We start from the raw sequence: 113,872 nt of genomic DNA, 5'->3' as shown, positions 1-113,872 counted from the left end.
CTACCCCGCTACCGCTCGAGCCGATCGAGACCGCCTCACGCGACGAGCTGACCGCGCTGCAGCTCGAACGCCTCAAGTGGTCGCTCCGGCATGCGTATGACCACTCCCCCGTCTATCGTCGCAAGTTCGACGATGCGGGCGTCCATCCCGACGACCTGAAGACGCTCGCCGACCTGTCGCGCTTCCCGTTCACGACCAAGAGCGACCTGCGCGACAGTTACCCGTTCGGGATGTTCGCGGTGCCGCAGGACCAGATCTCGCGCATCCACGCGTCATCGGGCACGACCGGCAAGCCGACGGTCGTCGGCTATACGGCTGGCGACATCGACACGTGGGCGAATCTCGTCGCACGCTCGATCCGCGCCGCCGGCGCACGCCGCGGCGACAAGGTGCACGTCAGCTACGGCTACGGCTTGTTCACGGGCGGGCTCGGCGCGCACTACGGCGCCGAACGCGCAGGACTGACCGTGATCCCGTTCGGCGGCGGCCAGACCGAGAAGCAGGTACAACTGATCCAGGATTTCCGGCCCGACATCATCATGGTGACGCCGAGCTACATGCTGTCGATCGCCGACGAAATCGAGCGCCAGGGCCTCGATCCCGTGCAGAGTTCGCTGCGCATCGGCATCTTCGGCGCGGAACCCTGGACCAATGACATGCGCGTCGCGATCGAACAGCGGATGGGCATCGACGCGGTCGACATCTACGGGCTGTCCGAAGTGATGGGCCCCGGCGTCGCGTCCGAATGCGTCGGGACCAAGGATGGCCCGACCATCTGGGAAGACCACTTCTATCCGGAAATCATCGATCCCGAAACCGGCGAAGTGCTGCCGGACGGCGAACTCGGCGAACTCGTGTTCACGTCGCTGACGAAGGAAGCGCTGCCGATCGTCCGCTACCGGACACGCGACCTCACGCGCCTGTTGCCCGGCACCGCTCGTACGATGCGCCGGATGGAAAAAATCACCGGCCGCTCGGACGACATGATGATCGTGCGCGGCGTCAACGTGTTCCCGACGCAAATCGAGGAACAACTGCTCAAGCAACGCGCACTCGCGCCGCACTATCAGATCGTGCTGACGAAGGAAGGTCCGCTCGACGTGCTGACGCTCAACGTCGAGCCGTGCCCCGAGACCGCGCCGGATACGGCGGCGATCCACGCGGCGAAACAGGCGCTCGCGTACGACATCAAGTCGCTGATCGGCGTAACGGCCGTAATCAACGTGCTGCCCGTGAACGGGATCGAGCGGTCAGTCGGCAAGGCGCGCCGCGTCATCGACAAACGCAAGGGCTGACGCAACGCGCCACGCACGGCGCGTCGGCCGCGCAGCGCGGCAATCCCGCTGCACAAAAAAGAAACAGCCCGATCGGCCAAAACCGATCGGGCTGTTTCATCTCGGGCACGGCCCGTCGCATCACGTCACATCAAGCACTTCGGATGAAACATCAGCGCCGCTGCGCTCGGACAGCCGGCGCCGCCGTGCATCACGAATTCGGGAACAGCAGCCACATCCGGCCGACCTGCTTCATCCGGCCCGCCTGGTCGCCTGCGTCGTCGCCGAGCCCCCAGAAATAGTCGGCCCGCACGCCGCCCTTGATCGCGGAGCCCGTATCCTGCGCGAACACGAGCCGGTTCATCGGCGTATTCGTCAGCGGACGCGTGGTCTGCAGGAACACCGGCGTGCCGAGCGGGATCGACGACGGATCGACCGCGATCGAACGCTCCGGCGTCAGCGGCACGCCGAGCGCGCCGATCGGGCCGTCCGCGCCGCCGTGCGGCGCATCTTCCTTGGTCGGCATGTCGCGGAAGAACACGAACCGCGGATTCGTGTCGAGCAATGCGTCGACGCGGTTCGGGTTCGCCTTCGCCCACGCCTTGATGCCCTGCATCGTCGCCTGCGCGGGCGTCAGCTCGCCGCGATCGAGCAGCCACTTGCCGATCGAGCGGTACGGCTGGTTGTTGGTGCCGCCGAAGCCGACCCGCATCACCGAACCATCGTCGAGCAGCACGCGCCCCGAGCCCTGCACCTGCAGGAAAAACGCCTCGATCGGATCGTCGACCCATACGAGCTCGTTGCCGTTCAGGATGCCGGCGCGCTCGAGCTGCGATCGCGCCGGCAGCGCGGAGCCCGCGCGATAACCGGCCGGCCAGCGATAGAGCGCGTACTGATACGGGCCGCGGCGCACCCGCGAACCATGCAGCAGCGGCTCGTAATAACCGGTCACGAGCCCGTCGAGCGTGCCGTCGGTGTTCGCGAGCTGGAACGGCGTGAAATACGCTTCGAAGAAGGCGCGCGCGCTGCTGACGTCGAGCTCGTCGAGCCGGTCGGCGGCCGCGCAAGCGCGCTGCCAGGCCGGCTGGCGCGCGAGCCGCACGCAGTTCTGCCGCAGCGCGGCCGTCGCGCCGAGCAGCGAATCGTCCTGCCAGCCCGGCACCTGCTGCCACGCGACCGGCGTGAGCCGCTTCGCTGCGACCTGCCCCGGCACGATCGCCGTGCCGGTCGGCGGCTTCAGCGCAGACGTCCGCGTCGGCGCGCCACCGCACGCGGCAAGCAGCGCCGCCGCCGCGGCCGCCGCAATCCAGCCGGCCAACCGGGGCCCAAACCACATACAATGTTCGTTCTTGATGGAAACCGCCATGTCAGATTTTCTCGACCAATATCCGATGCTCATCTTCGCGCTCGAAGCCTTCGTAGCGCTTGCCCTGCTGATCTTCATCGTCGTATGGACGTCGTCGGGAAGAAAGAAGCACGCCCGCAACAACGACCGCCAGCCACGCTGACGCGCTCCGGACACTCGGCTCAATGCAGCGTGCGCGGCATGTGCAGCGCGAACTCGTCGACCGGCGCCTCGAAACGCTCGCCGTCCTCCGCCACGCAGAAGTACGCGCCACGCATCGTACCGACCGGCGTCGCAATCACGGCCCAGCTCGTGTATTCGAACTGCTCGCCCGGCTGCAGCAGCGGCTGGTGCCCGACGACGCCGAGCCCCTTCACTTCCTGCACGTGGCTCTCGCTGTCCGTGATGATCCAGTGACGCGCGATCAGTTGCGCCGCGACCTGCCCCGTGTTGCGGATCGTCAGCGTGTACGCGAATGCGTATTGACGTCGATCGGGGTCGGATTGTTCCGGCAAGTAACTGGTTTTCACCGAAACGGTGAACTGATACTGACTCATGATGGTTCCGCTGGAGTGTGACTGCCCGTGCCGGCATGGGCGACGGGGCCGCGGACGCGCCGCTTTGGTTCGGCATTCTGCTTGATGCGGAATCGGGCTGCAACCGCACGGCCCGCCGCCGCGCCCCGGCCGCCGGGCGGTAGAATGTCGGTTTTGCGCCGCAACGTCCCCGCTCCCCTGCCATGACCCAATTCCGCATCGCTCCCAGCATCCTGTCGGCCGATTTCGCACGGCTCGGCGAAGAAGTCCGCAACGTCGTCGCCGCCGGCGCCGACTGGATCCACTTCGACGTGATGGACAACCATTATGTGCCGAACCTGACGATCGGCCCGCTCGTGTGCGAAGCGATCCGCCCGCACGTGCAGGTGCCGATCGACGTGCACCTGATGGTGCGCCCGGTCGACCGGATCGTGCCCGATTTCGCGAAGGCCGGTGCGAACCTGATCAGCTTCCACCCGGAAGGCTCCGATCACATCGACCGCACGCTGTCGCTGATCCGTGACCACGGCTGCAAGGCCGGCCTCGTGTTCAACCCGGCCACGCCGCTGAACTACCTCGACCACGTGATGGACCGCCTCGACTTCGTGCTGCTGATGTCGGTCAACCCCGGCTTCGGCGGCCAGTCGTTCATTCCGGAAACGCTGAACAAGCTGCGCGAAGCCCGCGCGCGCATCGACGCCTACACCGAGCGCACGGGCCGCGAGATCCTGCTCGAGGTCGACGGCGGCGTGAAAACCGACAACATCGCGGAAATCGCGGCAGCCGGCGCCGACACCTTCGTCGCGGGCTCGGCGATCTTCGGCAAGCCCGACTACCGCAAGGTGATCGACGAGATGCGCGCCGCGCTCGCCACCGTCAAGCAGAGCTGACGCCATGGCCGAATCGTCGCTCGCCGGGCACGCGCCGGCCGGGGCCGCAACGGACGCCGCCCCGATCCGCTTCGCCGCGCCGCGCATCGACGCGGCGCTGATCGATCTCGACGGCACGATGGTCGACACGGCCGACGATTTCACGGCCGGCCTGAACGGGATGCTCGCGCAACTCGACGCGCCGGCCACGTCGCGCGACGAGGTGATCGGCTACGTCGGCAAGGGCTCCGAACACCTGATCCAGAGCGTGCTGAAGCCGCGCTTCACCGCGGATGAAGCCCATGCGCGCTTCGACGACGCGCTGGCGATCTACCAAGCCGAATACGCGAAGATCAACGGCCGCCACACGCGCCTCTATCCGGAGGTCGTGGCCGGTCTCGACGCGCTGCGCGCGGCCGGCATCCGGCTCGCGTGCGTGACGAACAAGCCGCACCGCTTCGCGGTCGAGCTGCTCGAGCAATACGGGCTGGCCGATTGCTTCGGCATCGTGCTCGGCGGCGACAGCGTCGCACGCAAGAAGCCCGATCCGCTGCCGATGCTGACGGCCTGCGACGCGCTCGGCGTCGCGCCGGACGCTGCGGTCGCGATCGGCGACTCGGAAAACGACGCGCTGGCAGGCCGCGCGGCCGGGATGGCGACGCTGACGGTGCCGTACGGCTACAACCACGGCAAGGCTATACAAACGATAAATTCGGATGGTATAGTCGATTCGTTGCTGGTCGCAGCCCGCGCGATCTCCGCGCACAACGCCGGCCGGCCAACCCTCTGATTATTTCTTCCATCCGCATGTTTCTGAATAAAAAACGGAGTCTGAGCAGCATCGACCGGGGAGCCTGGCCCTGGCGTCGCTGGTCGCGCTAACCTCTTCGATGAGGTACGCTGAAGCACGTCTTCAGCGCCGTTTTTTATCTCGCTGCGCATCCGCGCGCCGATCGTCGCACCACCTCGAGTTCCACCGTGTCCGAACGCTTGCGTTCAGGATCGGTCGCAGGCTCGCGACGTTCACGCCCGGAGTGCCGGCCGGCAACAGGCACTTCTCGATCGACCGCCCTTTCGCCGACGGCAACCCGCGCAGCGTCAAGTGATCCCTGGCGCACGCCGCCGCTCGTCCCGAACAGGACCGGAACATGACCGAACTCGAATTCCAATCGCTTGCGAACGAAGGCTACAACCGCATCCCGCTGATCGCGGAAGCCCTCGCCGATCTCGAAACGCCGCTGTCGCTCTACCTGAAGCTGGCCCAGCCCGAACGCGCAGGCGCCAACTCGTTCCTGCTCGAATCGGTGGTCGGCGGCGAACGCTTCGGCCGCTACTCGTTCATCGGCCTGCCCGCACGCACGCTCATCCGCACCCGTAACGGCGTGTCGGAAGTCGTGCGCGACGGCCAGGTGGTCGAGACGCATGACGGCGACCCGTTCCAGTTCATCGAATCGTTCCAGGCGCGCTTCAAGGTGGCGCAGCGCCCGGGCCTGCCGCGCTTCTGCGGCGGCCTCGCCGGTTATTTCGGCTACGACGCGGTGCGCTACATCGAGAAGAAGCTCGCGAACACCGCGCCGCGCGACGATCTCGGCCTGCCCGACATCCAGTTGCTGCTGACCGAGGAAGTCGCGGTGATCGACAACCTCGCCGGCAAGCTGTACCTGATCATCTACGCGGACCCGGGCCAGCCCGAGGCGTACGCGAAGGCGAAACACCGCCTGCGCGAGCTGAAGCAGCGCCTGCGCACGACCGTGCAGCCGCCCGTCACGTCGGCGAGCGTGCGCACCGAGACGTTCCGCGAATTCAAGAAGGAAGACTATCTGGCCGCCGTGCGCCAGGCGAAGGAATACATCGCGGCCGGCGAACTGATGCAGATCCAGGTCGGCCAGCGGCTGACGAAGCCGTACCGCGACAATCCGCTGTCGCTGTATCGCGCGCTGCGTTCGCTGAACCCGTCGCCGTACATGTACTACTACAACTTCGGCGATTTCCACGTGGTCGGCGCATCGCCGGAAATCCTCGTGCGCCAGGAAAAGCGCGGCGAAGACCAGATCGTCACGATTCGCCCGCTCGCCGGCACGCGCCCGCGCGGCAACACGCCCGAGCGCGACGCGGAACTCGCGACCGAACTGCTCAACGATCCGAAGGAGATCGCCGAGCACGTGATGCTGATCGACCTCGCGCGCAACGACGTCGGCCGCATCGCGGAAATCGGCTCGGTGCAGGTGACCGACAAGATGGTCATCGAGAAGTATTCGCACGTGCAGCACATCGTCAGCTCGGTCGAGGGCAAACTGAAGCCGGGCATGACGAACTACGACGTGCTGCGCGCGACGTTCCCGGCCGGCACGCTGTCCGGCGCGCCCAAGGTGCGCGCGATGGAGCTGATCGACGAACTCGAGCCGATCAAGCGCGGGCTGTACGGCGGTGCGGTCGGTTACCTGTCGTTCTCGGGCGAGATGGATCTCGCGATCGCGATCCGCACGGGCCTGATCCACAACGGCAACCTGTATGTGCAAGCGGCAGCTGGCGTCGTTGCAGATTCGGTGCCCGAATCCGAATGGCAAGAGACCGAAAACAAGGCGCGCGCGGTGCTGCGTGCGGCCGAACAGGTCCAGGACGGCCTCGATAGCGACTTCTGACCGGAGACTGACCATGCTGCTCATGATCGACAACTACGACTCGTTCACCTACAACCTGGTCCAGTACTTCGGCGAACTGGGCGAGGACGTGCGTACGTACCGCAACGACGAAATCACGCTCGACGAAATCGCGCGCCTGAATCCCGACGCGATCTGCCTGTCGCCGGGCCCGAGCAACCCGCAGCACGCGGGTATCACGCTCGACGTGTTGCGCGAATTTTCGGGCAAGAAACCGATCCTCGGCGTCTGCCTCGGCCACCAGGCGATCGGCGAAGCATTCGGCGGCCGCGTCGTGCGCGCGGCGACCATCATGCACGGCAAGGTAAGCCGGATCGAAACCGACTGCCGCGGCGTGTTCGCCGACCTGCCGAAGCATTTCGACGTCACGCGTTACCACTCGCTCGCGATCGAGCGCGAGTCGCTGCCCGACTGCCTCGAGGTGTCCGCATGGACCGACGACGGCGAGATCATGGGCGTGCGCCACAAGACGCTGCCGGTCGAAGGCGTGCAGTTCCACCCGGAATCGATCCTGTCCGAGCATGGCCATGCGCTGCTCGAGAATTTCCTGAAGCAGGTCCGCGCCGCGGCCGCGCACGCCGCCTGACCGGAGCCTCACGATGACGATTACCCCGCAGGAAGCGCTGCAGCGCACGATCGAGCACCGCGAGATCTTCCACGACGAGATGCTGCACCTGATGCGGCTCATCATGCGCGGCGACATGTCGCCCGTGATGGCCGCCGCGATCATCACCGGGCTGCGCGTGAAGAAGGAGACGATCGGCGAGATCGCCGCCGCCGCGACCGTGATGCGCGAATTCGCGAACCACGTCGAGGTGCAGGACAACTCGAACTTCGTCGACATCGTCGGCACCGGCGGCGACGGCTCGCATACGTTCAATATCTCGACCGCGTCGATGTTCGTCACGGCGGCGGCCGGCGCGAAGGTTGCGAAGCACGGCAACCGCGGCGTATCGAGCAAGTCCGGCAGCGCCGACGTGCTCGAGGCGCTCGGCGTGAACATCGACCTGCAATCCGACCAGGTGGCCGCGTCGATCGCCGAAACGGGCATGGGCTTCATGTTCGCGCCGAACCATCACCCGGCGATGAAGAACATCGCGGCCGTGCGCCGCGAACTCGGCGTGCGCACGATCTTCAACATCCTCGGCCCGCTGACCAATCCGGCCGGCGCGCCGAACCAGTTGATGGGCGTATTCCACCCCGACCTCGTCGGCATCCAGGTGCGCGTGATGCAGCGCCTCGGCGCGCAGCACGTGCTCGTCGTGTACGGCAAGGACGGGATGGACGAGGTATCGCTCGGCGCCGCGACGCTCGTCGGCGAATTGCGCGACGGCAAGGTGCACGAATACGAGATCCACCCGGAGGACTTCGGCCTGCAGATGGTGTCGAACCGCACGCTGAAGGTGGAAAATGCCGACGAATCGCGCACGATGCTGCTCGGTGCGCTGGACAACCAGCCGGGTGTCGCGCGCGAGATCGTCACGCTGAACTCGGGCACCGCGCTCTATGCGGCGAACGTCGCCGAATCGATCGCGGACGGCATCCAGCTCGCCCGCGAAGCGATCGCGAGCGGCAAGGCGCGCGCGAAGGTCGACGAACTCGTGCGCTTCACGCAGCAGTTCAAGCGCTGACTCCCTTTACGAATCAAGCAGGAACCCACATGAGCGACATTCTCGACCGAATCATTGCCGTCAAGCGCGAAGAAGTCGCGGCGGCCATGCGCAGCACGCCGCTCGAGGCATTGAAACTGGAAGCATCCGCGCGCGACCTGCGCGACTTCGTCGGCGCGCTGCGTGCGAAGCACGCGGCCGGCAACGCCGCCGTGATCGCCGAAATCAAGAAGGCAAGCCCGTCGAAGGGCGTGCTGCGCGAGCATTTCGTGCCGGCCGACATCGCGCGCTCGTATGCGGCGCACGGTGCCGCGTGCCTGTCGGTGCTGACCGACGAGCAATTCTTCCAGGGCAGCGTTCGTTACCTCGAAGAGGCGCGCGCGGCCTGCACGCTGCCGGTGCTACGCAAGGACTTCATCGTCGATGCGTACCAGATCCTCGAAGCGCGCGCGATGGGCGCCGACGCGATCCTGCTGATCGCCGCCGCGCTCGACACGCCGTTGATGCAGGACCTCGAGGCGTATGCGCACTCGCTCGGCCTCGCCGTGCTGGTCGAAGTGCACGACCGCAACGAGATGGAACAGGCGCTGACGCTCAAGACGCCGCTGCTCGGCATCAACAACCGCAACCTGCGCACGTTCGAGACGTCGATCCAGACGTCGCTCGACATGCTCGACATGATTCCGCAGGACCGGATCGTCGTGACCGAATCGGGCATCCTGTCGCGCACCGACGTCGACACGATGCGCGCGGCGAACGTCAACACGTTCCTCGTCGGCGAAGCATTCATGCGCGCCGACCAGCCGGGCGAGGAACTCGCGCGGATGTTCTTCTGATGGCGATCGAAAAGGAAATCAAGCTCGCGCTGCCGGCCGGTCAGGCCGACGATGCGCGGCACTTCTTCGAGACGCTGACCGGCGAACCCGGTCACGACATCGCGCTCGCGAACGTCTATTACGACACGCCCGATCTCGCGCTGGCCCGCTCGAAGAGCGCGGTGCGCGTGCGCCGCGCGCCGCACGGCTGGTTGCAGACCTTCAAGACGGTCGGCAGCGCGGAAGGCGGCCTGCACCGCCGCCACGAATGGGAACTGCCCGTCGCCGGCGACGCGCTCGAGATCGATGCGCTCGTCGCGGCCTGCGACGTACCGGAAGCCGCCGCCGCGCTCAATGACGCGGCCGGCGCGCTGCATGCGCTGTTCCGCACGGATTTTTCGCGTACGCTGTGGCGCATCGCAATCGGCGGCGCAACCGTCGAAGCCGCTGTGGACCTCGGCGAGATCGTCGTCCAGGCGGAACACGAAACGCGCCGCGAACCGATCAGCGAAATCGAACTCGAACTGATCGACGGCCCGGAAGCGGCGCTCGCGACGCTCGCCGGCGAACTGCAGCAGGCGCTGCCGGGCCTCGCTCCCGAAAACATCAGCAAGGCGCAGCGCGGCTACCGGCTGCGCGCGCAATAAACCCGCATCACGCATGGCAACCCGCAAGACTTCCCGCGCGCCGCAACAGGCGTCGCTATTCGATGATCCCGTGCCGGAAACGGCACCGGCCGACATTCCGTCCCCGGCTTCCGCGTCGCCCGCGGCCGGCCGCAAGCCCGCAAAGAAAACCGCGGCCCCGGCCGCCGCGGCGCCGCAGCCCGTTGCCGCCGACGTTCCGCACCTCGCCGCGCAATTCGACGCGCTGCCGGCCGTCTGGCGCGACGTACTGAAACCCTTTACCGACAGCGACGCATACGCGCCGCTGTGCCGCTTCGTCGACGACGAGCGTGCGGCCGGCAAGACGGTCTACCCGACCGACGTGTTCCGCGCGCTGCGCCTGACGAGCCCGGACGACGTGAAGGTCGTGATCCTCGGTCAGGACCCGTACCACGGCGACGATCGCGGCACGCCGCAGGCACACGGCCTGGCGTTCTCGGTGCCGCCGGCCGTCCGCACGCCGCCGTCGCTGCGCAACATCTTCAAGGAAATCGCCGCGAACTTCGGTCACGAAACCCCGCGCCACGGCTGTCTCGACACCTGGGCGCGCCAGGGCGTGCTGCTGCTCAACACCGTGCTGACGGTCGAGCGCGGCGCGGCCGCGAGCCACGCGAAGCGCGGCTGGGAGCAATGCACGGACACGCTGATCCGCGAACTCGCCGGCCGCCATCGCGGGCTCGTCTTCATGCTGTGGGGTGCGCACGCTCAGGCGAAGCGCGCGCTGTTCGACGCGAGCGCGCATTGCGTGCTCGAGGCGCCGCATCCGTCGCCGCTGTCCGCACACCGCGGCTTTCTCGGCTGCCGCCATTTCGCGCTCGCGAACGACTATCTGGTCGAAGCCAGCCGCGAACCGATCGACTGGCGCCTGCCGGAAGTGGCCGAAACGCTCGCGTAACGGCCAAGCCGGTTGTTTCGCCGGCCCGCATGCAAAAACGCCGCGCCCCTTCGGGGACGCGGCGTTTTTTTATCGGACGATCCAGCGGGTGCGTCGCACCCGCGTCGACCTTACGCGGCGGCGATCGCTTCGCGTGCGCTGGCCAGCGCGGCGCTTTGCGCATCCGGCCCGAGGTTCAGGCCTTCCGCGAAGATGAAGCTCACGTCGGTCATGCCGACGAAGCCGAGGAACGTGCGCAGGTACGGCGTCTGGCTATCGTTCGGCGTACCGGCGTACTTGCCGCCGCGGGCCGTCACCACGTGAACCTTCTTGCCCTTGATCAGGCCTTCCGGACCATTCTCGGTGTAGCGGAACGTGACGCCTGCACGGGCGATCCAGTCGAAGTACGTCTTCAGTTGCGACGAGATGCCGAAGTTGTACATCGGCGCGCCGATCACGATGGTGTCGGCGGCTTGCAGTTCGGCGATCAGCGCATCGCTCTTCGCGACGATCGCATTCTGCTCCGCGGTGCGGTTCTCGGCCGGCGTGAAGAACGCGCCGAGCACCGATTCGTCGAGGTGCGGCAGCGCATCGGCCAGCAGATCGCGAACCACGACCTTCGCGCCGGGGTTCGATTGTTGCAGCTTTGCCGTCAGTTCGTTGGCCAGCAGCGTGGATTGCGCGCCTTGCGAACGCGCCGCGGAATTGATTTGCAGAATGGTCGTCATGTCATGCTCCGGTTGGGTTGCGCTTCGGTAGCGCGAGTGACGCCATTGTGCGTGGCCGCATGAGCGCGAAAAAGCGGGTTCAGGGCGACGGATTGTTGCAACAGCAGAACAATTACAGATCGCGCCCCGATTCCCACCTTCGCGTCGTCAGCCCTTCAGCCAGGCTTCGCGGGCCTTGAGCGATGCCGCAGGCTTGGCGGCGGCCGTCAGCCGGTAACGCGTCACTTCCGGACCGTCGAGCTTCAGCTTTGCGGTGCGCAGCTCGTCGCGGCGAAATGCGTGAATCTCGACCTTGTCGCCCGGCCGGTAGCGCGCGAGCAGCGCGTCGAGGTTCGTGCCCGTGACGCGCAGCCCGTCGACCGCGACCAGCGTGTCGCCGGCCGACAGCCCCGCGCGATGCGCGGCGCCGCCTTCGTACACGGCCGCGAACGTGCAGTCCGCGCCACCGCGCAGGCGCGCGCCGATCGTCGGTTTCGCGGTCGCGCCGATCGCGACATCGGGCACAAGCGTCACGCCGAACGGCGCGAGCAACTCGGCGAGCGGCAGGTCGCGCGTACCGTGCACCGCGTCGGCGAACAGGCGGCCGAGCGCGACACCCGTCGCCTCTTCGATCAGCGCCTCGACTTCGTTTTCCTCGACGCCCGCCTGCTTGCCGCGGTAGAAATCGCGGCCGTAGCGTTGCCACAGCAAACGCATCACGTCGTCGAGCGACTTCCGGTTGCGCGTCTGCGCACGGATCGCGAGGTCGAATGCGAGCGCGACGAGCGAACCCTTCGTGTAGTAGCTGACGATCGCGTTGGTCGCGTTCTCGTCCTGGCGGTAGTACTTGATCCACGCGTCGAACGAGCTTTCCGCGACGCTCTGCTTGAGCCGGCCCGTGCCGCGCAGCACGCCGCCGACCGTGCGGCCGAGCGCCGCGAAATATTCATCCTGCGACATCAGCCCGCTGCGCACCAGCATCAGGTCGTCGTAATACGACGTGAAGCCTTCGAACAGCCACAGCAGTGACGTGTAGCTCTCGCGCGTCAGGTCGTACGGCACGAACGCCGCCGGCTTGATGCGCTTCACGTTCCACGTGTGGAAGTACTCGTGGCTGCAGAGGCCGAGGTACGTGCGATAACCTTCCGTCGTTTCGGGCCGCCCCTTCACCGGCAGGTCGGTCCGGTTGCAGATCAGTGCGGTCGACGCGCGATGCTCGAGGCCGCCGTAGCCGTCGCTGACCGCGAGCGTCATGAACACGTAGCGGTCCATCGGCGCCTTCTTCGATTTCGGCTCGAACAGCGCGATCTGCGCTTCGCACACGCGCTTCAGGTCGGTACGCAGCCGCTCCAGGTCGAGCTGCGTCACGCGCCCCGCGACCACGATGTCGTGCGGCACGCCGTGCGCGTCGAACGTCGCGAGCGCGAATTCGCCGATCGTCACCGGATGGTCGGAGAGCTCGTCGTAGTTCGACGCGCGATACGCGCCGAAGCCGTAGCGTTTCGTGCCGCGCGCCTCGGGCAGCGCGGTGCCGACGCGCCACGTGCGGAACGCCGCGCCGGCCGGTTTCGCGATGTCGACTTCGCACGGCGCATCCTCGCGGCCGGCGACGCTCAGGAACACGGCCGTCGCGTTGAAGAAACCGCCCGATTCGTCGAGATACGCGGAGCGCACCGACAGGTCCCACGCATACACGTCGTAGCGCAGCGTCAGCGCGCCGTTCACGGGCGCGGCCTGCCACGTGTGCTTGTCGGTTTTCGCGATCCGCACCTTGCGGCCCGCGTCGTTGAACGCGCCGAGCGTCACGATGTTGCGCGCGAACTCGCGCACGAGATAGCTGCCCGGAATCCACACCGGCAGCGAGAAGCGCTGGCCTTCGGGATCGGGATCGGCGACCGTCACCGTCACCTCGAACAGGTGCGCGGCAAGATCTTTCGGGACAATCGAATAGCGGATCGGCTGGGTCATCGTGGCAATCGGTCGAATACGGCGGCGAAAACGAAGAGAGGCGCCGGCAGATAACGCGGGCGCCCCTCGCTGGCCGGGCCATGCGGCCCGGCGTGTCGGTCGGTTACTTGCTCGAGGCGAGCGCCTGGTTGAGCTGGTCGGCCGATACCGCGCCCGGCAGACGGCGACCGTCCGGCAGGAAGATCGTCGGCGTGCCCGTGACGTTCATCCCGCGGCCAAGCGCGAGGTTCTTGTCGAGCGCGCTGGTATCGCAGGTGCCGGCACCGGACGGCGCGTGATGGTCGAGCATCCAGCTCTGCCACGTCTTCGCGCGATCGGTCGCGCACCAGATCGCCTTCGACTTCACGGTCGAATCCGGCGACAGCACCGGGTACAGGAACGTGTAGACGGTGACGTTGTCGATCGACTGCAGCGTCGTCTCGAGCTTCTTGCAGTACGGGCAGTTCGGATCGGAGAACACCGCGATCTTGCGTGCGCCGTTGCCCTTGACGACCTTGATCGCATTCGCGAACGGCAGGCTCGCGAAGTCGATCTTGTTGATTTCGGACAGACGGGCGTCGGTCAGGTTCTTGTGCGTCTTGGTGTCGACGAGATCGCCGAGCAACACGTAGTCGCCCGCCGCGTCGCTATAGATGATCTGCGAGCCGAGGTTTACCTCGTAAAGGCCCGCGACCGGCGATTTCGACACGCTCTTGATCGGCGCGTCGTTGCCGAGACGGGCCTGCAGCGTCGCTTTCAGCTTGTCGGTGGTTTGGTCGGCCTGCGCGGTGCAGCCCAGCGTCGCCATCGTGACGGCCAGCGCCAGCGACGCGATGCGGATCGTTTTTTTCATCGAAATCTTCCTTCAGCTCAATCGGAGTGCACGGCACAGTGTACGCCGTAACGGAACCGAGTCCGACCGCCGATACGGCCGAAGGTTCGCTCAACCGAGCGCGGAGGACACGAGCCAGCGCTTCACGAGCGGCTGCGCGCCGACGAATGCCATGCCCGCATTGCGTATGGCCTTCGCGAGCGGGCCCGGCACCGCGAACAGCCGCTGCAGGCCGTCGGTCGCGACCATCAGCGCGCGGATGTCCTCGCGCCGCGAACGCTCGTAGCGGCGCAGCAGCACCGTATCGCCGAGGTTGCGGAAACTTTCCTTGCCCGCGATCGCGTCGGCGAGCGCCGCGACGTCGCGCAGCCCGAGGTTCATCCCCTGCCCCGCGAGCGGGTGGATCAAGTGCGCGGCATCGCCGACGAGTGCGACGCGCGACGCAATCAGCTTGTCGACCGTCTGCAGCGCCAGCGGGAAGCCGGCGGCCGGCGTCACGCATTCGAGCGTGCCGACCTGGCCGTGCGACACGCGCTCGACCTCCGCCGCGAGCTGCGCCGGATCGAGTGCGAGCAGTTTGTCCGCATGCGCGGTGTGCGCTGACCAGACGACCGACACGTGACCGTCCGGCAGCGGCAGCAGCGCGACGATCTCGCCTTCGTGGAACCACTGGTAAGCCGTTTCGCGGTGCGGCAGCGACGCCTTGAAGTTCGCGACGACACCCGTCTGCCGGTAGTCGCGCCGCTCGACTTTGGCCCCCATTTGCGAACGGACCCACGAATGCGCGCCGTCGGCGCCGACGATGAGATCCGCTTCCAGCACCTGCCCCGACGACAGCGTGAGCACGGCCGCATCGTCGCGCACGTCGAAGCCCTGTGCGCGCGCATCGAACCACGTGAGGTTCGGCTGGAACCGCAGCGCGGCATCCAGCGACGTCTCGACCAGCGACGATTCGGCGATCCACGCGAGTTGCGGCACGGAGGCCTGGTACGCGGAGAAATGCAGTTCCGCGTGCGCATCGCCGTACACGCGCATGTCGTAGACGGGCGCGAGCCGGCTGTGGTCGAGCGCCTGCCAGACCCGCAGCCGCTCGAGCAAGGCCTGCGAGCTGGACGACAGCGCGTAGACGCGCGTATCGAACGCGAGATCGGCCGGGCGCGGCGTGGCCGGCTGGGCGAGCAAGGCAGTCTTGTAGCCGGACTGGGTCAGCGCGAGCGCGGCCGTCTTGCCGACGAGCCCGCCGCCGACCACGGCGACATCGAAGGTGTGGTGGGCAGTCATGGCGGGCATTATAGCCGTGGGGCCAAACCCTTACGCGGCCGGACTTTGCGGGAAATCAGCAGAATCGCGGGTGGATGCGGCGGCGCGTCGGCCCGCCGCATCTGCCGTTCGGCGCAAGCCCGGAATCCGGGGCGTCGGCACGGTACAATAGCGTCTTTGCCCGTCGGCCCGCCGCGCCCCAAGCGCCGGCCGCCCTTTTTTCCCGCGCCGCCGTGCCCTGTCCGGCCGCGCCGCTTTACCCGTCCGAAGGATTCCATGAGCCTCAAATGCGGCATCGTCGGCTTGCCCAACGTCGGCAAGTCCACCCTGTTCAATGCGCTGACCAAGGCCGGCATCGCCGCCGAGAACTACCCGTTCTGCACGATCGAGCCGAACGTCGGCATCGTCGAAGTGCCCGATACGCGCCTGAACGCGCTCTCCGAGATCGTCAAGCCGGAGCGTGTCGTGCCGGCCGTCGTCGAATTCGTCGACATCGCCGGCCTCGTCGCGGGCGCGAGCAAGGGTGAAGGCCTCGGCAACCAGTTCCTCGCGAACATCCGCGAAACCGACGCGATCACGCACGTCGTGCGCTGCTTCGAAGACGAGAACGTCATTCACGTCGCCGGCAAGGTCAGCCCGATCGACGATATCGAAGTGATCAACACCGAACTCGCGCTCGCCGACCTGAGCACCGTCGAAAAGGCGCTCGCGCGCTATTCGAAGGCCGCGAAGTCGGGTAACGACAAGGAAGCGGGCAAGCTCGTCGCGGTGCTCGACAAGGTGCGCGCGCAACTCGACCAGGGCAAGGCCGTGCGCGGCCTCGCGCTGTCGGACGACGAAGAGGCGCTGATCAAGCCGTTCTGCCTGATCACCGCGAAGCCGGCGATGTACGTCGCCAATGTGAAGGACGACGGCTTCGAGAACAATCCGCACCTCGACGTGGTGCGCAAGTACGCGGAAAGCGAAAACGCGCCGGTGGTCGCCGTGTGCGCGGCGATCGAAGCGGAAATCGCCGATCTCGACGACGCGGACAAGGAAGCGTTCCTCGCCGACATGGGCATGGAAGAGCCGGGCCTCGACCGCGTGATCCGCGCGGGCTTCAAGCTGCTCGGCCTGCAGACCTACTTCACCGCGGGCGTGAAGGAAGTGCGCGCGTGGACGATCCATATCGGCGATACGGCCCCGCAGGCGGCCGGCGTGATCCACACCGACTTCGAGCGCGGCTTCATCCGTGCGCAGACGATCGCGTTCGACGACTACGTCACGTACAAGGGCGAGCAAGGCGCGAAGGAAGCCGGCAAGATGCGCGCGGAAGGGAAGGAATACGTCGTGCACGACGGCGACGTGATGAACTTCCTGTTCAACGTCTGACACCTGCATCAGCCGATGCCGTGCGACAGGCATGGCATCGCGCAACGCGTGCCCAGGCACGAAAGACAAATGGCCCGACCGGCAAACGCCGATCGGGCCATTTTTCATGGCGGGTCCTCCCCGCCGTACCGTCACTTCATTGCATCACGTCGCCGACACCCGCCGCCCCGCATTCGCCTGCGCATCGCGACCTCGCTTGTTCAGCCACGACGCAAGCAGCACAAGCAACGCCAGCACGACCGTCGCACCGACTTCCATCCGGTGATCCTCGCTGACGAACATCACGGTCAGCGTGCCGCAGATGAACAGGATCACGGCCCACGTGAGCCACGGGAACATCCACATCCGCAGCGTCAGGTCGGCGCCGCTCGATTCGAGCGTCTTGCGCATCCGCAGCTGCGAGATCGCGATCACGAGGTACACGAGCAGCGCGATCGCGCCCGACGTCGCGAGCAGGAAGCCGAACACGTGCTCCGGCATCAGGTAGTTCGCGATCACGGTCACGAAGCCGAAGGCCGTCGACGCGAGCACGGCCGCACGCGGCGTGCCGGTCGAATCGGTGCGATGCAGGAACGCAGGCGCGTCGTTGCGCTTCGACAGTGAGAACAGCATGCGCGACGCCGTGTACAGCGCCGAATTCAGGCAGCTCGCGACCGACACGAGCACGATCACGTCGATGATCGCCTTCGCGTTCGGGACGCCGATCAGCTCCATCGCGCGCTGATACGAGCCGTGCGTCGGCAGCAGCGGATCGTTCCACGGCACGATGGCCGCGACGACCAGAATCGAGCCGAGATAGAACAGCGTAATGCGCCAGATCACCGAGTTGGTCGCACGCACGATCTGGCGTTGCGGGTTGTCCGATTCGGCGGCCGCGATCGTCACGATCTCGGTGCCGAGGAACGAGAACATCGTCGTCAGCATCGCTGCCAGCACCGCACCGGCGCCGTTCGGCATGAAGCCTTGATGCGCGAACAGGTTCGACACGCCCGATACGGCCGGCGCCGGCACGATGCCGACGATCGCCGCGCCGCCGATGCACAGGAACACGACGATCGCGACGACCTTGATCAGCGCGAACCAGAATTCGAATTCGCCGTAGTTCTTGACGGAAAAGAGGTTGGTGATGGTAAGCAGCAGCGTGATGCCGAGCGCGAAGATCCAGGTCGCGATGCCCGGGAACCAGGCATTGAGGATGGTTGCGGCGGCCGTCGCCTCGATCGGGATCACGAGTACCCAGAACCACCAGTACAGCCAGCCGATCGTGAAGCCGGCCCAGTGGCCGATCGCGCGATCGGCATAGGTCGAGAACGACCCGCTGTCGGGATGCGCGACGGCCATCTCGCCGAGCATGCGCATCACCAGGACGACCAGCACGCCCGCGATCGCATACGCGAGGATCGACGCCGGACCGGCTTCCGCGATCGCGTGGCCGGAGCCGACGAACAAGCCCGCGCCGATGACGCCGGCAATCGACATCATCGTCACGTGACGCTGCTTCAGGCCCGTGCCGAGGCCTGTGTTGCTTCCACTCATCTGTCTCTCTCCAAAAAACGGTTCCGGTTCGACCGGGTGTCGCATGAAGGCGGCGCGGGGAGTTGTCGTTCTTGAGTCCGGCTACGGCCGCGCGTGCATCGCACGCGGGCATGAGGCCGGACGGGGCCGTTCGGGTCGGTGCGCCGCGCAGTCTGCGAAGCTGCGGGTGCGATGCGGCACGCAGGGTGCCGGCGCGTCGCGTGCGCCCTTTCCATCGGCTTTCGTTAGCCGCCTTCGAAGCGAAGGAGTGTAAGCATCAAACGGTTCTTCACTAAGAACCAATTGAAGAATTTCGATGGAACCACTTGTTGCATCGATGCGAACCGATGCAACGCTTGATCCGGTGCGACGCAGGCTTGCGAGCCGTCAGGCCGCTCGCGTCTATGGCATTTCGGCAGCGTGGCGTGCCGAACGCTCAGTTCGAGCCACGCGCCGCTTCGTCGCGCCACTTGGCCGGTACGATCGCGTGCCATTCTCGCAGAAGCAGGTTTTTCACGGCGTCGGGATGCGCGGCCGACAGGCGTACCAGCACGATCGGCCAGCCCACATAGTGATCGGTCACGTAATACACGTCGGGCTCCGATTCGATCAGCCACGCGCGCTCGTCGGGGCCGACGCCCTTCACGACGAGCGTGTCGCCGTCCTCGCGCAGCCGCGCGAGCATCTTGCCCTTCACCTTGAGTGCGGGCGTGCCGTACGACGTGCCCTCCTCGACGCCGCGCCACGCCAGCGCGATCTGCCGGACTTCGTCGAATGTCACGATGCCTCCCCGACCGTTCGTCGATGGTTGACGGTCCGGCCACCCTACCGGAAATCGTCCGGCGCGCCCAGCCCGTTGCGCCTATCCGCCGGCCGCACGCGCAGCTGCCGGCACCCGTCCGGTGGTCGCGACGATGGCGAATGCGATCGCATTCGCGACGGCGCTCGCGAGGATCGGCACGAGATAGCCGCCACCCGCGTCGTAGATGAAGCCGGCGGCGGCCGGCCCGATCAGCGTGCCGAACGCGACGCTCGTATACAGGATGCCGATGATCGCGCTCACGTTGCGCCCGCCGAAGTAGTCCATCACGACTGCCGGCAGCACGGCGACCCAGCCGCCGTAGAACACGCCGAACACGAGTGCGAACGCGGCAAGCGTCGCGACGGTGCCGGCGCCCGCCCACGCGACGAGTGCGACGGCCATGCCCGCGAACATCGCGAGCAGCGATGCGCGGCGGCCGAAGCGGTCGGCGAGGCCGCCGAGGAAGAAGCGGCCGGCCGTGCTGCCGACGCCGATCGCGCCGAGCAGCAGCACGGCCGTCGATGGCGCGACGCCATGATCGAGCGCGTACGGCACGAGGTGAACGAACGGGACGAACACGCCGAACGAGCACACGAGGCATGCCGCGTAGAGGCTCGCGAACGGCCGCGACGTGACGGCTTCGCGCACCGTCGCGCCGGCATGCACGGTCGCGGCGGCCGCCGCCGCACCGGCATTCCGGCTGCCGTCGCCACCGACATCGCCGTCGGGCAACAGTCCACGCCCGCGCGGATCGTTCTCGATCAGCAGCGACATGCCAGCCCCCACGACCACCGCAATCACGGCCAGCGTGAAATACGCGCCGCGCCAGCCGACATGCGCGATCAGCGCGGACGCGAGCGGCGGCATCACGAGCGTGCCGACGCCAATCCCCGCGACCGCGAGCCCCGACGCAAAGCCGCGCCGGCGCACGAACCAGCGCTGCACGGCGCCAACGGCCGGCACATACGCGCAGCCGACGCCGAGACCGACACCCAGCCCGTACGCGACATAAACCTGCACCAGCGTGTGCGCGGCGCCGGCGGCCGCGAGCCCGGCGCCCATCAGCAGCATCCCGGCGATGGCGAGGCGCCGCGAGCCGAAGCGATCGGCAAGCGGCCCGCTGACAATGCCGAAACCAAAATACAGGAAGCCGGCGAGCGAGAACACGAGCGAGATCTGTCCGCGCGATGCGGCGAAATCCCGCTGCAGCGACTCGACGAACGCGCTGAACGTATAGGCGCTGCCAAACCCGACGAACGTGACGGCAAACGCAGCCGCGACCACGTACCAGCCATAAAAGAGGCGCGATGCGCCCGGGCGGTTCATGACGATGCTCCTCTCAGGTCGCACCGGCCGCCGAGCGGCGTCCGGATTGCCTCATGGATATAGTTGAACTATGTTGATCACATCGGCCGCCGACAGGCAGCCACAAACAATGTGATCCGACGCGACAACGGTACTCGCGCGTACGCATCGCCTCAAACGATATTTCGTCGGCCTTTCGCTTTAGAAAAACTGAATGAATCGTTCCCGCCTGCCGCCCCTCAACGCGCTGCGCGCCTTCGAAGCAGCCGCCCGCCACCTGTCGGTGAAATCGGCGGCCGAGGAGCTGTCGGTCACGCCTGGCGCGGTGAGCCAGATGATCCGCACGCTCGAAACGTATCTCGGCGTGCAGCTGTTCGAGCGCGTCAATCGCGGCATCCTGCTGACGGCCGCCGGCCGCGACTACCTGCCGCCGGTGCGCAACGCGTTCCGGCAGATCGCCGATGCGTCGCAGCGTGTGTCGGGCGCCGCCGACAGCGGCGTGCTGACGGTGAGCGTCACGCCATTCTTCGCGTCCGCATGGCTCGTGCCGCGCCTCGCGCAGTTCCGGGAGGCTTGCCCGGACGTCGACCTGCAGGTCGTCACGAGCCACGCGCTCGCGGATTTTTCGCGCGACGGCGTCGACGTCGCGATCCGTCACGGCCTCGGGCGCTACATCGGGCTGTGCAGCGAGCGCCTGCTGACGGTGGAGATCGTGGCCCTTGCGTCGCCCGACCTCGTCGCGCGGCTCGGCATGCCGGCGACGCCGGCCGATCTCGTCGGCTGGCCGCACTTGCACGACGCGGAGCGCAAGGGCTGGCACATCTGGTTCGGCGCGCAGCGGATCGACGATTTCGGCCCGCCGCGCGGCCCCGCGTTCGACGACTCGGGCCTGCTGCTGCAGGCGATCGCCGCCGGTCAGGGCGCCGGGCTGCTGCCGGCGGCAATGGTGCGCGGCGAGCTGGCAAGCGGCCGGCTCGTGCAGCTCGCCGACGTCGCATGGCTCGACGATTTCGCGTACTACCTCGTCTACCCGCCGCATCACGCGGAGCGGCCGAAGGTAGCCGCGTTCCGCCGCTGGATTCTCGATGCCGCGCAGGCCGACGGCGCGGCGTCGATGTCCGGCGCGGCGTAACGTCGCTCCGTTGCGCAGCGCCGGCGCCGATCCGGAACCGATCGGCTAACATGCGGCGCGGGCCGGCGGCCCGACATCGACAACAACATACCGACCGAGAGAGACCATGCCTGCCCTGCTGCGCCGCGCGACGCACATCGCGACCCTGTCGACCGCGCTCTTCGTCGCCTGCGCCACCCTGCCCGTTCCGGCGCATGCATACCGCGCACCGCCCGGCTACGGCAACGAAGCCGATCTCGACCGTCACGACACGTACCGCAACCGCGACGGCGAGACCGTGCACGCGCCCGCGCATTCCAGATCGGGCCGCGTGCCCGAAGGCGCGAGCGCGCGCTGCCGGGACGACACATACAGCTTCAGCCGCCATCGGCGCGGCACGTGCTCGGGGCACGGCGGCGTCGCCGCGTGGCTGTGAACGCGGCACGCCCGAATGCCTGCGCCGCGCCAGCGGCAGCCGGCGGCGAAGTACAATAGCCGCTCGCGCCGCCGACACCAGGCGACGCCGCCGCGCCCCGCGCGGCACGCTCCGTACCGAATCACCCGACGCCGCCACGCCAGCGCGCTGCGCGGCAGTCTCAACCATTTCTGACTTTCACACCCAAATGGCCCAATACGTTTTCACGATGAACCGGGTCGGCAAGATCGTGCCGCCCAAGCGCCAGATCCTGAAGGACATCTCGCTGTCGTTCTTTCCCGGCGCGAAGATCGGCGTGCTCGGCCTGAACGGCTCGGGCAAGTCGACGCTGATCCGCATCATGGCGGGCGTCGACAAGGACATCGAAGGCGAAGCGACGCCGATGCCGAACCTGAACATCGGCTACCTGCCGCAGGAACCGCAGCTCGATCCGACGAAGACGGTGCGCGAAGCCGTCGAGGACGGTCTCGGCGACCTGTTCCAGGCCAACAAGAAGCTCGAGGAAATCTACGCGGCCTATGCCGAGCCGGACGCCGATTTCGACGCGCTCGCGGCCGAACAGGCGAAGTACGAGGCGATTCTCGCGTCGAGCGACGGCGGCAGCCCCGAGCAGCAGCTCGAAGTGGCCGCCGACGCGCTGCGCCTGCCGCCGTGGGACGCGAAGATCGAGCACCTGTCGGGCGGCGAAAAGCGCCGCGTCGCGCTGTGCAAGCTGCTGCTCGAAAAGCCCGACATGCTGCTGCTCGACGAACCGACCAACCACCTCGACGCCGAATCGGTCGACTGGCTCGAGCAGTTCCTGGTGCGCTTCCCGGGCACCGTCGTTGCCGTCACGCACGATCGCTACTTCCTCGACAACGCGGCCGAGTGGATTCTCGAACTCGACCGCGGCCACGGCATTCCGTGGAAGGGCAACTACAGCAGCTGGCTCGACCAGAAGGAAGAACGCCTGAAGCAGGAAGAAGCGTCGGAGTCGGCGCGCCAGAAGGCGATCAAGAAGGAACTGGAGTGGGTGCGCCAGAACCCGAAGGGCCGCCAGGCGAAGTCGAAGGCGCGTATCGCGCGCTTCGAGGAGCTGAACAGCCAGGAATACCAGAAGCGCAACGAGACGCAGGAAATCTTCATCCCGGTCGGCGACCGCCTGGGCAATGAAGTGATCGAGTTCAAGAACGTCAGCAAGGCGTTCGGCGACCGCCTGCTGATCGACAACCTGAACCTCAAGATCCCGGCGGGCGCGATCGTCGGCATCATCGGTCCGAACGGCGCCGGCAAGTCGACGCTGTTCCGGATGCTGACGGGCAAGGAACAGCCGGATTCGGGCGAGGTCGTGATGGGCCCGACGGTGAAGCTCGCGTATGTCGACCAGAGCCGCGACGCGCTCGACGGCTCGAAGACGGTGTTCGAGGAAATCTCGGGCGGCGCCGACGTGCTGACGGTCGGCAAGTACGAAACGCCGTCGCGCGCGTACATCGGCCGCTTCAACTTCAAGGGCGGCGACCAGCAGAAGATCGTCGGCAACCTGTCGGGCGGCGAACGCGGCCGCCTGCACCTCGCGAAGACGTTGATCTCGGGCGGCAACGTGCTGCTGCTGGACGAACCGTCGAACGACCTCGACGTCGAAACGCTGCGCGCGCTGGAAGACGCACTGCTCGAATTCGCGGGCTCGGTGATGGTGATCTCGCACGATCGCTGGTTCCTCGACCGGATCGCGACGCACATCCTCGCGTTCGAAGGCGACTCGCAGGTCACGTTCTTCGACGGCAACTACCAGGAATACGAAGCGGACAAGCGTGCTCGCCTCGGCGAGGAAGCCGCGAAGCCGAAGCGTCTGCGCTACAAGCCGATCAGCCGCTGAACGTCGCGGCCCGGGCGCCCGGCACTGCGGCAACGCGGGGCCGGTCGCCGAAGGCGGCCGCTTCCGGATCGGCAAAACGAAAAAGCGGGCCCGTGGCCCGCTTTTTTTTTCGACCGCCGTTCGCCCTCCGCCTAGGCGAGCGCGCCCAGTTCGCGCAGCCGCGCTTCGGTCGCCGCCGCGCTCGTGTGGTGAATGCCGTGCCAGCCGAGCGCCGTCGCGGCCGCCGCGTTCTTCGCGTTGTCGTCGATGAACACGAGTTCGTGCGGCGCGATACCCGGCAGGTGCGGGTCGATCCGCGCGTGCATCTCGCGGTAGATCGCCGGATCGGGTTTCACGAGCTTCACGCGGCCCGACACGACGATGTCCTTGAAACGCCGCAGCACCGGGAAGTTTTCCCACGCATACGGAAACGTCTGCGCGGACCAGTTCGTCAGCCCGAACAGCGGCATCCCCTGCGCGTCGAGCCGGTCGACGAGCGCGGCGCCTTCGTCGAGCACACCGCCGATCATCTCGTGCCAGCGCGCGTAGAACGCCCGGATCAGCGCCTCGTGCCCGGGAAACTTCGCGACGAGTTCGGCCGTGCCTTCCTCGATCGTCTGCCCGCCGTCCTGGCGGATCACCCAGTCCATCGCGCAGACGTGCGTGAGAAACCAGCGGCGCTCGGCGTCGTCGGGAATCAGTTCCCGGTAAAGGTACTCGGGGCTCCAGTCGATCAGCACGCCGCCGAAATCGAACACCACGGCCTTGATCGTCATGCGAACTCCGTGGCCAGCACGTCCGCGAGCGGACGCGGCGTCACCGCGTTGCCCGACAGCGAATTGTTCTGCCAGATGAAGTGGTGGTGCGCGACGATCTGCGCGGCCGACAGGTGCGCACGCTCGTTCGTCGTGTGCAGGTCGGACACGACCGTCGTCCGGTAGCCGAGCAGCGCCGCACGGCGCGCGGCCGAATCGACGCAGAACTCGGTCGCATAACCGCAGATCAGCACCGAACGGATGCCGTGGCGCTCGAGCTGCGCCGCGAGCGGCGTGTCGTGGAACGAGTCGCTCACCTGCTTGCGCACACGCCAGTCATCGCTCCCGACGACCAGCCCCGCATGCAGCTCCCAGCCCAACGTGCCGGGCACGATGTCGTCGTCCGCATCGCCGTCGTGCTGCACGAAGCATACGGGCGCGTTCGCCGCGCGCGCCGCCGCCGTCAACCGGTTGATGCCCGACACCACGTCGTCGAGCCGGTAAGCGGGCTGCGCCCGCTCCACCAGCCCGCGCTGCATGTCGACCACGATCACTGCGGTGTCCGCCATGTGTTGCCCTCGCTGTTGTTGTCCGGCCGCCGCCCGGCCGCTGAAGCGCGTTGCGTCAGATCGGCTGCGTGCGCGCGTCGAGCCACGCCTTGGCATCGCCGCTCAGATGCCGGCCGACGCGCTCGCGCACCGTCGCGTGATACGTGTTCAGCCACGCGCGCTCTTCGTCGTGCAGCATCTCGATCAGCACGCAGCGCGTGTCGATCGGGCACAGCGTCAGCGTCTCGAACGCAAGGAAATCGCCGAACTCGGTCTGCCCGGCCGCGCGATTCACGACCAGGTTCTCGATCCGGATACCCCACTGGCCGGGGCGGTACACGCCCGGCTCGATCGACGTGATCATGCCCTCTTCCATTGCCGTGTGCGGCTCGGCCGGCGCGTAGTGCGAGATGACCTGCGGGCCCTCGTGCACGTTCAGGAAGTAACCGACGCCATGCCCGGTGCCGTGGCCGTAGTCGAGCCCGGCCGACCACATCGGCGCGCGCGCGATCGCGTCGAGCATTGGCGAGCGGATGCCGCGCGGAAAGCGTGCGCGCGACAGCGCCATCATCGATTTCAGCACGATCGTGAAATCGCGCCGCTGCAGGTCGCTGACGGTACCGACCGGCACGACGCGCGTGATGTCGGTCGTGCCCGTCGTGTACTGCCCGCCCGAATCGATCAGCAGCAGGCCGTCGCCGGCGATCGTCGCGTGCGACTCGGCCGTCGCGTGGTAGTGCGGCATCGCGCCGTTCGCGTTGAACCCGGCGATCGTCGCGAAGCTCGGCGACACGTAACCGGGGCGCCGGGCGCGCGCGGCCGTGAGTTTCTGCTCGATCGTCAGCTCGGTGATCGTCTCGCGGTTCACCGCCTGTTCGAACCACGCGAAGAACTCCGCGAGCGCGGCGCCGTCGTGCTCCATCGTCACGCGCACGTGCTCGATCTCGGTGGACGTCTTGCGCGACTTCGCGAACGTCGACGGATTCACGGCCTCGATGAGCTTCACGCCGGCCGGCACGGCCTCGAGCGTGCCGAACGTCACGCGGCGCGGGTCGACCAGCAGCGTCGCGCCGTCGGGCAAGGCCGCGAGCGATGCGCGCGCGGCGTCGTACGCACGAACGTCGACGCCGTCCTGCGCGAGCGACGCGGCCAGCGCCGGCGACACCTTGCCGCTGGCGACGAACAGCGTCGCGCGATCGGCGCCGATCATTGCGTGCGCAACGAACACCGGATTGAAGTTGACGTCGGCGCCGCGCAGGTTGAACAGCCATGCGAGATCGTCGAGCGTCGACACGAAATGCCACTGTGCGCCCTGCGCGCGCATCGCGCGGCGCACTTCAGCCAGCTTGCTCGCGCGCGTCGTGTCGGCCTGCGGCGCGGCATGCTCGAACACCGCATCGCCGGGCAACCCCGGCCGCTCGGGCCAGATCGCGTCGAGCAGGTCGAGATCGGTGCGCAGCGCGATGCCGCGTGCGCTCAGCGCGGCCGTCAACCCGCGCGCGGCCGCGACACCGAGCACGGCGCCGTCAACGCCCACCGTCGCGCCCACCGCCACGTTCTGCGCGAGCCAGTCGACGTGCGGCGCGCTCTGCTGCCCGCCCGTCATCTTCATCAACTGCACGCCCGTGCCGGCCAGCTCGGCGTCGGCCTGCACCCAGTAGCGGCTGTCGACCCACAAACCCGCGAAATCCGCGGTCACGACCAGCGTGCCGACCGAGCCCGTGAAACCGGACAGCCAGCGGCGGGCCTGCCAGCGTTCGGGCAGGTACTCGGACAGGTGGGGATCGGCGGACGGCACGAGATAGGCGGCCAGGCCCTCGCGGGCCATGGCGCCGCGCAGCAGCGCGAGGCGGGCCGGCACCGACGAGACTTCGGGGAGACGGGCATTCATGATTTCACCTGAGAGCATTCAGCGACGGGCCGACAGTGCGACCGTCGCGGCTACGGCGAGGAACGCGACACCGGTGCAGACCGGCCATTCGAGCGTCTCGCCATCGTAAAACAGTCCCGAGAGATTGCCGGCCATTCGGGCGGCGGCCGCGCCCGCGATGCCGACGAGCACCGCGATCCACCATGCCGGCCGGCTCGTGCGCCGCATCGGATGCAGCCATCGGCCGAACAGCCCGACGGCCGCTCCCAGGACAAGGATTCCAAACCAGTTCATTCGACGCCTTCGATAAATTCGGATTCGTCCCATAGGCGTGAACGTTGCCAGCGGCTAGCATCGATTCATCCATCGAACCCGAGACCAGCCGGGTGCCGCCAACATTCGAGTGTAGGGGCCGACTCGACGTTATGGCAAGCGCGCACCGGCTGCCGTAATGAAGAAATTCTCATGCGAATCGCTCTGATCGATCCGGAGGCGCGTCATGCCGCACTCCTGAATCGCCTGCTCTTTGCGGGCGGTCATGTGTGCCACGCGTTTTCGTCCAGTACGGCGTTCTTCGAATGGCTCGCCACCGACACCTGCGACATGCTGATCACCGGCAACTGGGCCGGCGACCAGCCGGCCGAGGAAGTCATTCCGCGCGCGCAGACGATCCTGCCCGGGCTGCCGGCCATCGCCGTGATGCAATTGCCGCGCGAAAGCGAAATCGTATCGTGCCTGCACGCGGGCGCCGACGATTGCCTCGTGCGCCCCGTGAGCGGGCCCGAGCTGCTCGCGCGCGTCAACGCGCTGAGCCGGCGCGCGGGCGTGCGCCGGCCGCCGACCCGCTCGCGCGAAATGTATGGGGAATACGCGTTCGACGCCACGCACGGCCTCGTGCGCTTCGGCGACGCAATCGTTTCACTCACGCCCAAGGAGTTCCGCTTCGCGCAACTGCTGTTCGCGAACCTGTCGCGGCCCGTGTCGCGCGCCCATATCCTCGAAACGGTGTGGGCATGCCGCCGCGACATGAAGTCGCGCACGCTCGATACGCACGCGTCCCGGCTGCGCAGCAAGCTGCGGTTGCTGCCGGAGCGCGGCTACCGGCTGCTGCCGCTCTACGGCTACGGTTATCAGCTCGATCGCGTGCCGATCGAACCCCCAAATTCTCGCCCCCGGCACGCTGATGCCCGGTATGCGTCGAGTGAGGAAATCGCTGAAACGCTATAATATGGGGCTAAACGATAGCCCTCGATATGCAACTCCTCACGATCGGAATCAATCACCACACTGCGCCTGTCGCCCTGCGCGAACGCGTGGCGTTTCCGCTCGAGCAAATCAAGCCGGCTCTCGTCACGTTCAAGAACGTGTTTCTCGGCCCCCAGGCACCCAATACGCCCGAAGCGGCGATCCTCTCCACCTGCAACCGCACCGAACTGTATTGCGCGACCGATGATCGCGCGGCACGCGAGGGCGCGATCCGCTGGCTGTCGGAGTATCACCGGATTCCGGTCGACGAGCTCGCTCCGCACGTCTACGCGCTGCCGCAGTCGGAAGCGGTCCGGCACGCGTTCCGCGTCGCATCCGGCCTCGATTCGATGGTGCTCGGCGAAACCCAGATTCTGGGCCAGATGAAGGATGCGGTCCGCACCGCGACGGAAGCCGGCGCGCTCGGCACCTATCTGAACCAGTTGTTCCAGCGCACGTTCGCGGTGGCGAAGGAAGTGCGCGGCACGACCGAGATCGGCACGCAGTCGGTGTCGATGGCCGCCGCCGCGGTGCGCCTCGCGCAGCGGATCTTCGAAAAGGTGTCCGATCAACGCGTGCTGTTCATCGGCGCCGGCGAAATGATCGAGCTGTGCGCGACGCACTTCGCCGCGCAAGGCCCGCGCGAACTCGTCGTCGCGAACCGCACGGCCGAACGCGGCCAGCGCCTCGCCGAGCGCTTCAACGGCCGCGCGATGCCGCTCGCGGATCTGCCGGCCCGCATTCAGGAATTCGACATCATCGTGTCGTGCACGGCGTCGACGCTGCCGATCATCGGCCTCGGCGCGGTCGAGCGCGCGGTGAAGGCGCGCCGCCATCGGCCGATCTTCATGGTCGACCTGGCGGTGCCGCGCGACATCGAGCCCGAAGTCGGCAAGCTGAAGGACGTATTCCTTTACACCGTCGACGATCTCGGCGCGATCGTGCGCGAAGGCAACGCATCGCGCCAGGCCGCGGTCGCGCAGGCCGAGTCGATCATCGAGACGCGCGTGCAGAATTTCATGCAATGGCTCGACACGCGCAGCGTCGTGCCGGTGATCCGTCACATGCATACGCAGGCCGACGCGCTGCGCCGCGCCGAAGTCGACAAGGCGCAGAAGCTGCTCGCGCGCGGCGACGATCCGGCCGCGGTGCTCGAAGCGCTGTCGCAGGCGCTGACCAACAAGCTGATCCACGGCCCGACGAGCGCGCTCAACCGCGTGAACGGCGCCGATCGCGATTCGCTGATCGACCTGATGCGCGGCTTCTACCAGCACGCACCGCGCTCGAACGACCAATCCGGCCACTAGCGCCGGCCAGTCGCCCTGCCGCCGGCCGCGAGCCGGCCTATCCTTTCCGAATACCCCTTGCCCGGGAGCGCCGCTCCACACCATGAAGACGAGCATGCAACGCAAGCTCGACCAGCTGTCTACACGGCTGGCCGAACTGAACGACCTGCTGAGCCGCGAAAACGTCACGGCCGATCTCGACCAGTACCGCAAGCTGACCCGCGAACATGCGGAACTCGGTCCGGTCGTCGAGCAGTACGCACTGTGGCGCCAGTCGCGCAACGACGAGACGGCCGCGCAGGAGCTGCTCACCGATCCGTCGATGCGCGATTTCGCCGAGGACGAGATCCGCAGCGCACGCGAAAGCATGACCCGCCTCGAGGTCGAGTTGCAGAAGATGCTGCTGCCGAAGGATCCGAACGACGATCGCAACATCTTCCTCGAAATCCGCGCGGGCACGGGCGGCGACGAATCGGCGCTGTTCGCGGGCGACCTGCTGCGCATGTACCTGCGCTTCGCGGAACGCCAGCGCTGGCAGGTCGAAATGATGTCGGAGAGCGCGTCGGATCTCGGCGGCTACAAGGAAGTGATCGTGCGGATCGCGGGCCAGGGTGCGTATTCGCGCCTGAAGTTCGAATCGGGCGGCCATCGCGTGCAGCGCGTGCCGGCGACCGAGACGCAGGGGCGCATCCATACGTCCGCCTGCACGGTCGCCGTGATGCCGGAAGCCGATGAAATCGGCGAGGTCGAGATCAACCCGGCCGACCTGCGGATCGACACGTTCCGCGCATCCGGCGCGGGCGGTCAGCACATCAACAAGACCGATTCGGCGGTGCGCGTCACGCACATCCCGACCGGGATCGTCGTCGAATGCCAGGACGACCGTTCGCAGCACAAGAACAAGGATCGCGCGCTGAAGGTGCTCGCCGCGCGCATCAAGGACAAGCAGTATCACGAGCAGCACGCGAAGGAAGCCGCGACGCGCAAGAGCCTGATCGGCTCCGGCGACCGCTCGGAGCGGATTCGCACGTACAACTTCCCGCAGGGCCGGATGACCGACCACCGGATCAACCTGACGCTGTACCGGCTCGAAGCGATCATGGACGGCGATCTCGACGAACTGATCGGCGTGCTCGTCACCGAGCACCAGGCCGAACTGCTCGCGTCGCTCGGCGAAGCCGACTGAGGCCGCGATGCCCGACACCACCGCCGACGAACTGCTGCGCGCGTCGCCGCTCGATGCGGTCGATGCACGCGTGCTGCTCGCGCACGCGCTCGGCTGGACCCGCACGCAGCTGATCACGCGCGGCGACACGCCGCTCGACGCGGCCGCGGTCGAACGCTACCGTGCACTCGAAGCGCGCCGCGTGGCCGGCGAGCCCGTCGCGCAGCTCGTCGGGATGCGCGAATTCTTCGGCCGGCCGTTCGACGTGACGCCCGACGTGCTGATCCCGCGCCCCGAAACCGAACTGCTCGTCGACGCCGCGCTCGATGCGATCGACGGGCTGCCGCAACCGGCCGTGCTCGATCTCGGCACCGGCAGCGGCGCGATCGCCGTGTCCATCGCCGCCGAGCGTCCCGATGCACGCGTGTGGGCGCTCGACCGTTCGCCGGCCGCGCTCGCGGTCGCGCAACGCAACGCGGACAAGCTGCTCGACGCGGGCCGCCCGGGCGGCCCGCTGCACTGGCTGCAGAGCGACTGGTACGCGGCGCTCGACCCGGCGCTCGCATTCGACACGATCGTCAGCAACCCGCCGTACATCGCGCAGCACGATCCGCACCTCGCGCAGGGCGACCTGCGTTTCGAGCCGCGCGGCGCGCTCACCGACGATGCCGACGGCCTCAGCGCGATCCGCACGATCGTCGCGGGCGCCGGCACCTATCTGAAACCGGGCGGCACGCTCTGGATCGAGCACGGTTACGACCAGGCCGAAGCCGTACGCGCGGTGCTCGTCTCACACGGCTTCGTCGCGGTCGAATCGCTCGCCGATCTGGCCGCGATCGAACGCACGACCGGCGGCCGCCTGCCGGGCTGATGCCCGGCCCGCCCGGTTGAAATCCGCTATCATTTCGATCTAACGCCCCGCAAACACGCAAGGTCAGTCATGGACACCCAACAACGTATCAAGCAAATCGTCGACGAAAACCAGGTCGTGCTCTTCATGAAGGGCAACGCGCAATTCCCGATGTGCGGCTTCTCGGGCCGCGCAGTGCAGGTGCTGAAGGCCTGCGGCGTCGACCAGTTCAAGACGGTCAACGTGCTCGAGGACGACGAAATCCGCCAGGGCATCAAGGAATTCTCGAACTGGCCGACCATCCCGCAACTCTACGTGAAGGGCGAATTCGTCGGCGGCTCGGACATCATGATGGAGATGTACCAGTCGGGCGAACTGCAGCAACTGTTCGCCGCCGCGTAACGCTCCCCGTTCGATGGCATCTCCCAGCGCGCCGCCACGCCGGCTGATCGTCGCGATCACCGGCGCCACCGGCGCGATCTACGGCGTGCGGCTGCTCGATCTGCTGCGCGCCGCTGGCGGCGTCGAAACGCACCTGCTGATTTCGAACGCCGGCTGGCTCAACATCCAGCACGAACTGAAGCTGCCGAAGGCCGATGTCGAAAGCCGTGCGGACGTCGTGCATTCGGTGCGCGACGTCGGCGCGACGATCGCATCGGGGTCGTTCGCGACCGACGGGATGGTGATCGCGCCATGCTCGATGAAGACGCTCGCGAGCGTCGCGCACGGGCTGTCCGACAACCTGATCACGCGCGCGGCCGACGTCACGCTGAAGGAACGCCGCCGTCTCGTGCTGATGGTGCGCGAAACGCCGTTCAACCTCGCGCATCTGCGCAACATGACCGCCGTCACCGAAATGGGCGGCATCGTCTTTCCGCCGTTGCCCGCGTTCTACGCGATGCCGAAGACGATCGAGGAACTCGTCGACCAGACCGTCACGCGCGTACTCGATCTGTTCGCGCTCAGCGCACCGCTGACCACGCCGTGGGCCGGTATCCGGCACGCGCAATAAGCGGCCTGCCGCAGCCTCGTTTTTCGGGCATCTTCGCCTATTCCACTGGCAATTCATTCGAATTAACGCCTACGGACGCCTACCCGCTTCGGTGCGCGTTGCAGCGCCCCGATTATCAACAAACAAGCGTCAATCAAATTCCACGGCGTGGATTTATCAATACGCGGTGCGCGCCTATAGTCACAGGCAAATCCCTTTGCAGGCCACCACCATGAACCGCTTGCCTTCGCTCTACCTGTCCCACGGCGCCCCGACGCTGCCGATCGACCCGTCGCTGCCGTCCGGTGCGTTCACGCACCTCGGCGCCGAATTGCCACGCCCGCGCGCGGTACTGATGCTGTCAGCGCACTGGGGCACGCAGCAGCCGGTCGCGAGCGTCGCCGCGCACCCGGAAACGATCCACGACTTCTACGGCTTTCCGCGCGCGCTGTACGAGATTCGCTACCCGGCGCCGGGCGCGCCCGACGTCGCCGAGCGCGCGGCCGCGCTGCTGAACGCGGCCGGCATCGCGACCGCGACGACCGAGCACGGTCTTGACCACGGCGCGTGGGTGCCGATGCTGCTGATGTTCCCGGAAGCCGACGTGCCCGTCGCGCAGTTGTCGATCCAGCCGCGTGCGGATGCGGCCCACCACTTCGCGCTCGGCCGCGCGCTGCGGCCGCTGCGCGACGAAGGCGTGATGGTGATTGGCTCGGGCCAGATCACGCACAACCTGCGCGCCGCCGATTTCGGCGCGGCGCCCGAGGATGCGGACCCGCGCGTCAAGGCATTCACCGACTGGTTCGAGGCAAAGCTTGCCGCGCGCGACGTCGACGCGTTGCTCGACTATCGCCGGCAGGCACCGCATGCGGCGCTGATGCACCCGACCGACGAGCATCTGCTGCCGGTATTCACGGCGCTCGGCGCGGCGGACGACGACTACCAGCTCGGCATCCAGTCGCTCGGCACCTACCAGCGCGTGCTCGCGATGACGAATTACGTGTTCGCCAGCGCGGCCGCCTGAGCGTCACGCGACAACCGGCGACCGCAAACAAAAAGCCCGCCCGAGCATTGCTCGGGCGGGCTTTTTTTGCCGCGTTCCGTCGCCGCCGAATCCGGCGACAGATCAGGCGTCAGGCACCGACCCCTTCGAGGATCTCGTCGTGCGACTCGCGCTCGTCGAGATACTTGGTCCGGTAGCCGGATTTCGCGCCCCAGAAGTAGAACATCAGCGCGATTGCCGCGACGATCAGCATGTCCCAGCCGTACGGCAGGACGCCGTGACCGCCGAATTCCTTGCTGCCGATCAGCGACAGCACGGCCATCGTCGGCAGGTACGCGACCAGCCACCATGCGGCCCGCAGGTCTTCACCCCAACCGGTCCAGCCCGCCTTCGCCTGGAAGAAGAAGTACACCGGCAGCGCGACGATCATCAGCAGGATGATTTCGCCGGTCAGCGGCCACTTCGCCCAGTACAGGATCAGCGACGCGCAGACGAACGCGAACGGTGCAATCAGCTTCATGCCCGGGATCGACAGCGGCCGCTCGATGTCGGTCGCCGCACGGCGCAGGGCCATCAGGCTGATCGGACCGGTCAGGTACGAAATCACCGTCGCGACCGAAATCACCGCCGCAAGCGAACTCCAGCCGCGGAAGAAGAACAGGAAGATGAACGAGACCAGCAGGTTGAACCACATCGCCTGACGCGGCACGCCGTAGAGCGGGTGCACGTTGCCGAACATCTTCGGCATCGTGTTGTTGCGCTCCATCGCGTAGATCATCCGCGTCGTCGTCGCCATGTAGGTCGTGCCGGTGCCGCTCGGGCTGACGAACGCGTCGACATACAGCATGATCGCGAGCCAGTTCAGGTTCAGCGCGATCGCCAGTTCGGCGAACGGCGACTTGAAGTTGAAGTGCGACCAGCCCGCCGCGATGTCGGTCGGATTCACGGCGCCGATGTACGCGACCTGCAGCAGCACATAGATCACGAGTGCGATCAGGATCGACGTAATCACCGCGAACGGCACGCTGCGCGACGGATTGCGCGCTTCACCCGCGAGGTTCACGGGGCTCTGGAAGCCGTTGAACGCGAACACGATGCCGCTCGTCGCGACCGCGGTCAGCACCGCCGACCAGCCGTACGGCGCAAAGCTTGCATTGGATGCGGTGCCGAGGTTGTCCGAGTGGAAGCTCGTCAGCATCAGGCCGAGGATCGTGAGGCCGGGGATCAGGAACTTGAAGATCGTGATCGCGGTGTTTGCCCGCGCGAAGGCCTTCACGCCCCAGTAGTTCAGCATGAAGTAGATGACGACCAGCACGGCCGACAGCAACAGGCCTGGTGTCGTCAACTCGCCGTTCACGAACAGCGCGTGCGCCCATGGATACGGCCACGTGCTCATGTACTGGATCGACGCTTCGGCCTCGATCGGGATCACGGATACGATCGCGATCCAGTTCGCCCATGCACTGATGAAGCCCACCAGCGAACCGTGCGAGTAGCGCGCATAACGCACCATGCCGCCCGACTCGGGGAACATCGCGCCCAGTTCGGCATACGTCAGTGCAATCGCGAGAATCACGACGGCGCCGATGATCCAGGCGCAGATCGCCGCCGGACCGGCGATCTTCGCGGCCTTCCAGGCGCCGAACAGCCAGCCCGAGCCGATAATCGAACCCAGCCCCGTCAGCATCAATGCAAACGGGCCGATGTTCCGTTGAATAGAACTCTTCACATCCTCTCCTGTGTCTCAAAAAGCATGGTCGGCCTGCGGTCCGGGATCGGCTCGGACAGCACCGCGCACGCATTCTTGGGGGGACGAGTCATCCGATCGGGGCAACCCGTCCACGCGGCGCGTAGTTTAACGGTTGCACCTGAAACGTGGCGCCAAAATCGTTCGGCCCCTACAAAAAATTCGCATCGCCTGCAAGCTTTGTAAACCTGATCTACGCAATAACCCTGAGAGCATGGAATTACGGTTGACCATACGATCGATTAGCCGTATAAAGGACTTCGCAGGATTTCAAGCGGCGAGTGAATTGGTTCTTTCGTAGTTCGCCCATCAACGGTACTCCGGTTGGTCCTATTACCCCTTCCTTGATTTTCCGCACCCCATGGGCCTCGGCCCCGTTTTATCTTTTTAGGAACAAGTAACATGGCAACCGGTACCGTCAAGTGGTTCAATGACGCAAAGGGCTTCGGCTTCATCACCCCGGAAGGCGGCGGCGACGATCTGTTCGCGCACTTCTCGGAAATCCGCGTCGAAGGCTTCAAGACGCTGCAAGAAAACCAGAAGGTTGAATTCGAAGTGAAGACGGGCCCGAAGGGTCTGCAAGCTGCGAACATCCGTCCGGTCTAAGCTTGGCGCGATAATTCGTGTAAAAAAGCCCCGCTTCGGCGGGGCTTTTTGTTTTTCTGCGCTAATTCGGCACGGCGGCAATACCGCCGCCCATGTTCAGCCGAATAGCCGCTGCGCGTGAATGCCGAGCCCCGTCGCGACACTCGCGAGACGATCGCCAAACACCGGTTGCGCCTCCGGAAACGCGCCCGCGAGCGCGCCCGACAGGAACGCAAGGCCCGTCGAGCCGCCGGTGAAATACAACGCGCCGACGTCGCGCGGCGCGATGCCGGCAAGCCGCACCGTCTCGCGCGCGGCGTCGACGATGCGCGCGGTGTCGTCGTGGCTCGCATCGACGAGGCGGTCGGCATCGAACGCGATCAGCAGGTCCTCTTCCACGTCGTTCAGGTCGATCATCGTCTCCCCGCCCGCCGCGACACCGATCTTCGCTTCTTCCGCGCGCGCCATCAGCGCATGCCCGAGCCGCTGCTCGACCACGCTCGTGAGCCGGTCGTACTGTCGGGCATCCTGGTACAGGTGCTTCATCAGCTTCAGCTCGCCGACCCGCTTCGGCGTGTAGACCGTGTTGATCAGGTGCCAGGTCGCGAGATCGAAATAGATCTTGTTCGGCAGTTCGCGCCCTTCCGGGTCGAGCGAACGGTAGCCGAACGCGGGCAGGATCGCCGCCAGCTCGACACGCCGGTCGTAATCGGTGCCCGCGACGTGCACGCCGTGGTGCGCCAGCACGTCGTCCTTGCGCTCCAGCCGCGCCATCCGTTCGGGCCCGACGCGCACCAGCGAGAAGTCGGACGTGCCGCCGCCGATGTCGGCGACGAGCACGAGGCGCTCGGCCTGCTGGCGCGATTCGTAATCGAATGCGGCCGCGATCGGTTCGTACTGGAAGTGAACGTCCGCGAAGCCGACCGATTGCGCGGCCGCCTCGAGTTGATCCTGCGCGAGGCGGTCGGCGCGCGGATCGTCGTCGACGAAGAACACCGGCCGGCCGAGCACCGCGCGGCCGATCGGCGCACCTGCGCGGGCTTCGGCCTTGCGCTTCAGGTGCGTCAGGAAGCGCGCGATGATTTCGGTGTACGCGATCGCGCTGCCGTCGCCGAGATCGGTCGTCGTTTCCGCGAGCGGCGAGCCGAGGATGCTCTTCATCGAACGCATCAGCCGGCCGTCGAAACCGTCGATATAGGAGGCCAGCGCCGCACGGCCGTATTCGACCGTCTCTTCGTCATTGTTGAAGAAGATCGCGGTGGGCAGCGTCAGGTGGTCGCCCTCGACGGGCGCGAGGCGCATGCCGTCGCCGTCGGGCAGCGCCACGGCGGAATTGGACGTGCCGAAATCGATCGCGCAGTAAGTCATGGGAAGTTGCCGCAGCAGGGCCGGCGCGAAAACGGAAAGGACCGGCTTTTTAACATGAAGCCCGCGGGATCACAACCGGGCTAGCCACCAGTGCCGCGGAACGGGCTTCGGTGGCACCGGCGCGCGGCCTGGCGCGCCGGGGAGACACGCGGACGGGTTGCACGACGCAGCCCGCCCGCCTGGCGGATCAGGCTGCCGCGTCGAAGCTCTTCTTCCACGCGCTCGCATACACGACCTCGCCGATCGCATGGCGCGTGCGCGGCGCCTTCTCGCGATCGCGCAGCACCGGATCGAGCTTGTCGACGTTGCCGTAGTGGCCGATCGAGATGATCGCCGGGATGGCGACGTCGGCCGGGATCCCGAACGCGTCGCGGAACGCCTTCGCGTCGAAACCGCTCATCTGGTGCGCGGCCAGGCCCAGCGCATGCGCCTGCAGCACCAGCGACATCGCGGCGGCGCCCGCGTCGTACAGCGCGGTCGGCGCCGGCTCGCCCTTCGGCGTGAGCGTGTGCGCGGTCACCGCGATCAGCACGGGTGCCGGCGCATTCCAGCCCTGGTTGAACGGCACCAGCGTCGCGAACGCGCGCTTGAAAGCGTCTTCGTCCTGCGTGCGATCGAATACGATGAAACGCCACGGCTGCGCGTTGTACGCGGACGGGGCCCAGCGCGCGGCTTCGAGCACTGCGTGCAGATCGCCGGCGCTGACCGGCTCATCCGAATACGCGCGCGGGCTCCAGCGGCCCGCGATCAGATCGTGAATCGAAACAGTGGTGGGAGCAGGTTTGACGGACATGCGGTTCCTCGCTGACATCGATGAAGGGGCGCGAACGCCCCGGCAAACCGCAAGCATACCCGCTTGAGCCATTACGCGCCCGATCCTCCCGCGCTATGCAAATCATCGTGCCTGCATAGGCCGGCCGCAGGCCGCGCGGCCGGCCGGGCCGCCGCGGTCAGGCGGCCTGCGCGGCCGCGCGCGACGGACCGCGGTTGATCCGCAGCACGATCAGCGCACCGACGATGCAGAGCCCGCCCGAGATCATCGAGGCGATCGTGTAGGTACCGAGGCTCGCGCGCAGCATCCCCGCGCCAAGTGCCGCGAACGCCGCACCGAGCTGGTGGCCGGCGACGATCCAGCCGAACACGACCGGCGCCGCGGCCTTGCCGAACACGTCGGTGGCCAGCCGCACGGTCGGCGGCACGGTCGCGATCCAGTCGAGCCCGTAGAACATCGCGAACAGCGGCAGCCCGAAGAAATCGATCCCGAACGCGTGCGGCAGGTAAATCAGCGACAGCCCGCGCAGCCCGTAGTACCAGAACAGCAGCACGCGGTTGTCGTAGCGGTCGGACAGCCAGCCCGACAGCGTCGTGCCGAACAGGTCGAACACGCCCATCGCCGCGAGCAGCGACGCGCCCTGCACTTCGGTCATCCCGTAGTCGCTGCACATCGCGATCAGGTGCGTGCCCACATAACCGTTGGTGCTCGCGCCGCAGATGAAGAAGCTGAAGAACAGCAGCCAGAAGTCGCGCGAACGGCTGGCCGTCAGCAGCGTGCGGAACGCGACCGCGAGCGGGTTCTCCTTCGTCGTGTCAGGCGCGGGCGGCGCATCCGCCGGCTCGCCGTACGGGCGCAGCTTCACGTCGGCCGGCCGTTCGGGCAACAGGAACGCGACCAGCGGAATCACGATCGCGGCCGCAATCGCGACGACCAGCACGACCGGCCGCCAGCCATGGTGCTGCGCGATCGCCGCCAGCATCGGCAGGAACACGAGCTGGCCGGTGGCGGTGCTCGCGGTCAGGATGCCCATGATCAGGCCGCGACGCGCATGGAACCAGCGCGTGACGAAGGTCGCGGACAGCGTCAGCGCAACGACGCCCGACGAGCAGCCGACCATCAGGCCCCAGATCAGGACCATCTGCCAGCTGTGCGTCATCATCGACGACAGCGCGACGCCCGCGCTCATCGTCACGAGCGCGGTGAGGATCGTCGGGCGCAGCCCGAAGCGCTGCATCGCGGCGGCCGCGAACGGGCCCGTCAGGCCGTACAACGCGATGTTCACCGAGATGGCCAGCGAAATCGTCGCGCGGCTCCAGCCGAGTTCGCGCTCGAGCGGCACCATCAGCACGCTCGGCGTCGCGCGCGTGCCGGCTGCCGCCAGCAGGATCAGGAATACCACCGCCGCCGCGAGCCATCCGTAGTGGAAGCGCCCGCCGATTCGTGTCACCACCCAATTCATCTTCATGCTCTCCCGTTGGCGGCTCCGGCGCCATCGCACCTGCTCCACCCCACCCAGCCAGGCCACCTCCGCCGCACACCGCATCGGCTGACCCGGGCCGATGCTTGGCATTTGTCTGTCGATCCGGCCGGCATTGTTACCGATCGGTCACAACTGTGTTGCGATCGTAGTTACCAGTCGGTAACATGTCAAGCAATTCATCACGCAGTCGAGGGTCATCATGTCGGGCATCGAGATCGCCAAACCGCTTGCGCGCCGCACGCGCCGGTCGATCGACGGAGCCACCGCGCAGGAGCACCTGCTGCGCGCCGCCGAGGAGCTGTTTTACAAGGAGGGCGTTCGCTCGGTGGGCGTCGAGGCGGTCGTGGAGCGCGCGGGCGTCAACAAGATGAGCCTGTACCGCCAGTTCTCGTCGAAGGACGAGCTGATCCTCGCGTATCTGGAACGGATGGACGCGTGCTTCTTCGAGCGTCTCGATACGAGCGCCGCGAAGCATCCGGGCCAGCCGAAGGCGCAATTGATCCAGTATTTCGTCGATCTTGCCGAGCGCGCGACACAGAAGGACTACCGTGGCTGCCCGTTCGTTAACGTCGCCGCCGAATTCCCGGATACGTCGCACCCGGCCCGCGAGCGCGTCGCGCAGAACAAGGAACAGTTGATGAAGCGGCTCGTCGCGCTATGCGAAGGCGCCGGCGCGCGGCAGCCGAAGGCGCTCGCCGATGCGCTCGCGCTGGTGGTCGAAGGCATCTATGCGGCGAGCCAGACCTACCGGCATGGCGAAACGCCGATCGGCACCGCGCCGGCGCTCGTCACGCAGTTGATCGAAGCCGCGTGCGCATGACGCGCCGCGCACGCCCAGCCCCGGCGTGCCCGCTACAATGCGGCCCTCGCCGCTTTCCCGCCTGATTGATTTCACGATGACCGACACCCGCCCCGAATCGCACGACGACATCCTCGCCGCCACGCGGCACTGGCTCGCGCGCGCGGTGATCGGGCTCAATCTGTGCCCGTTCGCGAAAAGCGTCTATGTGAAGGAACAGGTGCGCTACGCGATCAGCGCAGCGACGACGCTGGAAGACGCGCTCACCGAGCTCGAAACCGAGCTGCGCGCGCTCGACGCGGCGGACCCGCAGCAGGTCGACACGACGCTCGTGATCTTCCCGCATGCGTTCGCCGATTTCGTCGACTACAACGATGCGCTGTTCTTTGCCGACCGGCTCGTGCAGCAGTTGCGGCTCGACGGGGTGCTGCAGATCGCGAGCTTCCATCCGCACTACCGGTTCGAAGGCAGCGAACCCGACGACATCGAGAACTATACGAACCGCGCGCCGTATCCGATCCTGCACCTGCTGCGCGAAGACAGCATCGCGCGCGCGGTCGACGCGTTCCCGGACGCGTCCGCGATCTACGAAAGGAATCAGGAAACGCTGCGCCGCCTCGGCCACGACGGCTGGCGCGAATGGATGCGCCGGCAGGGCGACGACGTCTGACGCGGCGTGCAACGTGCGCCGCGCCGGCCGTCCGCGCGTCAGCCCTCGACGGGCTCGACGGCGTCGCCGTCCGCCGCCGCGGCTTCCGGCACGAAGAAGCGCTCGTTCAGTTCGGCCAACCCGAACATGCCGAGGATCTCGTTCAGCCGCTCGCCGGGCCGCCGGCGCGGCAGGTTCTTGTACTGCGCGATGATCAGCTCGTTCTTCATCGAATGCTCCCAGCCGACCAGCTCGGTCACGCTCACCTGATAGCCGTGCGCTTCGAGCTGCAGGCAGCGCAGCACGTTGGTGATCTGGCTGCCGAATTCGCGCGTATGCAGCGGATGCCGCCATACCTCGGTCAGCGCATTCGCGAGCGACTTGCCCTTGTTCCGGCGCAGCACGCCCGCGACTTCCGCCTGGCAGCACGGCACGAGCACGATGTGCTGCGCGCGCTTCGCGAGCGCGAAGCGGATCGCGTCGTCGGTCGCCGTGTCGCACGCGTGCAGCGCGGTGACGACGTCGACCGTTTCGGGCAGCTGCGGCGACGTGATCGAATCGGCGACCGACAGGTTCAGGAACGACATGCCGCCGAACCCGAGCCGCGCGGCCAGCTCGGCCGAGCGCGTGACGAGCTCCTCGCGCGTCTCGATCCCGTACACGTGCGACGCGAACGCCGGCGTGCCGTGCCCCGGCTGCTGCTTGAAGAACAGGTCGTACAGGATGAAGCCGAGATACGACTTGCCGGCGCCGTGATCGACGAGCGTCACGCTGCCCTTGTCGGCCTGCACGCCGGCGAGCAGCGGCTCGATGAACTGGAACAGGTGATAGACCTGCTTCAGCTTGCGGCGGCTGTCCTGGTTCAGCTTCCCGTCGCGGGTGAGGATGTGCAGTTCCTTCAGCAGCTCGACGGACTGCTCCGGACGGATTTCGTGGGTCTTGTTCGACATCTGGAAGCGGCGCCGGGCCACGGTCGGTCGACCACGGCCCGGCGGCGGGAATTCGTGAGGAATGGCGACAGTTTACCGAAAATGCGCGGTCAGGCTCGGGCGCCGAGCCGCCAGAGCGATGTGACCTCGGCGCGGCGGGCCGTGTGCAGCGGATCGTCGGCATCGGTCGACTTCGGATGCGCGGGGCGGATATCGTCGCGGCCGAGCACGACGAGGCCCGCTTCGTCGATCCATTGCAGCAGCGTGTCGCGCGATCGCAGGCCGAGATGCTCGGCGAAATCGGACAGGATCAGCCAGCCCTCGCCGCCCGGTTCGAGATGCGCGGCGAGCCCCGCGAGGAAACCGCGCAGCATGCGGCTGTCGGGATCGTAGATCGCGTATTCGATCGGCGCGCTCGGCCGGGCCGGCACCCACGGCGGATTGCAGACCACGAGCGGCGCGCGGCCGGCCGGAAACAGGTCGGCTTCGACGACGTCGACCCGATCCGCATGACCGAGCCGCGCGACGTTCTCGCGTGCGCAGGCCAGCGCCCGCGCATCCTGGTCGGTCGCGACGACGCGCTCGACGCCGCGCGACGCGAGCACGGCCGCGAGCACGCCGGTGCCCGTGCCGATGTCGAACGCGAGCGACGTCGCCGGCAGCTTCGCGCGCGCGACGAGTTCGACGTATTCGCCGCGCACCGGCGAGAACACGCCGTAGTACGGATGGATCGGCGCGCCGCCGAGCGCCGGGATCGGCACGCCCTTCTTGCGCCATTCATGCGCGCCGACGAGGCCGAGCAGTTCCCGCAGCGACACGACCGACGGCGCGCCGCCGGGCCCGTACGCCTCCTCGCATGCGGCGCGCACGTCGGGCGCGCGGCGCAGCGGGATCGTGTAGTCGGCGTCGAGCGGGATCAGCAGCATCCCGAGCGTGCGGGCCCGCTGCGACTGCGCGAGACGATGCAGGTTGAACGCGTCGACGCCGGCCACGGCTTTCGCCTCTTTCGCTTTCTTCGGCTTGCGTTCGACACGGCGCGCCATCGCCTGCACGAGCTGGCGCGCATTCTGGAAATCGCCCTGCCAGACGAGCGCGGTGCCCTCGCAGGCAAGGCGGTAGGCCGCATCGGCAGTGACGCGGTCGTCGGCGGACACCGCGCGCTTCGGCGGTTGCACACCGGCTTCGGAGCGCCAGCGCACGTCATGATCGACGCCGTCGGCGTCGGTCCAGTGGAAAACGGGGAAATCGGTCACGCGAGCTCGGTTACGGTTGGCTTCAACAGGCGGCGGCGTCGCGCCGCGCGGCTCACACCATACCGCGCTTTGCCCGCGCGGCAAAGCGCGCGCACGGACCCGCGATCGGGCGCGCCGTTCAGCCGCCCCACCCCGGCATCGCTGGCATGCGCAGCGTCCCCGCGTCGTTGAAGTGCACGGTGCCGAGCACGCCGCCCGCGAGCCGGCCGCGCAGCGCATACGGCAACTCGCCGTTCGCGGCCGCGCCGGGCAGGTTCCACGCCTGCCGCGCGGCCGCGAATGCCGACACGGAAACCGGCACGTCGAGCACGGCCTCGCCGAAACGCGGCACGGTGCCCGAGCGATCGCTGACGCCACTCGCGAACGCCGTGCCGTTCAGGTCGAGCGCAACCGAGATGCCGTCGTATTCGATCGGCGCATCGTTCGGGTTCTGCACGCGCAGCTTCAGGCTGAAACGCATCTCGAGCCCCTGCCCGACGAGCGGGTCGAGCCCGACGACCGTCACGCGCACGGGGTCGCGCGACAGCGCCGCGCAACCGCCGAGCAGGAACACCGCGGCGCACAGCAGCAGCACGGCGCGCAGCGGCGCGATACGGAACAGGGCACGTGACATGGGAGGGCCTCCTCGCGGCAATCGGTGATCGAATCGTCGAAGCATTGTACCGAGCACGCCCCGTCGCGCCGGGATTCGTAGTTTTCGCAGCCACGCAAGATCGTTAATAGATTAAAACTACGAAATCACCAGCTAAACGGAAAGCGCATTAATGACTTCCAGCATTCAATCAAGCGCGCAGAAATCAATAGGCGCACTTTCTAAATTTTTCGTTTCCTTTACCTAAAACCATCAAGTATATTTACGCATCCTTCGAGCAAGCCGACAAACCTTGAAGCCGCATGACGGTGATTTTACGGAATGGCGACACGCCTTCCTGCCGTCCGGTGGCCGGGCCCGGCCAGCCCCGTAGGTCGTCGATTCAAAGGGATTGCGCGCCCGTGCCGGGCGTGCGGCTCCGTGTCGTGCGCGCGAAATCAATTCAGTACAACACGCGTCTGGCCATTTTGAACCGGCAAGTTAACCGACATCCGGAAATCCAGAGGGGGCAGTAAACCATGATTACCTATACGTAGTCGGCCGCCGTCTTTTCGAATAATCCGTCATTAGCATTTTCTTCGCTGTTGATTAACGGCGAGGGGCTTGCTTTTGCCGGCGCTTTCGCAGCACTGAACGATTCTTTCTACAATCGAGGTTTCAGTCATGTCGATCAACATTCGCAAGATGCGTTATCTGCCGCTCGTTGCCGCACTCGCGCTCGCCGGGTGCGGCGGCGACGATGGCGGTGTGGGCTCGGCTTCCGCGCTCAGCTCCGCCGGCGCGCCGCAACCGGGCTCGTCGCCCGCCGTCACCGCGCCGCCGAGCGCATCCAACGTCGACAAGAGCGTATCGCCTGTCGAGCTGCCGGACACCGTGGTGCCCGTGAACTACCGGCTGTGGTTCCGCCCGAACGAAGCGCTTAACGCGTTCGACGGCCGCGCCGACGTCGAGATCAAGGTGCTGAAGCCGGTCAACAACATCGTGATCGCCGGCCACCGGATCAAGTTCACGAACGGCCGCATCACGCTGCAGCCGGGCAACATCCAGCTGATCGCGACGCCGCAGGACAAGGGCGACTTCTATCAGCTGCGCCCCGTGAGCGGCACGATCTCGCCGGGCACCTATTCGCTGCACATGGAATGGTCGGGCATCATCAACTTCAAGTCGTATGACGATCCCGTCGCGAAGACGGGCGGCAGCTGCGGCAACGATCCGTATCCGGGCTGCTCGGCCGCGGAAGGCATCTTCCGCGTCGACCTGAAGGGCACCGACGGCAAGACGAGCGGCGCGATCCTCACGCAAGGCGAAACCAACCTGTCGCGCCAGTGGTTCCCCGGCTGGGACGAGCCGGCATTCCGCCCGACCTATGAAGTGACGGCCGAAGTGCCGCAAAGCTGGCGCGTCGTGTCGAACGCGGCCGAGAAGCCGTCGACCAGCATCGGCGGCGGCTACAAGCTCGTGCAGTTCGACAAGACCCCGCCGATGCCGTCGTACCTGCTGTTCTTCGGCGGCGGCCTGTTCGACACCTACGAGGACGACTTCACCAGCCCGCTGCCGGGCGGCAAGGGCGGCCTGCACCTGCGCGTGTTCACGCCGCCGGGCATGAGCGACTGGGCGAAGCCGGCGATGGACCGCACCAAGCAGGCGCTCGACTTCTACTACCGCTACACGGGCATCGCGCTGCCGCTCACGAAGTTCGACACGGTGGCCGCGAACGACGCGTTCAAGGAGCAGAAGGACCTGAATTTCGGCGGGATGGAGAACTGGGGGTCGATCCTCGAATTCGCCGACGACATCCTGCCGCAGCCGGGCCAGCCGATGTCGCACTACGGTAACGAGGTGCTGACCCACGAAGTCGCGCACCAGTGGTTCGGCGATCTCGTCACGACCGACTGGTGGGACAACGTGTGGCTCAACGAGTCGTTCGCGACGTTCTTCGAGACGAAGACGACGATCCAATTCTTCCCCAACGAGTTCAGCTGGCTCGACCAGGTGAAGAACAAGTACCGCGTGATCAATCGCGACATCGGCCCGAACGCGTTCCCGGTCGCGCCGAACTTCAACGGCTGGGCGTCGAACGACTTCGTGCTGAGCGCGAGCGCGTTCACGTACGACAAGGGCGGCCACGTGCTGAAGACGCTCGAGAACTATCTCGGCGAACAGACGCTGCGCAAGGGTCTGCAGCAGTACCTGGTCGACTACTCGTTCGGCAACGGCACGCCGAAGCGCCTGTGGGATGCGCTGTCGAAGGAGAGCGGCCAGTCGATCGGCGCGATCGGCGACAGCTACGTGCGCCAGACCGGCGTGCCGCTGATCTCGCTCGACACGCAGTGCGACCTGACGAAGAACCAGACGATCGTCACGCTGAAGCAGCAGCCGTTCCCGAACAAGAACGCGTATCCGGGCCTGCAGTGGACGGTGCCGATCACGCTCGCGTATGGCCAGGGTCTCGCAAAACGCACGACGCTCGCGCTGAAGGATACGCAGACGCAGACGCGGATCGACGGCTGCACGGGCGTGGTCGCGGACCCGAGCGGGCTTGACTACTACGTCGTGAACTACAGCGACGCGGCCTGGAGCGGGCTGCTCACGCAGGTCAACCGCTCGACCGATCCGGTGCTGCTGTCGAACCTGCAGAGCGAGGCCGCGCTGCTCGTCGCGAACAACCTCGCACCGGCTTCGCGCTCGACGTCGATCGGTTCGGTCGCTTCGCCGGCCGCGATGAAGCTGCGCCAGACGCCGACCTTCGACGGCATCGCGCCGACGACGAAGGAGCGCCCGGCACTGCAATACCAGGGCATCTTCAAGCCGCGCAAGGTAGTGACGCAGTAACGGGTTGCGCCCGACCGGTGCCGCCCAACCCGCGGCGCCGGCCGGCGTACCAGTCTCCCCGACCTTTGACGGGCCTCGCGAGCGAGGCCCTTTTTTTATTTCGGCGCGGCCCTGTCGCCGCATCGCCCCACGCACCCGCTCGCCGTCACGCCCAAGCGGCGTCCCACGCCGGCTGCGCGAACCACGTCGCCAGGAACGCGACGAGCCGCGATGCGCGGGCGCTGCCGCGCGCCTGCTGGCGCAATACGTGGATCGTCGCGGGCTCGGGCGTCGCCGCGTACTGCGGGAGCACCGCGCGCAGCCGTCCGTCGCGCAGCGCGTCCCCCGCAAGCCAGGTCGGCAGATGCGCGAGCCCGAGACCATCGATCGCGGCCTCGAGCAACGCCTCCGAATGATTGCTGCGAAACCGCGGCTGCGCTGGCGCGTGCCGACGGTCGCCGAAGTGCCACGCGCCCGGCGGCGGTGCCCCCTGCCACGCGAGGCAGTCGTGCCCGGCGAGCGCGTCGGGCGAATCGGGCTCGCCGCGCCGCGCGAGGTAGGCCGCGCTCGCGCACAGCACGCGCCGCTGCGGTGCCAGCACCGTCGCAACGAAACGCGTGTCCTCGAGCGGGCCGATGCGCACCGCGAGATCGACGTCGGAGCCGAGCCGTGCGCCCTGCAGGTCGACCATGCTGTCCGTCAGCATCAGGTCGACCTGCAATGCCGGATGATGCTGCATGAACGCGGCCAGCGCGGACATCAGGTGCAGCCGGCCGAACGGCGCTGGACAGTCGACGCGCAGCAGCCCGCTCGGCTCGTCGTGCTGGCTGTGCAGGTCTTCCTGCAGGCCGCGCAGCTCGGCCAGCATCCGCGTCGCGCGCCCGTACAGCAACTGCCCGGCCTCGGTCGGCCGCAGCGCATGCGTGGTGCGATGCAGGAGGCGGATGCCGAGCTGCGCCTCGAGCCGGTCGATGCGCCGCGTGACCGACGACGCGGCGACGCCCAGCCGGCGCGCGGCCGCCGAGAAGCTCTGCTGGTCGACCACTTCGACGAACAGCGCCAGATGCGGGGAAAGGAAGTCGTCCATTCGGGGGCTTCGGGTTTTGCTATGCATAAATCGCAAAACAATCATCCGCCTTTGCGTGTTTCCGCGTCAAATCGGGCCGACTAGACTGCATTCATCCTTTTCATCCGTTGCACGCGCCGGCCCGCCGGGCCGCACGGCAACCATCCTTCACGGAGATCATCATGCGCAGCATCCGCTTCGACGCGCCCGCCGCCGACATCGAGTCGCTCGACGCGCGCGTCAGGGAAATCGACCCGCCCGTGCCGGCCGACGGCCAGCTCCTGATCGAGGTGCGCGCGGCCGGCGTCAACCCGAGCGACGTGAAGGCCGCGCTCGGGCGCATGCCGCACGCGGTGTGGCCGCGCACGCCCGGGCGTGACTGGGCCGGCATCGTGCGCAGCGGTCCTGCCGAATGGATCGGCGCGCCCGTGTGGGGCTCGGGCGGCGACCTTGGCGTGGGGCGCAACGGCTCGCATGCGGAATGGCTCGTGCTCGACGCGGCACTGGTGCGCCGCAAACCGGGCGTGCTGACGCTCGACGAAGCGGCCGGCATCGGCGTGCCGTTCGTCACCGCGTACGAGGGCTTGCGCCGGGCCGGCATGCCGGCCGCCGGCGACGTCGTGCTCGTGTTCGGCGCGAACGGCAAGGTCGGCCAGGCCGCGATCCAGCTCGCGACCGCGCGCGGCGCCACCGTGATCGGCGTTGAGCGCGGGCCCGGCGGCTATCGCGGCCATGCGTCGGGCGACGTGCACATGATCGATGCGTCGAGCGGGCCGGTCGCCGACGCGGTGCGCGCCGCAACCGGCGGCCACGGCGCGGACATCGTCTACAACACGGTCGGCAGCCCGTATTTCGAAGCCGCGAACGCGTCGATGGCGATCGGTGCGCGGCAGATCTTCATCTCGACGATCGACCGCAGCGTGCCGTTCGACATCTTCTCGTTCTATCGCGGCCAGCACACGTACGTGGGGGTCGACTCGATCCAGCTCGACGGCGCCGCGGTCGCGCAGATCCTCGACACGCTCGCGCCCGGTTTCGGCAACGGCACGCTGCGCCCGTTTCCGATCGGCGACGACTACGTGTACCCGCTGGAGCGCGCGCACGACGCGTATCGCGCGGTGCTGGCCGGCGCGCGCGAGCGCGTCATCCTCAAGCCCTGACACCTGGCCGCACGGGAGACCGCCATGACGGATTACGTGGCTTCGCTTGTGGTGGGCCTCGGTGTCGGCGTGCTGTACGCGCTGCTGCACGTGCGCTCGCCAGCCCCGCCGCTCGTCGCGCTCGTCGGCCTGCTCGGGATGGTGATCGGCGAGCGCGCGATCGCGCTGCTGCGCTGAAGCGGCGGCAGCGCGCCTGTCAGCGGCCCGCGCCGCCGCGCCGCCGCAGCCAGTACGCGTATGCGCCGATCGCGACGAGCATCAGCGCGTCGACCACGCCGAGCACCGGCAGCGGATCGCGCCACTTGTCCATGTTGACGGTGCGCGCGTAGTACGGCGGCCCGTCGCCGTACGCCTCGCTGACATTGGCCACGTTGAACGCGACGACAAGCGCCAGCGCCACGAGCAGCACCGCACCGACCAGGATGCGCCGTGCCCGCATGTCAGTACTGCACCGTCAGCGGAAGGAAGCAGTCGGGCGAATCGGCGAGGGCCGACTCGATCTCCGTGACGAACTTTTCCATGCCTGCATGCAGGTTGATGCAGCCGGCCGAACCGGGATGCGTGCCGCCGTGGATGAAGAAGCCGCCGCGGCCATAGGTCTGCGTGCCCGGCAGCACGTGAATCGTGAGCCGGTGATCGCCCCACCCGTCGCGCGGCGTCACGTTGTACCAGTGATTGGTCCACACCTGAGACGGCTGAACCCAGTAATGACCGGCCGGAATGGGGCCGCCGTTGCTCTTTTGCTGGCGCTCGACGGAATAGTCGAATCGCCCTTTGCCGTCAGGCTGGCCGGACACGCCGGGATAGACCCTGCTCAGTCCGCCGGACACGGTCAGCACGCGGCCGTCGAAGCGCAGCGTGATGGTCGAGCGGCCGCACATCGGCACGCTCGGCATGCCGCGTTCGGCAGTGTATCGGTTCGTCATGGCGGTTGCCCTCGGTTTGTTTTTTTGCGGATTGTAGGCATCCGAACGAATACCGTCCAGCTTGCACCGCACAACCCGCACACCGGCGGTACCCGCCGACGCTAACGGTCGTCGCGACGACGGAACGCCCACCATGCGGCGAGCCCGGTGAAGCCCGCGACGAGCAGCACCATCAGCCAGAAGCCGTGCTTGTTCTCCGAGAACGGCACACCGCCGACGTTCATCCCGAAGAAGCCGGCGACGATGTTGATCGGCAGCGCGATCACGGTCACGAGCGTCAGCGTGAACAGCGTCCGGTTGTTCTGCTCGTCGAGGCGCGACCCGATCTCTTCCTGCAACAGCTTGATCCGCTCGTTGAGCCCCGACAGATCGGCAAGCACCAGCGAGAACTCTTCGGTCGATTCGCGCAGCTCCTGCACGTCTTCCGCGTGCAGCCACGCGGGCGGCTTCGCGAGCAGCCGGAAGATCGACCCGGGCTCGGGCGCGAGCATGCGCTGCAGCCGCGTCAGCGTGCGGCGCATCGCACCGAGCTCGATGCGGCTCGACGTGAGCCGCTGCGACAGGAAGCGATCCTCGATGCGGTCGACGTCGACGCTCGTGCGCCGCATGATCTGGATCAGCAGGTCGGCCTGGTCGCGCAGCAGGTGCACGAGCAGTTCCGCGGGCGACCGGAACTGCTCGCCGTCGCGCACGCATGCGCGCAGCGTGTCGACCGAGCGCAGCGGCTTGAGCCGCGCGGTGACCATGATGCGCCGCTCGACGTGGACGAACAGCGTCGCGATCTCCGACGGCGTCAGTTCGAGGTTGAACATCACGTCGTTGACGACCGCGCGCAACGCGCCGTCCTCCTGCTCGATGCGTGTCGAGCGCGAACCTTCGTGGAGGAATGCGAAGAAGCTGTCGGGCAGCGCGAGATGCGAGCGCATCCAGCGCTCGCTCGCGCCGTGCGCCAGATTGAAGTGCAGCCAGACGAAATCGCCCGACACGGCCGCATCGTGCGCGCGATACGTGTGCAGCCACTCGGCGGCCGCGTCGGCATCGAGCGGCGCGCCGGATCCGCCCGGAACGAAGCGGAATCCGCACACCATGCCGGACGTATCGGCGCCGTAAGTCTGAACGATCAGGTCCATCGTGTCGAAGGTCGTGCGGCGCGCGGCACATCGCGGGTCGCGGGCCCGCGCCGGGAAAAAGAAAGGAGACGTATGCCCGACGGGCGTGACGCACGCGTGACAGCGTCACGCGGCATCATACCGGCTGCTTCCCTGCCCCAAAAGCAACGCGCCGCCCAACGGGCGGCGCAGGTACGGCATGACGGCTCGTGCAAGACGGGTTACTGCCGCGTCTCCGACTGCGCGGCGCTCGGGCACGCCGGATCCTTGCCCCAGTGGCCGTCGCAGACGCGCCAGCGGCACAGCTGATCCTCGAAGAAACCGCGCTCCGAACACTCCTTCACGCGCGCCCCGAGCGAGCCGGCCGTCGCCGCCGTCTTGGTCGGCACGGCTTGCCCCTTCTGCGCGGCGAGTTTCTTGTCGGCCGGCTTCGTGCGCGCGACGAGCGCCGCGAGCAGATCGGCATCCGGATCGTCCTTCCCGCCCGCCTTCGCGCTCGCGGTACGGGTCGGCGTCGCATCGTGGCGCTTCTTCGCCTGTGCGAGCTCGGCCTCCTGTTCCTTGCGATGCTTGCGGGCTTCGGCCTTCGTCTCTGCCTTGCCATGCGCCGCGACCTTCGCGCTCTTCGCGGCGTCGGCTTTCGCGGTTTTGGTCGTCGCGGCCGCGGCGGCCGTGGCGGCTGCGGCAGCACCGGCCGTGGCCGCGCCCGATGCGTCGTCGGCGCCGCTGGCGAGCGCGCGCGACAGGCGGCTGTTGTCCGCGGCGGACGCGGACGATGCGGATGCAACGGTCTGGGAGGCCGAATCGTCGTTGACGATCGTGGCCGGCTGCGCGGCGGGCGCGGTATTCTGCGCGACCTGGACGGCGGCGTCGCTGGCCGGTGCGGCCTTGGCCGGCGCAGCTGCCGCAGGCGCGGCGGCCGTGACGACGGCGGCCTGCTCGCCCGGATGCTGCTGCATGCGCCACGCGCCCCAGCCGCCGACGGCAACCACCAATGCGACGACGGCCGCGATCGGCGCCTTCAGCGAACGGCGCGGAGATTCGGCCGGCGGCGTGACACGTCCTTCCAGATTCGCGAGAATGCGCGACTGCTGAGCTCCTCCGTCGCTGGCCGGTTTAGTATCCGACAGCAGGCTGGGCGGAGTTTTCGAATTTGAATTTTCCGGCGCACTCATTCAGCGTCTCATTGAATCCTGGTTTAATTCACCGCGATAATATAGCCCGGCCTCTCGAAGCAGCCTGATTCTAAGAGCAAGCATTGCAAAACACAATCAATTCCAATTTCCGGGGATTTCGTTGATTGCCGTCGCACTCGTCGCCTATTTCGCCCTTGCCGTCGCGGTTGCGGCACTGTTGCTTTTACCGGGTATCCGCGCGACCGTTTTCGAATCGGTTGCCCAGTTTCACGGCCGTCTTACGCGCCGTGCGCACGATCGCGCCACGCGTACGCGAAGTCAGATTGTTAAATCGGCAAGCGTTACGCGCGGCGCTTTAAACGATGTGCAAAATTTACTGGTTCGCCGGCGCTTGATGATTATGGTATCGGCAGGTATTCTTGCGACGCCGCCATTGGTCGCCATTGCGTTACGCGGCCGGCAACTGTTCCAGTACGACGACACGGCGCGCGTGCCCGACGAGAAGATCGCCGCGCTGCTGCAGGGCGAACAGCTCGTGCCGCCGCCGCCGCTGCCGCCGGAAGTCTTCGCCACCAAGGAAGTCGAACAGGTGCGCCCGGCGCTGAAGGATGCGAGCCGGGACTGGAACCTGCTGGATCCGGATTTCCGTACGCGTTTGCTGCTGGTCTACAAGATCATGCACGAACAATATGGTTATGAAATGGCGCTGCTGGAAGGTTACCGGAGCCCGGAACGGCAAAACCGGCTGGCGCAGATGGGCGGCAACGTGACCAACGCGGCGGCCTTCCAGAGTTATCACCAATTCGGGCTGGCGGCCGACAACGCATTCCTGCGCGACGGCAAGCTGGTCATTTCCGAGAAAGATCCGTGGGCGATGCGCGGCTACCAGTTGTACGGCCAGGTCGCCGAGCAGGTCGGCCTGACCTGGGGGGGCCGATGGAAAATGATGGATCTCGGGCACGTGGAATACCATAAACCCGGTTTTAAACTGGGACGCGGCAGCTAGCCATGGCTGCCGGACAGGAAATAATGAGGGCGGCATGGGGCTTTTTAATATCCCGGCAGGAAACGATATGGGCGGCGTAAAAAATCGGGCATTCCGGTGCGTGATTTCTTTCGGCCGCCACTTCCGTTTTAAATCTCACAGCGTCCTTTCATTAATGCGCGCGCCTTCTCCGATGCCGCGGGCGCATTGATGCCAGCCCCCTTCTTCATCCCGTTTGACAGCGTGGCGACACATCGCGGCGCCACCCTTGCCGCTCGGCGCGCCTGCGTCGCCTCACCGAATCGCACCGGAACCTGAACGTCCTATGCAACGCATCCTCAACGTGCTGACTCATCCGCGTACGCTCTCGATCGTCGGGATCGTCGCGCTTGCGGCCATCCTCTTCATCGTCGCCGACATGCTGCAGCTGCCGCTCCTGTGGGCGGCGATCGCCTTCGCGGCGATCCTCGCGCTGTGGCTGGTCGTCGCACTGTTGCGCCGCTGGCGCGTGAAGCGCGCGAACCAGCAGCTCGGCCAGGTGCTGGAAGAGCAGGCGGAAACCGGCAAGATCGCCGCGCCCGCCGCCGCAGCGCTCGCGCCCGACTCGAAGACCGCCGACCTCGACGTGCTGCGCACGCGCCTGTCGGACGCGGTGAAGACGATCAAGACGTCGAAGATCGGCCAGGTCTCGGGCGGCTCCGCGCTGTACGAACTGCCGTGGTACATCGTGATCGGCAACCCGGCCGCGGGCAAGAGCAGCGCCGTGCTCAATTCCGGCCTGCAGTTCCCGTTCGCGGACAAGAACAGCGCCGTGATCCACGGCATCGGCGGCACGCGTAACTGCGACTGGTTCTTCACGACCGAAGGGATCCTGCTCGACACGGCCGGCCGCTATTCGGTGCACGAGGAAGACCGCAGCGAGTGGCTCGGCTTCCTCGGCCTGCTCAAGCGCTATCGCCCGAAGGCGCCGATCAACGGCATCATCGTCACCGCGAGCATCGCCGAACTCACCGGCAACCGCCCCGAATTCGCGATCAACCTCGCGAAAAACCTCCGCCAGCGCGTTCAGGAGCTGACGGAAAAACTCGAGGTGTTCGCGCCGGTCTACGTGATGTTCACGAAGGCCGACCTGATTACCGGCTTCACCGAATTCTTCAGCAGCAACGACAAGCACGAGTACGACCGCGTGTGGGGCGCCACCCTGCCCTACGAGCCGGACGACAAGCGCGACGTCGTCGCGCAGTTCGACACGCACTTCGAGGAACTCTACGAAGGGCTGAAGGAGATCAGCGTCGCGCAGCTGTCGCTGTCGCGCGGCAACCAGCTGTCGCCGGGCCAGTTGAGCTTCCCGCTCGAATTCTCGACGATCAAGCCGTCGCTGCGCGCGTTCCTCGCGACGCTGTTCGAGAACAACCCGTTCCAGTACAAGCCGATCTTCCGCGGCTTCTACTTCACCAGCGCGCTGCAGGAAGGCGAAACCAACAGCGCGGCCGCGCAGCGCATCGCGCACCGCTTCGGCCTCGACGCGAACGCGCTGCCGAAGCCGCACAGCGCGTTCTCGAAGAACGGCTTCTTCCTGCGCGACCTGTTCTCGAAGGTGATCTTCGCGGATCGCCAGACGGTGCGCCAGTTCGCCAGCCCGAACAAGACGCGGCTGCGCTACGCGACCTTCTTCGGCTTCGTCGCGGCGCTCGCGATCGCGCTCGGCGGCTGGACCTGGTCGACGATCGGCAACCAGCAGCTCGTCTCGAACGTGCAGGCCGACCTCGACAACGTCACGCGCCTGCAGCAGGGCCGCAACGACCTGCAGTCGCGCCTGCAGGCGATGGACATCCTGGAAGACCGGATCGAGCAGCTCGAGCAGTTCCGCCGCGACAAGCCGCTGTCGGTGTCGCTCGGCCTGTACCAGGGTGACCGTCTCGAGCAGCACTTGCTGACCGAGTACTACAACGGCGTGCGCCAGATCCTGCTGGCCCCCGTGTCGCAGAACCTTGCCTCGTTCATGAAGGACGTGAACGCGCACCCCGAACAGCTCGTGCCGATGACGCGCCCGCCCGAGTCGGGCGCCGTGCAGGCCGGCGCGCTGCCGGTCTCGACGAACGCGGCAGGCGCCACGCCGCTGGCCGGTGCCGCACTGGCCGCGTCCGGCACCGCGCCGGCCGCCGCGCCGCAACAGGCAGCCGCACCGCAGGGCGGCCTCTACAGCGACGCGTCGCCGACCAACGTGCAGGACGCGTACAACGCGCTCAAGACGTACCTGATGCTGTCCGACAAGCGTCACGTCGAGCAGGCACACCTGACCGACCAGCTCGCCCGCTTCTGGCGCGGCTGGCTCGAGACGAATCGCGGCAACATGCCGCGTGACGAGATGATCAAGAGCGCGGAGCGCATGATCTCGTTCTACCTGTCGCGCGTGAACGACGACGACTGGCCGATGATCGACGCGAACCTCGCGCTCGTCGACCAGACCCGCGAGAACCTGCGCCGCGTCGTGCGCGGCATGCCGGCCCGTCAGCGCGTCTACGAGGAAATCAAGGCACGCGCGTCGACCCGTTTCGCGCCGATGACCATCGCGCGCATCGTCGGCGACGGCAACCAGGGGCTCGTTGCAGGCAGCTACGCGATTCCGGGCACGTTCACGCGCGAAGCGTGGTTCGACTACGTGCAGCCGGCGATCCGCGACGCGGCGACCAAGGAACTGCAGGCGAAGGACTGGGTGCTGAACACGTCGACGCAGGACGACCTGACGCTCGAGGGCAGCCCCGAGCAGATCCAGAAGACGCTCGTCGGCATGTACAAGACCGAGTACGCGCAGCACTGGCAGAAGTTCATGCAGGGCATCGCGGTGCAGGGCTTCAGCAGCTTCGGCCAGGCCGTCGACGGGATGAACCGCCTCGGCGACCCGCAGGATTCGCCGATCCGCAAGATCCTCGAAACCGCGTATGACCAGACGTCGTGGGACAACCCGTCGCTCGCGAACGTGACGATCAAGAAAGCGCAGACCGGCGTCGTGAACTGGGTCAAGCAACTGTTCTCGCGCTCGCAGGCCGGCCAGGTGGCGGCCGCCAACATCGACATCAACGGCAATCCGGCCGAGGTGCCGATGGGTCCGATCGGCCAGGAGTTCATCGGGCTCGCACGGATCGTCGCGACGCATGACGGCACGTCGATGCTCAAGGGCTACATGGATTCGCTGTCGAAGGTCCGTACCCGCTTCAACGTGATCAAGAACCAGGGCGACCCGGGCCCCGGCGCGCGCCAGCTGATGCAGCAGACGCTCGACGGCAATGGTTCGGAACTCGCCGATTCGCTGAAGCTCGTCGACGAGCAGATGCTGACGGGCCTCACCGATTCGCAACGCAAGTCGCTGCGTCCGCTGCTCGTGCGGCCGCTGATGCAGGCGTTCGCGGTCGTGATCCAGCCGGCCAGCGCCGAGGTCAACAAGGTGTGGAACGCGCAGGTCTACCAGCCGTTCCAGAACTCGCTCGCGACGAAGTACCCGTTCGCGGCGAGCGCGAAGGTCGAAGCCGGCGCCGGCGAGATCGCGCAGGTGTTCGGTCCGGACGGCTCGATCGCGAAGTTCGTCGGCACGACGCTCGGGCCGCTCGCGGTGCGCCGCGGCGACACGCTCGCCGCCCGCACGTGGGGCGACATGGGCATCGGGCTCACGCCGGACTTCACGAACGGTTTCGCGCGCTGGGTCGCACCGCTCGCGGGCGGCGCCGCAGGCAGCGCGGCCGCGGCGTCCGAGCCGCAGACCGTGTTCCAGATCCTGCCGCAGCCGAGCACGGGCACGACCGAATACACGATCGCGATCGACGGCCAGCAACTGCGCTACCGCAACACGCCGCCGCAGTGGACCAACTTCGTGTGGCCGAACCCGCAGGGCTCGCCGGGCGCGACGCTGTCCGCGACGACCTTCGACGGCCGCACGGTGCAGCTCGTCAACGAGCCGGGCCGCTACGGTCTCGAAAAGCTGATCAACTCGGCGCAGCGCAAGCGCCGTCCGGACGGCACCTTCGACCTGACGTGGGTGCAGGGCAGCGTGAACGTGTCGGTGACGATGCGCATCATCAGCACGTCGCAACCGTCCGGCGGTGGCGGCGACCAACCGCAGCAGCAGAGCCTGCGCGGCCTGCAGCTGCCGTCGTCGGTCGCCGACGCGAGCGCGGGCGCCGCGCAGAACGCGACCCAGTCCGGCACGGGCACGTCGGGCGCAGCGCCGGCCGTCGCGGCCGCCAACGCAACGAATGCACAGGGGGCGCAATGACGCAAACCGTACAGGCGCAAATCGCCTACTTCGGCAAGATTCCGTCGCGCGGCGACTTCGTGAAGAGCCCGCACAATCCGCAGTTGCTGCAGACGCTTGATCGCTGGATCGCGCAGGCGCTCGAACTGCTCGCGGAAGATCCGCGCTGGAAGCTCGTCTACGAGGATGCGAAGCCGATGCACTTCGCGTTCCTCGGCTCGCGCAGCAAGCTCGCGATCGCGGGCCACATGGTCGCGAGCCACGACGTGTCGATGCGCCGCTTCCCGTTCCTCGGCGCAACCGCGCTCGAGGTCGACCGGCCGCTCGCGTTCCTCGCGCGCAGCCCGCTCGCGTTCGCGCGACTGTGGTCGCGCGTCGCCACGCAGATCCCGCCGCTGCTCGGCAAGGACGAGCCGCCCGGCGCACTGCAGGCGCTCGGCGACACGCAGGTGCCGATCGACGTCGGCGGCCCCGGCACGTCGCATGACGGCACCTTCAACGATTTCGTCGAACACCAATCGCTGTATGGGCTCCAGCAGATGCTGCTCGAAAGCGGGCACCCGGTGCGGCTGCGCGGCGCGATGCTCGCGCTCGGCTCGCTGCTGCGGCCGGTGATGCAGAGCGGCTCGTCGCACATCGAGCGCGGCCTGACACTGCCGCTGCCGGTCGATCCGTTCTACCGCAGCCTCGTCGCCGCGTTCTGGCTCGAACTGATCGCGCCGTTCGTCGCGCAGGCCGACTTCGAGCTCGCGATCTTCATCGGCACGATCGCCGAGCGCGAACGGCTCATCATCGGCTTCAACGGTGCGTCGGCGAAGACGCTGCTGAGCGTTGTCGACCCGCAGACCTACGCCGCCCACAACATCGACATCGACGATCCCGAGTGGATCGACGCCCATGCGCAAAACGATCATCAGATCAGCAAGCTCGTCAGCTACCTCGACCAACCGCAACTCTCGCTGCGGGTCGCCATCGACGCGTTCCGCGAAGCGTTCATCGGAGGCTGACGGGATGCATCGCACGATTCACGTCCGGCGCGCACGCTTCTCGCCCGCCCTCGCCGCCCTGCTCGCCGCCGGCCTCGTTGCCAGCGGCGCGAGCTTCGCGCAGAACACCGGCGCGACCGTCACGCCGGTCGGCAACGGCACGGTCACGACGACCGCGCTGCCGTCTGCGAACACGAACCCCGGCACCGCGCCGGCAACCGCGTCCGGCACGGTGGTGCGCGGCACGGCCGGCACCATCACGCCGCCGCCCGCGAACGCGGCGCCCGGCCAGGTGGTCGTCGGCGGCAAGGTGCCCGACGAGGCGACCAAGGCCGCCGTGCTGCAGAAGCTGCGCGACACCTACGGCGCGACGAACGTCGTCGACCAGATCGAAGTCGGCGACGTCGCGACGCCGCCGAACTGGAGCGCGAACGTGCAGAAGCTGCTCGGCGCGCAGCTCAAGCAGATCAGCAAGGGGCAGTTGAAGATCAACGGCACGCAGATCGAGATGAAGGGCGAGGTGCACAACGAGGCACAGCGCCAGCAGCTCGCGAGCGACATGGCGAACACGCTGAACCCGACCTACACGATCAAGAACGGGCTGCGTGTGTCGGCGTCCGAGCAAGGCGTGCTCGACCAGACGCTCGCGAACCGGACGATCGAGTTCGAGACGGGCAGCGCGACGCTGACGCCGCAGGGCAAGCTGATCCTCGACCAGATGGCGGCCGCGCTCTCGAAGATGCAGAACCGCACGGTCGACATCATCGGCCACACCGACAACTCGGGGAACCGGACGTCGAACATCGCGCTGAGCCAGGCGCGCGCGGATGCGGTGAAGGGTTACCTGATCACGAAGAGCATCCCGCCGCAGCAGATGACGACGACGGGTGTCGGGCCGGATCAGCCGATCGCGCCGAATGACACGACGGATGGACGGGCGCGGAATCGGAGGATCGAGTTCCGGGTGGGGCAGTAAATTTGCAGCGGGCGGCTCGGGATGAGCCGCCCCGGTGCGGCGGGGTGTCAGCAGTACGCAATTGCGCGCCGCTGAATGACGTCAATGTGTCGGCGGCGTCCCCTGGTAGCTTCTCGCCCATTGCTGGCTCTGCTTGCTCGCCTGTTCGACCCGTTCGGCGGTGAGATCGTCGCTCTTGCGCTGCTTGTCTTCCTTCGCATAGTCCGTTTTTCCGAACACGTCCTTGTCCCGTGTCCTGAAATACAGTGACGGCGCGAGCACGTGATCCTGCCAACTCGTCAGCAACGTATCGTGGACGAGCATGTCGAACATCGCCATCACCTCGGACGGAAGCGGGTTCTTCCCCGCATACCCCTGCTCCCAGGCCTTGACGAGCGCAACCTCGTCTTCATTCAGCTCGACATGGCGTGCAAATGCGGGCGCAAGGAACAGCGGCGTATAGGTCAGCTTGTTGTTGAACGACTGCGTGAAGCGGCGCTGTTGCTGGGCCTCGTATTCCGGTCGCATCTTCTCCCACTTGCCGGTCATCTCTTTCGCCTCCTTGTCGAGGCGCTGCCACACCGTCGTGTAGTTGCTCGGCGGAACATCCTTCCACAGATCGTTGTAACGCTTGTCCGCCGCCTGCTTCGCGAGCTTCAACTTCTGGATCTCGGGCGAGTCCATCCGCTGGCTGCCCATCATCGCCCAATCGAGCTTCGCCTTTGCGTCGCGACGATCGTAGTCGGCCTTTTCGACGTCCTTGCGCCACTCGGTCGCCGGGTCGGTCACGGAATGACGAAACTCCGGATCCTGGTACCGCACGGCGATCCAGCGCAGGAACACTTCCGCATGCGGCAGAAAGTTCACGCCTTGCGTATCCGGAACGACCTTGCGGTACGCGTCGACAAGCGCCTTGATCTTGTATTGCTTGCCTTCGTAGGTGATCGGCGTCGCAATCGAGAACCGACTGAATACGTCAGGCCGCCGCTTGGCCAGCGTTTCCATGTCGAGAAGCGCGCTACCGGCCTTGAGTGCTTCGAACAGCATGTCCCTGAGCGGAATACGCATCAGTTCCGCATTGAAGCCCAGCGAGCCATGCAACGAACCACCTGCGATATCGCTGCTCGTTCCCGGATAGAGCCGCTGCTCGGCACGAGTCTTTTCCAGGCTGTCGAGACGCTGGTACATACGCATTTCGTGGGCGGCGGCGAAATGCACGCATCGCTGGACGCTCGCAGGCACGGCAAGCGACCGGTCCTTGTAATTCGGCTTGATGGTCCCGAGAAACGGCAGGATGCCGATAATCTCGCCGGCCTCTTCCGACATGATCGACGACACCGCATCCAGCAGGCCGACGAATTTGATTTCAAGCGAAATGCCATCGATCGCGAGATCCTGATCGTCCCGGCGCTTGTACTTGGTCGCCAGATCGTTGACGAACGTGCGTGCCAGCACGCAACCGCGATCGGCGCCAAACACCGATACTTCGACCTTCCGAATCTTTGTCGCCTGCCCCTTCACCGCCTCGACTACTTTTTCCAGCTGGTCCTTCGCGGCGACGAGCCGTGAATCGACGCCGGTACCGAAGTACGCGCTCATCACCTGCGAATCGCGCACGATCGGTACGTTCTCGATCGCGATTCCCGTAATGACCTGACGGACTGTCGATTGCACGATCTTGAGCGGGTTGTGCTTCAGGTCGTTCTTCGCGTTCCGGAACACCGCGATACCGCCCGCCTTCGTGCGCTCCCAGATCCGCTCCGGCGACGCATCCAGCACGTTCGCGATGCGGCGCGCGGTTCGGGGAATGTTCTGGATGTCTTTCTTGAAGTCGTTGAAAGCATTCAGCATCGGGCGAAACGAGAACTCCGATGCGGACTGCTTTGCTGCCGTCGTCACGCGTTTCTTCACTTCCAGCTGCTTGATCGGCTGGTTCACGCGTGCGACCGACTCGGCCACACCCTTCGTCGCGTCGAGCGCCTTCTTGCCGATCATTTTCCCCGCGGCGAGGCCGGCATTGAGCCAGTCATTCGATTTGGCATCCGCGTTGAGATCCGTCCCGAGGCCGGAATAGTAGAGCCGGAACCAGAACTGATTCACGGGACGGTCGACGTCCATGTTGGTGCGGTGTGCATCGAAAAGACGCGAGATGTTCGAGTACAGTCCGCTGTCCGAATCGTCTTCGTCCTTGCTGCGACCAAACGCATCGAAGAATACGCCGATACGGATCGTTGCCCCGCACGGCAGACAGTCTCCCTTCGGGTAGTTGGCCGTCGCCATCTTGTCGACTGCCATCCGAACGCTCTGCGGCGTAGCGTCGTCGGGATCAAGTCGGATGGCGTTTCGATCGTTAGCTCCGGCCATGGCTATTCTCCTCACGTGGCGGCGGCACCAGCCCCGCCGGAATCGACGGCACCGCAACCGCCTGGAATCGGTTCTGACCCAGTTCCTTCACAACCGTCGGCGACAGAGCGGCCACCGCCTTCGCGAATGCCCCCGGCGTCCCCTTGCTCGACTGAATAAGCTTCTGCACCTCCGGGTGCGCGTCGAACCGGGGATTCACCAGCAGCGCGTAATACGTGTATTGCTCCAGGTCGCTGCGATCGGTGAAGCGGTACTTGATCCACGCTTGCGCAACCGTTCTCGAAATCCGGCGGTGCGACTGGGCGTCGCTGTCCTCGTACTTCTTGTCGAGCCGCTTGCCGTACCGTTTCGTCAGGTCGCGCGACACGTTCACGATCGGCAATCGCGTACTGCCCAGCATCTCGCCAGGAAATGCCAGTTCGACATGACGATCGGGGTAGAAGTGGATCTCGAGAATACGCGAGCCTATCGAATCCGGCTCCTTGGTCGGCGGCAACGAAACGTCCGTCTCCGCCTGCTGTTTCTTCACCTGCTCGCCCGGTCGCCAGTCGTCCGCATCGTAATACGTCCACTGAACCTTGAAATCGGTGCCTTTCAGCAAGTAACAGCAGGCGATGCTGCCTTCCCCTGCCCCGGGCTCCAGATCACCGCCTCCGCGTGCCTTGTTGCCGAACTGGTCGGTGATCGTGAACCGCACCAGGTTGTACGGCAGGTAGTTCAACGCTTCCGTTGAAATGCTCGTGTAGGTCGGATCGGACTTGCTGCACGCCGCCATCGACACGAACAGCAAGCCTGCCGCGGCAACTCGCAACGCGGCGGATAACCGTCCGCGAGCCGAGCGCGTACTGCGACGGCCTGGAACAATCGCAGGGAATTTCGGTGCAGCGTGTTGCATGCAATCAGACATAAACACTCTCTTCACATGGCCGCGGCAGCCTGCCGTCGGGCAATGCCGGCCCGGCGGCCAGCTTGATATTTTCGTTCGTCGATTCGAACGGAGGCTTCTTCGGTATCCACGCCACACGTGCGTCGTCCTTGCCGCCGCAAACGGCGATCGCAAACTTACGCCACACCGTTGCGTTCATCCTGAAGGCTCCGATCGTACTCGTCGCGAATCGCATTCCACGTCGCGTCATCGATCGTCAACAACGCGTCGTCGAGACTCGACTCCCCACGAGACACGGCCGCAAGACAGCCTTGCACCGCCGGATGCTCGTCGAATCGAGGGGCGACCTGCACGCCGGTCAATACGTAATACAGCGTCTGCTGCTCATCGACGATTCCATAGTTCGCTGCGCGCGCGAGTTGCTCCACGACTCGCTCGTACAGTTCCCCATCGGACAGGTGCTCGATCGACGCTGCCATCGTCTCGCGAAACTTCAGCACGAGCTTGTCCGGATAGCCGAGTTCGATCAGCCGCGCATGCTGCTTCTCGCTCAAGCCCTGCACATCGCCTGCCGGCGCTCTCCCGGCAAACGCCGGCGCATCGTTGCGCCACACGACCTCCTCGAGCCGTCGATTGCGATAGCGGATCTCGCCGAACGGTGCAACGAACTGCTGCGCCTGCGCGTCGCTCCACACCTGCCGAAGTCGTCCGAATACATGATTGTCGAAGAAGAACAGGTAATAAGCGCGACCGTTCGGCAGCGCGTACTTCACATACCTGCGCAGATGCGCATCGAGTGCCTCGAACGACCACGCCGACCACAGCCACGTCACCGCGTGCAGATCGACCGCGTCCAGCCACAACTGGCGAAGCAGTCGATGTTGCTCGGTGCCTTCGTCGTCGAGCGCCTGTCTATCGAACGCGATCAGATACGGTGCGATATCCGTATAAGCGTCGAGACCGGTATCCGTCCAGAGCGACGCATGGCGCAGGCCACGCACCGTTACGAGTTGCGTATCCAGCTCCTGATAACCGCGCGTATCGACGATTGCGTAGAGTCGCATCGACCGGCCCTTGCCAGCCTCGCCCATCGGCGACGCCTTCAGCCTCTCCAGAAATGCCGGCCATTCCGGCGCCCGCGGATTCGGCGCAGCCTCGACAGCCTCGTTCACGTCGACGGCATCGTTCCCGTTGCCCAGGTCGCTGATGTTGCTCACCTCACCCATCAATCCGCCTCGACCATCGATTCGCGCCCGCTATGCGCATTCAGCACGCATTGCTTGCACGTGCCGCCCGGCATCGCTGGCAGCGGATACGGCATGCTCGTCGGGCCGCTGAACACGTGCTGCGCACCCTTGATGTCGATCTTCCCCGGCGCGTGAATCTCGATGTTGCCGCCCTTGATCCGCACGTACGCGCCGCCCGAGGTCAGCAGGATTTCCTGTTTGGCGGCCACGTCGATATTCTCGGTCGCCGACACGAGCTTGACGATCTTCTGCGCGGTCAACTCGATATTGTCCGAGTGCGCCTGAATCTCGACCTTGCCCTTGCCCGCGAACAGCTTCATCCCGGCGTTCTGGGCAAACAGGCTGATGCGATCCCGGATACCGGCGACCAACGACTTCCCGCTGGCAATGAACGTGCTTTGACCGCTGACGATGTTGGTCTGCTGATCGCCCGATACGTGCACCGACTGCTGCGACGCAAATGCGATACCCGCCGGACTCGCGAACAACATCACCGGTTCCGTGAACGCATTCGCGCTACCCGTCCCGCCGCCGGCGGTCCTGCCTCCCGACGACGCGCCCGCGACGCTGCTCTTCGCGGCATCGGTGAATTGCTTCAGTGCATCGTGCCCGGTACCGAGGCTTTCGGCCTGATGCATTTCACTGACCTGCGACATCGACTCGATCAGCCCGTCGGCATTGGCGAGCTGCTGCTGCGCTTCGCTCACATCGAGCGGCTGGCTGTTCGCCTGCTTCGGATGCGTCGTGACATACAGCCCTTGTGTCGCACGCACCGCACCGTAAGCATCCGTGCGCAGGTCGAAACCCGAGCCGAGATACGCGCCGCGCGTGTTGCCGCTCTGTTCGATCAGATAGCCGAGATGCAGCAGCGAATTCGCGCTGCTGCTGAACAGGCGCGCACGGTTCTGCCCGGTCGCGTCGTCGAGCACCATCTCGTTGTGACCCGATCCCGCGTACTCCTTCGACCGGAAGCCAGACAGGATCCCGTCGCTATGCCACTGCGGCTTGGCGGCCCCGTTGTAGACGCGATGCATCACGATCGGCCGGTCGCAATCCCCGCCGATATAGCCGATCAGTACTTCCTCGCCAACCCGCGGAATATGGACGCCACCGTAGCCGCCGCCGGTATCCGACTGTACGACGCGCACCCAGCACGACGCGGTTTCGCGACCTTCGTTCTGCCGGTCCCAGACGAACATGACCTTGATCCGGTTCAGTTCGTCCGTGTAGACCTCCTCGCCCTTCGGCCCGACGACCACGGCCGTTTCGAGCTGCATCGCGGGCTTCCGGTGCTCGAACGAGCTGCGATACGGCACGGCCGCGCGTTGCGCTTCGACTTCCACGAGATAGAACCCGGCCGAACCGTCGGCGTGCCCGACTTCGAATGCGGCCGCCTCACCGTGGCCGGCCTTCACCTGTGCGAGCCGATCCTGCAGGCTGTGCGGGAAATTCGCTTCGTGGTCAGAGAGCGGCAGGTTGTTCTCGATGTACCGCGACACCTTCAATGCCGCGAATTCCCGGTCTTGCGCCGCATCGCGATCGTGCTCGGGGTGATCCGCCAGCGTGAAGCGCCGCCCGGCGTCGATCCCGCGCACACCGCCCACGCCGAAAAAGCGCTTCGCGCGCGATTCCCATTGTTCCAGGCGAATCTTCGACAGATGTTCACCGCGGTCCTGGCCCGCGTACGAATACGCACCGGTGTATTCGTAGATTTCCGTCTGGTCCGGCAGATCGCCCTGGCCAGCCTTCGTCGGCAACGTCGTGCCGTTCGGATTGCCGGCCGAGGACGGCGATTTGTAATCGAACGTGCGTGTGGTGTGCAGCGAGCTCTGCAATGTCCGCGACGCTGCCCATTGGGTGAAGCCGGCGGTTTCGCTACCCGTTCCCGAGCGGTCGAACCTGACGGTTTTCGGCGACAGTTCGTCGACCGCGTGCAGGTCGTCGGTAATGACGAGCGTGTGCGCGCTGCCGTCCTCGCTGTGCCGCCAGAAACCGAACAGCCCTTCGTCCTCCATCAGGCGATGCACGAAGTTCCAGTCGGTTTCGCTCTGGCGGCAGTAGGACCGCGACGGCAACGGCTTCGACAGCGCGAACTGATACCGCCCCTTGGCTTGCGGATGCGCATCGAACACGTCGGCCAGGATCGCGTCGACGCTCTTGTCCTGCCAGTACCGCATGTCGCTGCGGAACTTGAGAAAGTGCATCCACGACGCAAAGGTCAGCTGGTAGCCCGACAGGCTGCCGTCCGCGCCGAGCCTGCGCGCCGTATGGATATAGCCGTTGATCGGGAGATACGACTGGTTCGTCTGCTGGATCCACACCGTGATCGGCTTGGCGATCAGTGTCTTGAGCTCGATGTCGCTCGCGGTCGACACGAGGTCGAGCGCGGCGCTGAAATCGCGTCCCAGTTCGGAACAGATCACGGCCCGGCGCGGCACCAGCGCGTTGTTCGGCAGCGACGGGATGTCCATCTTCAGCAGGCGGTCCTGCTGAATCAGGCCACCGCGGATCGCCTGTGCCAGTTCGCTCACGTTCATGCGTCATCCATGTTCTTGTCTGCCGCGCGCCCGCCGGGCCCGCGCTCTCAGGTCAAAGGCCCGCCACTTACGACTGCTCGTCCGGCCTCACGCCCAGCAACTCGCGAATATGCGACAGCGAGCCGTCGTCCTTGACGACGCTCTCGAGCCACTTGTGCAGCGGCATGTCGGCCCATTCGGCCGCCTTGTCGGCGAGATACGCGACCGGGCTGTGCGGCTCGGTCTGGCGGAAATAACGCGCCACCGCACGCAGCTGGTCAACGGCCTGCGCACGGTTCTGGATGCCGGCGATCATTTGCGTCATCGGAGGACGCGGAGCGGTCTGCGACTGCACGTGAGTCTCCTCGGTCTGGATCGAATTGCCGAAAACCGGCTCGATGCGCTCGGGTTGCGCTTGCGGCGCCGATGGCGCGTGCGGCGCGCTGCCCGTATAACCCTGCTCGCGCGCGAAGCGCTCGGCGAGCCGGTACACGGTCTCGAACGCGTCGCGCGCCTGCCGGAAGCTCGGTGCCGAATCGCCGGCGCGCTCGACGAGCCGCTCCTCGAATGCATCGAGCGCGAATTCGAACGCCTTCAGGTTCGCCAGCAGCGCCGTGTAGAACGCGATCGGCGTCACGCGCCGCGACGAATCGATCTGGTCGACCGTCGGCTTGCCGCGCGCGATGTCGTCCGCGTGTTCGGGGTCGCGCTTGATGGACTGCGCGACGTGCTGCGCCACTTCCCAGTCGAGCGTGCTGAACGCGTTCGACGCGCCGTCCGTCATCGGCACCGCGCGCAGCAGCTCGGCCGTGCGGCCGGAGAGCCACGCGACGTTGCCGAGCCGGTACTCGGTGTCGTCGCCTTCGGGCAGCGGGTGCACGGTGTCCCAGAACTCGCGGCACAGGCCCTCGAGCAGCGCATAACCTTCGGTGAGGCCGGTGAGGCCGTCCTCGAGCGCGAGCGCCTCGGTCAGCCACACGCCGAGCCGCAGGTCCTTGGTGCGGGTGCGCAGCAGCTCGCCCGCATGGTCGACGACGAAGCCCCAGTCGGCCTCCTTGATCTCGGTCACCCATTCGCCCTGGTCGAGCGTCGGATCGTCGTAGCGCCGCGCGTCCTGGATCGCGTCGAATTCGTTTGAAAACAGCATGTCGTCGCCGCTGGGCGACGCATCGCTGATCGGCGTCAGCAGCTCGGGGAGATTGATCGGCATGGTTCGGTCAGTTCATCAATGCTTGCGTTGCGCGGCCGCGCTCATTCGACGGTGTACGCGAATTCGCCGGCCTCGTCCGCACGCACCGCGATGCGCGCGATGGCCGCGCCGTCGGCGATCCGGCCGAGCACGTGGCCCGCGATCTCCGGCAGCAGCGTGCCGTTCAGGATATGGTCGACGTTGCGGGCGCCCGAATCGACCTCGGTGCAGCGCGCCAGCACCGCATCGACGAGCGACTCGTCCCATTCGAACGCGGCCTTGTGGTTCGCCTCGATCCGGCGGCGGATCCGCTCGAGCTTCAGTTCGATGATCTCGGCCAGCACGTCGTCGGAAATCGGATAGTACGGCACGACCTTCATCCGCCCGAGGAACGCGGGCTTGAACGTCTTGTACAGCTGCGGGCGCAGCGCCTCGGCAAGCGCGTCCGGATCGGGCAGTTCCTCGGCCGGCTTGTTCAGACAGGCCTGCATCACCGCGGTCGACCCGACGTTCGACGTCAGGATGATCAGCGTGTTGCGGAAATCGATCTCGCGCCCTTCCGCATCGTCCATCGTGCCCTTGTCGAACACCTGGAAGAACATCTCGAGCACGTCGGGGTGCGCCTTCTCGACCTCGTCGAGCAGCACGACCGAATACGGGTTGCGGCGCACGGCCTCGGTCAGCACGCCGCCTTCGCCGTAACCGACGTAGCCGGGCGGCGAGCCCTTCAGGCCCGACACGCTGTGCGCTTCCTGGTACTCGCTCATGTTGATCGTGACCATCTTGCGCTCGCCGCCGTACAGGATGTCGGCCAGCGCGAGCGCGGTCTCGGTCTTGCCGACACCCGACGGCCCGACGAACATGAACACGCCGCGCGGCTTGTTCGGATCCTCGAGGTTCGCGGTCGCGGTGCGCACGCGCTGCGCGATCGCGTCGAGCGCATGGTCCTGGCCGATCACGCGCGCGGTGAGCAGCGGCTGCAGGTTCAGCACGGTATCGATCTCGTCCTTCACCATGCGGCCGAGCGGAATGCCCGTCCACGCGGCGACGATCTCGGCGACGACGTGGCCGTCGACCTGCAGCGGCACCATCGGCTCGGCGCCCTGCAGCGCATGCAGCGCCGCGACGCGTTCGGCGAGCCGGTCGCGCGTCGCCTGCACGTCGACCGGCTGGCCGTCTTCCGACGGGCCGCGCGCCTTGTCGAGCGTGTCGCGCAGTTCGGTGATCTCGGCGACGATCACGCGCTCGGCTTCGTAGCGCGCTTCGTCCTTCGCAAGTTGCTCCAGCGCCGTGTCGCGCGTACCGCGCAGCTCGGCGAGCCGCTCGTCGTGCGGCGCGCCGCCGGCCGCCTCGCGCTCCAGCGACGCGATTTCCGCGTCGATCCGCTCGATGCGCTTCTTCGTGTCGTCGATCGCGGCCGGCGTCGCGCTGTGCGCGAGCGCGACCTTCGCGCACGCGGTATCGAGCACGCTGATCGCCTTGTCGGGCAGCTGGCGGCCGCTGATGTAGCGGTGCGACAGGCGCACGGCCTCGGTGATCGCATCGTCGAGGATCCGCACGTTGAAGTGCGTCTCCATCAGACCGGACATCCCGCGCAGCATCGCGGCCGCGAGCGGTTCGCTCGGCTCCTCGACCTTCACGACCTGGAAGCGCCGCGCGAGTGCCGCGTCCTTCTCGAAGTACTTCTTGTATTCGCTCCACGTCGTCGCGGCGATCGTGCGCAGCTCGCCGCGCGCAAGCGCCGGCTTCAGCAGGTTCGCCGCGTCGTTCTGGCCGGCCTGGCCGCCCGCGCCGATGATCGTGTGCGCTTCGTCGATGAACAGGATGATCGGGTGCGCGCTCTTCTTCACTTCGTCGATCACGCTCTTCAGGCGGTTCTCGAACTCGCCCTTCACGCTCGCGCCGGCCTGCAACAGCCCCATGTCGAGCACGTGCAGCGCGACGCCGCGCAGCGGCGGCGGCACGTCGTCGGCCGCGATCCGCAGCGCGAGGCCCTCGACGACCGCCGTTTTACCGACACCGGCTTCGCCGGTCATGATCGGGTTGTTCTGGCGGCGGCGCATCAGGATGTCGATCGCCTGGCGGATCTCGGCTTCGCGGCCGATCACCGGATCGATCTTGCCGTCGCGCGCGCGCTGCGTGAGGTTGGTGGTGTACGTGTCGAGCGCGGGCGTCTTCGACGGGCCGGCCGCGGGCGCCGTGCCATCGGCGGCCGGCGCCACGCCGCCGTCATCGGTATCGGCCTGGCGCGGTTCGGCTTCGCTCGACCCGGCGACGATCTCGTCGAACTTGTGCTTCAGGTCCGTCACGTTCACTTCCGCGAACTGCGACGACATGCGCTGCGCGAACTGTGCGAGATCCGGCGCGGTCAGCAGTGCGAGCAGCAGGTGCCCCGAACGGATGCGGCCGAGATGCGAATCGAGCGACGCGATCAGCCAGGCCTGCTCGAACAGCGCGATCAGGTGCACGGAAAACACCGGCGTGCGCGTATTGCCGGTCTTCAGGCGTGTCAGTTCGCGTTCCAGATCGGCGCGCAGCGCATGCGGATCGACGCGGCTCGCGCGCAGCGCGAGCGGCAGGTCGCCCGCCGGCTCCTCGAGCAACGCGAGGAACAGGTGCTCCAGATCGACCTCGTAGTGGCCGCGCGCCAGGCACGCGCTCGCCGCACGCTCGGTCGCGTGCCGGCTCAGCGGGTTCAGTTTCGTGATCAGGGTCTTCAGAGGCGTGCTCATGGCGTCGATCTCAGGTTCGATTGTGTGTTGTTGTCGTTCGGAATCAGTGAATCACGTGCAGCTCGTAGCGTGCGTCCGAGCGGTCGTCGATCGCGTCGCGCGTGCAGAGGAACGCGTCCCAGCCGAGCCGCGAGCCCGCGCCGAGCACGCTCGCGCCGACCTCGGTGCGCTTCAGCACCAGCTTCACCTCGTACTCGAGCGTGACGCCGGCGAGCAGCGTCAGCATCCGTTCGAGCGCGACGGCCTGCGGGCCGCCGGGCAGGAACGCCTCGTAGTCGCGCTTGGACAGCGGGCCGACGACGATCCGTGCGCGCATGTCGCGCTGCCACACGCGTTCGCCGACCAGCGCCGTCGCGCCGAGCACCGCGTTGACCTCGCCGAGCACGCTCAGCTGGTCGGGCGGCACGTCGTACCACTTGCCGACGAACTGGTCGATCTTCACCGGCACGCGGAAATAGTCGGACAGCGTGCGCTGCAGGTACGCGGCCGACATCGGCCGGTGCCGCGCGGCCAGCGCGTAACCTGCAACGGCCTCGTCGAGCACGCCGCCGACGCCCGCCGCGAGACTGTCGCGCACCTCGTCGCTCGGCACACCCGCGATCGCGAGCAGCAGCGGCAGGTAGCGCTCGTCGCGGTCGAGCTCGTAATGGAACGGCAGCCGGTATTTCTTCCACGCCGCATAGAACAGCGCGGTCGCGCGGTTCGAAAATACATCGAAAAACGCGCGGGCCGCGTGGTCGCGCTTATGGTGCTCGCGCGCGACGATCTGCTCGGTGTAATGCAGCGGCAGCGCGCCCTGCGCGCCGAGCAGCCCGAAGAACGCAGGCGTCAGCTCGACGTGGCCGAGTTCGCCGGACGCGAGCGCGGCTTTGCGCTGCTCGCCCGAGTCGAGCAGCGCGCCGTCGTCGTCGAACGAGCGCACGCCCTCGATCTCGCTCGGCGGAAAGCCGAGCGACAGCGTGTTGCGGAATTCGATGCGCTGCGCGACCACGTCGCCCTGTCGCCATGCGCCGGGCGCATCCGACGCCTGCCGCGCGAACAGTCCTTCGAGCACACGCACCGCCTGGAAGAATTCGAAGCGGTGCGGTTCGTCGAGCAGCGCGTCGACTACGCCAGGATCGACTCGCCGGTCCGGGGCTTGCATCGGATGATCTCCTCGCCGGTGCGCTTCGACACGACGACTAGTTGAACGAAACTGTTGAGGTGGACGTAAAGCCCGAAGAAGCTGTCGAGCACGCGCACGAACGACGCAAGGCTCGCGCCGACGAAGTGTTCCTCGTCGATCGTCAGGCGGATCTCGATGCCGCGCACGAAGGTTGCGAACGGTTTGCCGGGCAGCCACTGCACGGCGCCGCGCTGCTCGATGCCGGCCAGGCCGTCGATCTGGCGCATCGACACGGCGGTGCGACGCAGGTCGTACAGCGTCAGCATTTCCTTCAGCGGCGCGAGGCCGTGCGCGACCAGCGACACGTGATTGAGCGCGAGGTGCGACACGAGCCGCCAGTGCGCGGCGCGGCCGCGCTCGAAGCGCACGCTCTGCGTCGGGCGGCGCAGCAGCGAGATGCCGCTCGTCTGCGCACCGCCTTCCTGGAACAGGTCGCCGCCCTCGAGTCCGAACGCGAGCATCGCCGGCAGGTCGCGGTTCGTGCAAGTGAGGTCGAGGCTCAGCGTGTCGGTTTGCGGCGACGTCGGCTCGAAGTCGATGTCGACGATCGAGATCTCCGTTTCGTAGCCGGGGCTCTTCTGCGCGACCCAGTCGTTGCGGCGCGCGAACCAGTAATGACCGATCCGCGCCGATTCGCCGTGATGCAGCGAATAGAACGGCCGGAACTCGATCACCGATTCTTCATGCGCCTGCTGCCGCACGAGCTTCACCGAGTCGATCGAGTACACCTCGTACGCGAACGCGCGGCGCGCCTCGGCAATCACCGGGTACGACACCGCACGGTGCGTGATGCGGATCGGCTCGCCGTGCTGGCGGAACAGGTTGACGATCGGCGTGCAGAACAGCCGGAAGTGGCTCGCCGTCAGCAGTTCGAGCAGCCGCGCGACGTGCGAATCGCTTCGTACGTCCTGCAGCACCAGGTGCAGCGTCGCGCGCTGGCAGCGGCCCGACGCACGCGCGATCGCCGCGAGGTCGAAGTCGACGAAATCGAACTTGTCGGGGAACGCGAAGTATTCGGTGAGCAGGCGGTACGCGGGATGCGATTTCGCCGGGTAGTCGATCAGCGCGTCGTCCTCGCCGAAGCCGGCCTGCGCGATCGGCAGCTTGCGCAGCGCGGTCCAGCGGCCGTTGCGTTCGGGCTCGACATACGCGCCGAGCACGTTGACGAACAGGCAATCAGTGAGCGCGGCGACGAACGACTGCTCGCCGTGCAGGTGCGCGCGCAGCGTCGGCACCTTCAGCGCGCCGAGATCGAGCTGCGCGGCGAGCGATTCGAACGTGATCGAGATCACGCCCGTCGCGTTGGACGGCAGCACCGTCGCGCTCGGCGCGAGCGCGACCGGCGTGTAGCGGGCTTCCGAGATGCGGATCGGCGCGAGCGTCACGTCGTAGGCGGTGCGGAACCGGCACTGCACGCCGCGGATCGGGCGGCTCTTCAGTTCGGTGCCGCGATCGATCACGACCGGTTCGGTCTGCTGGCCGGGCGACGCCGGCGTGAACTGCGCGATCGAACACGACGGAAACGGCCGCAGGTAGTGCGGATACAGCACTTCCAGCAGCGCTTCGGTGAATTCGGGGTAGTCGTCGTCGAGCTTCTTGTTGATGCGCGCGCCGAGCAGCGCGAACGACTCGATCATCCGCTCGACGTGCGGATCCTCGCAATGCTCGCCCGACAGCGCGAGCCGTGCCGCGATTTTCGGATAGCGTTCGGCGAAATCTCGCGAATAGCGCCGCAAAAACGATAATTCGCGCTCGTAATACGGCAGCAATTCTTCCATCGACGACCCCGAACCTCAATATTTCCTGCCGGACCTGATCAACCACCGGGCGGTCCGGCCCGCTCGGCGGCTTGATTTACTGCATTCTCGCGGCGCGTGCGCGCGTGACCGAATACTGCAGCGTCGACGGCTGCAGCATCGCGTCGAAACTCACCGGCTCCTCGGCCGGGTGCACGACGAGCAGCGCCTGGATCGCGAAGTAGAGCGCGTTGGTCGCCTGCTCGTTCAGCTCGAACGCCACCTGGACCTGCTGCAGGCGCGGCTCATGGCGCGCGATGGCCTGCTGGATCGACTTGCAGATGAACGCGCGGTCGTAGTGACTCGCGAGGCTCAGCCCCGCGAAATCGTTCAGCCCGTAGGTCAGCACCGATTTCTGGCATTCCGGCAGCGCGGCCAGCTCGTTCTCGGTGTGCGCGATACGGGTGTTGAGGATCGCCTCGACGTCGCGGGCGACCGTGTTCTTGAGCTCGTCCAGCGACAATTGCCGCATCGCTGCCGAGGCCGGCAGGTGCGGTTCGTCGTCGAACAGCTTGTCGAGAAAACTGGGTTCGAATCGTTTCATCGGCCGGCATGCACTGCTAAAGCGGCAACGGGACGCCGCGCGCCCCGTTGCCGCAACCGACCTTAGACCGCGTAGGTCTTGTCGTTCTTCGTCAGGCTCCAGGCGCCCTGCGTGTTGCCGCCCTGGTTGCCGCCGATCTTCTGCTGGGTCTGCTTCCACTGCACGGCAGCGTACTTCAGCGAGAACGTCTCGATCGGCAGGCCTTCCTCGCGGACGCTCGGCGCGATGCTCGAGATGATCACGTACTTGAGCTTGACTTCCAGATACTGCACGCGCTTGCCTTCACCGTCCGCGCGCGAGAAATGGATCGTCACCTCGTCGAACGTCGTGCCGCCCGACGCGTGCTGGTACAGCAGCGGGCTCGCCGAATCGATTTCCTTCGAGAACACCATGTCGCCGTGTTCGCAACGCGTCTGCGTCAGGCCGCCGGCCGACGAAGCAGTCGCCGAGCGCGGCTGCAGGATCGAGTGATCCCACGACTTCAGCTCGAGCCAGCCCTGATGGTCCTTGTCCGCGGACTCGCCCTTGACTGCCGGGCTACCAAACTGCAAGTGAATGTGTAACATGGTCCTTCTACTCCCCAAAGAGGTGGTTTTAACGTCCTACCCAGGCGGCCCGCCCGGGCGATTTTGCTCGCTTATGAATTTGCCGATTTGGGCAGATCAGCGACAAGTCGCAGAGAAATCGAGAGTTCGTCGAGCTGAAAGTGCGGGCGCAGGAACGCGACCGAACGATACGAGCCCGGCTTGCCCGGAATCTCCGACACTTGTATGGATGCCTCGCGCAGCGGGAATTGCGCTTTCTGTTCCTGCGAGGCGTTGTCGTCGAGCAGGACGTACTGCGAAATCCACCGGTTGAGGAAAGTCTCCACGTTCTGCGCCGATGCGAAGCTGCCGATCTTGTCCCGCATCATCGCCTTCAGGTAGTGCGCGACGCGCGATACCGAGAAGATGTACTGCAGCTGAGCGGACAGGACGGCGTTCGCATTCGCGCTGTCGGTGCTGTATTTCTTTGCTTTCTGCACCGACTGCGCTGCGAAGAACGCGGCGTAATCGGAATTCTTGCAATGGACGAGCGGGATGAAGCCGAGGTCGCTCAGCTCCTTCTCGCGGCGATCGGTGATCGCGATCTCGGTCGGGCACTTCAGCGCGACTTCACCGTCGTCGGTCTTGAACGTGTGGGTCGGCAGGTCCTCGACGAGGCCGCCGCCTTCGACGCCGCGGATCGCCGCACACCAGCCGAAGTCGTCGAACGCGGCCGTCAGGCGCGCCGCGAATGCCCACGCGGCGTTGCACCACAGATACTTGTCGTGCTCGGTGCCGTCGACGTCCTCGACGAAATTGAAGCGTTCCGCGGTCTGGCCGTCCTTCGGATTGAACGGCAGGCGGCCGAGGAAGCGCGGCAGCGTCAGACCGACGTAGCGCGAATCCTCGGAGTCGCGGAACGACTTCCACTTCGCGTATTCGACCGTGTCGAACACCTTGGCCAGGTCGCGCGGCTTGCCGAGATCGGAGAACGTCTCGAGCCCGAGCAGCTCCGGCGACGCCGACGCGATGAACGGCGCGTGCGCGGCCGCCGCGACGCGCGACATCTGCTCGATGAAGTAAAAATCTTCCGGCTGGCGCGAGATCTCGTAATCGCCGATCAGCGCACCGAACGGCGAGCCGCCGAACGTGCCGAACTCTTCTTCGTAGACCTTCTTGAACAGCGCGCTCTGATCGAACTCGCTCGCGCCCTTGAAATCGCGCACGAGGTCGCGCTTCGGCGCGTGCAGCGCCTTGATCTTGATCGTCTGGCCGGTGTTGCTTTCCTTGACCAGGTAATCCATGCCGCGCCACGTGCTTTCGAGGCGCTGGAATTCCGGCGCATGCATCACCGCGGAAAGCTGCGTGGAGATCAGGCGGTCGAGTTCCGCGACGCGCGCGTCGATCGTCGCCGACAGGTTGTCCGACACGATCACCGTGCCGTCGAGCACCTGGTGCACGAGTTCGCCGATCAGGTCCTTTGCACGTGCATGCTCGGAATCGGATTTCGCGACCTTGCTCTTCTCGACGATGTCGTCGAGCAGCGAGGTCCCGGCGGCGTATTCCGCGCCGCTGGCTTGGGCCGCAGCCGTTTGCTGGTTCATCTCAACACTCCGTCGTCATTCGCCGTCTTTGTCGCCGCCGGTGCCCTTGGCGAGCTCCTGCAGCTGCTGCGTGTTCTTCAGCACCTCGGACAGCAGATCCTCGAGCTTGTCGTTGCCGGCGAGCTTGTTGCGCAGGTCGGCGAGCTTCGAGCGTGCCTCGAGCAGGCGGCGCAGCGGCTCGACCTGTTCGACGACTTCGTCCGGGCTGAAATCCGACAGCGAGCGGAACTTCAGGTCGACCGCGAACTTGCCGCCTTCCGGGCTCAGGCGGTTTTCCACCTGGAACGCGGCACGCGGCTCGATCGCCTTCATCACGTCGTCAAAATTGTCGCGGTCGATATTGACGAACTTGCGGTCGCGCAGCTTCGGCTGCTCGATTTCGGACTGGCCCGCCAGATCGCCGACAACCCCGACGACGAACGGCAGTTCCTTCACCTCGATCGCGTCGCCCTTCTCGACCTCGTAGGTCAGCTGGACGCGCGGCGGCCGTATTTTCTGCAAGCTTTTCTGAATGCTTTCTTTCTTGGCCATCGACGGCTCCCAGGTTGGTTGTAGTTGTCGCGTCAGTTGCGCAGTGCGCCGAACGGGTCACCGCCGCCCTTTTGCGGTGTGGCGGGCGGCGTCGGCGCGGTGGTCGCCGCTGCTTCGGCTGCCGGTGCGGCAGCGCCCTTCGGACGATGGACGATCCGGCGCGGCGGGCGCGGCTTCACGGTCTTCGTTTCAGGCGGGAACAGCGCCGATTCGCCCAGCGTGTCGCGCAGCTGCTTCGCGAGCGCCTGCGCATCGGACTTCGCGTCGCCCGCGAGCGACGAATCCTGGCGCAGCTCGCCGAGCGACTGCGTCGCGATCCGCAGGCCGGCGACGGCCAGCACGCTCTTCGCCTGACGGTCGGTCGCGTCGCGCTGCAGTGCTTCCTGCGCGGCAACGATTGCCTGGCCGTAATGGTTCTGGGCGAACTGGATTTGCGCGATGCGCGACCACGGTTCCTCGCGCGTCGGATCCGACTTCGCGAGCTGCTGATACAGGCCGAGGGCCTTGTCCTGGTCACCCGCCTTCGCAACCGCGTCCGCATCGGCCAGCGACTTGTTGAACACCTCGGCAGTCGGCGGCGCGGGAGGCTGGCTCGCACAGCCGGCGATCACGCCGCAAGCCACTACTACCCCAGACAGTTTTGCGAAGAGACGGTCTTTCATCGTTATATCCACCGGCGCGTGAGTTTTAAATCGTTGAGAATCTGGTTCTTTTGCTTTGCAAGAAGCGCGCGGGTATAGTACCGATCAATTTTTCATAATTCAATCGTCGTGTGAAGAGTAATTCCTTTTAAATCCGGGCGCTACCCCCTCGAATGGCCTCTCGCTGCAGGCTCGCAGCGGTTTTTCTTTCGGCCGGAATGCGCAAGTTTTACTGGTTGCGCGACGCGCCGCCCGGGTGGCGGAAAAAATTTCCGAGCGCTTGCCACGACGCGGGCGTGCTTAATAGTTGAACAGTGCAATGCCGGGGATACGCATTGAACGCGGAAATACCCGGCAGTTTTGACAGGGATAAAGGCGGCACGCCGGAAACACGATGAGATCGTCCATGATTCGCTACGCGCTGCCGCTGGTTGCCTGCGCCCTTCTGGCCGGATGCGCGGCCGCCCCGCTGCTCGGCTCGGCCGCGAGCGCCGTGCTGCAGGCTGCCGGCGTCGGCAAGCCCGACCTGCCGGACGCGCAAAAGCCGCCGCGCAATATCGGGCTCACGCTGGCCGCCGCGCCGAACCTGAACGCCGCGACCGACAACAAACCGCTCGCGCTCGTCGTGCGGCTCTATGCGCTGAAGGACCCGACGTCGTTCCAGCAGGCGCCGTTCGACGCATTTACCGATCCGACCAAGGAAAAGGCCGCGCTCGGCGCCGACCTGCTGAACGTGCGTGAAATCACGCTGATTCCGGGCCAGCGCTACACGGCGACCGAGAAGGTTTCGCGCGAAGCGCAGGCATTCGGCATCGTCGCGCTGTTCCGCGATCCCGCACTACAACGATGGAAACTGACGTTCGATCCGGTAAAGTCGGAGAAATCCGGCATAATTATCGGCCTGCATAATTGCGCGATGACGGTCACCGACGGCACCGTCATCGCACCGCAACAAGGTGCGCCTTCGCAGCCGCTGAATATGCTGTCTTCGGTCTCTTGCGGTTAAGCATGACGCACGAATGTCAATTAACAAGAGTTAACAATTGGCGATTTAATTCGGGCACGAACAAATCGATTACTTCGCAACGCGACATTAACCGGATTTGACATGAGTTATTCGGCCAAGGTGCTGTGGGGGGAAGGGCTGTTCCTCCGGCCTCAACACTTTCAGCGACAGGACGCGTACCACGAAGCGCGCCTGTTCGAATCGATCCAGGCGATCCAGCCTTACAACTGGGGCGTGCGCTCGGTGCGCATCGACCGCGACGCGCTCGGCAGCAACGTGCTGCGGGTTGCCGAACTCGCGCTCGTGTTCCCGGACGGCGCGCTGTACGCCGGGCCGCAGGCCGACGAGCTGCCGCCGCCGATCGCGCTGGACACGCTGCCCGAGGGCATCAACGAATTCGTGTTCTATCTCGCGCTGCACCCGCTGCGCGAGAACAGCACCAATTACAGCGACGATCCGGCCGCCGGCTTCATGACGCGTTTCGTCAGCGAGCAGACGAGCGTCGCCGACAATTTCACCGACGCGGCCGAAGCCGACATCACGTTCCTGAAGACGCAGGTCAAGCTGATCGCGCATAGCGAACCGCGCGACCAGTTGCTGTCGGTGCCGCTCGTGCGCGTGCGCCGCACCGCGACGTCCGGGTTCGAGATCGACGACAGCTTCGTACCGCCGTGCCTCGCGATCGAGGCCTCGCCGATCCTGCACCAGCGGCTGCGCCAGTTGGTCGACGCGTTGCAGGCGAAGGTGAACGCGCTGTACGGTTTCCACCGCGAGCCGTCGAAGAACATCATCGAGTTCCGTTCGGGCGATATCGCGTCGTTCTGGCTGCTGCACACCGCGAACGCCGCGTTCGCGACGCTCGCGCACCTGCACCAGCACGCGGCGCTGCATCCCGAGCGGCTGTACCAGGAACTGCTGCGCCTCGCGGGCCAGCTGATGACGTTCTCGAAGGGCTATACGCTCGCCGACCTGCCCGTGTACCGCCACGACGATCCGGGCCCGAGCTTTGCGCGTCTCGACCTGATACTGCGCGAGCTGCTCGACACCGTGATCTCGACGCGCTACTTCTCGATCACGCTCGACGAAGTGCGTCCGTCGTTCCACCTCGGGCGCCTCGATTCGGGCAAGATCGACGACAAGACCGAGTTCTATCTGGCGGTGTCCGCGGACATGCCGAGCGTCGAGCTCGTCGATGCCGTGCCGGCCCGCTTCAAGGTCGGCGCGCCCGACGACGTCGACAAGCTCGTTCTGTCGGCGATGCCCGGCGTGCGGCTCTCGTACACGCCGCAGGTGCCGCCCGCGATTCCGGTGCGACCCGGCGCCTGCTACTTCTCGCTCGATTCGCGCGGTGCGCTGTACGAGCGCATGCTGCAGGCCCAGTCCGCGATGATCTACGCGCCGACTGGCATCAATGACCTGAAATTCGAACTGATCGCGGTCACATCATGAGCTACGCGCCTTCCCTGTTCGGCGACAACGCGCCGGCCCCCATGCATACCCCGGCGTCGACGGATTCCGCGTTCCAGGCCCGTTCGCTGGTCGACCTGCTGTACGACGGGTTCTTCATGCTGTTCCTGCTCAAGAACGGCCGCGAGCCGGACAGCGCGAGCGAGTTCAGCACGAAGATCCAGGAATTCCTGTCGGATTTCGAGCGCGGCGCGAAGAAGCTGAATATCGCCGCCGAGGACGTGTACGGCGCGAAGTTCGCGTTCTGTGCGGCCATCGACGAGATGGTGCTGTCGTCGCAGTTCAAGATCCGTGCAGACTGGGAACGCCGGCCGCTGCAGCTCGTGCTGTTCGGCGAGCAGCTCGCGGGCGAGAAGTTCTTCCAGTATCTCGAGGAATGCCGTGCGCAAGGCGCGGCGCGGCTGCAGTCGCTCGAGGTGTTTCATATGTGCCTGCTGCTCGGGTTTCAGGGCAAGTATCTGCTCGAGGGGCCGGAGAAGCTCGCTTATCTGACGGCGCGGCTCGGGGATGAGATCGCGCATATGAAGGGCAAGCGCGCGCCGTTTGCGCCGCACTGGCCGTTGCCGGATCAGATTGCGCATCGGTTGAAGCGCGAGGTGCCGGTGTGGGCGATCGGGGCGGTTTTTGCGCTGGTTGCGTTGCTCGGGTTCCTCGGGCTCAACACGTATCTGAAGGACAAGACGCTGCAAGCGCTGGCGCCTTATTCGCAGGTGATCAAGGTCGGGCCGGAGTCGGCTAATTTGACGATTTCGTTGCCTTGAGGGGTGCCGGTTGTTGCGGCAACGCTTCATGAAAAAAGGACCGCTGAGCGGTCCTTTTTTGTTGCGGCGTGCGGTGGGCCGTCGAGGGCTTACCGCGATGCGTCGTCGGCGGGCGAACCCATCCAGACATCTTCGTAGCCAGCGTCGTCGATGATGAAGCGCGCGCCGGGCGGCAACCTCAGGTACGGTCGAACCAACGGCAAGTATGTCGACAGATGCGCGGTGTGCAGCGGCTGGTAAAAATCGGCGGCATCGGAAAATTCGCCGCAATGAAAAAACCAGCCGATGTTGTCGCCTTCCGATAGCACGATGCGCGTGCCATAGACAGGCATCTGCCCAAGCGTCGACATCGCGACGGCGACCATGTCTTCGGGTTCGACGGCGGATAGGCCGTATCGCGTGCAGATGGCTTCCTGATGCGCAAGCAGTGCCGACGGATCGTCTGTCATGTTCATTCCATTCCTTTTCCTGTCGTGCGACGAGTTAGCCCGAATGAGAAGCAGGCCGGCGCCCGACGCGTGGTCGCTCCGGTCGCTCGATCGGTGCTGTTCCGTTATCCGTCAATCCACCAGTCGAGCAACGTCTCGTCGTCGGGATCTTCGAAGTTCAGGTAGATGTTCGCGTAGTACCACGCGAGACCGGTTCTCGCGGTAAAGCCATCGAATACTGTGCGAATTCGCTCGTCACCGGCCTTCGACGGCACCGATAGCGCAAGCGAGCCGCCGTAGCGACCGTCGAGCGTGCCGCCGAGTTCGATCTCCACTTCGTGTACAAGCCGGTCGATTTCGTTGTGTGGAATGGTGTCGCCGTAGACCTGGATGCAGTAGTTGCCGCCCCGCTTCAACACGGTCGCCGGGTGATCCGGATCGTCGATGCGGATGACGTCGCCTTTGGCGAGATTCAGCGTGAGCCCGGGGGACGCCAGCAGTTCGTAGTGGCCTGGGGCGATCTCGCGCGCGGGGAGTTCTTCGTGAACCGGATGCCCGTCGCTGGAGCGGCCTGCGTAGACGTAGATCACTTCGAATTCGTGGTCGCGCATGTCATTCGCACCATGTGTGAGGTCTTGTTCCGGTCAGAAGCTTGTCGCACGTGCATAGCCGGCGCGTCTCATCGCGGCACGCGGGCGAAATCCATGAGGGATGGCGCGGCGCGTAATGCTGCCCAGGAGTCGGCGCCGTGGCGGTCGAACAACGGACATGCAGCACATCGCCGGGGATCGTCATCGTGCGACTAGTGCATCGTCAGAACAGGATAAATGCGTCGTTCTCGACATAGAAGACGAACGCGTCGAGCAATTGCGTAACGCTCGGTTCGTCGACCTGGTCGTGCGCATTGATCACGATGTCCTCGATTGTCGCGCTGTCCAGAGTGACTTGCCAGCCGGGTTGGGTCGCGATGACGGGCGCCGTGTTTTCGTCGGTGTCTGCGTCCTTCGTGTCTTCGGAGAAGATGCCCTCGGTATCGAGCGTCCACGGCATCGGTGGCAGGCAGAGCCATCCGGAGAAATCGCCAGGGTGTTCAAGAATGTGCTTCAGCGACACTTCGGTCGCGGTGGAGATCGACATGGGTATTGCAGTTGTAACTGGGTGAATCGTCGGGGTTGCCGAGAAATCGCGGCGGCAAGCCATGATTATGCCAATTCCACGCTGGTGGGCTTGGCCGGCTGTCTTTGGTCACGGACATTGCACGTTGCCCGGATGCTCCACAGCGCATTCCCGACGAACCGCAATCCGCTATGTCGGTTGCCCGAAATACACGATGTCGAATGCATCGATCCAGCCCGAGAATTCGTCTGGCAGCACATCCCGCCAGATCCTGTCGGTGTCGATTCGTCTGTCGCATGCGAACAGCACGCTGCCACACGTTGAAGCGGCGTCAATGGTCAACACGATCAGGTTGCCGGCCCTTCCCGCAAACGCGGCGCGCCGGCAGTACCCAGGATCTTCGAAGTCGTCGAAAAACACTGCGCCCGATGCAGCGAGTTCGACCTCTCGGCAGAGCATGTATCCCCAGTCTGCAATCCGGATCGGATGCGCCCGAAACGCGGCGTCGAGAGAAGCGTAGTGGACCGTCACCGACGCCGAAAGTCAGGGTTGGTAGCGGATCGTTTCATAGATCTTGGCCATGCCCTGCTTCGCGGCACTCTCGTTCGCAGCCAATCCCGACGAGAAGACAATGCAGGTCCATCCGTTGCCGCAGACCTTGCTCGTAACGAGATCGAGACGATGTGCATAGAGCTCGTCTTGATTGAAGATGTTGTGCGTATAGCGTGAAGCAAGCGCCGGATACTTGTCGTTCAGCATGAAAGGCGCAAAGTCCGGCTTCGTGTACTGAGCGGGTTTGTCGTCCACCTGGCTCTCGTAGAGGTACTGCGCTGTACCTTCGAACGAAGGTGCGACCTTGGTTCGCAGCACCTGAACAACGACGTCCAGATTCAGTACTTCGAATGCGGATTTGTCGGCTTCGATGCTGATTCCTCGGCCGTTGGTATCCTGAAGTCGATCGTTTGCCGTGACCCGCCAGTCTGCCGGGAGCTGGAAGCTCAGACCGTTGGCTTTAAAGAGCTTCGGATGAGCCAGATCAGGGGCTGCAGCGGCTCTTGGTCGAAAATCGTCGGCGTATGATGTTGCCGAAAGCGCGAGGAGGATAAAGGAGGCAAACGCAATTCGCACTGACGGACTCATCAGATCACACCCAAGTCAATTTTCAAATTATAGGAATAAGCCACAATGCATCACGCATTCGATCTATTTTCTCAATAGCCTCAATATTTCCACAACCTGACTTGCCACATTTTTATTTGTTGGCAACTCGCTTATCGCCTGACGCTCGACAGCATCAATTAACAGCAAGAAATCTACATTCGAAACCCCTCGCTTCCATTTCAGCAGATAGCTCAGAGAATTTTCAGAATTAAGCAAACCATTAACAGTCACGCAGATTGAGTCCGGCACATCACACATAACACCAACCAAATACCGATCCCACTCTGAGTCCGCGTTATCCCAGATTCTGTTTATTTCACGCCAACCAATCTGGCCGACCTCATTCTGATCGAACGTCTCATCCTGTATTGCGGCGACCGCTTCTATTAGATCATCATCGATCTCAATCGAAAAACTGTCTGTGTGCAACCACCTCAATCGAGCAGACACGCTACCGATAAGTGCCGCCGCCGATTCGCGAACTTCGTCACGATTGACAATGACCTCTTCAAAAAAATGCAACCTCAAGGCCACATCATCCGCGACATTTTTCTCACCCATTAGCCCCCAAAAAAACTCTTTGTTCTTCAAGAGCTTTGCGGGAGATAAATTTGCCTCCATATAATAATCGCGAGCTCCATCAAGAACAACGCCCACCGCCTCGCGAGCGACCATTTTCAACTTATCCCGTTCCTCGCAACTCGCTTCCGGGATGAGCACACTCGAATAACAATCCGCACTGACCGCGAAGATCACATCATTAAAATCCACTATCTACCCTCCGGAGCAGTAGGAATGTCGGCATCAAACGCAACGGTGCGGATTTTTTGAGGGATTGTATAAAAATTAGAGCACCCACCCTCGTCAAAATCTTTGATGTTCTGCCTGAGTCCACTCTGCAATTGCTGCGCCGCCTTTACGTGCCCCTCATAAGTTCCTTTTCCTGCGAGCGCACCATAATCTCGCTTATCACCCATCTTCGGCGCAAAATCGTAAAGCTTATACGTATCCTCCTTCAGATGATCGATTCTTTCCTGTAGCCCTCGGCTACCGTCGGATTTCTTCTGACCTAAGGCCTTAAGATATATCTTGGCCAAAAGGAGTTTGCATTCAGTCTTAGTCAGGCAGTCGCAAGGCGACAACCCTAGCGGATCGACCCACTCGATAGGGTTAGAAGCATAGGCATAGACATTGAGCCCGCCTCTCAGCCCGATCGGATCCTTGGAGACAAATCGCCCAGTGCCGGGATCATAATAGCGATTTCGGTTGTAATGTAATCCTGTCTCGTCGTCGATCAATTGTCCCTGAAATCTCAGCGGATTCCTCGGTACAAAGCCCGCTGCCTTCGACACCCGCGCAACTATTTCCCGCGCCTCGCCCCAAGCCTTGTAAGATGCCTCCCACACGACGTCACCTTCGTCATCGGTCAGCAGCTGTGGTGTGCCAATCCGGTCGCAGTGGTAATAGAACAGTCGCGCCGCTGCGCGACGCTCAGGCATCTTTTGCAACGGATCTTCCTCCGGGACATAGCGATCGGTACTCCGCTGCACCGGCGTCGCAATTCCCTCCACCGGTTCCGCCACATATTGCGCCAACGGCACGAACGTCCCAGGCTCATAGATATAGTGCGTGCCGCACTCGCCATTGCTCTCGTACGCGAGCGTATCGCCATCCCATCCAAACACGGTCCGCTCACCGTTCACTTCCTTCGCGATCCGACGACCGAACGCATCATAGAAATACTGCGCCCGGCTCTGCTGCGACGCATTCGTGACACGCACCGCCAGCAAACGATTGAACTCATCCCACTCGTACTCCTGCTCCTCGCTCGGCGTATGTTTGCGGATCAAATTCCCTCGCGCGTCATACTCGAAGCGCATCGCGGCATACATCTTCAATAGATTGCCGAGCACCTTCGGCACCTCTGTCGGCAACGTGCCCTCTGGGCGCATGGGGTTAGGTCGAGAGGAAAACGCCAATTGCTGTCGCGCCGTATCGATAATATTGCTCGCCGGATCAAATGCAAACCGTTCCTTCCCGAGCGGGCTAATCGCCTCGATCAATCGCCCGACTGGATCGTATCGATAGTCGCTCCCGCCCTTCCGACTGTCTTCAATACTCGAAAGTTGCCCCGCTGCGTCATAGCGATATCGCCGCTCGGATAACGGTCCCGGCGATGTCGTACGCTGAATCGTCTGCTGCAGCATACGTCCCGCTGGGTCATATATCGTGCGTTGTCCGACCTTGCTCGACAGCATCCGAACCGTCTCCCGATGCAAGTCATCGCGCTCGATCTGCAAGCGCTCCTCGCCATCCAGCAGCATCCCGTGCACATGCCCCGAGCCGTACATCAGCCAATCGACCACGTGCCCGTCCGGACGCACGGTCCGCCTCCGGTTGCCCAGTTCATCGTATTCGTGATGCCAGACATAGCTGCGATGCTCCTCGAACACGCTATAGCCGTGGTGCTCCCGAACGAGATTACCGACGGGATCAAAAAAGAGCTGCATACGACTGTTGTGGTTCGCAGCTTCGACCACCCGCCCCGAGGGGTCGTATGCGAACCACTCTACACTCGAGCCTGAAGCACGCTTCGTCACGCGGCCATTACCATCGACCTCCATCGACGTCACATTACCGGCTTCGTTTACCGTAAGAAGGCTGCCGCTTGCCTGATCGTACTCATAGCGCGTCGACTTCCCGTCGAAACCGATTTCCTCGATCAATCTACCAGCTGTATCGTAGTGAAACTGATACGTCGCCAAGTTCGCATCAGTCAACGTGGCCAGTCGTCCGAGACGGTCATAACGATAGGCAAGCGTCTGTCCAAGGGCATCAGCACGGCTCGCAATACGACCGACCGCGTCGTAACCATATCGCGTCGAACGTTCAAGTTGATCGGTATGGCGCAACAGCCGGCCCTCAGCGTCGTAATGCATACGCTCGATTCCAGCCGGTGAGCGAATCTCCGCGAGTTGCCCGTTCGAACCATAGCAATAGGTGACCATCCCGCCTGCCGCGTCCTTCGCCTCGATCACGCGACCGAGTTCGTCGTACTTCCATTCGCTCTTTTTGCCAGAGCAGTCGGTATAACTCGTCAGTTGACTAGCTTCGTTATATTCAAGCGCCTTCGATCCCCCTTTGGCATCGGTGATTTTCTCCGGCAGCCCCTCGCCGTTGTAGCTGTACCTCGTTGCTCGTTCGAGAGGATCAAGCTCTTCAGTCAAATTACCGGCATCGTCATATTTCCGTTGCCATACATGTCCGTTTGGATCGACGAGACGAATCATTTGATCTTTGTCGTCATACGCCATCTCGACGACGCTACCATCCGGACGCTCGTGCCGAGTCAGATTACCGCGCACGTCGTAATACATATGCTCAATGCTTCCGTTCTGCAGGATGTGCAATACTGGGTTGTGATGCTCATCGTGCCGGAACCATTCTTCGTTGCCGTCCGGATAAGCAATCCGATACATGCAACCATGAATGTTGTAGTAGTACCGCGTCATCTGCCCGAGTGCATCCGTCACATAAGTCAAACGAATGTTCGGATTCCATACAAGGCGAATGTCGAGACTGCCGTCGTCTGCGTATTCGCGCACGCATTTGGCGCTTGCATTGTCTTCCTCGTTTGCTCCTTGCCACTCGAGCGTCATCCCCCGCCCTGTTCGATCGGTGTAGCGAGTCACCAGATGCCGATGGTATCGATAAGCCCAAGCGTTACCATGGCGGTCGATCGCGCGCACGAGATCCCCTTCCGTGTCGTATTCATAACGGGCAAGCGAACGGCGCTCACCGCCTTCAAGCACCTGTTCGATCTGTACGATCCTGCCATGCCTGTCATTCTCGAATGCGAGCACGTTGCCGCTCGCGTCGATCAGCCGTGCCAGGCGATCAAGCCCGTCATAGTCGAGCGTAATCGTGTTGCCAGCGCGATCCTTATGCATCGCGAGCCGGAACGCATCCCCACGGCGCTCGTATACATACAGCGCCTTGTGGCTGTACGTGATCGTCAACCATGTCTCGTCGAGACGAGACAACGTAAGTTCCTCTGCCAGATCGTCGTATACCTCACCGACCGCAAGTGCGCGGTATTCAATGCTGCGCCCTTCCGCGTCGCGATAGAACCACTGACCATTCGAAATGTCGACGCGAGTCGTATAAGGCGTGATCCAACGTGCGCCCAATTCTCCATTGTCATATGTTGATAATCGAGATTGGTACGTGCGCTCCCAAACCAGCGGCAATGCGCCCGGCAGATCGAAATCCGTGTGGGAGAATCTTTCGTTACCAAATGCGAAGTCGATCGATCCGATCGATGCCCCTTTTGGCGCCCCGATCGCGCGCCCCTTGCGGCAGCTCCGACCCGGCCCCTCCGCCGGCGCCTGCCCATGAGTCGCCTCCAGCCCCTCCTGCTCTCGCGTCTTCTTCGCCTGTCCCTTCCCCGCCGGCTTGACCTCCGCACTCTGCTCGTGAAGCTTCGCACGCGCCTTCACGCGCCCTACCGCCTCGATCAACTGCAAGACGAGCCACATCATCTTGCCTTCCTCGCTGCCGGCCAGCGAACGGATCGATGACGCGACCTTCGGCGCCTCGGTCTTCAGGAACGTCACCGTGCTGCGAAACGGCTCGAGCCACGAATCCGGCGCGAGCTTTGCCGCAGTACCTACGGTCGCGTTACCGACCGTTTTGCCGAGTGCCTTATAGCCCTCATACGCAAACTTGAGCCCGTCACGCGCACGGCTCGGGCTGTACCACGGCCGGTCGTCGCGCATCTTCCTCGCCAGCTGTTTTGCGCGCTCCAGGTTGCCGCTGTTGTCGAAGAGCTGGCCGTGCAACGCACGATCCATCCCCGTCGCGATCGCGACCATCAGTTCTTCCGCCTTCGCCGCACACCCGTCGAGCAGCTTCCCGAGTCCTTCCTTCAGCTTGTTCAGAAAGTCCTCGATCTCCGTCGCGCAGGTCGCGTTGATATGCGTGATGAGCACCGAAATGAGCGCCGCGCCGAGATTGCTGCGCGTGATCAGCAACTGGTTTCGCACGAGTGCGAGCAACGGACGCGCCGACATCCGGAACGGCGCGAGCGTCGGCGGAATGGGGATGATGCCGATCAGGTTGATCGCGAGGCTCATGTAGTCGAGAACCTTCCCGCCGCGCTTCTGAATGATCTCGGCAATATCGCCGAGCGCATCGATCGCCGCCATGATGTTGCCGACGATCGGCACCGCGCCGGCAACCGTCTTCACGTCCTCGAACGTGACGTGGTTGCCGCTGATCTTGCGCAGCCACGCGTCGAAACGATTGCCGCCCTGCGCGACATCCTTCGGCGAAATATCACTGAGCCAGGTAACGGCCTGTTCCTTCTCGGCGTCCGGCGGAAGTTGTTGTGCCATGTCGTTTTTCGTTCAAATCGTGATTTAGTTGTTCTTGACGGCTGACGCGCCGCTCTCTCAGGATTTCAGCGGTCCGCCAAACCCGCTCGTCGGCAGCTTCATGCCGGTGGCACCGGCAGCCGACGCCACCGTCGCCGCGCCCTTGCCCGCGATCCCGGCGACACCGGGCAATGCGCCCTGCAGTGCCCCGGATGCCGCGTTCGCAGCCGGCGCGGCCAACGCCGCGAGTCCGCCCTGGCGTGCGGCCTGCACCATTCCGGCCACCTGTTTCGCGGCGCTGCCCAGGCTCGAAGCCGTCTGCAACGCGGACACCGCGCCCGCGCCACCCAGCGCGCCCGCCGCAGCCGGCAACGCCGAGCTCGCCAGCCCGCCCAGCGCTGCGCCTGCACCACCACCGCTCACGAGCCCCATGGCAGCCGTCGCCGCGGCAGGCGCCATGCCCTGCAACTGGCTGGCAAGCTGCCCCGTTGCCGCTGCCTGCGCAGCTTCCGGCGACGGCTCGACGGGCTCGGCCGGCCACTTCGCCTGCTTGAAATAGTTCGCCGGCTGATCCGACTCGCGCGGGTCCTTCCCGAACTCGACGCGCACCGCGCCGGGCGGCAAGCCGCTCACGACCGTATGGCCGCTGTTGTCGAGCGCGCCCTTCTTCAACACGGCGCCGTTCACGTCTCTCACCGTGAACAACCCGCCCTTGACCGCCTCGCCGTTCACGTACTTGTGCAACAACTCCAGTTGCCCCGGCTGATCCGGCCGCGGACTCGGCAACGGATACCCCATGCTCGCCGGCCCCGCGAACGTATGTGACGCGCCCTTCACATCCACCGCGCCCGGCGTATGAATCTCGATGTTCCCGCCTTGAATGCGGATATACCCGCCGCCGCTCGTCAGCAGGATCCCCTGATCGGCCGCGATCTCGATCTGCCCCGTCGCCGACACGACCTTCACCGCCTTCTGCGCGGTCACCTCGACGTTGTCCGACTGCGCCTGGATCTCGACCTTGCCCTTGCCCGCGAACAGCTTCATCCCAGCGTTCTGCACGAACAGGCTCAGCTTCTGCCCGATACTCGCCAGCAGCGACTTGCCTGCCGCAACGTGCACGCTCTGTCCGCTCGCGACGTTCACGTGATCGTTCGCAACCACGTGCACCGACTGCTGCGTCGACATCCCGATCCCCGACGGGCTGCCGAACAGCATCACCGGTTCCTTGAATGCGTTCGCGTTGCCGGTGCCGCCGCCTGCCGTGCGTCCGCCGGACGCGCTGCCCGATGCGCTGTCCTGCGTCGCGTCGGTGAACGCGCGCATCGTGTCCTGCGCATCCTTCAGGCTTTCCGCCTGATGCTGCTCGCTCACGCCCGACATCGCTTCGACGAGGCTTTCGCCTGTCACGAGCTGCTGTTGCGCCTCTTTCACATCGAGCGGCTGACTGTTCGCCGACTTCGGATGCGTCGTCACGTACAGGCCCTGGCTCGCCCGCACCGCGCCATATGCATCGGAGCGCAAGTCGAACCCGCTGCCGAGATACGACCCGCGCGAATTGCCGCTGTGGTCGATGATGTAGCCGAGATGCAGCAGGCTGTTCGCGCTGCTGCTCATCAGCTGCACGCGGTTCTGCCCGGTCGCGTCGTCCATCACGAGCTGGTTGTAGCCGCCGCCCGAATACTCTTTCGACCGATATCCGGACAGGATCCCGTCGGTATGCCACTGCGGCTGGTTCGCGCCGTTGTACACGCGCCCGACCGCCAGCGGCCGGTCGCAGTCGCCGCCGACGTAGTCGATCAGCACTTCCTCGCCGATGCGCGGCACGTGCACGCCGCCGTAGCCGCCACCCGTATCCGACTGCACGACGCGCACCCAGCACGACGCGTTCTCGTTACCCGGATTCAGGCGATCCCACACGAACTGCACACGAATCCGGTTCAGTTCGTCGGTATAGACTTCCTCGCCCTGCGGCCCGACGACGATCGCCGTCTCGAGATGCATCTCGGGCTTGTGATGTTCGAACGGGCTGCGATACGGCACGTTCACGCGCTGCGCCTCGACTTCGACGAGATAGAAGCCGGCCGACCCATCGTCGTGCGGCACGCGAAACGCGGGATCGGCGCCGTAGCCGTCCTGCGCTTGCGTCAATGCCTCGCGCAGGCTGTATGGAAAGTCCGCGCTGTCGCTCGCGACGGGCAGGTTGTTCTCGATCCACCACGCCACCTCGATCGCGGCGAACTCGCGCTGATCGGCCGGATCGCGATCGTGCTCGGGATGATCGGCCAGCGTGAAGCGCCGTCCGGCGTCGATCGCGCGCACACCGCCCGCGCCATGGAAGCGCTTCGCCTGCGACTCCCACTCCTCCATCTTGACCTTCGTCAGATGGTCGCCGCGCGTCTGGTCCAGATACGTGTAAGCACCGGTGTACTCGTAGACTTCGAGCTGGTCCGGCAAATCGCCCTGGCCGCCCATCGTCGGCAGCGACGTGCCCTTCGGGTTCGACGGCTGCGAAGGATTCTTGTAGTCGAACGTGCGCGTCGAACGCGTGACGCTCTGCAGCGTGCGCGTGCCCGACCATTGCGTGAACGCGTCAGCCTCGCCGGCCACGCCACCGTGATAGAAGCGCACCGCTTCCGGCGACAGCGGCGTGAACGCCTGCAGGTTGTCGGTGATGACGAGCGTATGCGATTTGCCGTCGTCGGCCTGCTGCCATGTGCAGTAGAGCCCTTCGTTCTCCATCAGCCGATGCACGAAATGCCAGTCGGTGTCGTGCTGGCGTGTGTACGAGCGGTTCGGCAGCGGCTTCGACAGCGCAAAGCGGAAATGGCCCTGCGCCTGCGGATGCTTGTTCAGCACGTCGCTGATGATCTGGTCGACGGTCGTGTCGTTCCAGAGCCGCTGATCGCGACGGAACTTCAGGAAATGGGTGAAATCGGCGAACTCGAGCTGATAGGTCGTGAGCCCGCCGTCGGCGCCCAGCCGGCGCGCGGTATGCACGTATCCGTTGATCGGCCGGTAGCTGCGGTCGCTCTGCTGGATCCACAACGTGACGGGCTGCGCGATCAGCTTTTTAAGTTCCAGATCGCTATCGGTCGACAGCACGTCGAGCGTGAACCCGTACGCGCGCCCGATGCGTGAACGGCCGACTGCCCGCTGCACGGTCAGGACATTGGCCCCCAACGGCGTATCGAGCTTCAACAGCCGGTCCTGCTGAAGCAACCCGCCGCGCAATGCGGCAACTGTGTTCTGCATGTTCATGGCAACGGCCTTTTCTTCTTTTGGCGCGCCCTCGGATGGCGCGAGCATTGGATTTCGCTCGCGCGATTTTACAGAGAAATTACGTCAGTCCCTGAAAACTCGCCGGAATTAGTGACGCGTCATTCGTTCCGTCCACACGCCATCTGCACTAACGCCGGCCAGCCCGTGCACCCGTCGCGGCCCCCTGAAATCGATTGCAATCAGGGCCAATTCGACTTCCGGCGCGGCTTGGTTGCGAGTAGTGTCTATGTGCCCGTATTGCGGCCCGCCGGGCCCGACCGGCGCCCTGCGCTCACCACACACACAACACTGAACCCTGGAGATCTGAGATGAAACGTTCGAAGTTCCTGCTGTCGGGCCTGCTGCTCGCGTCGGCCCTCGGCTTCACGGCCGTCGCCGCGCACGCGGACGATCTGCTCGATTCGGTGAAGCAAGCCGGCGTGTTGCGCGTCGGCCTCGAAGGTACCTATCCGCCGTTCAACTCGCGCGGCACGTCGGGCCAGCTCGAAGGCTTCGACGTCGACGTCGCGAACGCGGTCGCCGGCAAGCTCGGCGTGAAGACGCAGTTCATCCCGACCGAGTGGAGCGGCATCATCGCGGGCCTGCAGGCCGGCAAGTTCGACGTGATCGTCAACCAGGTCACGATCACGCCGCAGCGCAAGGAAGCGCTCGACTTCAGCCAGCCGTACACGTACTCGGCCGCACAGCTGATCCAGCGCAAGGACGACACGCGCAACTTCAAGTCGCTCGACGATTTCAAGGGCAAGAAGCTCGGCGTGACGCTCGGCACCAACTACGACCAGATGGCGCGCACGGTGCCGGGCATCGAGGTGCAGACGTACCCGGGCGCACCGGAAAAGCTGCGCGACCTCGCCGCAGGCCGGATCGAGGCGACGCTCGACGACCGTCTGATGCTGCCGTACATGATCAAGACGTCGAACCTGCCGCTGCGCGCGGGTGCGGTGCTGAACGGCGGCAAGCAGGAAATGGCGATTCCGTTCCGCAAGGGCAATCCGAAGTTCGAGAAGGCGATCAACGACGCGCTGGAATCGCTGCACAAGGACGGCACGCTGAAGAAGATCTCGATGCACTGGTTCGGCAGCGACGTGACGGTGCCGGTCGCACAGTAAGCGGCGCGGTGTTGCAACGCGTCACGCCCTTCGTCCCGATGAAGGCGTGACGCTTCCCCTCAAGCGGCTTCGTCGAAGCGCGCCAGCAGCATCTGGCCGATCGGCGTCAGCGCCGGGCGCACGGCCACCGCGTTCATGCGCGCCTGCGTCGCGTCGACCAGCCGCTTCTCGACCAGCACGGCGAAAGCCGGATTCGATTGATCGACGCTGTCCGGCGCACGTGCAATGCGCAACAGCATCGAGAATTCGTGCGGACTCAGCATGGCCCCTGTCTCCTGATCGTCCGCGACTCGGTTCGAATCGGCGTCGATCCTGTTTTCGAATGAATTGGCGCGATGCATGACTGCTGCGCCGCCGGGAGCGAGATCCCGGTTGCCCACCTGCGACACGGGCACGGCGTCGCGAGCGGATTGCGTACGTTCCCGATCCGGCGATGCCGCCGCGACGGGAACGTGCAACCTTAGGGGCGCACCGTGACGCGACCGTGACAGCGAAACGGGGGCGCAACAGCGCACGTTACACGCCGTTTCCATTCGATGCCGAAGCGATTGGCGACGAAGAGCCGCATGGCGGCGCGGTTCGCGCAGGTGCATCGCGGCGTGATCGTCGCGTATGCGGCGATCGATCGGGTCGAGCGTGACCTGTTGGGAAGGCTGCGAATTCGCGTGCACGGGCAGCCGGAGATGCTGCCGGTCGGCCGCGCGTATGCGGGGTTGTTCAAGCAGATGTGATCGATGTTTGTTTGCGGCCCGAGTCGAGACATTCATCGCGGTCGCGCTCATTCCTTCATGCGTTGCGCTGCCCCTCCAGCGCCTCATCAGTGTTCCTTATCCGATCGGCCAATTTCCCCTCAAAGCCCGTGAAGCGGCTTACATTGAAGACTACTGCGCGAGCAATCCGTGCTCCGAAAATTGTCGATGAGATCGTTAAAGATCGTGTCGAAATCCGCGCACTTCAACCGAGATATGCATATGGAATTTTCACGGCGCTTGAGACAGCTTCGCGTTACACGCGGTCTCACCCAAGAGGAACTCGCAGATGCGGTTGGCATCTCCGTCTTGCAAATCCGGCGCTTCGAATGGGGGACTGCACTCCCGAAATTTGAAGTGACTCGCCAACTGGCCATCGTGCTTCAGGTGAGTGCCGATGCAATTGTGTTCGGTGACAGAGAGCGCGAACCTGATCATGCGTTGCGGGATCGGTTCGAGACGCTCTCCAAAATGCCTGCGCACGTTTGCGAGCTTGCGCGGGAAGTGCTGGATGCGCTGATCATTCGAAATCAGTTCCTGGAGAAAAGGAGCACCAAGCAGTAAATGAAGCGCGGGCCATGAGTGTTGGAGCACTCATGACCCGCTGACCACAACCAACTCAACACAGGAGTTGACCATGGCTAAGGCCAATCATAAGTCACGCGCCAAGCGCCGGGAACCGGAGACCACTCTTCGGTTGCCGCTTCGAAGCTCACCCGATCCGGTCACGTGGTCCGATCGGCCCTGCATCCCGTGGATGGAAGTTATCGACGCGCACTTCAAACTGTTCGGATTCGAACCGGGCGGGCATGTGTATCTATCCATCAATCACGTAGACAGGAAGATTTCCATCACGCCGGATTACGAAGATCCGCTTGTCAGGGGTCATGTGGTGGAACGCTTCCAGCAGCGCGGGTTCCAGTTCGAACTTCCGGGGATGTCGCTGACGGGCTGATCGACTGCGTTGCGAGTTGGCTCTCGATATTTCCAGGGGCGATCGGTTTCCGTGAACGACATGCGACCGTCGCCCCAAGTGGCCACAAACGATGTATCGGCACGCTTCATGTGTGCCCGTGAGGGCACAGGCCGCAGGAAATCTGCATGCCGAGGTGAAACGGCCGGTGCCCAAATGAAAGAGGATTGGATGATGACTGACCTTGCAACCCTGAAAAACCGCCTACTAGCCGACCCGGCTACCAAGGCCGAGTACGATGCGCAGGCGTTCGGGTTTGCCGTTGCACACGAGCTCGTCGCCGCACGCCTACGTGCCGGATTGACTCGGGAACAGCTAGCCGAGAGGATGCGGACGACCCAATCAACGATCGAGCGTATGGAAGGTGGTCACACAATGCCGTCGCTGCGCAGGCTGTCCGGCTACGCGAAGGCGACGGGAAGTCGCGTCGTGATAAGCCTAGTGGCCACGCAGTAGTTTTCGCGTACACGACGCCACAAATGCGAAAGGGGCTACGCAAACATCGCGTAACCCCTTGCGGAATATGGCGCGGCTGCAGGACTCGAACCCGCTACCTGATGATTATAAATTTCCTCGCAAATCAATAAGTTATTGAAAAATAACGCAAATCAAGCGAAACGAGGGAGACGCAGTTATTCCTCAATATCAATAACTTACTGAAATCTAAGGGAAGTAAGCCCTCCTTACGTGTGTACCGCAATTGAACTCCGTCCCCTCATCGGCGATATCGCTTGATCGGGCGGTCCTCGAAGAGCTCACTCTGCTTTCGGGCGTTTTCCGGTCCTTCCAGCAGCCGGTAAACTCTGTCTAGCAGGAACCGAATTTCGTGATCACGTTCAGCCATTGCGCGATTCGAGACTGCCGTATCGGCTCGTCTTCCGGTCCGGAATGAAGCCACTACGCCAGGATGAACCTCCACAACGACAGACGACGCGTGTGCAGATCTAAACGTCTGATTGATCTTTTCCTCCGGTCGCACGACCCTTAGCTCATCCGCAGATATGTCGTATCGACCTGCTTCGAATAGAGTCGGTGTGCGCAACAAATCCCTAGCGAGCCTCCGCCCCAAACATCCGCCGATAGTCATCGCATCGGTTTTGCTGCTCAAACCACAAAAAACCCCGAACCACAGTACGGCGGCAGGCAACGCTTCCCGAAACGGCTCCACCAAATTCAGGTACTGCAACGAGCCTCCCCCGACCATAGAGAGCAGGTATCCTGCGACGAATTCGCGAGTTGCCTTCGAGGTGCCACGCTCGCTTAGCAACTCGGCCATTGCCTCATCGAGACTTCTGACACGACGCTCCTTCGAGTCGTTCATTGACTCCAGGGCTTCAAAGGATTTTGGAAGATTCCGGCAGAGTTCGGCCCAACTCTTCAAATTTCCCTGCCCGCGCCCTGTAATCGAACTTAGAAAATTTGCTCGATAAGTGCGCTCGTCGTCTCCATCGAATCGCAGCCGAAATTCGGGCCCATCAATAAACGAATCGATCAAAAATGACCAAAATGCCTCCAATTCCTGCGATGGTAATGCAAGTGATTCACCACCTAAAATACTGCGACAATCATTCCAATTGTCACTCATCTCTCCAAGCTCTCTGGCAGTTCCGCCCTGAAACGCCAATTGGATAGCAGAAGCAGAGAAAGTTGCAGAGCACGCAGAAAGTGTAATGTCTGACACGTTCGCGACCTTTCCCCGCATTTGAATAAAGGCTTCCGCAATAACGACTGCCACAAGCGTGTGAGGCAGCTTATTCTCGCTTAATTCGCGACGATCGAGTACCGTATGGAGAGCTCTCGCTCGATATACAGGAAAAAATGCCGACAATGGGAAATACGTCGAAACGTATGTGCTAGTGAAAGCAAAAAAGCTTTCAATTTTGTGTTCATCGATCAACAATATAGGAGTCGACGCATTTTTAGATGTTGGCCGCTTCTCCCACACCAACATCACTTCATCGTCCGAGTTTTTACCATCCTGCATTGATTCTAAAGCAGGAACTCTCTGAGAACCGATCCAATCCAAAAATTCCTTACGACTCAACCTGGCTGTGTACATATATCACCCTTTGCCAAATAGTTCAGCCAAACCAACCTTCTTAGCAGGCTTTCCGCCGTCCGCCGCCACAAGTCCCTTTTCCAGATATCCAGGCAAAGAGCCGGCCGAGTATATCGATAGAGTGGTTTTCGCACGCGTAACAGCGGTATAGGTCATCTTCTTTTGCGCCGCAAATTTCTTAATAGAATCCATACAAAGCAAATGCAGCGCCCTAAATTCCAACCCTTTCGCACCATGAACTGTAGTTACTACAATTCGCCTGTCCCTTTCAAGAGCCACATATCCACCCTCAAAAAGTTGCACTTGACAATACTGACCAATATCAGATTTGGCCAAATATTCCGACACCATTTTCACGTCATCGCGCTTAGGGCACAAGACACCCAGCAATCCCTCTGGATATGCGCGATATTGAGTCTTCAGATTTTCCACGCACTTTTCGAGTTGCGCATTGACATCCAATCCAATATATGACTCAACAGAAGACGGATTATCGGATTCGTCATAATTTGACGTTCCCTCCAGCGCTTCGGCGGTGCCAGATATATTCATTACGCCATCGGCAACGCGACAAATTTTGATACCACATCTATAGTGGTGCTCCAGCTCCTTGACATCATCAACAAAGGCCGCCAGCGCGTCCAATCCTCCCGTTTTGCTATAAATATTTTGCCGATTATCACCGACAGCAAACACATTCTTCGCAAATGATCTAATTACCTCAATTTCCTCAGCCGAGTAATCCTGCGCCTCGTCTAGAAATATACAATCAAACTGATCCTCAGACTGCTTCTTTTTCGCAACCTCTTTCAAGGAGGCCAGCAGGTTATCTCGAATAGAATCGAAATCACCCTCCGGGACAGACATACCATTACTTTTCAGAACGCCCGTCGCCCAACCAACATACGTCTGAATTTTATCATTGGGAAACGGATACTGTTCCGCCCCCGTTACCAAGAACTCTTTGAGAACTCTGCCAAGCGTCAGTATCGCGAAATGTCTAATTTTATTTCTATACAACTGAGATGCCTTAAGAACGAGAAGATTCGTTTTCCCACACCCCGGCGGCCCCATAACCAAGTAGCTACCATCCTCGCCCAAGGAGATAATTTCCTTTTGGTTATCATCAAGATCCTCCGGCTTAGTCCACCATGTCGCGTCCATTTCTCCCCCCCGAATTAGATATTGCCCTGCACGCTTTCAAAAATTGAGTACACTCGGTCTTCTAGTGCGCCGTGTATAGCCGATACATCTGAAATCCCTTCGTAAAAGGCATCATATGAGGCATCCACAGGGATATCACCCTTGACGTCAGGGATAGCATAAGCACTCAACACAATTGCTCGATCGACAACATCCAAAATATCGATTTGGATAGAAATCTTCAATCCACTAGGAATCAGATGATCTTCTGAGGCAGCAAATCCCACTTCGAAAAATCGAGGAAGCCCTTTCCCGGGACGGATAGTTACCGGAGGAAATGCATCGCGCCGTATACTTCTAATGGATCCACTAAGCAGATTAAATATCTCGTCAGCAATACGATTTTTCTCCGCATCAGTCTCTTGGGTGGGTTTAACTTCATCGGCTCGCTTCGCCTTCGAGAGCGCCAAGCGATCAAGCACGCGCCGCTTAGCCGACTCCTGCGCAGGCGGCATTAGAGCCTCGAGTTTAAAATCTTCCCACTTGATAAATGTAACGCGCAGCTCTGGATTCTTCAACAAACAGCATGACGCAACATGTATTAATCGATACGGTTGATTTATCGCCTCTATTATAGGCGATACATATTGCACCGCATTCACGAGTCGAGCATATGGCGTCGCATATTCCTCAAATAGCGAACGCCGCATCAGCAAATCGTGAATTACCCCACCTATCTGATAAAAAGTCAGCGCGCGCCAGCCGTCAAGCGTGTCACGTTCCTTACGCAACAGAAATTCTGGCGAACTATACTGAAGCGTCCCAATAAATGGCTGAATACCATCATCATCAGTTACACCAGGCTTACCAATATATCTAACGACGCCAAAATCGAGCAGAGTAATCCGCTCAAAATCATTTGATACAAGAATATTCTCAGGCTTAATATCTCGATGGACCAACCCCATATCCTCAAGAAATTTGGCGGCCTCCGCCAATTGGGCCACGAGCTTTGGAACATTCTCATCGGGAATATCATTCAGACATTTCTTCAGATTCCTCCCGTCCAAATATTCCATAACAAGGTAGTGATTGCTCGTCAACGCATCAACTCCACCGGCCAAAATCTTCACCATATTTGGATGAGAGACTTCAACCAGCTTCAGCTCCTGCTCAATTCTCGCCAACTGCGCCTTGTCTCCATAGCGAGCGATTAACTCATCATCAAAAATCTTGAGCGCAACACGAACCCCATCCCTATGAGCAAGAAAGACTGCGGCAGATTTACCATTATCAATTAACCTCTCCACCTCATACCCACCTACATTTTTACCACGTAGATGAGCCTCCCACTCTTCCGCCTTTACTCGATCCATATAACCCCGCGCAATTTATTAGTTAAATTTCAAACTTTGCATCTTAGATTAGTGCGTGTTTCATAATACCATCGAGCGCTCTTTGGATGTATGCAGGTAAAGCCCCTAGCGCTGCCGAATACACGCGATCATGCCGGCGCCAGGACGTTCGTCTAAGCCACTGTTCTCCTACCATCAGATTCGACGTAGACGTTCATTCTTATATTTGCGAAAACAGACTCACCTCTTGCTCTACCCGGGAGAACTTGGTGGTATTTTGGGAAGGGACGGCGTGCTTTTTTGAGGCAATTGAGTTTTGCCGCCTCCATGGCATACAAGCCCCCCGAGATGCTTCGTGTGTGAGTCGATATGCTTTTTTTGGGTCCGCCCCCCCTACTTGGGTGCTGGGTTTATCTCGTGACAGATGAAACCTGACAAACACAATATGCTGCGACGCACCATCGGCGACATCGCGCCCCCCCCCTTCCTCGCTCTGTCATGATCACCAGTGGACGGGCCCGTCGTTCAGTCGGGTAGCGGTGTGTCGCGATGATGGATGCGCTTTCAGCCATCCCTCAAATGTCATTTCCGAACCATCCTTACACACGATGATACTCAGCAAGCGCACAGCGGGAGAGGTCTACCACAGCCGTCGTTGACATTTGAGGGATCCGCTAGACACCATCACTAAGGTGGAGTTTGCCCTCCCGCAGACGACTAGAGGACGTCGAGTCGCGATACATGGCGTGTGCCATTCTGTCGCCTCGGTCGACCGTGCAGAGACGAAGAGATCGCTCCTTGAGCCAAGGTGTGCGTCTCAGTGCGCGCGCGTAAACTACACAGGAACGACGGGCAGCTATAATGCAGCGTTATGGAGCGAATTCAGTCGATCAATCCTGAACGGATAGCTTGGTGCTGCGCCGACCACGGCACAACGCCCGGCGAACTCGCGTCCACGGTCGGCATTTCGCAAGCAACGATGGAGCGTGTCCTCGCAGGAGAAAGCGGGTTGACGTTCTCCCAGCTCAGCAAGGTCGCAAGCCACTTTGGCCGCGGAGCTCTTTTCTTCCTGGAGCCCGGGCCCGTCGATGAAGCTCAGGTTCATACGGCCGCATTTCGAACTCTAGCAAATCAAAAGCCTGAGCTGACGACCAAGCTAAAACTACTTATCGAACGTGTCGAAAAGCAGCGAGAGATATATCGGAGTCTTCGCGAGGACCTGGACGACACCGATTTCCCTCGGTTTGAAGAGCCGGATCTGCCACGTGCCAATCCGACGGAGGCAGCTCAAGTCGCGCGCCGTTGGTTAGGCCTCGGCGATCACAATACGTTTGATAACTACAGGACTGCTCTCGAAGCGCGCGGGGTACTGGTTTTCCGTAGTAACGGATACAACGGAAAATGGCAGATCGCCAAAGAGAGCCCGATTCTCGGCTTCAGCATTTACGACAATGACTGCCCAGTTATCGTCGTAAAAAAACAGGCTTTCGAGTCCCAGCAATCCTTTACCCTAATGCACGAACTAGGGCATTTGCTGCTGCATCGGAGTAGCTCGATTGACGACGAGCACGATATGCAGTCTCATCAAGGTCACGAGAGAGACGCAAACGCGTTCGCTGGGCATTTGCTTGTGCCTCCTGCATTCCTCGCAAGAGTGAACGATAGAGATCGTCCCCGAGAAGTTTCTGAGTTCGACGACTGGCTGAAGCCCCTACGTCGAGAATGGGGCGTGAGTACGGAGGTCATATTACGACGGTTGCTTGATGTTGGTCGACTGTCGCAAGAGAGGTACAGTAGCTACCGCCACTGGCGGTCTGCCCAGCCTGTTCCCGAGCAAGAGGGCGGCACAAGAATGTATCGTCATCGCGAGCCATCGCATATCTTTGGTGATCGATTTGTGCGCACGGTATTGGATGCGCTCAACAACCGATACATCACGCTGGCAAAGGCGAGTAGCTATCTCGATGGCTTGAAGATCAACGACCTGCATCAATTGGAACGCCACTATGCAGGTGTTTGATGCCTCCTCGATGATCTACGCCTGGGACAATTACCCGGTAGGCCAATTTCCCGGGTTATGGGCATGGCTGGCGACCGAGATCAACGAGCAACGGCTCACGATGCCTATCGTGGCGTATGGAGAGGTTTGTGCCGGTACGCCCGATTGTGGCGAATGGTTGGTGCATGCCAACCTTGAGCGCTTAGAGGTTACAAACGCGATTGCGCAAGACGCGATGCGCATTAAGGCACTACTTGGGATCGTTGACGACAACTATCACCCCAAGGGTGTCGGCGAGAACGACTTACTCATTATCGCGACAGCGCGCGCTCACGGGCGAGAATTGATATCAAATGAAGGCCGGCAAAACGTACCGCCCGAGGTAAATTCCAAACGAAAAATTCCGTCCGTTTGTTCGTTGCGGGACGTTGCCGTGCCGTGCATTGACTTCGTTCAATACATACGTCGATCAGGTGCAGTTTTCGGTTGATCGGTTCTAATGGCGTGAGGCGTGCTGGCTCAACACTCAACTACGGTTTATTGCTCACCTGCTCGTTGATACTCACGGGATGGGTACTGCTCTTGAGAACAAGCCCTCGGTTCGACTGTTTGTGAGCATAGACGCCCCGGACCATCTCATCTTCGGTCCGGCGAGCCCAACCCCCGGCATCACGTTTGGTGCGGAAAATCTTGGCCGTAGTCGGCCAACCAATCTTGCGGATGACCGCCTTCCACGTCCCGGAAGGCGTCTTGACGATGGTTGCCATGTCCCTGTTCTGAGAGCTGATTGCACCGAAAAAGCACTTTTCAGCGCCCAGAAAGCACAAAGGGTTACGTGAAGTTCACGTAACCCTTCGTTCAATATGGTGCCGGCTGCAGGACTCGAACCCGCCACCTGATGATTACAAATCAACTGCTCTACCAGATGAGCTAAGCCGGCATAAGCGCGAGATTCTACCTCATTTCACGATCTTGAGGCGAGGTCTGCTGCCGCCTTTCGAACCATCGCCATCAGTTTTCGGCGGTTCGTCGGCGCCTTCGGACGGTTCCTCGTTCGCGCCGCTGTCGGCAACCGGCGTCAGCGGTGACGGCGGCTCGTCGCGCTGCGCATCATCCGCCTGCACAGCCTCTTCGTCGAATGTGCCCGAATCCTCGCCTTCACCCGCAACCGCATCGACCTGGAACGCCATCCCCTGCCCGTTCTCGCGCGCATAGATCGCGAGCACGTTGGCAACCGGAATCTCGATCTTGTGCGCCTTCCCGGAGAACCGGGCCGTGAACTCGATCCACTCGTTGCCCATCTGCAACTGGCTCGTCGCCTCGAAGCTGATGTTGAGCACGATCTCGCCGTCACGCACGAACTGACGCGGCACGCGCGTCGAGTTGTCGACCCTCACCGCGATATGCGGCGTGTAACCGTTATCGGTGCACCACTCGTACAACGCGCGCAGCAGATAAGGCTTCGTTGAAATCTCTTGCATCACAATCCTCGAACCCGGAGCGGGCGCGCGGCACGCCGCGTCACCCTCTCCGTCATGCCATTAACGACGCATGACCTTTTCGGACGGCGTCAGTGCTTCGATATAGGCCGGACGGCTGAAGATCCGTTCGGCATACTTCATCAGCGGCGCGGCGTTCTTCGACAGCTCGATGCCGTAATGATCCAGACGCCACAGCAGCGGTGCGATCGCGACGTCGAGCATCGAGAACTCTTCGCCGAGCATGTACTTGTTCTTCAGGAAGATCGGCGCGAGCTGCGTCAGGCGATCGCGGATCGCGAGGCGTGCCTTCTCGTGGTTCTTCTCCGCAGCCTTGCCCTTCTCGTTCTCGAGCGTGCTGACGTGAACGAACAGTTCCTTCTCGAAGTTGAGCAGGAACAGGCGCGCACGCGCGCGCTGCACCGGGTCGGCCGGCATCAGTTGCGGATGCGGGAAGCGCTCGTCGATGTACTCGTTGATGATGTTCGATTCGTACAGGATCAAGTCGCGCTCGACCAGGATCGGCACCTGGCCATACGGGTTCATCACCGAAATGTCTTCCGGCTTGTTGAACAGGTCGACGTCGCGAATCTCGAAGTCCATGCCCTTCTCGAACAGCACCAGCCGGCAACGCTGGGAGAACGGGCAAGTTGTGCCGGAATACAGAACCATCATATTTACATTTCCTCAAAAAAGCCGAGGGCCGACACGCGGCGCAACCCCTTTCACGGGTTCCGCCTTGCGCCGGCCCCACGCCGGTCAGGCGTGATTACTTGATATCTTTCCAGTACGCGGCATTGAGCCGCCAGGCCAGGAAAGTCAGGACACCGAGAAAAATCAGCACCCACACGCCAAGGCGCTTGCGGGTCTGCTGGGCCGGCTCGGACATCCACGTCATATAGGCCACCAGGTCGGCAACCGCAGCATCATAATCCGGTGACGACAGCGTCCCCGGCGTGACCTGCTGGAAGCCGACGAGCGTGTGGACCTTCTCGCCCGTCTCCTCGTCCGTCTTGTCTTCGAATCTGGCGGTGCGCTGCCCCTGCAGCTGCCACAACACATGGGGCATGCCGACGTTCTCGAACACCGCGTTGTTCCAGCCGGTCGGCCGCGTATCGTCGCGGTAGAAACTCCGCAGATACGTATACAGCCAGTCGCGGCCGCGCGCCCGCTCCTCGACCGACAGGTCGGGCGGCGAGGTGCCGAGCCAGTTCTTCGCGTCTTCGGGCCGCATCGCGACGGACATCGTGTTCCCGACCTTGTCGGTCGTGAACAGGAGATTCGTTTCGATCTCCTTCTGGGATATGCCCAGATCCGTCAGACGGTTGTAGCGCATCAGGTTCGCGCTGTGGCAGTTCAAGCAATAGTTTACAAACAATTGCGCGCCGTGCTGAAGCGAAACGAGATTTTCCGTGTTATCGGGCGCCCGGTCGAGCGGAAAATTACCTTCCGCCCGCAGGGCCGGCGCCGCCAGCAGCGCACACGCGGTCGCCCCGATCAGCGCGAGTGTCGAAAGCAGTTTCTTCATGTCGTTCTCTCCTCGCTCTCGTTAATGGGGCTTGAAGCGCACCCGCTCCGGCGGCTGCTTGAACGTGCCAAGCGGCGTCCAGACGGGCATGCCGAGGAAGAACGCGAAATAAATCAGCGCACAGACCTGCGCGATCAGCGTCGAAGCCGGCGATGGCGGCCGCGTGCCGAGGAACGCGAGGATCAAGAACGCCGCGATGAAGATCCCGAGGAACACTTTGTGGAACAGCGGCCGGTAGCGGATCGACTTCACCGGGCTGCGGTCGAGCCACGGCAGGAAGAACAGCGTGATCACCGCTGAACCCATCACGACGACGCCCCAGAACTTCGATTCCGTCAGGAACATGAACACGACGATCGCCGCGGCCAGCACCGGCAGCCCGGCCTTCCACTTGCCGCGCGCGCGGATCAACGCCAGCACGCCGAGCAGCGCGATCACGATCATCAGCACGATCTTGAACGGGTCGGTGGTGGCGCGCAGCATCGCGTAGAACGCGGTGAAATACCAGACCGGCGCGATCTCGGGCGGCGTCTGCAGCGGGTTCGCCGGGACGAAGTTGTTCGCCTCGAGGAAGTAGCCGCCCATCTCCGGCGAGAAGAACACGATCAGCGCGAACACCATCAGGAACACGCACACGCCGAAGAAATCGTGCACCGAGTAGTACGGGTGGAACGGGATGCCGTCGAGCGGAATGCCGTTCTCGTCCTTCTTCGCCTTGATCTCGATGCCGTCCGGGTTATTTGACCCCACTTCGTGCAGTGCGACGAGGTGAGCGATCACGAGGCCGACCAGCACGAGCGGAATCGCGATCACGTGGAACGCGAAGAAGCGGTTCAGCGTGACGTCCGACACCACGTAGTCGCCGCGAATCCACAGCGACAGGTCCGGGCCGACGAACGGGATCGCCGAGAACAGGTTCACGATCACCTGCGCGCCCCAGAACGACATCTGGCCCCACGGCAGCAGATAGCCGAAGAACGCTTCGGCCATCAGGCACAGGAAGATCGCGCAGCCGAAGATCCACACGAGTTCGCGCGGCTTGCGGTACGAACCGTACATCAGCCCGCGAAACATGTGCAGGTAGACGACGACAAAGAACAGCGACGCACCCGTGGAGTGCATGTAGCGGATCAGCCAGCCCCACGGCACCTCGCGCATGATGTACTCGACCGACGCGAACGCGAGCGTCGAGTCGGGCTTGTAGTTCATCGTCAGGAAGATGCCCGTGACGATCTGGTTGACGAGCACCAGCAGCGCGAGGGAGCCGAAGAAGTACCAGAAGTTGAAGTTCTTCGGCGCGTAGTACTCGGAAACGTGCTTCTTCCAGGTGGATGTGAGCGGGAAGCGCTGGTCGATCCAGCCGGTGAGACCTGTCGTGGAGACTTCTTTGTTGTCGCCAGCCATCACGCTTCTCCTTTCTCGTCCTTGCCGATCACGAGGGACGTCGCCGACGTGAACATATAGGGCGGGATGTCGAGATTCTGAGGCGCCGGCTTGTTCTTGAACACACGGCCGGCGAGGTCGTAGGTCGAACCGTGGCACGGGCACAGGAAACCACCCGGCCAGTCGTCCGGCAGGTTCGGCTGCGGACCCGGCGTGAAGCGTTGGCTAGGCGTGCAGCCGAGGTGCGTACACACGGCCATCACGACGAGAATGTTCTTGCGATCGGCCCGCGAGCGATATTCGTTGGCGCAATACACGGGCAACGGCATCGAATACGGGGATTTCGTGGTTGGATCGGCCACTTCCTTGTCGGCCTTGACCACGTCGGCCAGCATCGAATCGGTGCGATTCAGGATCCAGACGGGCTTGCCGCGCCACGGCACGGTGACCATCTCGCCGGGCTTCAGGCCGCTGATGTCGACCTCGACCGGCGCACCGGCCGCTTTCGCTTTCTCGGACGGCGCAAGCGACGCCGCGAAAGGTATGACGGTGGCTACGCCTCCCACGCCACCTGCTACGGATGTCGCAATCAGCCAGGTACGGCGGCCGCTGTCGACGCGTTTCTCTTCCTTGTCTCGCATCACACGCCCCACTTCTGAGTTGGATTTTCCGTCACGACTTTCCATTCCGCCGCTAGTTTGCTCGAATGGAGTCGTCATTTACAAGGCCCGGAGATGAAAATCCCTTCGAAGTGATTGATAGTTAAGGGTTTTCCCCCACTACCGGAGCGATTAAATCATTTCACTTTTAAGCAGCCGCTTCATTGCGAAATTTCGATGCGCCGCCGCAAATCCGTCGTTCAGACCGGATTATGAATATCGATAAAAAGGTGTTCGAGATCGAATTCTTCGGATAAATGGGCGCCGAGCGCCTGGATTCCGTAGCGTTCGGTCGCATGGTGCCCTGCCGCAACGAACGCGACGCCGCTCTCGGCCGCCGTGTGCGTCACGTATTCGGACACCTCGCCGGTCAGGTACACATCCGCGCCGGCATCGATCGCCGCGTCGAAATAGCTCTGCGCGGCGCCCGTGCACCACGCGATGCGGCGCAGCTGCATGTCCGAATCGCCGAGCACGAGCGGCGTGCGGCCGAGCACGCGTTCGACCTTCGCGACGAAGTGCTCGAGCGTAACGGGCATCGGCAGCGTGGCCATCCAGCCGAGGTCGCCGTCGCCGAAGCGCTGCTCGCCGATCAGGCCGAGCTTCGCGCCGAGCTGCGCGTTGTTGCCGAATTCGGGATGCGCGTCGAGCGGCAGGTGGAACGCGAACAGGTTCAGATCGTTCGCGAGCAGCAGCTTCAGGCGCTGGTACTTGCGACCCGTGATCTGCGGCGCCTCGTTACGCCAGAAATAGCCGTGATGAACGAGCACGGCATCCGCCCCCCATTCGAGCGCGGCCTCCAGGAACGCGACCGACGCGGTCACGCCGGTGGCGATCTTTTCGACCTTGCGGCGCCCCTCGACCTGGAGACCGTTCGGGCAATAGTCCTTGAAGCGGGCGGTTTCAAGGGTATTGTTCAAGTACAATTCAAGTTCGATCCGATCCATATAAACCTCTAATCCATTCAGATGCTTAGACGCTTCTGGCTGTTCTTCGCGCAGGCGGTTACCGTGCTGCTCGCGCTGATGTTCATCGTCGTGACGCTCAAGCCGCAATGGCTGCAACGGCAAGGACAGCTCGGCAAGCAGCTCGCCACGCCGATCGTTGCGCTGCGGGAAGTCGCACCGGGCATCGGCGGCGCGCCGGCGACCACGTCGTACGCGGAAGCCGCGCAGAAGGCGATGCCGGCCGTCGTCAACGTCTTCTCCAGCAAGGACGGCTCGCTGCCGCCCGACCCGCGCGCGAAAGATCCGCTGTTCCGCTACTTCTTCGGCGACCGCAACGCCCGCAAGCAGCAGGACGAACCGGCAGCCAACCTTGGCTCGGGCGTTATCGTGAGCCCTGAAGGTTACATTCTAACGAACCAGCACGTCGTGGACGGCGCCGACCAGATCGAAGTCGCGCTCGCCGACGGCCGCACGGCCACCGCGAAGGTGATCGGCAGCGATCCCGAGACCGACCTCGCCGTGCTGAAGATCAACATGACGAACCTGCCGACGATCACGCTCGGCCGCTCCGACCAGTCGCGGGTCGGCGACGTCGTGCTCGCGATCGGCAACCCGTTCGGCGTCGGCCAGACGGTCACGATGGGGATCATCAGCGCGCTCGGCCGCAACCACCTCGGCATCAACACGTTCGAGAACTTCATCCAGACCGACGCGCCGATCAACCCCGGCAACTCGGGCGGCGCGCTGGTCGACGTGAACGGCAACCTGCTCGGCATCAACACGGCGATCTACTCGCGCTCGGGCGGCTCGCTCGGCATCGGCTTCGCGATTCCCGTGTCGACCGCGCGCACGGTGCTCGAAAGCATCATCACGTCGGGCTCGGTCACGCGCGGCTGGATCGGCGTCGAGCCGCAAGACGTCACGCCGGAAATCGCCGAGTCGTTCGGGCTGCAGCAGAAATCGGGCGCAATCGTCGCGGGCGTGCTGCAGGGCGGCCCGGCCGACAAGGCCGGCATCAAGCCGGGCGACATCCTGGTCACGGTCAACGGCGAGGACATCACCGACACGACGAAGCTGCTGAACGTCGTCGCGCAGATCAAGCCGGGCACGCCGACCAAGGTGCACGTCGTGCGCAAGGGCAAGGAGTTCGACGTGAACGTCGTGATCGGCAAGCGTCCGCCGCCGCCGAAACAGACGCTCGATGAGCAGGACAGCGATACCGAATGACGTTCGGCGGGCGGCACGCCAGCCATGGACGGAAATGAAAAAGGGCAGCCGAGGCTGCCCTTTTGTTTTGCATCGGAGACCGTGTGGTGTTGGCCGGTGACGTAACCTCGACCCACTTCCCGCCAGCAACGCCACCGGGCCGCATCAAGCCTCTGGCCGCAAGGCCAGCCGCCGCGCGCCGCCCGGCGCCTCATCGTCAACTCGCGGCTTCGCCGTTCCCCGCCTCGCCCTCTTCGGCCGGCTTCTTCGGCACGAAGAACCGCGCGGCCAGGATCCCGGCCTCGTACAGCACGATGAGCGGCAGCGCGAGCATCAGCTGCGAGAACACGTCCGGCGGCGTGACGACCGCCGCGACGACGAACGCGCCGACGATCACGTACGGGCGGATCTCCTTGAGCTTCTTCACCGTCAGCACGCCCATCCGGACGAGCAGCACGACGACGATCGGCACCTCGAACGTGACCCCGAACGCGATGAACATCCCGAGCACGAAGCTCAGGTAGTTGTCGATGTCGGTCGTCATCTCGGCCCCGAGCGGCGCGTTGTAGTGCGCCATCACGCGGAAGATCGTCGGGAACACGAGGAAGTACGCGAACGCCATCCCGCACAGGAACAGGAAGTAGCTGCTGCCGACGAGCGGCACGACGAGCTTCTTCTCGTGCTGGTACAGCCCCGGCGCGACGAACGCCCAGATCTGGTACAGCACGACCGGCAGCGCGATCACAAGCGCGACGAGCATCGTGACCTTCATCGGCACGAAGAACGAGCCGGTGACGTCGGTCACGATCATCTTGCCGTCCTTCGGCAGGTTCTGCATCAACGGCCGCGCGAGCAGCTTGAAGATGTCAGGCGCCCAGTAGACGAGCCCGAGGAACACGACGATCACGGCCAGCCCCGCGCGAATGATGCGATCGCGAAGCTCGACGAGATGGGAAATGAAGGTTTCTTCCGGGGCGTCGCCCGGGTTCTGCTGGGGGTCGCTCACGCCGGCCCTCGGTAGGATAAACGTGCGAGCATGCGCTCGGCTCAGAAGAAGCGCGTCGGCCGGCGCAGGCTGGCCGGCTGGTGGCGCGCGACACGCGCGGCGCCCGACTGCACGTGCGTGCGGCGGGTGGTCGCGCGCTTGTACCAGACAGGCGTCGCCGCCTGCTTGACGCGCCAGTTGCGGCGCTTCGGCGCAAGTGCGGTCATGCTGCCGCGCCACGACGGCGCCGCGGGCGTGCCGGAACCGTAAGACCCGGCATCGCCGGAGCCTTCGTTAAGACCGCCGACCGCGGAATGCCACGTGTCGTTCAGTTCCTTCTCGTGCTCGCGCAGGTTGTCGTGAATCGTCGTCTCGACATTGCGCGCGGCCGACTCGAAATCGGTCTTCATCGTCCGCAGCGCGTCGAGTTCGATTTCGCGCGAGACCTCGGCCTTCACGTCGTTGATGTACCGCTGCGCGCGGCCGAACAATGCGCCTGCCGTACGCGCGACGCGCGGCAGGCGCTCGGGGCCGAGCACCACGAGCGCGACGACGCCGATCAGCGCCATCTTCGAAAGACCGAGATCCAGCATCGCGAGCCTGTCAGCGTACGGGCGTTACGCCTTGTTCGAATCGGAACGCGTCGTTTCCTTCGCGTTGACGTCGACCGAGCCCGTGCGCGGCAGTTGCTGCGCGTCCGCCGGCGTCTCGCCTTCCTTCATGCCGTCCTTGAAGCCCTTCACCGCGCTGCCGAGGTCGTTGCCGATGTTGCGCAGCTTCTTCGTACCGAAAACCAGCGCGACGATCAGCAGCACGATCAGCCAGTGCCAAATGCTCAATCCACCCATGATGAAACCTCTCCTCAACCACACCGCTTCGCGGCGCAAATCGCCGGCGACGCGCCGGCTTCGACTATCGGATGCGGGGAAACGCCCCGCGCCGTCAACCCATCCGCTGCCAGGGGCGCGGGCCGGCCAGGATATGCGCGTGCAGGTGATAGACCTCCTGCCCGCCACCGGGGCCCGTATTGATCACCGTGCGAAAACCGGTTTCGCCGCCCGTATACGCGACGCCGAGTTGCTCGGCGAGGCGCGACACGAGCAGCATCAGCCGGCCGAGCATCGGCGCATCGCCGTCGCTCGCCGCCGACAGCGTCGGCAGATGCTGGCGCGGGATCACGAGCACGTGCGTCTCGGCCGCCGGGCGGATGTCGCGGAACGCGACGAATTCGTCGTCCTCGTGCACCTTCGTGCTCGGGATCTCGCCTGCCGCGATCTTGCAGAACAGGCAATTCGGATCGTGACTCATGTTGCTCCTGCTGACGCCCGCGCGCGGCCGGTCAGAACCACGCCTGCGGATCGAGCGTCTTGTTGTCGTTCAGGTACAGCCAACCCTTGATAATACGGTACAGCGTCCAGATCCATGTGACAAACATCACTGCAAATCCGATCACGATGAACATCAGCGCGAACCCGATCACATAGGCGATCAGTGCGCGCCAGAACGTGCGGATCTGCCACTCGAAGTGATCGGCGTACGGCGTGCCGGCCACATCGCCGCGCTTCACGTAGTTGATGATGATCGCGATGATGCCTGTCACGCCACCCGTCAGCCAATGAAACGCATAAAGGCCGTAGAGCACGTGAGTCAGCGTGCGCAGCCCGTTCAGGCGTTCGGCGTCCGCGGCCCCCGGCACCGACGGCGGCGGAAACTGGCTTGGCGTATCGGTCATGATGCTACCCCCGTTAGATGACATTTCTTACAGCTTACCGCACTGTGGCCGTCCCGCGACAAAGCCTGTCACCCGCCGTTTTCCTCGCGCTCGCGGCGCTTGCGCAGCGCCTTCTCCTCGATGCCCGACAATCCTTCACGGCGCTCGAGTTCGGCGATCACGTCGGCCGGGCTCAGGTCGAAGTGCGACAGCATCACGAGGCAGTGGAACCACAGGTCGGCCACCTCGCCGACGAGCGCGGTCGGCGCGCCGCCCTGACGCACGTCCTTCGCGGCCAGCACGACTTCCGTCGCCTCTTCGCCGATCTTCTTCAGCACCGCGTCGTCGCCCTTGTGGAACAGGCGCGATACGTACGATTGATCGGGATCGCCGCCCTTGCGGCTATCGATCACGGCCGCGAGGCGCAGCAGCGTGTCTTCGGTGGATTGCGTCATTTGTAGATGTGTTCGGGGTCTTTCAGCACCGGATCGACCGCGACCCAGTCGCCGCTGTCGACGTTGCCTTCGAATTTCTGGAAGAAGCACGAATGCCGGCCGGTGTGGCACGCGATGCCCGACACCTGCTCGACCTTCAGCAGCACGACGTCCTCATCGCAATCGAGCCGCACCTCGTGCACATGCTGCACGTGGCCCGACTCCTCGCCCTTGAACCACAGGCGCTTGCGCGAGCGCGAGTAGTAGACCGCGCGCTGCGTCTCGATCGTCTTCGCCAGTGCCTCGCGGTTCATCCACGCGAACATCAGCACGTCGTTCGTCGACGCTTCCTGCGCGATCACCGGCACGAGGCCGTTGTCGTCCCAGCGAACCTTGTCGAGCCACGCGGGCAGGGATTTCGTTTCCGTATTCATCACAGCCTCACCGGGATGCCCTGGTCGGCCATGAAGCGTTTCGCCTCGCCGACCGTGTGCTCGCCGTAGTGGAAGATGCTCGCCGCCAGCACCGCGTCGGCGCGGCCGTCCTTGATGCCGTCCGCGAGATGCTGCAGCGAGCCGACGCCGCCCGACGCGATCACCGGCACCGGCACCGCGTCCGACACGCCGCGCGTGAGCGCGAGGTCGAAACCCGACTTCGTGCCGTCGCGGTCCATGCTCGTGAGCAGGATCTCGCCCGCGCCGAGCTCGGCCATCTTGCGCGCCCATTCGATCGCGTCGAGGCCCGTGCCCTTGCGGCCGCCGTGCGTGAACACTTCCCAGCGCGGCGTCTCGCCATCGGCCGACACGCGCTTCGCGTCGATCGCGACGACGATGCACTGCGAGCCGTACTTGTCGGCCGCGTCGCGCACGAGCTGCGGGTTCGCGACCGCCGACGAATTCATGCTGACCTTGTCCGCGCCCGCGTTCAGCAGGCGTCGCACGTCCTCGACGGCGCGCACGCCGCCGCCGACCGTCAACGGAATGAAGACCTGCGATGCAACGGCCTCGATGATCGGCAGGATCAGGTCGCGCTGGTCGGAGGTCGCGGTAATGTCGAGGAAGGTCAGTTCGTCGGCACCCTGGTCGTCGTAGCGGCGGGCGATTTCGACGGGGTCGCCGGCGTCGCGCAGCTCGACGAAGTTGACGCCCTTGACGACACGCCCGGCAGTCACGTCCAGGCAGGGGATGATGCGTTTAGCTAGAGCCATGATGTTGCGCCAAATGCCGCGATGGGACGGCCGGTTACGGAAGCCTCGCGCGAGGCTTCCGGTCGGGGCCGCCCGCGGGCAGCCCCGGCGAACGGGACAACCGCGGTTACGCGTTGTCGAGTTCGCCGTTCAGTTCGTCCGCGCGCTTTTGCGCGGTCGCGAAATCGAGATCGCCGGAGTAGATCGCGCGGCCGCAGATCACGCCTTCGACGCCTTGCTCTTCCACCTCGCACAGGTTCTCGATGTCCGTGAGATTCGACAGGCCGCCGCTGGCGATCACCGGGATACCGACCGCCTGCGCAAGCTTCACGGTCGCCTCGATGTTGATGCCCTGCAGCATCCCGTCGCGGCCGATGTCCGTGTAGACGATCGATTCGACGCCGTAGTCCTCGAACTTCCGCGCGAGATCGATCACTTCGTGGCCCGTCAGCTTGCTCCAGCCGTCGGTCGCGACCTTGCCGTCCTTGGCATCCAGGCCAACGATGATGTTGCCCGCGAACGCGGTGCACGCATCCTGCAGGAAGCCCGGATCCTTCACGGCCGCCGTGCCGATGATCACGTAGGACAGGCCGGCGTCGAGGTACTTCTCGATCGTCTCGAGGCTGCGGATGCCGCCGCCGAGCTGCACGGGGATTTCATCGCCGACTTCGTCGAGGATCGCCTCGATCGCCTCGAGATTCCTCGGCTTGCCGGCGAATGCGCCGTTCAGGTCGACCAGATGGAGCCGCCGGGCGCCGAGATCGACCCACTTGCGGGCCATCGCCGCCGGGTCCTCGGAGAAAATCGTAGCCTGGTCCATATCGCCTTGTTTCAGGCGTACACACTGACCGTCTTTTAGATCGATGGCCGGAATCAGCAACATAGCAATCGGATGTCGTCGTGGAAAAAGAAAAGAATCCGGCGCGCACCGGCCAAACCGGTGCCGCGCCGTCTCGCTAGTTTAGTACAACTCTTTCGGCGTCTTGGCGGGCAAGCCCCGTGCGACGGGCCTTTCCGGCCCGCCGACTGTGGCACGCACGCGACGTTCACGGTTTCCAGTGTACGAAGTTGCGATACAGACGCAACCCGACCTCCGCACTCTTCTCGGGGTGGAATTGGGTCGCGAAGAGATTATCGCGCGCGACCGCCGACGTAAACGGCGCGCCGTAGGCAGTTTCGCCCACCGAGTGCGCCGGGTTGTCCGGCGTCACGTAGTAGCTGTGCACGAAGTAGAAATACGCGTCGTCGGGCACGCCGTCCCACAGCGGATGCGGCTGCGACTGACGCACGCGGTTCCAGCCCATCTGCGGCACCTTGAAGCGCGAGCCGTCATCCTGCAGCCGGCCGTCGAGCTCGAAACGCACGACCTTGCCGGGCAACAGGCCGAGGCCCTTCGTGTCGCCTTCCGCGCTCCAGTCGAACAGCATCTGCTCGCCGACGCACACGCCGAGCAGCGGCTTCGTGCGCGACGCCTCGATCACGGCCTCCTGCAGGCCCGATTCGCCGAGACAGCGCATGCAGTCGGGCATCGCGCCCTGGCCGGGCAGCACGACGCGGTCGGCCGCGCGAATCGCGGCCGGCGTGTCGACGATCGC

At 64.4% G+C, this 113,872-nt stretch carries 107 protein-coding genes, 1 tRNA gene and 3 pseudogenes (2 of these 111 cut by a window edge); 42 read left to right on the top strand and 69 right to left on the bottom strand.

Annotation, left to right across the window (positions count from 1 at the left end; genetic code table 11):
• Window positions 1-1,295 carry the 3' portion of a phenylacetate--CoA ligase PaaK gene (gene paaK, locus H3H55_RS02400; RefSeq protein WP_193097566.1) on the top strand. It extends 4 nt beyond the left edge of the window, so 1,295 of the gene's 1,299 nt are visible here — the last part of the coding sequence; its start codon lies beyond the left edge, outside the window; its stop codon occupies window positions 1,293-1,295.
• Between the two features lie 190 nt (window positions 1,296-1,485).
• On the opposite strand, the gene H3H55_RS02395 is transcribed toward paaK, so the two are convergent.
• A complete protein-coding gene (locus H3H55_RS02395) occupies window positions 1,486-2,610 on the bottom strand; it encodes a murein transglycosylase A (RefSeq protein WP_226799916.1) in 1,125 nt (374 codons plus the stop codon).
• 28 nt (window positions 2,611-2,638) lie between these two features.
• On the opposite strand from H3H55_RS02395, the gene H3H55_RS37235 reads away from it, so the two are divergent.
• Window positions 2,639-2,782 (top strand): hypothetical protein, encoded by a 144-nt coding sequence (locus H3H55_RS37235; protein ID WP_014898203.1) that lies wholly within the window; start codon window positions 2,639-2,641, stop codon window positions 2,780-2,782.
• Window positions 2,783-2,801: 19 nt separating this feature from the next.
• Here H3H55_RS37235 and apaG read toward each other — a convergent pair whose 3' ends face one another.
• Window positions 2,802-3,176 (bottom strand): Co2+/Mg2+ efflux protein ApaG, encoded by a 375-nt coding sequence (gene apaG / locus H3H55_RS02390; RefSeq protein ID WP_083534227.1) that lies wholly within the window; start codon window positions 3,174-3,176, stop codon window positions 2,802-2,804.
• 182 nt (window positions 3,177-3,358) lie between these two features.
• Between apaG and rpe the strand changes: the two genes are divergently transcribed.
• The 8 genes from rpe (at window position 3,359) to H3H55_RS02350 (ending at window position 10,669) form a co-directional block, all read left to right on the top strand.
• Window positions 3,359-4,045, top strand: coding sequence for a ribulose-phosphate 3-epimerase (rpe, locus tag H3H55_RS02385; protein WP_129513621.1), 687 nt, complete (start codon window positions 3,359-3,361; stop codon window positions 4,043-4,045).
• A gap of 4 nt (window positions 4,046-4,049) precedes the next feature.
• Window positions 4,050-4,814: a phosphoglycolate phosphatase gene (locus H3H55_RS02380; RefSeq protein ID WP_193097565.1), complete on the top strand. Its 765-nt coding sequence runs from the start codon at window positions 4,050-4,052 to the stop codon at window positions 4,812-4,814.
• 358 nt (window positions 4,815-5,172) lie between these two features.
• The gene (gene trpE / locus H3H55_RS02375) at window positions 5,173-6,666 is read left to right on the top strand and encodes an anthranilate synthase component I (protein ID WP_193097564.1); all 1,494 of its coding nucleotides are present in this window, start codon (window positions 5,173-5,175) and stop codon (window positions 6,664-6,666) included.
• Between the two features lie 13 nt (window positions 6,667-6,679).
• Window positions 6,680-7,270, top strand: a complete 591-nt coding sequence (locus H3H55_RS02370; protein WP_048249743.1) for an aminodeoxychorismate/anthranilate synthase component II — start codon at window positions 6,680-6,682, stop codon at window positions 7,268-7,270.
• Between the two features lie 13 nt (window positions 7,271-7,283).
• Complete coding sequence (gene trpD, locus H3H55_RS02365) at window positions 7,284-8,315, top strand: anthranilate phosphoribosyltransferase (protein WP_048249744.1); 1,032 nt, start codon at window positions 7,284-7,286, stop codon at window positions 8,313-8,315.
• Between the two features lie 29 nt (window positions 8,316-8,344).
• On the top strand, window positions 8,345-9,130 hold the full coding sequence (trpC, locus tag H3H55_RS02360; protein WP_129513618.1) for an indole-3-glycerol phosphate synthase TrpC: 786 nt from the start codon (window positions 8,345-8,347) through the stop codon (window positions 9,128-9,130).
• Window positions 9,130-9,756 (top strand): CYTH domain-containing protein, encoded by a 627-nt coding sequence (locus H3H55_RS02355; RefSeq protein WP_129513617.1) that lies wholly within the window; start codon window positions 9,130-9,132, stop codon window positions 9,754-9,756. The genes trpC and H3H55_RS02355 overlap by 1 nt, the downstream gene beginning before the upstream one ends.
• Before the next feature lie 13 nt (window positions 9,757-9,769).
• Entirely contained in the window at window positions 9,770-10,669 is a 900-nt protein-coding gene (locus tag H3H55_RS02350; RefSeq protein ID WP_193097563.1) for a uracil-DNA glycosylase, read from the top strand.
• Window positions 10,670-10,779: 110 nt separating this feature from the next.
• Here H3H55_RS02350 and H3H55_RS02345 read toward each other — a convergent pair whose 3' ends face one another.
• The 4 genes from H3H55_RS02345 to H3H55_RS02330 all read right to left on the bottom strand — a co-directional run bounded on the left by H3H55_RS02345 (window position 10,780) and on the right by H3H55_RS02330 (window position 15,424).
• Window positions 10,780-11,376, bottom strand: coding sequence for an FMN-dependent NADH-azoreductase (locus tag H3H55_RS02345; protein WP_193097562.1), 597 nt, complete (start codon window positions 11,374-11,376; stop codon window positions 10,780-10,782).
• 147 nt (window positions 11,377-11,523) lie between these two features.
• Window positions 11,524-13,323, bottom strand: coding sequence for a M61 family metallopeptidase (locus tag H3H55_RS02340; RefSeq protein ID WP_193097561.1), 1,800 nt, complete (start codon window positions 13,321-13,323; stop codon window positions 11,524-11,526).
• Between the two features lie 103 nt (window positions 13,324-13,426).
• Window positions 13,427-14,155, bottom strand: coding sequence for a DsbC family protein (locus tag H3H55_RS02335; RefSeq protein WP_129513613.1), 729 nt, complete (start codon window positions 14,153-14,155; stop codon window positions 13,427-13,429).
• A gap of 90 nt (window positions 14,156-14,245) precedes the next feature.
• Window positions 14,246-15,424: a UbiH/UbiF family hydroxylase gene (locus tag H3H55_RS02330; RefSeq protein WP_193097560.1), complete on the bottom strand. Its 1,179-nt coding sequence runs from the start codon at window positions 15,422-15,424 to the stop codon at window positions 14,246-14,248.
• Window positions 15,425-15,670: 246 nt separating this feature from the next.
• Here H3H55_RS02330 and ychF point away from each other — a divergent pair, with 246 nt between their 5' ends.
• The gene (gene ychF / locus H3H55_RS02325) at window positions 15,671-16,765 is read left to right on the top strand and encodes a redox-regulated ATPase YchF (protein ID WP_193097559.1); all 1,095 of its coding nucleotides are present in this window, start codon (window positions 15,671-15,673) and stop codon (window positions 16,763-16,765) included.
• 144 nt (window positions 16,766-16,909) lie between these two features.
• On the opposite strand, the gene gabP is transcribed toward ychF, so the two are convergent.
• The 3 genes from gabP to H3H55_RS02310 all read right to left on the bottom strand — a co-directional run bounded on the left by gabP (window position 16,910) and on the right by H3H55_RS02310 (window position 20,408).
• Window positions 16,910-18,301 (bottom strand): GABA permease, encoded by a 1,392-nt coding sequence (gabP, locus tag H3H55_RS02320; RefSeq protein ID WP_129513610.1) that lies wholly within the window; start codon window positions 18,299-18,301, stop codon window positions 16,910-16,912.
• A 415-nt stretch (window positions 18,302-18,716) separates the two neighbouring features.
• Window positions 18,717-19,061, bottom strand: coding sequence for an MmcQ/YjbR family DNA-binding protein (locus H3H55_RS02315; protein ID WP_193097558.1), 345 nt, complete (start codon window positions 19,059-19,061; stop codon window positions 18,717-18,719).
• Window positions 19,062-19,142: 81 nt separating this feature from the next.
• Window positions 19,143-20,408: an MFS transporter gene (locus H3H55_RS02310; RefSeq protein ID WP_193097557.1), complete on the bottom strand. Its 1,266-nt coding sequence runs from the start codon at window positions 20,406-20,408 to the stop codon at window positions 19,143-19,145.
• 193 nt (window positions 20,409-20,601) lie between these two features.
• Between H3H55_RS02310 and gcvA the strand changes: the two genes are divergently transcribed.
• From gcvA to ettA, 3 genes are all read left to right on the top strand, one after another.
• The gene (gcvA, locus tag H3H55_RS02305) at window positions 20,602-21,519 is read left to right on the top strand and encodes a transcriptional regulator GcvA (RefSeq protein WP_193097556.1); all 918 of its coding nucleotides are present in this window, start codon (window positions 20,602-20,604) and stop codon (window positions 21,517-21,519) included.
• A 106-nt stretch (window positions 21,520-21,625) separates the two neighbouring features.
• Window positions 21,626-21,934, top strand: a complete 309-nt coding sequence (locus H3H55_RS02300) for a DUF3761 domain-containing protein (protein ID WP_193097555.1) — start codon at window positions 21,626-21,628, stop codon at window positions 21,932-21,934.
• Between the two features lie 187 nt (window positions 21,935-22,121).
• The gene (gene ettA, locus H3H55_RS02295) at window positions 22,122-23,789 is read left to right on the top strand and encodes an energy-dependent translational throttle protein EttA (RefSeq protein WP_048249762.1); all 1,668 of its coding nucleotides are present in this window, start codon (window positions 22,122-22,124) and stop codon (window positions 23,787-23,789) included.
• Window positions 23,790-23,920: 131 nt separating this feature from the next.
• On the opposite strand, the gene H3H55_RS02290 is transcribed toward ettA, so the two are convergent.
• Genes H3H55_RS02290 through H3H55_RS02275 form a run of 4 tightly spaced genes read right to left on the bottom strand, consistent with a single transcriptional unit; the run spans window position 23,921 to window position 27,235 of the window.
• A complete protein-coding gene (locus H3H55_RS02290) occupies window positions 23,921-24,544 on the bottom strand; it encodes an HAD family hydrolase (protein WP_129513605.1) in 624 nt (207 codons plus the stop codon).
• On the bottom strand, window positions 24,541-25,092 hold the full coding sequence (locus H3H55_RS02285) for a cysteine hydrolase family protein (protein WP_193097554.1): 552 nt from the start codon (window positions 25,090-25,092) through the stop codon (window positions 24,541-24,543). Before H3H55_RS02285 ends, H3H55_RS02290 begins: the two co-directional genes overlap by 4 nt.
• Window positions 25,093-25,147: 55 nt before the next feature.
• Entirely contained in the window at window positions 25,148-26,962 is a 1,815-nt protein-coding gene (locus tag H3H55_RS02280; protein WP_193097553.1) for an aminopeptidase P family protein, read from the bottom strand.
• Window positions 26,963-26,980: 18 nt separating this feature from the next.
• Window positions 26,981-27,235, bottom strand: a complete 255-nt coding sequence (locus H3H55_RS02275; RefSeq protein WP_193097552.1) for a hypothetical protein — start codon at window positions 27,233-27,235, stop codon at window positions 26,981-26,983.
• 171 nt (window positions 27,236-27,406) lie between these two features.
• Here H3H55_RS02275 and H3H55_RS02270 point away from each other — a divergent pair, with 171 nt between their 5' ends.
• The 7 genes from H3H55_RS02270 to H3H55_RS02240 all read left to right on the top strand — a co-directional run bounded on the left by H3H55_RS02270 (window position 27,407) and on the right by H3H55_RS02240 (window position 33,502).
• Window positions 27,407-28,168 (top strand): response regulator transcription factor, encoded by a 762-nt coding sequence (locus H3H55_RS02270; RefSeq protein WP_193097551.1) that lies wholly within the window; start codon window positions 27,407-27,409, stop codon window positions 28,166-28,168.
• Window positions 28,169-28,194: 26 nt separating this feature from the next.
• Window positions 28,195-29,493 carry a glutamyl-tRNA reductase gene (hemA, locus tag H3H55_RS02265; protein ID WP_048251004.1) on the top strand — a complete coding sequence of 433 codons (1,299 nt, stop codon included), beginning with the start codon at window positions 28,195-28,197 and terminating at the stop codon, window positions 29,491-29,493.
• Between the two features lie 82 nt (window positions 29,494-29,575).
• Window positions 29,576-30,658, top strand: a complete 1,083-nt coding sequence (prfA, locus tag H3H55_RS02260; protein ID WP_129513602.1) for a peptide chain release factor 1 — start codon at window positions 29,576-29,578, stop codon at window positions 30,656-30,658.
• A gap of 7 nt (window positions 30,659-30,665) precedes the next feature.
• On the top strand, window positions 30,666-31,508 hold the full coding sequence (gene prmC / locus H3H55_RS02255) for a peptide chain release factor N(5)-glutamine methyltransferase (protein ID WP_193097550.1): 843 nt from the start codon (window positions 30,666-30,668) through the stop codon (window positions 31,506-31,508).
• 69 nt (window positions 31,509-31,577) lie between these two features.
• A complete protein-coding gene (gene grxD / locus H3H55_RS02250) occupies window positions 31,578-31,889 on the top strand; it encodes a Grx4 family monothiol glutaredoxin (RefSeq protein WP_006753626.1) in 312 nt (103 codons plus the stop codon).
• Between the two features lie 13 nt (window positions 31,890-31,902).
• Complete coding sequence (locus H3H55_RS02245; protein WP_034183704.1) at window positions 31,903-32,499, top strand: UbiX family flavin prenyltransferase; 597 nt, start codon at window positions 31,903-31,905, stop codon at window positions 32,497-32,499.
• Between the two features lie 211 nt (window positions 32,500-32,710).
• On the top strand, window positions 32,711-33,502 hold the full coding sequence (locus H3H55_RS02240; RefSeq protein ID WP_193097549.1) for a DODA-type extradiol aromatic ring-opening family dioxygenase: 792 nt from the start codon (window positions 32,711-32,713) through the stop codon (window positions 33,500-33,502).
• Between the two features lie 109 nt (window positions 33,503-33,611).
• Here the strand turns inward: H3H55_RS02240 and H3H55_RS02235 are convergent, their stop codons facing one another.
• Entirely contained in the window at window positions 33,612-35,210 is a 1,599-nt protein-coding gene (locus H3H55_RS02235) for an APC family permease (protein WP_193097548.1), read from the bottom strand.
• 420 nt (window positions 35,211-35,630) lie between these two features.
• Here H3H55_RS02235 and H3H55_RS02230 point away from each other — a divergent pair, with 420 nt between their 5' ends.
• Window positions 35,631-35,834 carry a cold-shock protein gene (locus tag H3H55_RS02230; protein ID WP_006477070.1) on the top strand — a complete coding sequence of 68 codons (204 nt, stop codon included), beginning with the start codon at window positions 35,631-35,633 and terminating at the stop codon, window positions 35,832-35,834.
• Between the two features lie 96 nt (window positions 35,835-35,930).
• On the opposite strand, the gene H3H55_RS02225 is transcribed toward H3H55_RS02230, so the two are convergent.
• The 3 genes from H3H55_RS02225 to H3H55_RS02215 form a co-directional block, all read right to left on the bottom strand.
• The gene (locus H3H55_RS02225; protein ID WP_048251010.1) at window positions 35,931-37,181 is read right to left on the bottom strand and encodes an Hsp70 family protein; all 1,251 of its coding nucleotides are present in this window, start codon (window positions 37,179-37,181) and stop codon (window positions 35,931-35,933) included.
• Window positions 37,182-37,368: 187 nt separating this feature from the next.
• Complete coding sequence (locus H3H55_RS02220) at window positions 37,369-37,974, bottom strand: nitroreductase family protein (RefSeq protein WP_193097547.1); 606 nt, start codon at window positions 37,972-37,974, stop codon at window positions 37,369-37,371.
• 157 nt (window positions 37,975-38,131) lie between these two features.
• On the bottom strand, window positions 38,132-39,415 hold the full coding sequence (locus tag H3H55_RS02215; protein WP_193099436.1) for an MFS transporter: 1,284 nt from the start codon (window positions 39,413-39,415) through the stop codon (window positions 38,132-38,134).
• A 220-nt stretch (window positions 39,416-39,635) separates the two neighbouring features.
• Between H3H55_RS02215 and H3H55_RS02210 the strand changes: the two genes are divergently transcribed.
• A complete protein-coding gene (locus H3H55_RS02210) occupies window positions 39,636-40,256 on the top strand; it encodes a TetR/AcrR family transcriptional regulator (RefSeq protein WP_193097546.1) in 621 nt (206 codons plus the stop codon).
• Window positions 40,257-40,332: 76 nt separating this feature from the next.
• On the top strand, window positions 40,333-40,905 hold the full coding sequence (locus tag H3H55_RS02205) for a DUF1415 domain-containing protein (RefSeq protein WP_193097545.1): 573 nt from the start codon (window positions 40,333-40,335) through the stop codon (window positions 40,903-40,905).
• A 38-nt stretch (window positions 40,906-40,943) separates the two neighbouring features.
• Here H3H55_RS02205 and H3H55_RS02200 read toward each other — a convergent pair whose 3' ends face one another.
• The 3 genes from H3H55_RS02200 to H3H55_RS02190 all read right to left on the bottom strand — a co-directional run bounded on the left by H3H55_RS02200 (window position 40,944) and on the right by H3H55_RS02190 (window position 43,679).
• Window positions 40,944-41,834 carry a class I SAM-dependent methyltransferase gene (locus tag H3H55_RS02200; protein WP_129513595.1) on the bottom strand — a complete coding sequence of 297 codons (891 nt, stop codon included), beginning with the start codon at window positions 41,832-41,834 and terminating at the stop codon, window positions 40,944-40,946.
• An 89-nt stretch (window positions 41,835-41,923) separates the two neighbouring features.
• Window positions 41,924-43,066: a methyltransferase gene (locus tag H3H55_RS02195; protein ID WP_193097544.1), complete on the bottom strand. Its 1,143-nt coding sequence runs from the start codon at window positions 43,064-43,066 to the stop codon at window positions 41,924-41,926.
• 118 nt (window positions 43,067-43,184) lie between these two features.
• On the bottom strand, window positions 43,185-43,679 hold the full coding sequence (locus H3H55_RS02190; RefSeq protein ID WP_129513593.1) for an LEA type 2 family protein: 495 nt from the start codon (window positions 43,677-43,679) through the stop codon (window positions 43,185-43,187).
• Window positions 43,680-44,321: 642 nt separating this feature from the next.
• Between H3H55_RS02190 and H3H55_RS02185 the strand changes: the two genes are divergently transcribed.
• The gene (locus H3H55_RS02185; protein WP_129513591.1) at window positions 44,322-46,490 is read left to right on the top strand and encodes a M1 family metallopeptidase; all 2,169 of its coding nucleotides are present in this window, start codon (window positions 44,322-44,324) and stop codon (window positions 46,488-46,490) included.
• Window positions 46,491-46,635: 145 nt separating this feature from the next.
• Here H3H55_RS02185 and H3H55_RS02180 read toward each other — a convergent pair whose 3' ends face one another.
• Window positions 46,636-47,556, bottom strand: coding sequence for a LysR family transcriptional regulator (locus H3H55_RS02180; protein WP_193097543.1), 921 nt, complete (start codon window positions 47,554-47,556; stop codon window positions 46,636-46,638).
• Between the two features lie 161 nt (window positions 47,557-47,717).
• Here H3H55_RS02180 and H3H55_RS02175 point away from each other — a divergent pair, with 161 nt between their 5' ends.
• Together H3H55_RS02175 and H3H55_RS02170 are read left to right on the top strand one after the other, a co-directional pair.
• A complete protein-coding gene (locus H3H55_RS02175; protein WP_193097542.1) occupies window positions 47,718-48,695 on the top strand; it encodes a quinone oxidoreductase family protein in 978 nt (325 codons plus the stop codon).
• Window positions 48,696-48,719: 24 nt separating this feature from the next.
• A pseudogene (locus H3H55_RS02170) lies at window positions 48,720-48,869 on the top strand (DUF1427 family protein); the annotation flags it as partial.
• A 22-nt stretch (window positions 48,870-48,891) separates the two neighbouring features.
• Here H3H55_RS02170 and H3H55_RS02165 read toward each other — a convergent pair.
• The 4 genes from H3H55_RS02165 to H3H55_RS02150 all read right to left on the bottom strand — a co-directional run bounded on the left by H3H55_RS02165 (window position 48,892) and on the right by H3H55_RS02150 (window position 51,905).
• The gene (locus H3H55_RS02165; RefSeq protein WP_193097540.1) at window positions 48,892-49,134 is read right to left on the bottom strand and encodes a hypothetical protein; all 243 of its coding nucleotides are present in this window, start codon (window positions 49,132-49,134) and stop codon (window positions 48,892-48,894) included.
• Between the two features lies 1 nt (window position 49,135).
• Entirely contained in the window at window positions 49,136-49,621 is a 486-nt protein-coding gene (locus tag H3H55_RS02160) for a L,D-transpeptidase (protein WP_193097539.1), read from the bottom strand.
• 101 nt (window positions 49,622-49,722) lie between these two features.
• Complete coding sequence (locus tag H3H55_RS02155) at window positions 49,723-50,751, bottom strand: transporter (RefSeq protein ID WP_193097538.1); 1,029 nt, start codon at window positions 50,749-50,751, stop codon at window positions 49,723-49,725.
• Window positions 50,752-50,951: 200 nt separating this feature from the next.
• Window positions 50,952-51,905 (bottom strand): phage tail protein, encoded by a 954-nt coding sequence (locus H3H55_RS02150; protein ID WP_129513587.1) that lies wholly within the window; start codon window positions 51,903-51,905, stop codon window positions 50,952-50,954.
• Window positions 51,906-52,026: 121 nt separating this feature from the next.
• Here H3H55_RS02150 and H3H55_RS02145 point away from each other — a divergent pair, with 121 nt between their 5' ends.
• The 4 genes from H3H55_RS02145 (at window position 52,027) to H3H55_RS02130 (ending at window position 59,062) form a co-directional block, all read left to right on the top strand.
• Complete coding sequence (locus tag H3H55_RS02145; protein ID WP_193097537.1) at window positions 52,027-52,872, top strand: M15 family metallopeptidase; 846 nt, start codon at window positions 52,027-52,029, stop codon at window positions 52,870-52,872.
• A gap of 304 nt (window positions 52,873-53,176) precedes the next feature.
• Window positions 53,177-57,121 carry a type VI secretion system membrane subunit TssM gene (gene tssM, locus H3H55_RS02140; protein WP_193097536.1) on the top strand — a complete coding sequence of 1,315 codons (3,945 nt, stop codon included), beginning with the start codon at window positions 53,177-53,179 and terminating at the stop codon, window positions 57,119-57,121.
• Window positions 57,118-58,107, top strand: coding sequence for a type VI secretion system-associated protein TagF (gene tagF / locus H3H55_RS02135; RefSeq protein WP_048251022.1), 990 nt, complete (start codon window positions 57,118-57,120; stop codon window positions 58,105-58,107). The genes tssM and tagF overlap by 4 nt, the downstream gene beginning before the upstream one ends.
• Window positions 58,108-58,111: 4 nt before the next feature.
• The gene (locus H3H55_RS02130; RefSeq protein WP_193097535.1) at window positions 58,112-59,062 is read left to right on the top strand and encodes an OmpA family protein; all 951 of its coding nucleotides are present in this window, start codon (window positions 58,112-58,114) and stop codon (window positions 59,060-59,062) included.
• An 81-nt stretch (window positions 59,063-59,143) separates the two neighbouring features.
• Here H3H55_RS02130 and H3H55_RS02125 read toward each other — a convergent pair whose 3' ends face one another.
• From H3H55_RS02125 to H3H55_RS02060, 14 genes are all read right to left on the bottom strand, one after another.
• Window positions 59,144-61,405: a DUF2235 domain-containing protein gene (locus H3H55_RS02125; RefSeq protein ID WP_193097534.1), complete on the bottom strand. Its 2,262-nt coding sequence runs from the start codon at window positions 61,403-61,405 to the stop codon at window positions 59,144-59,146.
• Window positions 61,392-62,312: a hypothetical protein gene (locus H3H55_RS02120; protein WP_193097533.1), complete on the bottom strand. Its 921-nt coding sequence runs from the start codon at window positions 62,310-62,312 to the stop codon at window positions 61,392-61,394. The genes H3H55_RS02125 and H3H55_RS02120 overlap by 14 nt, the downstream gene beginning before the upstream one ends.
• Window positions 62,305-62,490, bottom strand: coding sequence for a hypothetical protein (locus tag H3H55_RS02115; protein ID WP_193099508.1), 186 nt, complete (start codon window positions 62,488-62,490; stop codon window positions 62,305-62,307). The genes H3H55_RS02120 and H3H55_RS02115 overlap by 8 nt, the downstream gene beginning before the upstream one ends.
• The gene (locus H3H55_RS02110) at window positions 62,468-63,517 is read right to left on the bottom strand and encodes a DUF4123 domain-containing protein (protein ID WP_226799912.1); all 1,050 of its coding nucleotides are present in this window, start codon (window positions 63,515-63,517) and stop codon (window positions 62,468-62,470) included. The genes H3H55_RS02115 and H3H55_RS02110 overlap by 23 nt, the downstream gene beginning before the upstream one ends.
• Complete coding sequence (locus H3H55_RS02105; RefSeq protein WP_193097532.1) at window positions 63,517-66,075, bottom strand: type VI secretion system Vgr family protein; 2,559 nt, start codon at window positions 66,073-66,075, stop codon at window positions 63,517-63,519. Before H3H55_RS02105 ends, H3H55_RS02110 begins: the two co-directional genes overlap by 1 nt.
• A gap of 67 nt (window positions 66,076-66,142) precedes the next feature.
• A complete protein-coding gene (gene tssA / locus H3H55_RS02100) occupies window positions 66,143-67,264 on the bottom strand; it encodes a type VI secretion system protein TssA (protein ID WP_129513580.1) in 1,122 nt (373 codons plus the stop codon).
• A gap of 41 nt (window positions 67,265-67,305) precedes the next feature.
• The gene (gene tssH, locus H3H55_RS02095; protein WP_193097531.1) at window positions 67,306-69,975 is read right to left on the bottom strand and encodes a type VI secretion system ATPase TssH; all 2,670 of its coding nucleotides are present in this window, start codon (window positions 69,973-69,975) and stop codon (window positions 67,306-67,308) included.
• Window positions 69,976-70,018: 43 nt separating this feature from the next.
• A complete protein-coding gene (tssG, locus tag H3H55_RS02090) occupies window positions 70,019-71,119 on the bottom strand; it encodes a type VI secretion system baseplate subunit TssG (protein ID WP_193097530.1) in 1,101 nt (366 codons plus the stop codon).
• Window positions 71,083-72,918, bottom strand: a complete 1,836-nt coding sequence (gene tssF / locus H3H55_RS02085; RefSeq protein ID WP_129513577.1) for a type VI secretion system baseplate subunit TssF — start codon at window positions 72,916-72,918, stop codon at window positions 71,083-71,085. Before tssF ends, tssG begins: the two co-directional genes overlap by 37 nt.
• A 76-nt stretch (window positions 72,919-72,994) precedes the next feature.
• A complete protein-coding gene (tssE, locus tag H3H55_RS02080; protein WP_048251028.1) occupies window positions 72,995-73,480 on the bottom strand; it encodes a type VI secretion system baseplate subunit TssE in 486 nt (161 codons plus the stop codon).
• Between the two features lie 62 nt (window positions 73,481-73,542).
• Window positions 73,543-74,046 carry an Hcp family type VI secretion system effector gene (locus H3H55_RS02075; RefSeq protein ID WP_048251029.1) on the bottom strand — a complete coding sequence of 168 codons (504 nt, stop codon included), beginning with the start codon at window positions 74,044-74,046 and terminating at the stop codon, window positions 73,543-73,545.
• A gap of 71 nt (window positions 74,047-74,117) precedes the next feature.
• Window positions 74,118-75,608: a type VI secretion system contractile sheath large subunit gene (gene tssC / locus H3H55_RS02070; protein ID WP_048251030.1), complete on the bottom strand. Its 1,491-nt coding sequence runs from the start codon at window positions 75,606-75,608 to the stop codon at window positions 74,118-74,120.
• 15 nt (window positions 75,609-75,623) lie between these two features.
• Entirely contained in the window at window positions 75,624-76,139 is a 516-nt protein-coding gene (tssB, locus tag H3H55_RS02065; protein ID WP_006484395.1) for a type VI secretion system contractile sheath small subunit, read from the bottom strand.
• A gap of 32 nt (window positions 76,140-76,171) precedes the next feature.
• Window positions 76,172-76,801: a tetratricopeptide repeat protein gene (locus H3H55_RS02060; protein WP_129513576.1), complete on the bottom strand. Its 630-nt coding sequence runs from the start codon at window positions 76,799-76,801 to the stop codon at window positions 76,172-76,174.
• A 373-nt stretch (window positions 76,802-77,174) separates the two neighbouring features.
• On the opposite strand from H3H55_RS02060, the gene tssJ reads away from it, so the two are divergent.
• From tssJ to icmH, 3 genes are all read left to right on the top strand, one after another.
• A complete protein-coding gene (gene tssJ / locus H3H55_RS02055) occupies window positions 77,175-77,786 on the top strand; it encodes a type VI secretion system lipoprotein TssJ (protein WP_048251032.1) in 612 nt (203 codons plus the stop codon).
• A gap of 102 nt (window positions 77,787-77,888) precedes the next feature.
• A complete protein-coding gene (gene tssK, locus H3H55_RS02050; RefSeq protein WP_048251033.1) occupies window positions 77,889-79,235 on the top strand; it encodes a type VI secretion system baseplate subunit TssK in 1,347 nt (448 codons plus the stop codon).
• Window positions 79,232-80,014 (top strand): type IVB secretion system protein IcmH/DotU, encoded by a 783-nt coding sequence (icmH, locus tag H3H55_RS02045; protein WP_048251034.1) that lies wholly within the window; start codon window positions 79,232-79,234, stop codon window positions 80,012-80,014. The genes tssK and icmH overlap by 4 nt, the downstream gene beginning before the upstream one ends.
• 89 nt (window positions 80,015-80,103) lie before the next feature.
• On the opposite strand, the gene H3H55_RS02040 is transcribed toward icmH, so the two are convergent.
• The 8 genes from H3H55_RS02040 to tssI form a co-directional block, all read right to left on the bottom strand.
• Window positions 80,104-80,379, bottom strand: coding sequence for a hypothetical protein (locus tag H3H55_RS02040; RefSeq protein ID WP_226799910.1), 276 nt, complete (start codon window positions 80,377-80,379; stop codon window positions 80,104-80,106).
• Between the two features lie 188 nt (window positions 80,380-80,567).
• On the bottom strand, window positions 80,568-81,053 hold the full coding sequence (locus tag H3H55_RS02035; protein WP_193097529.1) for a DUF4265 domain-containing protein: 486 nt from the start codon (window positions 81,051-81,053) through the stop codon (window positions 80,568-80,570).
• A gap of 202 nt (window positions 81,054-81,255) precedes the next feature.
• Window positions 81,256-81,579, bottom strand: coding sequence for a hypothetical protein (locus H3H55_RS02030; protein WP_048251035.1), 324 nt, complete (start codon window positions 81,577-81,579; stop codon window positions 81,256-81,258).
• 168 nt (window positions 81,580-81,747) lie between these two features.
• The gene (locus tag H3H55_RS02025) at window positions 81,748-82,089 is read right to left on the bottom strand and encodes a hypothetical protein (protein WP_193097528.1); all 342 of its coding nucleotides are present in this window, start codon (window positions 82,087-82,089) and stop codon (window positions 81,748-81,750) included.
• A gap of 12 nt (window positions 82,090-82,101) precedes the next feature.
• Complete coding sequence (locus H3H55_RS02020) at window positions 82,102-82,698, bottom strand: hypothetical protein (RefSeq protein WP_193097527.1); 597 nt, start codon at window positions 82,696-82,698, stop codon at window positions 82,102-82,104.
• Between the two features lie 63 nt (window positions 82,699-82,761).
• Window positions 82,762-83,490, bottom strand: coding sequence for a hypothetical protein (locus tag H3H55_RS02015; protein WP_193097526.1), 729 nt, complete (start codon window positions 83,488-83,490; stop codon window positions 82,762-82,764).
• Complete coding sequence (locus H3H55_RS02010) at window positions 83,490-88,115, bottom strand: RHS repeat-associated core domain-containing protein (RefSeq protein ID WP_226799908.1); 4,626 nt, start codon at window positions 88,113-88,115, stop codon at window positions 83,490-83,492. Before H3H55_RS02010 ends, H3H55_RS02015 begins: the two co-directional genes overlap by 1 nt.
• 57 nt (window positions 88,116-88,172) lie before the next feature.
• Window positions 88,173-91,352: a type VI secretion system Vgr family protein gene (gene tssI / locus H3H55_RS02005; protein ID WP_193097525.1), complete on the bottom strand. Its 3,180-nt coding sequence runs from the start codon at window positions 91,350-91,352 to the stop codon at window positions 88,173-88,175.
• A gap of 329 nt (window positions 91,353-91,681) precedes the next feature.
• On the opposite strand from tssI, the gene H3H55_RS02000 reads away from it, so the two are divergent.
• Window positions 91,682-92,482, top strand: coding sequence for a transporter substrate-binding domain-containing protein (locus H3H55_RS02000; protein ID WP_129513568.1), 801 nt, complete (start codon window positions 91,682-91,684; stop codon window positions 92,480-92,482).
• Between the two features lie 59 nt (window positions 92,483-92,541).
• Here H3H55_RS02000 and H3H55_RS01995 read toward each other — a convergent pair whose 3' ends face one another.
• On the bottom strand, window positions 92,542-92,745 hold the full coding sequence (locus tag H3H55_RS01995; RefSeq protein WP_193097524.1) for a hypothetical protein: 204 nt from the start codon (window positions 92,743-92,745) through the stop codon (window positions 92,542-92,544).
• A 246-nt stretch (window positions 92,746-92,991) separates the two neighbouring features.
• Here H3H55_RS01995 and H3H55_RS01990 point away from each other — a divergent pair.
• The 4 genes and pseudogenes from H3H55_RS01990 to H3H55_RS01975 form a co-directional block, all read left to right on the top strand.
• Window positions 92,992-93,213: pseudogene (locus H3H55_RS01990) on the top strand (LytTR family DNA-binding domain-containing protein); the annotation flags it as partial.
• 186 nt (window positions 93,214-93,399) lie between these two features.
• A complete protein-coding gene (locus tag H3H55_RS01985) occupies window positions 93,400-93,795 on the top strand; it encodes a helix-turn-helix domain-containing protein (RefSeq protein ID WP_226799906.1) in 396 nt (131 codons plus the stop codon).
• Between the two features lie 73 nt (window positions 93,796-93,868).
• On the top strand, window positions 93,869-94,186 hold the full coding sequence (locus tag H3H55_RS01980) for a hypothetical protein (RefSeq protein ID WP_129513566.1): 318 nt from the start codon (window positions 93,869-93,871) through the stop codon (window positions 94,184-94,186).
• A gap of 192 nt (window positions 94,187-94,378) precedes the next feature.
• Window positions 94,379-94,660 (top strand): helix-turn-helix domain-containing protein, encoded by a 282-nt coding sequence (locus H3H55_RS01975; protein ID WP_193097522.1) that lies wholly within the window; start codon window positions 94,379-94,381, stop codon window positions 94,658-94,660.
• Between the two features lie 259 nt (window positions 94,661-94,919).
• Here H3H55_RS01975 and H3H55_RS01970 read toward each other — a convergent pair whose 3' ends face one another.
• From H3H55_RS01970 to H3H55_RS01960, 3 genes are read right to left on the bottom strand one after another with little or no spacing between them, the layout of a single operon-like run.
• A complete protein-coding gene (locus tag H3H55_RS01970; protein ID WP_193097521.1) occupies window positions 94,920-96,263 on the bottom strand; it encodes a hypothetical protein in 1,344 nt (447 codons plus the stop codon).
• Window positions 96,264-96,266: 3 nt separating this feature from the next.
• The gene (locus H3H55_RS01965) at window positions 96,267-97,427 is read right to left on the bottom strand and encodes a UvrD-helicase domain-containing protein (protein WP_193097520.1); all 1,161 of its coding nucleotides are present in this window, start codon (window positions 97,425-97,427) and stop codon (window positions 96,267-96,269) included.
• A gap of 14 nt (window positions 97,428-97,441) precedes the next feature.
• Window positions 97,442-98,782, bottom strand: coding sequence for a serine/threonine-protein kinase (locus tag H3H55_RS01960; RefSeq protein WP_193097519.1), 1,341 nt, complete (start codon window positions 98,780-98,782; stop codon window positions 97,442-97,444).
• An 850-nt stretch (window positions 98,783-99,632) separates the two neighbouring features.
• Between H3H55_RS01960 and H3H55_RS01955 the strand changes: the two genes are divergently transcribed.
• Window positions 99,633-100,781, top strand: a complete 1,149-nt coding sequence (locus H3H55_RS01955; RefSeq protein WP_193097518.1) for an ImmA/IrrE family metallo-endopeptidase — start codon at window positions 99,633-99,635, stop codon at window positions 100,779-100,781.
• Window positions 100,768-101,250 (top strand): DUF4411 family protein, encoded by a 483-nt coding sequence (locus tag H3H55_RS01950; protein WP_193097517.1) that lies wholly within the window; start codon window positions 100,768-100,770, stop codon window positions 101,248-101,250. Before H3H55_RS01955 ends, H3H55_RS01950 begins: the two co-directional genes overlap by 14 nt.
• Before the next feature lie 118 nt (window positions 101,251-101,368).
• Here the strand turns inward: H3H55_RS01950 and H3H55_RS01945 are convergent.
• The 8 genes and pseudogenes from H3H55_RS01945 to H3H55_RS01910 form a co-directional block, all read right to left on the bottom strand.
• Window positions 101,369-101,527 (bottom strand): annotated as a pseudogene (locus H3H55_RS01945) (site-specific integrase); the annotation flags it as partial.
• A 97-nt stretch (window positions 101,528-101,624) separates the two neighbouring features.
• Window positions 101,625-101,700: transfer RNA gene (locus H3H55_RS01940), tRNA-Thr, on the bottom strand.
• Window positions 101,701-101,719: 19 nt separating this feature from the next.
• The gene (locus tag H3H55_RS01935; protein WP_193097516.1) at window positions 101,720-102,241 is read right to left on the bottom strand and encodes a ClpXP protease specificity-enhancing factor; all 522 of its coding nucleotides are present in this window, start codon (window positions 102,239-102,241) and stop codon (window positions 101,720-101,722) included.
• Window positions 102,242-102,301: 60 nt separating this feature from the next.
• Window positions 102,302-102,913 carry a glutathione S-transferase N-terminal domain-containing protein gene (locus H3H55_RS01930; RefSeq protein WP_014898290.1) on the bottom strand — a complete coding sequence of 204 codons (612 nt, stop codon included), beginning with the start codon at window positions 102,911-102,913 and terminating at the stop codon, window positions 102,302-102,304.
• A gap of 94 nt (window positions 102,914-103,007) precedes the next feature.
• On the bottom strand, window positions 103,008-103,766 hold the full coding sequence (locus tag H3H55_RS01925) for a cytochrome c1 (RefSeq protein ID WP_193097515.1): 759 nt from the start codon (window positions 103,764-103,766) through the stop codon (window positions 103,008-103,010).
• Between the two features lie 21 nt (window positions 103,767-103,787).
• Window positions 103,788-105,170, bottom strand: coding sequence for a cytochrome b (locus H3H55_RS01920; protein WP_129513560.1), 1,383 nt, complete (start codon window positions 105,168-105,170; stop codon window positions 103,788-103,790).
• Window positions 105,170-105,790: a ubiquinol-cytochrome c reductase iron-sulfur subunit gene (petA, locus tag H3H55_RS01915; protein ID WP_193099432.1), complete on the bottom strand. Its 621-nt coding sequence runs from the start codon at window positions 105,788-105,790 to the stop codon at window positions 105,170-105,172. Before petA ends, H3H55_RS01920 begins: the two co-directional genes overlap by 1 nt.
• Before the next feature lie 218 nt (window positions 105,791-106,008).
• A complete protein-coding gene (locus H3H55_RS01910) occupies window positions 106,009-106,755 on the bottom strand; it encodes a Nif3-like dinuclear metal center hexameric protein (protein ID WP_193097514.1) in 747 nt (248 codons plus the stop codon).
• 21 nt (window positions 106,756-106,776) lie between these two features.
• On the opposite strand from H3H55_RS01910, the gene H3H55_RS01905 reads away from it, so the two are divergent.
• A complete protein-coding gene (locus H3H55_RS01905; protein ID WP_193097513.1) occupies window positions 106,777-107,982 on the top strand; it encodes a S1C family serine protease in 1,206 nt (401 codons plus the stop codon).
• Window positions 107,983-108,178: 196 nt separating this feature from the next.
• On the opposite strand, the gene tatC is transcribed toward H3H55_RS01905, so the two are convergent.
• The 10 genes from tatC to hisH all read right to left on the bottom strand — a co-directional run.
• On the bottom strand, window positions 108,179-108,967 hold the full coding sequence (gene tatC, locus H3H55_RS01900; protein ID WP_048251400.1) for a twin-arginine translocase subunit TatC: 789 nt from the start codon (window positions 108,965-108,967) through the stop codon (window positions 108,179-108,181).
• Window positions 108,968-109,008: 41 nt separating this feature from the next.
• Entirely contained in the window at window positions 109,009-109,539 is a 531-nt protein-coding gene (gene tatB, locus H3H55_RS01895; RefSeq protein ID WP_129513558.1) for a Sec-independent protein translocase protein TatB, read from the bottom strand.
• A gap of 24 nt (window positions 109,540-109,563) precedes the next feature.
• Window positions 109,564-109,794 carry a Sec-independent protein translocase subunit TatA gene (gene tatA / locus H3H55_RS01890; protein ID WP_059232563.1) on the bottom strand — a complete coding sequence of 77 codons (231 nt, stop codon included), beginning with the start codon at window positions 109,792-109,794 and terminating at the stop codon, window positions 109,564-109,566.
• A 94-nt stretch (window positions 109,795-109,888) separates the two neighbouring features.
• The gene (locus H3H55_RS01885; protein WP_129513557.1) at window positions 109,889-110,254 is read right to left on the bottom strand and encodes a histidine triad nucleotide-binding protein; all 366 of its coding nucleotides are present in this window, start codon (window positions 110,252-110,254) and stop codon (window positions 109,889-109,891) included.
• Between the two features lie 31 nt (window positions 110,255-110,285).
• On the bottom strand, window positions 110,286-110,678 hold the full coding sequence (locus H3H55_RS01880) for a DUF4870 family protein (RefSeq protein ID WP_048251403.1): 393 nt from the start codon (window positions 110,676-110,678) through the stop codon (window positions 110,286-110,288).
• A 68-nt stretch (window positions 110,679-110,746) separates the two neighbouring features.
• Window positions 110,747-111,112, bottom strand: coding sequence for a phosphoribosyl-ATP diphosphatase (locus H3H55_RS01875; protein WP_006485344.1), 366 nt, complete (start codon window positions 111,110-111,112; stop codon window positions 110,747-110,749).
• The gene (hisI, locus tag H3H55_RS01870; RefSeq protein WP_048251404.1) at window positions 111,109-111,525 is read right to left on the bottom strand and encodes a phosphoribosyl-AMP cyclohydrolase; all 417 of its coding nucleotides are present in this window, start codon (window positions 111,523-111,525) and stop codon (window positions 111,109-111,111) included. The genes H3H55_RS01875 and hisI overlap by 4 nt, the downstream gene beginning before the upstream one ends.
• Entirely contained in the window at window positions 111,525-112,298 is a 774-nt protein-coding gene (hisF, locus tag H3H55_RS01865) for an imidazole glycerol phosphate synthase subunit HisF (protein WP_047899625.1), read from the bottom strand. Before hisF ends, hisI begins: the two co-directional genes overlap by 1 nt.
• 106 nt (window positions 112,299-112,404) lie before the next feature.
• Window positions 112,405-113,160, bottom strand: a complete 756-nt coding sequence (hisA, locus tag H3H55_RS01860) for a 1-(5-phosphoribosyl)-5-[(5-phosphoribosylamino)methylideneamino]imidazole-4-carboxamide isomerase (RefSeq protein ID WP_193097512.1) — start codon at window positions 113,158-113,160, stop codon at window positions 112,405-112,407.
• A 163-nt stretch (window positions 113,161-113,323) separates the two neighbouring features.
• Window positions 113,324-113,872: the 3' portion of an imidazole glycerol phosphate synthase subunit HisH gene (gene hisH / locus H3H55_RS01855; RefSeq protein ID WP_129513555.1), read on the bottom strand. 93 nt of this gene lie beyond the right edge of the window; the window shows 549 of its 642 coding nt (coding positions 94-642); its start codon lies beyond the right edge, outside the window; its stop codon occupies window positions 113,324-113,326.

Origin of the sequence: Burkholderia sp. Z1, assembly GCF_014893795.1 — a bacterium.
Lineage (GTDB): Bacteria > Pseudomonadota > Gammaproteobacteria > Burkholderiales > Burkholderiaceae > Burkholderia > Burkholderia theae.
This window is presented reverse-complemented; position numbering and strand designations above follow the sequence as displayed.

Coding starts and splice junctions, on each gene's coding strand:
- H3H55_RS02395 (WP_226799916.1), bottom strand. CDS start 2,610: ATGTGGTTTGGGCCCCGGTTGGCCGGCTGGATTGCGGCGGCCGCGGCG.
- H3H55_RS37235 (WP_014898203.1), top strand. CDS start 2,639: ATGTCAGATTTTCTCGACCAATATCCGATGCTCATCTTCGCGCTCGAA.
- apaG (WP_083534227.1), bottom strand. CDS start 3,176: ATGAGTCAGTATCAGTTCACCGTTTCGGTGAAAACCAGTTACTTGCCG.
- rpe (WP_129513621.1), top strand. CDS start 3,359: ATGACCCAATTCCGCATCGCTCCCAGCATCCTGTCGGCCGATTTCGCA.
- H3H55_RS02380 (WP_193097565.1), top strand. CDS start 4,050: ATGGCCGAATCGTCGCTCGCCGGGCACGCGCCGGCCGGGGCCGCAACG.
- trpE (WP_193097564.1), top strand. CDS start 5,173: ATGACCGAACTCGAATTCCAATCGCTTGCGAACGAAGGCTACAACCGC.
- H3H55_RS02370 (WP_048249743.1), top strand. CDS start 6,680: ATGCTGCTCATGATCGACAACTACGACTCGTTCACCTACAACCTGGTC.
- trpD (WP_048249744.1), top strand. CDS start 7,284: ATGACGATTACCCCGCAGGAAGCGCTGCAGCGCACGATCGAGCACCGC.
- trpC (WP_129513618.1), top strand. CDS start 8,345: ATGAGCGACATTCTCGACCGAATCATTGCCGTCAAGCGCGAAGAAGTC.
- H3H55_RS02355 (WP_129513617.1), top strand. CDS start 9,130: ATGGCGATCGAAAAGGAAATCAAGCTCGCGCTGCCGGCCGGTCAGGCC.
- H3H55_RS02350 (WP_193097563.1), top strand. CDS start 9,770: ATGGCAACCCGCAAGACTTCCCGCGCGCCGCAACAGGCGTCGCTATTC.
- H3H55_RS02345 (WP_193097562.1), bottom strand. CDS start 11,376: ATGACGACCATTCTGCAAATCAATTCCGCGGCGCGTTCGCAAGGCGCG.
- H3H55_RS02340 (WP_193097561.1), bottom strand. CDS start 13,323: ATGACCCAGCCGATCCGCTATTCGATTGTCCCGAAAGATCTTGCCGCG.
- H3H55_RS02335 (WP_129513613.1), bottom strand. CDS start 14,155: ATGAAAAAAACGATCCGCATCGCGTCGCTGGCGCTGGCCGTCACGATG.
- H3H55_RS02330 (WP_193097560.1), bottom strand. CDS start 15,424: ATGCCCGCCATGACTGCCCACCACACCTTCGATGTCGCCGTGGTCGGC.
- ychF (WP_193097559.1), top strand. CDS start 15,671: ATGAGCCTCAAATGCGGCATCGTCGGCTTGCCCAACGTCGGCAAGTCC.
- gabP (WP_129513610.1), bottom strand. CDS start 18,301: ATGAGTGGAAGCAACACAGGCCTCGGCACGGGCCTGAAGCAGCGTCAC.
- H3H55_RS02310 (WP_193097557.1), bottom strand. CDS start 20,408: ATGAACCGCCCGGGCGCATCGCGCCTCTTTTATGGCTGGTACGTGGTC.
- gcvA (WP_193097556.1), top strand. CDS start 20,602: ATGAATCGTTCCCGCCTGCCGCCCCTCAACGCGCTGCGCGCCTTCGAA.
- H3H55_RS02300 (WP_193097555.1), top strand. CDS start 21,626: ATGCCTGCCCTGCTGCGCCGCGCGACGCACATCGCGACCCTGTCGACC.
- ettA (WP_048249762.1), top strand. CDS start 22,122: ATGGCCCAATACGTTTTCACGATGAACCGGGTCGGCAAGATCGTGCCG.
- H3H55_RS02290 (WP_129513605.1), bottom strand. CDS start 24,544: ATGACGATCAAGGCCGTGGTGTTCGATTTCGGCGGCGTGCTGATCGAC.
- H3H55_RS02285 (WP_193097554.1), bottom strand. CDS start 25,092: ATGGCGGACACCGCAGTGATCGTGGTCGACATGCAGCGCGGGCTGGTG.
- H3H55_RS02280 (WP_193097553.1), bottom strand. CDS start 26,962: ATGAATGCCCGTCTCCCCGAAGTCTCGTCGGTGCCGGCCCGCCTCGCG.
- H3H55_RS02275 (WP_193097552.1), bottom strand. CDS start 27,235: ATGAACTGGTTTGGAATCCTTGTCCTGGGAGCGGCCGTCGGGCTGTTC.
- H3H55_RS02270 (WP_193097551.1), top strand. CDS start 27,407: ATGCGAATCGCTCTGATCGATCCGGAGGCGCGTCATGCCGCACTCCTG.
- hemA (WP_048251004.1), top strand. CDS start 28,195: ATGCAACTCCTCACGATCGGAATCAATCACCACACTGCGCCTGTCGCC.
- prfA (WP_129513602.1), top strand. CDS start 29,576: ATGAAGACGAGCATGCAACGCAAGCTCGACCAGCTGTCTACACGGCTG.
- prmC (WP_193097550.1), top strand. CDS start 30,666: ATGCCCGACACCACCGCCGACGAACTGCTGCGCGCGTCGCCGCTCGAT.
- grxD (WP_006753626.1), top strand. CDS start 31,578: ATGGACACCCAACAACGTATCAAGCAAATCGTCGACGAAAACCAGGTC.
- H3H55_RS02245 (WP_034183704.1), top strand. CDS start 31,903: ATGGCATCTCCCAGCGCGCCGCCACGCCGGCTGATCGTCGCGATCACC.
- H3H55_RS02240 (WP_193097549.1), top strand. CDS start 32,711: ATGAACCGCTTGCCTTCGCTCTACCTGTCCCACGGCGCCCCGACGCTG.
- H3H55_RS02230 (WP_006477070.1), top strand. CDS start 35,631: ATGGCAACCGGTACCGTCAAGTGGTTCAATGACGCAAAGGGCTTCGGC.
- H3H55_RS02225 (WP_048251010.1), bottom strand. CDS start 37,181: ATGACTTACTGCGCGATCGATTTCGGCACGTCCAATTCCGCCGTGGCG.
- H3H55_RS02220 (WP_193097547.1), bottom strand. CDS start 37,974: ATGTCCGTCAAACCTGCTCCCACCACTGTTTCGATTCACGATCTGATC.
- H3H55_RS02215 (WP_193099436.1), bottom strand. CDS start 39,415: ATGAATTGGGTGGTGACACGAATCGGCGGGCGCTTCCACTACGGATGG.
- H3H55_RS02210 (WP_193097546.1), top strand. CDS start 39,636: ATGTCGGGCATCGAGATCGCCAAACCGCTTGCGCGCCGCACGCGCCGG.
- H3H55_RS02205 (WP_193097545.1), top strand. CDS start 40,333: ATGACCGACACCCGCCCCGAATCGCACGACGACATCCTCGCCGCCACG.
- H3H55_RS02200 (WP_129513595.1), bottom strand. CDS start 41,834: ATGTCGAACAAGACCCACGAAATCCGTCCGGAGCAGTCCGTCGAGCTG.
- H3H55_RS02190 (WP_129513593.1), bottom strand. CDS start 43,679: ATGTCACGTGCCCTGTTCCGTATCGCGCCGCTGCGCGCCGTGCTGCTG.
- H3H55_RS02185 (WP_129513591.1), top strand. CDS start 44,322: ATGTCGATCAACATTCGCAAGATGCGTTATCTGCCGCTCGTTGCCGCA.
- H3H55_RS02180 (WP_193097543.1), bottom strand. CDS start 47,556: ATGGACGACTTCCTTTCCCCGCATCTGGCGCTGTTCGTCGAAGTGGTC.
- H3H55_RS02175 (WP_193097542.1), top strand. CDS start 47,718: ATGCGCAGCATCCGCTTCGACGCGCCCGCCGCCGACATCGAGTCGCTC.
- H3H55_RS02165 (WP_193097540.1), bottom strand. CDS start 49,134: ATGCGGGCACGGCGCATCCTGGTCGGTGCGGTGCTGCTCGTGGCGCTG.
- H3H55_RS02160 (WP_193097539.1), bottom strand. CDS start 49,621: ATGACGAACCGATACACTGCCGAACGCGGCATGCCGAGCGTGCCGATG.
- H3H55_RS02155 (WP_193097538.1), bottom strand. CDS start 50,751: ATGGACCTGATCGTTCAGACTTACGGCGCCGATACGTCCGGCATGGTG.
- H3H55_RS02150 (WP_129513587.1), bottom strand. CDS start 51,905: ATGAGTGCGCCGGAAAATTCAAATTCGAAAACTCCGCCCAGCCTGCTG.
- tssM (WP_193097536.1), top strand. CDS start 53,177: ATGCAACGCATCCTCAACGTGCTGACTCATCCGCGTACGCTCTCGATC.
- tagF (WP_048251022.1), top strand. CDS start 57,118: ATGACGCAAACCGTACAGGCGCAAATCGCCTACTTCGGCAAGATTCCG.
- H3H55_RS02130 (WP_193097535.1), top strand. CDS start 58,112: ATGCATCGCACGATTCACGTCCGGCGCGCACGCTTCTCGCCCGCCCTC.
- H3H55_RS02125 (WP_193097534.1), bottom strand. CDS start 61,405: ATGGCCGGAGCTAACGATCGAAACGCCATCCGACTTGATCCCGACGAC.
- H3H55_RS02120 (WP_193097533.1), bottom strand. CDS start 62,312: ATGTCTGATTGCATGCAACACGCTGCACCGAAATTCCCTGCGATTGTT.
- H3H55_RS02115 (WP_193099508.1), bottom strand. CDS start 62,490: ATGAACGCAACGGTGTGGCGTAAGTTTGCGATCGCCGTTTGCGGCGGC.
- H3H55_RS02110 (WP_226799912.1), bottom strand. CDS start 63,517: ATGGGTGAGGTGAGCAACATCAGCGACCTGGGCAACGGGAACGATGCC.
- H3H55_RS02105 (WP_193097532.1), bottom strand. CDS start 66,075: ATGAACGTGAGCGAACTGGCACAGGCGATCCGCGGTGGCCTGATTCAG.
- tssA (WP_129513580.1), bottom strand. CDS start 67,264: ATGCCGATCAATCTCCCCGAGCTGCTGACGCCGATCAGCGATGCGTCG.
- tssH (WP_193097531.1), bottom strand. CDS start 69,975: ATGAGCACGCCTCTGAAGACCCTGATCACGAAACTGAACCCGCTGAGC.
- tssG (WP_193097530.1), bottom strand. CDS start 71,119: ATGCAAGCCCCGGACCGGCGAGTCGATCCTGGCGTAGTCGACGCGCTG.
- tssF (WP_129513577.1), bottom strand. CDS start 72,918: ATGGAAGAATTGCTGCCGTATTACGAGCGCGAATTATCGTTTTTGCGG.
- tssE (WP_048251028.1), bottom strand. CDS start 73,480: ATGAAACGATTCGAACCCAGTTTTCTCGACAAGCTGTTCGACGACGAA.
- H3H55_RS02075 (WP_048251029.1), bottom strand. CDS start 74,046: ATGTTACACATTCACTTGCAGTTTGGTAGCCCGGCAGTCAAGGGCGAG.
- tssC (WP_048251030.1), bottom strand. CDS start 75,608: ATGAACCAGCAAACGGCTGCGGCCCAAGCCAGCGGCGCGGAATACGCC.
- tssB (WP_006484395.1), bottom strand. CDS start 76,139: ATGGCCAAGAAAGAAAGCATTCAGAAAAGCTTGCAGAAAATACGGCCG.
- H3H55_RS02060 (WP_129513576.1), bottom strand. CDS start 76,801: ATGAAAGACCGTCTCTTCGCAAAACTGTCTGGGGTAGTAGTGGCTTGC.
- tssJ (WP_048251032.1), top strand. CDS start 77,175: ATGAGATCGTCCATGATTCGCTACGCGCTGCCGCTGGTTGCCTGCGCC.
- tssK (WP_048251033.1), top strand. CDS start 77,889: ATGAGTTATTCGGCCAAGGTGCTGTGGGGGGAAGGGCTGTTCCTCCGG.
- icmH (WP_048251034.1), top strand. CDS start 79,232: ATGAGCTACGCGCCTTCCCTGTTCGGCGACAACGCGCCGGCCCCCATG.
- H3H55_RS02040 (WP_226799910.1), bottom strand. CDS start 80,379: ATGGTCGCCGTCGCGATGTCGACGCTTGGGCAGATGCCTGTCTATGGC.
- H3H55_RS02035 (WP_193097529.1), bottom strand. CDS start 81,053: ATGCGCGACCACGAATTCGAAGTGATCTACGTCTACGCAGGCCGCTCC.
- H3H55_RS02030 (WP_048251035.1), bottom strand. CDS start 81,579: ATGTCGATCTCCACCGCGACCGAAGTGTCGCTGAAGCACATTCTTGAA.
- H3H55_RS02020 (WP_193097527.1), bottom strand. CDS start 82,698: ATGAGTCCGTCAGTGCGAATTGCGTTTGCCTCCTTTATCCTCCTCGCG.
- H3H55_RS02010 (WP_226799908.1), bottom strand. CDS start 88,115: ATGGCACAACAACTTCCGCCGGACGCCGAGAAGGAACAGGCCGTTACC.
- tssI (WP_193097525.1), bottom strand. CDS start 91,352: ATGAACATGCAGAACACAGTTGCCGCATTGCGCGGCGGGTTGCTTCAG.
- H3H55_RS02000 (WP_129513568.1), top strand. CDS start 91,682: ATGAAACGTTCGAAGTTCCTGCTGTCGGGCCTGCTGCTCGCGTCGGCC.
- H3H55_RS01995 (WP_193097524.1), bottom strand. CDS start 92,745: ATGCTGAGTCCGCACGAATTCTCGATGCTGTTGCGCATTGCACGTGCG.
- H3H55_RS01985 (WP_226799906.1), top strand. CDS start 93,400: ATGAGATCGTTAAAGATCGTGTCGAAATCCGCGCACTTCAACCGAGAT.
- H3H55_RS01980 (WP_129513566.1), top strand. CDS start 93,869: ATGGCTAAGGCCAATCATAAGTCACGCGCCAAGCGCCGGGAACCGGAG.
- H3H55_RS01975 (WP_193097522.1), top strand. CDS start 94,379: ATGACTGACCTTGCAACCCTGAAAAACCGCCTACTAGCCGACCCGGCT.
- H3H55_RS01970 (WP_193097521.1), bottom strand. CDS start 96,263: ATGTACACAGCCAGGTTGAGTCGTAAGGAATTTTTGGATTGGATCGGT.
- H3H55_RS01965 (WP_193097520.1), bottom strand. CDS start 97,427: ATGGACGCGACATGGTGGACTAAGCCGGAGGATCTTGATGATAACCAA.
- H3H55_RS01960 (WP_193097519.1), bottom strand. CDS start 98,782: ATGGATCGAGTAAAGGCGGAAGAGTGGGAGGCTCATCTACGTGGTAAA.
- H3H55_RS01955 (WP_193097518.1), top strand. CDS start 99,633: ATGGAGCGAATTCAGTCGATCAATCCTGAACGGATAGCTTGGTGCTGC.
- H3H55_RS01950 (WP_193097517.1), top strand. CDS start 100,768: ATGCAGGTGTTTGATGCCTCCTCGATGATCTACGCCTGGGACAATTAC.
- H3H55_RS01935 (WP_193097516.1), bottom strand. CDS start 102,241: ATGCAAGAGATTTCAACGAAGCCTTATCTGCTGCGCGCGTTGTACGAG.
- H3H55_RS01930 (WP_014898290.1), bottom strand. CDS start 102,913: ATGATGGTTCTGTATTCCGGCACAACTTGCCCGTTCTCCCAGCGTTGC.
- H3H55_RS01925 (WP_193097515.1), bottom strand. CDS start 103,766: ATGAAGAAACTGCTTTCGACACTCGCGCTGATCGGGGCGACCGCGTGT.
- H3H55_RS01920 (WP_129513560.1), bottom strand. CDS start 105,170: ATGGCTGGCGACAACAAAGAAGTCTCCACGACAGGTCTCACCGGCTGG.
- petA (WP_193099432.1), bottom strand. CDS start 105,790: ATGCGAGACAAGGAAGAGAAACGCGTCGACAGCGGCCGCCGTACCTGG.
- H3H55_RS01910 (WP_193097514.1), bottom strand. CDS start 106,755: ATGGATCGGATCGAACTTGAATTGTACTTGAACAATACCCTTGAAACC.
- H3H55_RS01905 (WP_193097513.1), top strand. CDS start 106,777: ATGCTTAGACGCTTCTGGCTGTTCTTCGCGCAGGCGGTTACCGTGCTG.
- tatB (WP_129513558.1), bottom strand. CDS start 109,539: ATGCTGGATCTCGGTCTTTCGAAGATGGCGCTGATCGGCGTCGTCGCG.
- tatA (WP_059232563.1), bottom strand. CDS start 109,794: ATGGGTGGATTGAGCATTTGGCACTGGCTGATCGTGCTGCTGATCGTC.
- H3H55_RS01885 (WP_129513557.1), bottom strand. CDS start 110,254: ATGAGTCACGATCCGAATTGCCTGTTCTGCAAGATCGCGGCAGGCGAG.
- H3H55_RS01880 (WP_048251403.1), bottom strand. CDS start 110,678: ATGACCGATACGCCAAGCCAGTTTCCGCCGCCGTCGGTGCCGGGGGCC.
- H3H55_RS01875 (WP_006485344.1), bottom strand. CDS start 111,112: ATGACGCAATCCACCGAAGACACGCTGCTGCGCCTCGCGGCCGTGATC.
- hisI (WP_048251404.1), bottom strand. CDS start 111,525: ATGAATACGGAAACGAAATCCCTGCCCGCGTGGCTCGACAAGGTTCGC.
- hisF (WP_047899625.1), bottom strand. CDS start 112,298: ATGGCTCTAGCTAAACGCATCATCCCCTGCCTGGACGTGACTGCCGGG.
- hisA (WP_193097512.1), bottom strand. CDS start 113,160: ATGTTGCTGATTCCGGCCATCGATCTAAAAGACGGTCAGTGTGTACGC.